We start from the raw sequence: 115,343 nt of genomic DNA, 5'->3' as shown, positions 1-115,343 counted from the left end.
AACATGGTGTATGCAGGAGTAAGAGGTAAAGTCATTGGTGTAGTCAAGGATTTTCACTTTGAGTCACTACAAAGCGAGATTGTTCCAATAATTTTAGTTAACAGGCCGAACAGCATGCGGGCATTATCCATTAAGATTGAAGGGAGTGGACTTAGGGAGACAGTTGAAAAAGTCGAGGCTTTGTACGCCAAGTTTTCCCCCGATACACCAATTGCTTATAACTTTCTAGACGATCGATTTGCTAACGTTTATCAGTCAGAAACGCAACGTAGTCAATTGTTTACCATTTTTTCCGGTTTGGCTATTTTCTTGGCTTGTTTAGGGCTGTTTGGTTTGGCCTCTTTTACAGTTGCTCAAAGAGGAAAGGAGATTAGTATAAGAAAGGTCCTTGGAGCATCTATACAGCAAATTGTTACGACACTGAGTCGTGAATTCGTTCTTTTGGTGACTTTGGCTTTGATCATTTCAGTGCCAGTGGCTTGGTATTTTATGAATGATTGGTTAGACGGATATGCTTACAGAATAAACCTCAGTATACTACCTTTTGTGATTGCAGGCGGAATTGCCTTGTTCATTGCCGTTATGACGATTGGTATGCAAACAGTTAAAGCAGCTTTTGCAAATCCTTCAGATCGTTTGAGGGATGAGTAGTCTTATTTGCCTTTTCTAGCGGCTCGGTTGATCATTTCGAAACCAAGCCCCATGGCAATGCCAACACCAATGCCAATGGCGATGTTATCCATGGCTACCCCGATGCCAATACCGATAGCGATTCCGGTTCCGATACTACCAAACCCTTTTCGCCTTGGGTAGTAGTCTTCCTCGTTGTTTTCTTCCTGATCTGCCATTAGTAATGACAAGTTAGGAAATAGATATTTATCCGCTTACCGCTGCCTTAATTCTTTTTAGTTGAATTAAGTGTCGATGTGCGTGAGCTACAATAAACCGATAGGCGTCACCGAGCCTGAGTTTTACCAGGGGACCAATAGCTGTATTTACCTTCACACGATTAAGGTTAAAGCTTCGAGACTTTTCCATAAGCCTCAAGTATTCTTTATGCTGAGAGAAAAATTCTTCAATGGTTTCCTGTGGATTGAGCGAATGATCAGGGTTCATAGTTTTCATGGTTTTCATGTTGTTTTTAACCTTACCATTCTCTTTTGGTGCAATCATTTTTACAAACATGTCCCCCTTCCAATGGGATTTATAATCTACCGAAGGCGTACTGTGATTCCCTGATTCCAGTGCACTGTGAGTATTATTATTATAAACTCCTACCGCAATTGACATATGCTTTAGACACTGCAGCATACTCCATTTTCCTTCTCCTTCTTGACAATTTAGTGTTGTTTCGTCCAGCCCTTCTATCGTCACTCTTACTTCGTCAAGGATGTACTGTAAATCCTTCTGACATGAATCGATATGTTTTGATGCTTCTAAGACCATTTTTCTTTGTTTATGATACAAAGTACAGCAAGTAGTTTGACACCGAAGTTGATCTGTATCAAGAAATCACTTCATGGTCTTTTTTCTCATTCTAGAAAAAGTTTCTGGCGTCATGCCTAAGTACGAAGCGAGGTGTTTTTGAGGTATCATTTGCAATACATGCGGACTTTGCTTCATCAAGCGATTAAACCGCTCCTCTGCTGAGTCTCCTAGTATGCTTTTGGTAAAAATGCCGAAGCCTACCAGTACTTGTTGGTAAAATAGGCGGAGCCATCTTTCCATTGAACGATGCTCGTCCAATTGCTGCATCAACTTTTTGTATTCAATTTTTAAGCCCACAGATGGGCTAATGGTTTCCAAAGTCCAGGTACTTGGCTGCTGAGAGATGAATGAGTCATACACTCCGCTGTATTCTCCATCGTAGGAAAACCCAATATTATATTCTACTCCATTTTTAAGAAAAAAGCCTCGCATAAGGCCTTTGTGGACATAGTAAAAGTAGCGTTCGGTCTGGCCAAATCCGGTAATGGCCTCTTGCTTGTCAAAAGAGAAGGGCTTCCAAGATGCCGACAGGACTTCGAATTCCTCATCAGTTAGAGTGATATACTTTTCAAAAGAAGCTTTAAGACCTGCAATCTTGTCGTCCATTCTTGAAAATACTGATTGCCATTTTAAATGGGAATCATTTTGACCAGATTATATCTACCAAAGAGTTTTAGAGCTGATTCAAAAGAAAAATAGCTTGATTGCAAAGGCAAAAGCAGTAAGCATTACAAAGTATCGAATCCATTGATCATTGACTCTTGTACTCCATCGACTCGTTAACCAGCCACCAAGGGCACTACCAACGGCCAATGCAATACCTAGCTCCCAATCGATCAGGTCATTGTAAATGAATACACCCAAAGATGCCAGTGTATAAATGGGCACAACAATGACTTTAGTGACGTTGGTTTTGAGCAGAGAAAATCGGTTAATAAAGGTAAGTGCAGCCATGATTAAATAACCCACGCCAGCTTGCAAAAATCCGCCATAGATTCCGATAATGAAGAAGGCAATCACTCCAAAAACTTTCGCTTTTGGATCTACTCTTTCTGCTTCGTTAGAAGAGATCTTCGTGCCAAATAGCATGTAGGCTACCACCAGAATAATGACAGATGCCAAAATTCTATTAAAGGTTTCTCCTTTAATGTCCACTGCTATCAGAGAGCCAATGATGGCTCCGCAAAAAGCAGCAATTCCTAGCCAAATGCTATACTTGTCAATTTTACTTCCCTTGCTCTGAAAGCCCTTTATAGCAAAGATTCCATTAAAGAAAATGCCAATGCGATTGGTAGCATTAGCTACGTTTGGGGGAAGCCCCATAAAAATCAAGACCGGTAGGGTAAGCAATGAGCCACCTCCTGCCAATGTATTAATTACCCCAGCTAAAAGGCCAATTACAAAAAGGATAAGGATGTTTAAGAGGTCCAAGTACTAATCCTCCCAACGCCAGTCACCACCAATTTTCAACTTCAACTTGAGACCATTTCCTTCTAAGAATGCCTTTGTTTCCGCATCGTTTAGTTTTCGCGCAGGTAACGTATCTGTATCAGCTAAGGCATAAAGCATCATAGAAGAGAACCTCACATTATTTCTGATGTGCTCTTCATTCACAAGATCGAAGTCATCACAATCAGAGTGATAGCATCCATAAATAGAACGATCTAAATTCGAGTTTGGTGATGTGTATGGTACCCCTTGAATCATAAATGATTGATGATCACTATGCAGCCCTGCAGAGTTACTGTTTTGATTGGTGAAGGCAACTGAATCAATTGCTTTGATGTGTTCACCAACCTTGTCAAAGAATCCATCTGCTCCCTTTTGTCCGCCAGCGTTGAATCCTCTAGGATTACCAGACATGTCCTGATTCATCACATACTTGATATTATCGATGGAACCATCCTTCAGTGCTGCATCTACATAGGCTCTGGAGCCGAGTAAACCTTGCTCTTCACCCATAAACATGATGAATTCAATGGTTCTTTTGGGTTTTAGGTTTAAGGCTTTGAAAGTTCTTGCCATGTCCAGTACGGCAAACGAACCGATTCCATTGTCGATAGCTCCTGTGGCCAAATCCCAAGAATCTAAATGTCCTCCGACAATGATTTTTTCATCAGATAATTCAGAGCCTTTAATAGTCGCGATCACATTTCTCGCTTTAATCTGATCAGAAGTATTAGTCATTGTGATCTTGGCTCTTTTCTTCGACTTTTTGAGTATTTCTTTCAAGGCTAGGCCATCTTCCTTGCCGATACAAACGGCAGGAATATCTATAAGCCCTCCAGTTACAGAGGCGGTTCCCGTTAATAAGACACCGCCATCTACTTGATTAATAATAATAATGCCCTTTGCCCCATTGTCTGTCGCCAAGGCCGTCTTTTCCGAACGGTGCAGGTTGGAGGTGCCCTCAGGAGAGCCCGGCAGTATTCCAATGTAGACCAAAGCAATTTTACCCTCGACAGCTCCGGGTTTTGCAGCGTAGTCAGCTTCTAAACCATTACCCATGTCTACTATTTCCAAGTCAACATCGGCCGAAACAGGTGAATGCGCCAGACTCACTGCTGAGTACACTTCGTAATTCCTTTTGTTCAGATTGCCGATTTGAACTTCTACATCGCCTCGCATCCACGTCTCCACTTCAAAAGGGAAATATTTAACATCAAGTCCGTATGACTTCAATAGATCATAGGTATACTCTTCGGCCTTTGCTCCATTTTCTGAACCAGTGAGCCTATGTCCAATGGTAGAAGTCGCTTCGCCTAAGGTGGCATATGCCTTTGAGTTGGCTAGCACTTCGGAATTGATTTTTTGAAAAGTCTCGTCAAGGGTCTCTTTAGGAGTACAATTAAAAAGTAGTAGAGATGAAATCAGGGGGAGTAAAAATATTTTCTTCATAATCTTGTTTAAGGAGCATGAAGATAAAAATAAAAAAGCAGCGACTAAGCTGCTTTTATGTGGATAGTTCTGTATGCCCTAATGAGTATCATTTACCCTCAAAGTAAGAAACCCTGAAATGATCATTGAAACACCTCCGGTTACCAGGATCATAATGGTTTCTCCTCCAAAAAAGGTGTTCAAAATAAAGCCAAGGAGTGAGGCAGCTACAATCTGAGGGATGACAATAAAGAAGTTGAATACGCCCATGTAGTATCCCATTTTGTCCGATGGTAGAGCACCAGATAAGATGGCGTAGGGTACCGAGAGTATACTGGCCCACGCAATTCCCACTCCAATCATACTAACCCAAAGTAGTTGTGGATCCGAAATAAAATACATTGAAATCAGTCCCAAGCCTCCCAAACAAAGTGCAATCAGGTGAGTGAACCTTCTACTCGTTTTACGGGCAATAAATGGAATAAAGATGGCAGCTATCGCTGCAATGCCATTATAGCCTCCAAAGAGATTACTTACCATATCTGCCCCTTCATTATAGGCAGCGGACGTTGTATCCGAAGAGCCATAAATATGAGAGGTGACTGCTGGTGTACAGTAAATCCACATAGAAAAAAGAGCAAACCATGAGAAGAACTGCACAACAGCCAGCTGAATCATGGTCTTGGGCATGGTATTAAAGTCCTTAACAATATGAACAAGCGCCATTGCAGTTTTCCGAGCCTTGACCAGTCGTCCACCGATTAGATGAATAATGCCGAAAAAGGCGAAGCCGCCTCCTAACACGTGAAGCTGAGGGTCAATTTCCGCATTGTAAACGAAAGCTGAGAATGCAATTCCGATCACAGTAAGAATCAAACCTACTCTCATAAACTTGCTACTGAAGAATGGTTCTTCTGAAGCTTCCATAGCTGGGGCATCATGATTTTCATCGGGCTCAGGCGGATATTCTTTGGTTGTGAAAACTGTCCAGAGCACGGTGATTAGGTACATAATAGCACCGACATAAAAAGCGTACTTAACCGATGGCGGGATCTCACCATCGGGAGCAGTGTTTGGAATATTGAGCCAATTGGTAAATATCCAAGGCATAAAAGAAGCTACAAGTGCACCGATACCGATGAAGAAACTCTGCATGGCAAAACCTGAGGTTCGTTGTTCGTCAGGCAACAAGTCACCAACAAAGGCCCTAAAGGGTTCCATTGTGATATTGATGGAAGCATCCATTATCCAAAGCACGCCAACAGCCATCCAAAGGGTAGGAGAGTTAGGCATGAGCAATAGTGCTATAGTTGCTAAAACCGCACCTATGGCAAAATAAGGCCTCCTTCGACCCCAGCGCATGCTCCAGGTTCTGTCAGAATAATAGCCGATAATTGGCTGCATTATGAGTCCCGTGACAGGGGCGGCTAACCAATAAATGGCGAGATTTTTAGTGTCTGCACCAAGGGTTTCAAAGATTCGGGATGTGTTTGCATTTTGAAGGGCAAATCCCATTTGAATACCCAGAAATCCGAAACTCATGTTCCAGATTTGGGCAAAACTGAGGCGAGGCTTTTTTGTCATAGCAATTACTTCATAAAGACTTTATAGCGATAGGGGGCAATCACTTGATTTTTACTCACAGTGAATACGCCACCTCCAAAGACTCTCTGCATAGCCAGATAATCCTGATCTATTTCAAATTCTAATTTTTCGTTTGTCAGATTAATCAAAACAATGACCATACGATCGTCTTTAACGCGTTTGAAGGCAAGTACCTTATCGTCCGCGCTTGTCTCTATCCATTCCAGACTTCCCCCAAAATCTCCATTCCATAAGGCAGGGTTTGCTTCTTTAATTGAGAAGAGGGTTTGGTAGAGGAGGCTAAAAGTGTAACCTCCAGACCAGTCGATAGGATCTTTTTCGAAGAATTCTATTTGCTTCTTATTGTTGGCTTCCTGGCCGGAATAGACCAGCGGCATACCGTAAGTGGTAGCTGCAAATACAAACCAAGCTTCCTGACTTGGTCCGAAGAATTCATCGGCCGTTCCGTTCCAACTGTTCTCATCATGATTGGTGATGATATTCATCTTATAATACCCCTTCGGGTATCTCAGGAAATCTCTGTTGTACATGTCTTTAATGGCCTGTGGGTTTTCTTCCCCAGAGGCCACTTTTCTCATTAAATGCATCAGTTCCCAAGAGTAAGACATGTCAAAGGCATCCATGTGAAGTTCGGTCTCTTCTCCCTCGGCCAACATGAAAACAGGTTTAATGGCATCAAGTTCTTCTCGGACATTGTCCCAAAAATCGGTCGGTACCATGCCCGCGACATCACATCGATACCCATCGATATCGAATTCAGCCACCCAGTATTTGAGGGCATCGGTCATTGCCGATCTTAGTTCTTGGTTGTCGTAATTGAGATCGATTACATCTTCCCAATCGGCCACTGGCGGCATAAAGTTGCCAGCCTCATCCTTATTATAGAATTCTGGATTAGACTCGGTCCAAATATGGTCCCATGCCGTATGATTGGCTACCCAGTCGATCAGCACTTTCATACCATTGTCATGAGCAGTTTTTACAAGGTTTCTAAAGTCTTCTTCCGTACCAAATTCAGGGTTAATGCCTTTATAATCCTTCACTGCATAATAGCTTCCCTTTGTTCCCTTTCTATTCTTTTCACCTATTGGGTGAATGGGCATAAGCCAAAGAATATCGATTCCCATCTTCTGCAATCTTGGGATGTCTTTGGTGAAGGCTTTGAAGGTTCCCTCCTGTGTGTGCTGCCTTATATTGACCTCGTAAATGACCGCATCTTTACTCCAGTCAGGATGTTTGACATTAGAAGTTACTGCTACGGATTCTTCCTTTGTTTCGGTGCCTTCTCCACATGCTGTCAGTATCAAAGCTGCCAAAGCAATAGTCCAATACTTTTTCATCTTGATCAATTTTAGCTCCATTCGATTTCAATTTCTGAATCAATCAATTCTGTTTCTATAAATTTAATATCTGAGATAAGGTAGTTCTTCTTGTCTCTTTGCGGAAGTGGATCAAACTCTGTCACCGGTTCGATAAGCCTGATGTCTTCTGTAGATATGTTGGTGTCTTGTCCGTTGATTTTAAAGTCAGTTGCCTCAAAACCGTGGAGGTAGATTTTTAAGTTTTTAAAAGCGCTCTTAAAGCTTCCTTCTTTCTCGGAAAGCGTAATCTGTCTTGCATTGCCGTCAAAAACAATCTCTCTTCTATAGAAGTCTTCATGTTCAAAGTCGAAGGTTTCGCCATCATCTTCAAAGTACTGTTGGGAAGTCTTAACCTGACCATGATAGATATGAAGTTTCATCTCTCCATCGTGTGTCTCATGGGTGTTTTGAACCACACTTTGCAATGGAATGATGGCTCCTTCTTTGGCATATACAGGTAGGTCTTCCATACTGGTTTCTATCACAAGGTGCTGACTGCCTTTGACTCTTTCATCGGTGAAGAATCTATACCAGTTGCCTTCTGGAATATAAATTTTAGAATACTGTTGCTGGCTGGTTGTTGGGCATACCAATAACCAATCTCCCAATGTGAATTCATCTTGCGCATTGCCATGATAAATTTCAGGATCATTGGTATAGTCAACCGCCAGTGATTTGTTAATTGGTGTGCCGTTTTGATACGCTCTGTAAAACAGAGAATACAAGTAAGGCATCATTTTATAGCGTAGGTTGATGTAATTTCTAGATATCTCTTCAACTTCTTCGCCATAGGCCCATGGTTCAGAATCTCTTACATTGACCATACTGTGTACCCTAAAGAATGGTGCGAAAGTGGCGACTGCCAACCACCTTGCAAACAACTGTGGGCTGCTTTCTTCCACAAACCCGCCAATGTCATATCCTGCGACTGGCACACCCGCCATACCCAGACTATTGACTAGGCGGACGCCTAAAAGCATATGATCATCACCCGCTACATTGTCTCCCGTCCACACAGCTGAATATCGTTGCACACCAGAAAATCCCGAACGTGTTAATGTGAATGGACGCTTGTTGCCAATCTGTTTTCTTGCACCTTCATAAGTGGCCCTCACCATTTGGAAGCCATAAACGTTTCGAGCTTTCTTGTGGGTTACCTGTTGACCTTCATAGTCGAATTCAACCATGTCTGGAATGTCTTGCCCCCAACAGGCCGGCTCGTTCATGTCGTTCCAAAAGCCTTCCAGACCTAGATCGGTATAGAATTTTAATTCATCGGCCCACCAGTCTCTTCCTTTCTTATCAGTAAAGTCTGTGAAATGGCTATTTCCAGGCCAAACACTTGCCTCATAGGCCGAACCATCGGGATACTTGACAAAGACGTCTTTTTCGATTCCCCTATCATAGGTGCCATAACCTTTCTTAGTGGCAATCCCCGGATCAAGAATCACAACAACTTTAAAGCCTTGTGATGTGAGTTTGTCTATGAGCGCTTTAGGATTAGGGAACCTTTCCTTGTCAAAAGTAAAGGCCATGTAATCCTTCATATAATGGATGTCTAGATAAATGACATCGGCAGGAATCTTCTTTTCGCGGAAGGTATCTGCAATGTTGTACACCTCATGATCCGGATAATAACTGTAACGGCATTGCTGAAAACCCAAACTCCACTTTGGCGGCATTTGAATCGTTCCCGTTAGTTTGGCATACTGTTGAATAACATCATTTACAGTATCGCCTTGGATAAAGTAGTAGTTCAAATCACCTGCTGAGGCACTGAAATAACTAAAGCGGTCATTGTTGGATGTGCCGAAGTTGAAATGACTCTTGTAGGTGTTATCAAGAAAAATGCCGTATGGTTTTCCCTCTCTTACCCCAATGAAAAACGGTGTGCTTACGTAAAGTGGGTCAGTATCGTTGTTGAAGCCGAAGGCATCTGAATTCCAATTATCGTAAGAAGAACCTCTACGGTTTAAACCACCACTTTTTTCGCCCATACCGAGGAATATTTCATCCTGAGCGAGCGACTTGTAGTTGGTAACCTCTTCACCGAGCCAACTGATTCCAAAGGTCGGATCGTCTTCGTTTAGTAAGTCACCATTGCAATTATAGAAACTAAGCCTGAATGGCGACTTCGAGACTCTCATCTCAAGGCTGTCTGTGGTTAAAACAATGTCCTGTTGATTCTCCGATACATCAGCAACAATGTCTTCAGGCTTCATCACCACTGAAAAGGGATATTGATCGAAGGTGTCATATTTGGAAACCTGTACCCTCATAATGCTATGATTGTAAGGAGTCAATCTAAAATTGCGATTGTCAGCGCGTCCTTCTATGGTATTATTATGCTCACTAAAGGATGAAATAGGGCCGACTGATTCGTTTCTGAAATTCATGAAATAGTCAATTGTTTGCGTTGACTGCTGGTTAAAAAGCCTTCTATATTAGCTAAAAAACGGGAGTCTAGGTAGCCCAAAACTTGTCTTAATTGCTGGATAGGACAACTTTAGCCCAATGAGGCGAAATCAAACGTTTGCAAAGGATGAATGATTTTTAGCGATTTGAAGAATCGCGGACAATAAGCTCGGTGTCTAGAATGGTGACTTCTCTTTTACTTGGTTCTTTGGAGTTAATTTCGACCAAAATTAGACGAGCCGCCTCTCTTCCCATTTCATAGCCAGGTTGAGAGATGCTTGAAAGACTAGGGTTGACCAACGAGGAAAACTGCCAATTGCTGAATCCAACGACTGCAATCTCTTCTGGGATTGGAATGCCTACTTTTTTAATGGCGCTGATAGCTCCAAGGCCTGCCATGTCATTATTGGCAAAAACACCATCAATGGCCATACCACTTTCTAGAAGATGAGTCATTGCTTTTTCGGCCTCAGCCTCTTCTCCAAATCTGCATTCCACTATGTAACTCTCATCGAGAGGTATTTCATGATCTTCCAAGGCTGAGATATAGCCCTCTTTTCTTTTTCGACAAATGATGAGATTGTCAGGTCCAGCCAAATGTACAATGTGCTTGCATCCTTTTTTGATAAGGTGTTCTACGGCATCATACGCACCTTGGTAGTCATCCACAATAACGCTTGAAGCATTCATGCCTTCAACCAGTCGATCGAAAAAGACCATTGGCGTTCCTTCTTTCACCACTTTTTCCAGATGCTGCAAGTCGGAGGTTTCTCGAGAAATTGAGACCAGTAGTCCATCTACGCGAGCGCCCATCAGTGCATCAATGCTGTCTGCCTCCCGCTCATATTGTTCATTGGACTGGCATATCATTACATTATAGCCTTCCTTCATGGCCTCATCTTCGATACCACTAATTACAGTTGAAAAGAAGAAATGAACCGTTTCTGGAATAACAACACCAATGACGTTGGTCTTTTGATTTCTAAGGCTTAATGCAATAGCATTTGGTCTATAATTGTATTTATTGGCGAGTTCGACCACAGCCTTTCTTGTAGTTGGGCTAATGCCAGGGAAGTCTTTTAGAGCACGTGAGACTGTTGAACATGAGATGTTCAATTCTTTCGCAATATCCTTGATTGTTACCTGCCCGCTCTTCATCTGGTGCTACTCTAAAATAATCTATCGTATTGGAGGTTAAATATGTTCATATCTTTTGACTAATCAGTTGTTCGCAAAATTTTTTTGAAAAAAATTAATTTGCGAAAACGAGCAGTATAGGGGGTTTCAATCGTTTGCAAAAGGCTGGTATTGTATTGGCCTTGAGTGAGTTAGATTGATAATTGATTTTATAATCCCTACTTTGGTCTTAGCAATAAGCTAGGAACGGTTTAAGAACCATTTGTGGGAACGATTGTTCTGAATTATTGTCAGTAATTTCCTCCATTTCTATTATAGTTTACTTTGCTTATAGCGCAACTTGTTTGCGCTATAAGTGTTTTAGGGGTTTAGATTTGAAGTAGTTTTGAGTTCGCTCAGAAACTATTTTTTGTTTTCTTTGCACCACGATTTATCAACTCATCTACAAAAGATTAACATGGGAAAATTCAGAAGCGGTGTGCTTTATGGTCAGGAACTTAAAGATTGCCTGAACTACGCCAAAGAGAATCAGTTTGCTTTACCTGCCATCAACGTGATTGGCACTAACAGTATCAATTCGGTATTAGAAGTTGCTAGTAAAGTAAACTCTCCAGTAATGGTTCAGTTTTCAGTGAGTGGCGCTGCTTTCTATGCAGGTAAGTCGCTTGATAACGCTGACTATAATGCATCAATTCAGGGTGCTATCTCTGGTGCAATGCACGTACATCAAATGGCGGAGCACTATGGTGTGCCTGTTGTACTACACACAGACCATGCTGCAAAGAAACTATTGCCTTGGATTGACGGCTTGCTAGATGCAGGTGAGGCTTATTACAAAAAGCATGGACAACCACTTTTCAGTACTCACATGCTTGACCTTTCTGAAGAAACTTTGGAAGAGAACATTGAGATTAGCTGCGAATACTTCAAACGTATGAACGCTATTGAAATGGGTATCGAAATTGAATTGGGTATCACAGGTGGTGAAGAAGATGGTGTTGATAACACCGATGTTGATTCATCGAGACTATATACTCAGCCTGAAGAGGTAGCAGCTGCTTGGGATGCTTTAAGACAAGTCGGTGATATCTTTACTGTAGCTGCATCTTTCGGTAATGTTCACGGTGTTTATAAGCCAGGTAATGTTGAATTGAGACCTGAGATTTTGAAAAACTCTCAGACTTATATCCAAGAGAAATTCGGAACGGAAGAGAAGCCAGTATTCTTTGTATTCCATGGTGGCTCTGGTTCTGAGGCTTCTAAGATCGAGGAGGCTACTTCATATGGCTCTATCAAAATGAATATTGATACGGATATTCAGTGGGCTTGCTGGGATGGCGTTCATAGCTACTACAAAGAGAAGAAGGACTACCTTCAGGCGCAGATTGGTAATCCTGATGGAGAGGATTCTCCTAACAAGAAGAATTACGACCCTAGGGTTTGGTTAAGAAAAGGAGAGGAAAGTATTGTGAAGCGTTTGGAGCAAGCTTTTGAAGAGCTTAACGCTATCAACAGAAACTAGTGCTTGACTAAAGAGAAATTAAAAAGGAGGCAATTGCCTCCTTTTTTTATATCGATAGAATCTTAGCGATTCTAAATTCTTCATCTCCGATTCTTTTCTCGGTCTTGATCGCTTGTCCAATTGGCGTGTAGACAACTTCATTGTTGATCATACCTACCATCACCTTAGATTCTCCGTTTTTAAGACCTTCAACTGCGGCAACTCCGAGTCTACTGGCCAGCACTCTATCCATTGTGGTTGGCGAACCACCACGCTGTAAGTGACCCAAAACAGTTACTCGAATGTCAAAGTAATCGAGCTCAGCTTTTACTTGGTCAGCTACCTCGTAAGCATTACCAAGTTGACAACCTTCGGCAATTACCACCACGTTGGAAGCCTTTTTGTTGTCAGCTCCTTTTCGGAGACGTTTGATAAGGGCTTCAACAGTCCAATTATGCTCAGGTATGACCATGGCTACCGCACCACCACCAATAGCTGAGTTTACCGCAATAAACCCTGCATCGCGTCCCATAACTTCTACAAAGAATAGTCTTTCGTGAGATGAGGCTGTATCTCTAATTTTGTCAATTGCTTCTCTTGCCGTATTGCATGCCGTATCGAAGCCTATTGTGAAATCGGTACCGGCCAGATCGTTGTCAATGGTTCCTGGAATACCGATCACTGGTACGTTGAATTCTTGGCTGAAAATGTCAGCTCCGGTAAATGAACCGTCTCCACCGATAACAACAAGGGCATCGAGGTCAAATTTATTGAAATTCTCATAGGCTTTTTCACGGCCTTCTTTAGTGCGAAACTCTTGACTCCTTGCGGAAAGTAAAAAAGTACCTCCTCTGCTGAGAATGTTGGATACAGACCTTACATAAAGTTGTTCAATGTTTCCATTAATCAGTCCGTCATACCCCTTGTAAATGCCGAAGATTTCAATGTCGTAGTAGATACAAGCCCTTACCACAGCTCGTACCGCAGCATTCATTCCTGGCGCATCACCTCCCGAGGTCAGCACGCCTATTCTTTTGATCGAAGCGCTCATTTTTAGATTGTAAAACAATCAAAAATAGGTTTTTAACTCAGAACTCTTCGCTGGGTAGTAGGCATTAATTTGTGCAATCGATTGAATTTTTCTATAACGGAAAGGGGAGGTTCCGAGAACTAATTGTTTGATAATTACAACTTTATAAGATATTATCCTGTCCTGTTAGTATAGACCTTGCTACACCTTAAACTTCATATCATGAATGGTTCCAGTCTGATTAGTCGCTTCATTTTGAGTTTGATGTTTGTTTGCCTTCTCCAGGTAGATGTTCTTGCCCAGTCGGGAAGCAGGAAGCATAAACCCATGGTGCAATCCTGGGAAAGCAAGAATGGGGAGGAATGGCAGCGATTTCGCAAGGTGGAATACCGCTATGATGAACAAGAACGACTAGTTGAAGAAAAAACTTCCAGGGTGTCTGCGAATGGCCTTGTGCCCCAGGTCAGGATGCTTTGGGCCTATAACAAAACAGGCGATATTTCCACAATGACCAGAGAGGTATGGGTGGATGAGGAATGGCAGTTTGCTATGCGATTCCGATATCGTTATGTGTCAGGAAAGGTAATTTCTCGGATGGACTCCACATTACTAAACGGGGCACTTTCACTACTGGATGTAACCTATGTGTATGACGAAAAAGGTCGGCTCAAGGAAGAGGTCAGTCGGACAGTTAAGTATGAGAAAAGGGCCAACAAGAGCAAGGTGGTATATCAGTACAATGAACGAGATCTTGCGGTAGTAAAGGAGTTCCCTATATGGCAAAACAATGCTTGGAACCCAGCCAGAAAAATGGTTCTTATCTATGATGATCAAAGCAATCACATTCAGACCACACGCTTTAACTGGGAAAGTAACGCGTGGTCAGAATTTGTGAATTACGACCTGGTCCTGGACAATCGGGGGCGTAGGATCGAGGAACTTTGGCAGAGACAAGATGGAGAACACAAAAGCGAATTTATGCGGGTCAGTTATCAGTACTACAAATGACCACAATCCGGAGCTATACACCCTCAGCAACCACCTCGGTCACGTCATTTGGTAGCATTCTTTTCAATAGGTTTTCAATACCTGATTTTAATGTCACAGCTGATGCCGGGCATCCACTGCATGAACCTTGTAAGTTTACTTTTACCACGCCTTCTTCGAATGACGAGAAGCCAATAGCTCCACCATCTTGCTCAACAGCTGGACGAATGTACTCGTCAAGAATACCTTTGATTTTTTTAACCACTTCCGAATCATTCTCATCGAACAAAGGATCCTTGTCCAATTCTTCAAGAATTAAAGGCTTCTCAGCCTCAAGGTAAGGCTTGATTACATCACGAATTGAATCTTGGATTTCAATCCAGTCAACTCCTTCTGATTTCGTAACCGTAACGAAATTGCTCATGTAAAATACACGTTCAACGTTCGGCAACTTGAATAATTCTTGGGCTAAAGGTGAATCTGCAGCAGCTTCTGCATCTGGATAATCGAAGCTAACACCATCCTGCAACAACATAAAGTTCACTACGAACTTCATAGAGTTTGGATTAGGGTTGGCCTCCATGTATATATTTACAGCTTTCATTTCTCTATTGAATTAGAATCTATAACTGCAAAGTTAGCCTATAAGTTCTTAGTCTTCTCTTAATTCTCCCTCGGATTTTGCCACAATAGTAGAAACTGTGGTATCTCCTGTAACGTTCACCACTGTTCGCAACATATCCAAAGGTCTGTCAACTGGGAATATAATGGCAATCCATGCAGGGTTTAGTCCTACAGACTGTAGTACAACTACCATCATAACCAATCCAGCACTAGGCACCGCTGCGCTGCCAATTGATGCCAGAGTCGCTGTTAAAACGATTGTGAGTTGCTGTGTTATTGATAGGTCCACCATGTGTAGTTGTGCCATGAAGACTACTGCTACTGCTTGATACAAGCTAGTGCCATCCATGTTTACCGTTGCACCAATAGGCAGAACGAAACTGGATACATTTTTTGATACTCCTAAGTTGTCTTCAACCACTTCCATAGTAACAGGAAGGGTAGCAGCACTCGAGCTTGTTGAGAATGCCAGGAATTGGGCTGGAGCGATTTTCTTAAAGAATTTTCGATAAGTCAATGATTTAACAAAGCCCCTAACAATTGTAGGATAGAATACAAAAATTAGAAATAGTAGACCGACAACAAGCGTAACGGAATAGGAGGCAAGCCCTTTAAAGATTTCGAAAACTTCGCCTGGAGTATCTGCCATTTTTGCGACAACACCTGCGAGGAGACAGAAAACAAAGAATGGAGCAGCTTTCATAACAAAGTCTACCATCTTCAAGAATACCTCATTGGCTCCGTTTACAAAAGCCGAAAGCCCAGCCACTTTATCATCAGGTAAGGCAGCCATACATATACCGAAGAATATGCCAAAGAATATTACTTGAAGCATGAGTTTGTCATTACTTAATGACAGCATGATGTTTTGTGGAACCATATCCACAAGAAACTTGAGTGGTCCAGCATCTTTGTTTTCAGAAGCTGCGGCTTGCTTATCGGCCACCATTTTCTTTTGAGCCTCTGTCATCTCTTCTGCACGATCGTAGCTAGCATAGGCTGGGTCGTTCGTGAAGTTCTTACCATCCAAAATTTCAATCCCATTTGAATTGGCCCAAGCTTCATAACTCAATCGATTTTTAATTCTAGACTCCTCATCTACCAGTGCTCCCGGTTTGACAACATTGACCAAAAGAAGACCAATACCAACGGCTGCGACAGTGGTAACCAGGTAGAAACCGAGTGTTTTTCCTCCCATACGGCCAAGCTTGGACATGTCTTTGAGTCCTGAGATACCGCTAATGATTGAAAATAATACAAGCGGTACGGCTATGTATTTCAACATGCGGATGAATATCTGACCGAATGGGTCTACCCAATCAATTGTAAACTGGTTCCAGCCCATAGCACTTGAAGCGAATGCCCAAATGATACCGGCTACTAGTCCAATCATGATTTTGACATGCAGAGGAAGTTTTTTCATAACAGAATAATGGATTTAGTTACAATCGATTAGCCTTGCTAATTAGCAAATAATCGGCAATTACCAAAGCTGACATTGCTTCAACGATAGGCACCGCTCGAGGTACTACGCAAGGATCGTGTCGGCCTTTGCCTGATACAGTAACGCTGTCACCGGCCTCATTGATACTCTCTTGGTCTTGCATAATGGTGGCAACTGGCTTGAAGGCGACATTAAAGTAAATATCCTGTCCATTAGAGATGCCTCCTTGGATACCACCGGAGTAATTGGTTTTGGTTTTTACCACATCACCTTCAGTATAGAAGGCGTCATTGTGCTCTGAACCATTAAGTTTTATTCCTTCAAAGCCACTTCCAAATTCAAAGCCTTTAACGGCATTGATACTGAGCATGGCTTTGCCTAGTTCTGCGTGTAACTTGTCAAAAACAGGTTCGCCCAAGCCTGTGGGTGTGCCTTGGATGACCCCGGTGATTACACCCCCAATAGTATCTCTGTTTTTTCGTGTTTGATCTATCAACTCAATCATCGCCTCAGCGGTGGGTGCATCTGGACACCTGATAATGTTATCTTCGGTTTTACTGAGATCAAGTTCTTTGTAACTCTTTTCTAGTTTGAGCGATCCAACTTGTGATACGTAGGAGTCGCAAGTGATTCCATAGTGTTTGAGTAAAAGCTTTGCGATAGCACCTGCAGCAACACGAGCTACAGTTTCACGCGCAGAACTTCTTCCTCCACCCCGATAATCTCTAATGCCATACTTGGCTTGGAAGGTATAATCGGCATGCGATGGTCTGAATTTATCGGCTATATGAGAGTAATCTTTGCTCTTTTGGTCTTCATTTCTAATCAGAATGCTGATCGGAGTACCTGTAGACTTTCCTTCAAAAACACCAGAAAGAATCTCGAATTCATCGGCTTCTCTACGCTGAGTTGTGATTTTCGATTGACCAGGTTTTCTCCTGTCCAATTCCATTTGAATGAAAGACTCATCAATTTCCAAACCAGCAGGGCATCCATCAATGACTACTCCCAACGCTGGTCCGTGTGATTCACCATAGGTGTGAATTCTGAAAATCTTACCGAAAGTGCTACCCATTTACTTTTTGAAGAACATATATCCTGCGCCTGCTAACATAGCTATAATTAGCAGATTGGCAATAATCTGGGCAGTTTTATCCTCTTTCAGACTTTCTAATTTGTTAGAGGCAACCTCTATGTTGTCATAGAATGAGCCCAGGTCTGAAGATGATATAGAAACGTTCTTTTTACTCTCACCCGTCACTTTGAGTTTGACAGTGGATTTTAGCGTATCGTATGTCTCTTTTTCTGGGTTGAAAAAGACCCATCCAAAGTAATCTTTTAAGTCATAATCACCGGGCTCATTTGGAATCCCGAAGTAACTATACTGTTTAGATCCAGTAACTCTACCCGAACCTCTGTTAATGTCTTGACTAACGTTCGGTGGATAGATGTCGATAGTCTTAGTAGCTGGAATTTTCAAGTCAGGAATACCGGCAATATTACCCTCGCCATAAATGTTAAAGGTGTATTCAAAGCTTTCACCAGTCTCTACAGTAGTCTTGTCAATTTTTTCATCCAACTCGAAATCACCCACGGCCACAGCGTCTTTTAATGGATGAGGAGGCAATGCTTTTACTTTAACCGTTTTTTCTCTGGTATTGAAAGTTTTGAAATCTTCTTCTCTATCGCGACCAAAGAAAGAAGGCGATTTGGCCACCCTGTATTTAATCATCTCAAATGGAACCGATGGGAAAACCACTGGCTCCAGATTCAATGGATAGAATGCCGCTTGGTAGATTTTATATCGTGTATAGTTCTTTCCGCCAATTGTAACTCGCTCTCCATAGATGTTCTCTATGTTAAAGTTTTCTTCCCAGCAGTTTTCCGGCTTAAGGTCTTTCAAAATGGTAGAAAGCTGTTTTCCGGCCTCGTGGAATTGTAGAGGGGCTCTGTTGGCATCTGCAACATAAAAGGCAAAAGTGGTTGTAAATCCTTCGCCAACATAGACTTCGTCCTTATCGGTAGTCAAAGCTAGAAAGGCATCTTCCTTTACATCTACAAATTCAGGAGCTTTTCTTGTCTCATTTCGACCGAAGAGGTCGTCAAAAGGGTCAAACCTGTTACGTCTGGTATTTCTTCTACGTTCAACAGGGGGAGTGATCTTAATTGTTTTACCATTAGACCTAACAGATGTTCCATTGAGCTCCATTGTGAAGGCATCCAAGGTGTAAGAACCTTCTTCGAGGGGTAAATATCTTTGAATGATACTCTGTGATGAGGTGATTTGTCCGTTGACGATGTTGGTCTTACTTGAAGAAGAGGTGCCTCTTTTGGCAAACCCTTCGATTTCAGGGAAATCAGAATAGCTTTTGATAGAGCCATTTTGCAATGTAACCGTAATCGTAAAAAGTTCATTGAGCCCTACTTCATCCTTACCCAATTGGATTGAAATGTCCTGTGCTTTTAATGAAGCCAAAGGGAGTAGCATAAAGGCTAAGAGGAATAAAAGGGCGTTAGACTTTTTCATAAAGTTTTCGTATTTTGAATGTCCCGGTGGAAATCTAATTCAAATATAATTTCATTTTTAAAAGGAATAACCATTGGAACCATTCGTTCGTATGAATGGTACGACCGATACCGGAATTTAGATTCATAACCCTAAACGTTCTTAACATGTTGGAGTATTTCAAAATTATCCTCTCGAAGGTTAGCTTTGATAAGAAATTATTTGAGAGAGAGTTAAGAAAAGCCATCAAGTCACTCGTGGAAGATGAATTGAATGAGCTGAAAAAGTGGTGTTATGCGCAGTTTGGAAAGGTCTATGGCCCAATCATAGATCGTCAATTTGTGTTAACACAGTAAAAAAATCATTAACCAGCCCATCAGAAATGATGGGCTTAAATTTTTTTAAGGAAATCTAGATTACGTTTTAAGCCTCCAAATTTGGTCCTTTTTACAGCCGATCCTTTAAAAGTAGACCTGAAAACCTCCTCTGTTAAATCTTGCCAATTATTGTTAAATAATTCTACCAGTTCATCTTTCGGATGAAATTCGGGCTCATTGTGTGGTTTGGAGAAGCGGTTCCAAGGACAGACGTCCTGACAAATATCACAGCCGAAAGCCCATCCTTCCATCTGGTTTTGGAACTCAGAAGGGATCTCATCTTTCAGTTCAATGGTCAAATATGAGATACACTTAGAGGCATCTAAGTTATAGGGAGTGATCGCATCCGTTGGGCATGCGTCAATGCACTTGGTACATGTGCCGCAATAGTCTTTGATTGGCCCATCTGCTTCCAAATCCAGATCAATAATTAACTCTGCTAAGAAGAAGAAACTGCCTTGGTCTTTATTAATTAATAAGGTATTCTTTCCTATCCATCCTAATCCCGATTTTGCTGCCCATTGTCGTTCCATCACTGGTGCAGAGTCAACAAACACACGACCTTCCACCTGACCGACCTGTTCTTCCAGCCGGTGCATAAATTCCTTCAACTTGTCCTTAACTACAAAGTGGTAGTCTTTGCCATAAGCATACTTGGCAATTTTATCATTGTCAGGAACTTCTGAAGCAAGATCCTTTTCTGGATAGTAATTATAAAGGAGGGAGACGACCGACTTTGCTCCAGGAACTAACTTTGTTGGGTCGAGCCTCTTATCGAAGTGGTTTTCCATATAGCTCATTTTTCCATGAGCTTTGTTTTTCAGCCATTTCTCTAATCTTGGAGCATCATCTGCTAGTAACTCGGCTTTGGAAATCCCACAAAAGTTAAATCCCAGTGCTTTTGCAATGTTCCTGACTGTGGTTGTATTATGTGAGATTTGGTGGTTCATAGCCCCTTTGTCCTGCGGACATTTCCCCAAAGGGGAACTTATTTCTTTACCCAAATAAAGTCCCTGACTGACCTGGCTTTTTAAGCTTTAGGTGTTCATAAGCTAAATCTGTTGCCTCTCTACCACGAGAAGTTCGCTTTAAGAAACCTTCCTGAATTAAGAAGGGCTCATAAACTTCCTCGATCGTTTCCGCTTCTTCCGAAACGGCCGTGGCGATAGTGGATATTCCCACTGGTCCACCTTTAAATTTCTCGATGATGGTGGTAAGAATGCGATTGTCCATCTCATCCAGGCCATGGGAGTCCACATCCAGAGCATTGAGTGCCATTTGGCTAATGTCAATGGTAATGGTTCCTGTACCCTTAATCTGAGCAAAATCTCGAGTTCTTCTCAGCAGGTTGTTAGCTATTCGCGGGGTGCCTCTACTTCTTCGAGCAATTTCGTAAGCTGCATCTTCATCGATCGGGGTATTAAGGATCTCTGATGAGCGCAATACAATTAGAGTCAGCAGCTTTGAATCGTAATATTCGAGCCGTGCATTTATTCCGAATCGCGCTCTTAATGGGGAAGTCAATAAGCCAGATCGCGTAGTGGCGCCAATCAGTGTGAAAGGATTCAAATTAATCTGTACAGTTCTGGCATTTGGACCAGAATCAAGCATGATATCAATTTTGTAATCCTCCATTGCTGAGTATAAGTACTCTTCTACAATGGGGTTAAGTCGATGGATTTCATCTATAAAAAGAACATCTCCTTCTTCAAGATTAGTCAGTAGTCCGGCCAAATCGCTTGGTTTATCAAGCACCGGACCTGAAGTCACCTTGATCTCTGATTCTAATTCATTTGAGATAATGTGAGAAAGGGTAGTCTTACCAAGTCCAGGAGGACCATGTAGCAGAACGTGATCCAATGGCTCGGCCCGTTGCTTAGCCGCCATTACAAAGACTTTGATGTTCTCAACAATCTTATGCTGGCCAGTAAAATCTTCAAAACTGAGTGGCCGAAGTGCACGCTCGATATCTCGTTCTGCTGAACTCAATTCATCATCACTGCCATTCAAATAATCCTCACGCATGCTCGAAATTTTTCACAAGATAAAAGATTCAGATAGATGATGCTTTCATCGATCAAGTTTAATCCTTTAGCAATTCTTTGCCGATGGTTTTGGACTATCTTTGGGTTAAAGATTTCGGTATGAATAAGAATGTCAGGTCTCGCGTCTATCTCATCGTTTTGGTGATTGCCATTTTTGTGGTTTGGAAGTATAGAGAGCAACAACCTAAAGAAATCTATGTGCAGGGAGTGACCATGGGCACAATTCAGTATAACATCAAGTATCTCGATACTGATTTCAGTAATTATAAGGCCGAAATAGATTCACTCTTGAGAGATTTCAATCAATCGCTCTCAACTTATATTCCTGATTCTGAGATTTCGGTGTTTAATAGGGAAGGGGCTATCGATTTTAAACTCCCATACTTTTATGATGTACTCAATGCCAGCTCAGAGGTTTATAATGCTTCTGGTGGTGCCTTCGACCCGACTCTGGGCCCATTGATTGATGCATGGGGCTTTGGCGATGGAAAAACACTCGACTTAGACTCTTCAAGAGTAGATTCACTTTTGAGCTTTGTAGGTTTTAAGAAACTGGTTTATGACACTACCCGAGTTTCTAAAAGGATACCGGAGATCAAACTCAATTTTTCTGCTATAGCGAAGGGTCAAGCAATTGATGTGGTTGCGGACTGGTTGACTTCTATAGGAATTGAGAACTTCATGGTCGAGATCGGTGGAGAAGTAAGAGCAAGCGGTCAAAATCTAGCAGGTGAGATTTGGACCATTGCCATAGAAGTACCAGACGAAGCCCGAATTGGGGGAATATTTGATGCGGTATATCTCGAAGATAGAGGGATGGCCTCCAGTGGTAATTATCGCAACTTTCGAGTATTGCAGGATGGACGAAAGGTTGCTCATACCATTGATCCAAGAACTGGCTTTCCTAAAATGCAGACACTATTAAGTGCAACTGTATTTGCGCCAAGTTGCATGTTAGCCGATGGCTTTGCTACAGCCTGTATGGTTTTGGGATTAGAAGAAAGCATTAGTCTTATTGAGTCAGATCCTACTCTTGAAGCTTACCTTATTTATGCCGATGACAAGGGTGAAATGGTGACTTATCTTTCTCCAGGTTTGAAGGGGAAGACGGTAGCTGAGTAATTTCATTGAGATCGGCTGAACCTTTTTTGCCGAAATATCATTTTCTTTTAGATATTTGCAATCCTGTTGCAAAAAGAGCTTCTAGACAAGATGATCATCAATGCCATTATATTATTTCTAAGTGTAGCCATTCCAGGGGCACTGATGCTAAGCAGGGAATCTGTAAAGCCAGAAAAACTTGGTTACTTTTTGGTGTTTGCCGGGGCGTATCTCTTCTCGATGACCGTAATCCACTTGATTCCGGATTTGTTTCTGAGTGGTGAAGACCCATTTATGTTGGGCCTATACATTCTTATTGGCTTCTTTGTTCAAAAGGTACTAGAAAACTTTTCCAATGGAGTGGAGCATGGGCATGTTCATGCGCATGGGGCCTACTCTGTACCCTATCTGTTAATCGCCCTAGGATTACACTCATTTCTAGAAGGAAGCATTATGACGGATGCTATACACTCAAATCACACTCCTGATTCAGTTTATAGTCATGGCAGTTCGCCAAAAATTCTTTTGGGAATTGTGATGCATAAGATACCTGCTGCTTTCGCACTAATGGCGCTTTTAGTAAGTCAGATGAAGAATAAGAAGAGAGCTATTCTTTTGATGCTGACTTTTGCCTTGGCTTCTCCATTAGGCTTGATATTCTCTGAGTTCTTCGGGCATTCTGATGTGCTACCAGAGCGATACTTGATTATTTTCTTTGCGGTTGTTGCTGGTGGGTTTCTACAGATATCTACAACAATCTTCATCGAGACGGACCCACACCATAAGCTCAATTGGAAACGCTTCTCAATTTCTATTCTAGGTGCATTGGCTGCTGTGTTGGCGCAGTTAGCGATTTGAGTTTTAACATCGAAATCGTTTATTTGATATTCTTATTGAACGGAGTAGCTGTATCAACCTGGAAGCCCTTAACCACTAACCCATGGAGATTTTTAAATTTTTAATGCAACGAAAAAAGTATTGGTTGATGCCGATTGTTATTGTGCTGCTGCTACTTGGCTTCTTAATTGTTTTTGGCGGGGGGTCTGCTTTATCACCATTTATATACTCTCTGTTTTAGATACTGATGAAACAGTCAGTATTCAAAAAGCTATATAGGTTTACAGGTCAGGTTTTGATTGTTGGACTTCTTTCTTTGCTGCTCTTCGAGCTGTGTTTTCGTATTTATGTCATTGACTTTTATGCTGATACGTTTGATTCCTTGAATAATCAAATGGAGAGTAGAATGGATAAACCAACTTTGTTGATTGTTGGAGATTCTTTTTCGGCTTTTAAAGGTGGCTATCCACAAACGTTACATGACACCCTACCTCATTACAGAGTGCGTAACATTAGCGTACCGGGTACTTCAATTATCGAGCAATTCCTTTTTGGAAGGTATCATATTAAGAGGGAGCAACCCGATGTAATCGTTTTTCAATTTTATGTGGGAAATGACTTCCTCGGGTGGCGACATCAACTCAATTGGGAAGAACTGTCTGCTGCTAGGAATGTCTACTGGAAACTTTCTGAACATATTTGGTCTTTGGGTTATTTAAATCATCAATTGAGCACTTTCGGGGCTACAATTAAAAGGGACAGTACCGTGAAATATGCTGAAAGCCCTTTTAATCCTGACCAGTATTCAATGAGGGATAAATATTATTTCAAGTCAGAGCCGGGATTGGTGGAAAATACAGCTTATCTTAAAGGAGGGAGGGAAAATGACCTTAGGCCTTATTTGGATCGAATTCAGAAGCTTTTTGATTACGCTACCGATGACACCCAAATTTTCCTTCTGATGATTCCACACTGCTCACAGGTAAACAAGCGGTATTATAATAGAACCAAGCAATTAGGTGCATTATTCTCAAATGACTTTGAATCAGGAAGTACTAGTTATCCATTGTGTGATCGTTTTATAAAACATTTTAAAAATGATCAAAGAGTAACTGTTTTAAACCCTATTTCTTTTTTGCAGGAAATGGAAAGTCAGGTTGGTAACCTGTATTTCCACAATGACAGTCATTTAAATCCTGTCGGTCAAGAGGCCATTGGTCAGTATCTTCTAAGAAATCTTAAGTTGGATAAAGCAGATGTTGACTAAAAGATCCAGAATGAGTCGTTGGCTATTAAATGATCGGTGTTATCAGAAGGACAATCCTGATAAGTTATCTACTATTCAACAGGAACTCTCGCCAGCGTAATGAAACAGCTCAATAATATTCTACTGAAAATATGTAATGATAAAGTGGAATTGTGCTTTGACCTTGCCTAGGTCGTTCCGAAAAACTACAAATGCCTTTTATCATGATCACCATTTCAATATGTGGGGTGCAAAGGTAGTGGTCAACCAGCTGGATCAGTTTATGGCTTAGCATTATATTGAAGGCACTAAGTAGTTATGACAGCTCGACCTTAATGAAGAGCCGATCAGACAAGATCTTTTCAATGGGCAATTTGTAGAAATTATTTTCGCAGCGCCATTGAGCCAGTTTTTGAAGTGGAAATAAAAAGAAATTGGCTTTGCTCCATGCGAGTTTTGAAAAGAACTTGAAATTCTCTATCAACTGATACTTTTCATCACTCACCCATGGCCCTCCTTTTGAATCTACATAATCAAAATCTGACCAAGCATCGAGGGTATTGGGTAGCTGATAGCCCTCTTCGACTGCCTTTTGAGTGATTTCGGATCCGGGATAGGGTTTATAGTAAAAAATGGGAGTTTGGAACATATGGCTCTTCTTCCTCAAAGTTTTCACGAAGTTGAGGGAATCTTTAACGCTCTTGTCTGACTCTCCCGGAAAACCTACGATAAAAGGAAAAATCACGGCAATACCATGAGTTTTACAACGATCGGCACAACCAAGCACTTGCTCAATTTTAATGTCCTTTTTGAGCCAATCCATCATTTCTTGTGAGCCGGATTCGACTCCGATCAGGGCACGTCTCAACCCGGAATTTTTCAGGAACACAAAGTCTTCATCTTCCAACCTCATACCCTGATCGGCACGCATTGTGGCGGCCCAGCTAAACCTGGAGCCCATTTTTATTAGCTCATTGGCTATTTCGATGCTCCTGTTTTTGTAAGTGAAGAAGGTTTCATCCTGAAAGTTGAGATCTGTAAACTGAAACTTCTCGTGCCAATGGGCCAGTTCTTTTCCCATTCTCTCAGGCGATATGGCTGTCCATTTGCGCTTAAATACGAAGGGGTCTGCGCAGAAGGTGCAACGGAAAAAGCAGCCCGTGGAGGAAATATAGTCGAATTGTCTTTGGCCTTTGGCTGAAAAGTACTTTTCTACATCTATGAGGTCATAATTCACCGCAGGCAGCTCGTCCATATCCTGCATCAAACGTGCGGGTCTCTTTACTACTTTTCCGTCTTTTCGATAGGCTATACCGTTTATCTGGTCAATTCCCTCTCCATTATTCAATGCCGTAACAAGCTCTTTGAAGGTAGTCTCTCCCTGGCCATAAACACTTATATCTATGATAGGTTCTTCTTCCAGTAATTCTACCGGGAAGAGCGAAGGATGCCAGCCTCCCCAAATAACGGGGAGTTCCTTGTGATTCTGCTTTACGAGCCGGGTAGCCCTGAGTGCATCTTTTAAAGGAGCCCCGGAAAGGGCTGTCACTCCAAGGCACAGAGCATCCTCGCAGGCCACCAGGAGTTTATTGTCAGCATTTTCGTCTACTCTTGCGTCTACAATAATTACCTCAAAAAGCTCGAAATTTAGACAGGAGCCAATGGCTAAAAGGGCCAATGGCATGTCAAAAAAGACGGCTGTTGGATTGTATAATACTACCTTCTTCTTCATCATTAAAAACCTTCAATTTCAGGTTGTCGGTATTGGAGCCAAAACTTTTGCAATGCCTTGAGTTCATAAGGATATCGAAAAATGTTCCACTTATAGCGAATTGCCGACAAGGTGCGCATTACCTGTTTTTGTACCTTGGTCACTTTAAAGTCGGAGGCTGTAGGGTGGTAGGCGTTTAGTACGGTTTCAAAATTCTGAATCTTATCCACCATGGCAGGAGTTAGCCATGGAGTCAGCGGGTTTTTCCGCAGATCGAAGTTTTCCCAGGCAGGGTTGAGCCAATCCTCAAGTGCCTCAGGGAATTGAAACCCTGCTTTGGTTATTTGTTCATAAAGGTCAGAACCTTCAGTAGGCACCGGGCTATAGGTATATATGATGATCTCTGTATCAGGATTGACTTCCTTTACCTTTTTAATAAATGCAATGTCCTTGTCAATTTGTCGCATCACTGTTTGTTCATCCGGACCCGGAAAACCCAGCACAAAAGAGTACTCAGGTACAATATTGAATTGCTTCAACCTTTTTGCGAAGCTCAAAATCTGTGCGGCACTCTGTTTACCTCCTTTATCCATTTGCTTGAGCATGTCGTCATCACCACTCTCAGCTCCGAAAAAGATCATGCGACAACCAGACTCACTCATGAGTTCTAATTCATCATCCTTGTATTGATCGAGTGTATCAATGCGGCCTTCTCCCCACCATTCAATGCCTTTATTGAGCATAAGGTTTGCAAACTCTACGACTCTTTTGCGTGAGGTAAAAAAGTTGTTGTCATGGAATTCTACCGCATCTATGCCATGTGAGTCTTTCAGTTTTTTGATATCGTCAAAAATACCCTGAGCCGATTTGCCTTTCCACCGGGCATTATAAATGGGGACAACCGCACAGAAAGAGCAGGTAAAAGGACAGCCAAAGCTGGAGTGGTAGCCGAGTGTTTTTTTGCCAAGAAAAGTTTTGAAGAAATATTGATCAAGACTATAGAATTTATCGAGATGCTCGTATGGTAACCTGGGCAGAAGATCCTGATTAAGAAGTGTTTCGATCCGGTTTTTTATGATTTCCCCTTTATCATTTTTAAAGATCAGGTTCTCGATTTGCTCCAGGGGCTCCTCCTGTTGTTCCAGGGCTTTTAGCAGTCGCGGGAAGGCCTTGTCTCCCGGTCCGTTGATCACAAAATCAACGAAAGGGCTGTCAAGACAGACCTTGTATTGATTTGAGGCAAAATACCCTCCCCAGATGTTAATAATCTCGGGAAAGAGTGCTCGGATCTTTTTGGTATAAGGAATTGCCTGCTTGAGTTGCGGACCCGGCATTACGGTTGAACCGAAATATTTAAACTCACCGGTTTTCAGATAGTCTTCAATGGTACTCCATGGGTCATCTTCACGATTGCCATCTACAAAAACATAATCGTACAAACCATGAACCGAGGCGCCAACTTGCAATATAGAGTTAGGAACTCTATATCGACCATTCGTAGAGCTCCGAGGATTAAAGAGTAAGATTTTATCCATAGTACTTGGTGGTGTCAATTAGTGAGAGTAGAATTTCCAATATAGTCAATCAGTCTTTTACTATGCCCATACTGCTTTGTTTTGTAAAAGGCTGCATGGTGCAGGATATTTAGCGAGATAACTGGATTTTTAGCCAGGGGAAAGGGCTTTCGCTTACGAATTTCCTTTTTATTCTATGAGTAATTTTTCGTGGGTCAAAGGGTATTTGGTAGTTGTAGTTTGCAAAATCTTCAAAGCAATGATGATGATAGAATTTGGCCATTTCCGGGATAGTGTGTCTGGCATAGTAATCTTTTGTACGTGTGCTCGCTTCCAAGGCACTCGTTTTATCCTTGTATATAGGTGAATCCAGTATATGAACCTCGCCACTTTCAGAAAGAAATTGCCTGAGCCTGCCCATTAACCTATCTATGTCGTCAAAGTATTGAATACAGGCATTGAGCAAAATAATGTCGTATACAGGCTGAGGATCCATAGAAAAAATATCTCCATAGTGTAGTTCTACATTATCAAAATGAGCTAAAAGCGTGGTAGCCTGCTCCAGTTCGAGTTTGTTAATTTCGATACCATCGGCACGTTGCAGTTTTCTGGCGAGCTTGTATAGCAGCCAACCATTTCCACAACCGATATCGAGCAAGGTCCGCGTTTTTTTATCGGTGATGTAGTTTTCAAAGCGACTGGTAGATCTGATTCTCTTATTCCATTCACCATGGTGTCTGAAACCCTTGGCGGTGTAAGGTAGTTTTTGAATTTGCTCCAGAGAGAGTATTCTTTCCTCCTCACCTCTGATCTCATTGTAGAGTCGTTCAAATCCGTTGGGTGCGTTCTGATGATTGATGAACTTCAAGGCAAATGTCTTTAAACAAGGTGGAATGTTAGATTAATGGGTATTTGCACTGCTGAGTTTGTCTTCTTTTGCACTTGAGTTCCGGGTGATTTTAAAAATCCAATTCAACTCTGTAAAAATGCGTTTTTCGTCTACTTTCACCAGATCAAAACCAGCCCCTGAAGATATTGACCTTATCTTTTCGATCTGACAGTCCTCAGAGAGAATCATAAGTATAGTGGCCGCCACGTGCTCTATTTGTGAAAACAATTTTCTAAAGTACTCAAAGTCTTGCCCGCAATACCATGCTTCTTCTTCTAAAGAATCTGGTTTCTTGGGGTAGTAGGGAGGATTAATAAAAATGTAATCGAAATCTTCAGGACGCACATTCTCAAACAAGTCAGAATGAAGGACTTCTACCGCGAGTCGATTGATAAGTGCACTTTCTTCGATGCCATGAAGAGCTTGGGGATTGATATCGGTGGCCGTAACAGTAGCTCCTTTGGCTGCAGCATGAAAACTGATGAGGCCACTTCCACAACCCAATTCCAGGACCCTCTTATCTTCTAAGTTCAAATTGAGAAAGTGATCAACAAAGAATTTGGTGCTGAAGGTAAATCGCGGGTGAAAAACACCGGGATATATCACAACTTTGATGCCCCTGTAGCTATAAATGCGCTTTTTGGAAGTATATATCCTGTAAAACTTGCCGAGTATTGGCTGCAGTGATTTGAATATTGAATAATGAAATCTACGATTGCCCAACCTGCTCAGAATAGTTTGCTCAATATAATCTTTTATATCTGGAACATGTAAATGGGTTTGTTGAAGTGGTAAAATAAAATTGGCGTTTATTGAATGAAGTATTTGACCGAAAAACACATAGGCTTTCTTATTTCATTGATCGTATTACCTGCTCGAAAACGAATTCCGGTTTATGCCTTGTTAAGCAGCGTACATCACCAAACTGACATTCTGGTTGATGACAGTCTGCACATGCCAAACCAGAAGAATCCAGATAACCCCTGTTTGGTCCAATTGGATGAACAGAATATGATGGGGTACTACCAATTAAGCCAAAGATGGCCATGGGAGTGGTTGAGGCCATATGCATAAGTCCGGAATCTTCTGACAGCATTAGCTGAATATGAAATAGTACGGCATATGCGTCTATCAATGTAGTCTTCCCAACCAGGTTTATCACCAGATCTGAACCAAGCTCCTGTTCCAAATAAGCTGCTTTTTCTTCGATTCTTTTGTCTCCAATACAAACAAATCTGGCATTAGAATTCTTTCGCCTTAGCCAGATTCTGGCAAACTCTACATAATTCTCCAAAGGCCAGTTTCTGGTTTTCCAGTATCCGGCAGGATTGAGTAAGACCAGTTCGTTTAATCCATCCCACCCATTTTCCATGAGAGTTGATTTGCCTCTTTCAGCATTCTTATGTTGAACCGGCCTGAGAATCACAGATTTAAGCCCAAGAGCATTGATTGCCTCTTGATACCTTTCTCCAGCATGTTTTCTGCCATATCTATCGAATTCAGACCATGAATAAGGCCTTAACAACCTTCTGATGAGTGTGCTGATTCTATTGTGCTGTAAGTCGATAACAATATCATACTGTTGTCTCCAAAGTGTTGGAAGTACAGGAAGAATACTCCATGCGATTTTTCTGGCATCGTGAGATGAGCTCAGAGAGTAAACCCGATCAAAGAGGATCACACTTGTTGCGGTAGCATTGATTTTTTTTCGTGATAAAAAATCAATCTGGCAGTCAGGATAGTTTTCTCTAAGACTTTGTAAGTAACCCAGCGTCAATGCCACATCCCCAATGGCTTGTAACCTGATTATCAGAATACGCCTGGGTGATTCCTTTCGTTTCCATGGACTGAAACGCAGGTCGTCAGATTCAAGGTTTGGAGCCGTTTTGGGGGTACTTTTTTTCAATAGTTGAACACTTTTGTATCGGAGAACTATGGTTTCGAGGAGTAAATTGCAAGGCAATTGAAATGAGAGTTGGGTAACAAGTTGCGTTTGACCCAATTCTTCCAATTATGAGGAAAATGTACAATCCGAAACCCGGATACACGTAGTTCCTTTAAATTGTCCGTGTTGAAATACCCCTTGATTGGGAACATGAACATTTCAAAACCATGATTTGCAAAAAAGACTTTTTTCATGGTTTCTATTCTTTCTTTTTCTCTCTTCCAATTTTTGACGATTTGAAGACCAGTAATTAACAAGGAGCCCTGGTCGCAGAGTAATGTTTTCAGAAAGTCAAAAGTGGAAAACGGATTGGTGAAAAATATGGAACATCTGTTTACAATGATCAGATCAAATTTCTCATCTTTAAATAAACTTAAGTCATTTAGGTCTACCTGTAGAGGCCTCCACTCTTGATTGGTGTAGTGTTTATGAGCTCCTAATCCGTCATATTCATCATTTAAATAGTCGATGGCCCATACTTGATGACCTGATTTTGATAGCCGATTGCTAAGCCATCCATTCCATGCTCCAACTTCCAGAATTCTTAACCCTTTCTTGTCGGCAGTGAACTGTTCTATAAACTCAAGGTCGAGTTGCTTGGCATTCCAGAGATATGCCTGGGGCACATCTCTGGTAAAAGGGAGCTCATCGAAAAGAGATTCCTTGATTTTTCTGTTTTCTTCTTGTTGGCGATACTTTACCAGATTATCAGTGAAAACATCCAGTCTTTGCTTAAACTCTGGTGTTACCAATGCAGGCACACCATTGTGCAATTGAAATGAATGATGACTTTCACAAGTCAGGTGATCATTTAGTTTGCTTGAACAACGAGGGCAGAGCATCAATTAGTTTGATAGTAGTTTAAGTAAGATTCTACGGTGTCATGGATACTATGAATTGGATCAGTATGCTCATTCTCATGCACCCTGTTTAACAAGGCAGTACAAGATTCAACAATGGCACCATCCTTTTCAAAGATCAACCAGTTCATACTCTTTTTGGCAATTCCAACCTTTCTGGAGACGATTGACATTCCCTGGGCAAGGGCCTCAGTGAATATCATTCCATAAGATTCAAACTCACTTGTATGTAGAAGCAATTTCGCAGTTGACATAAGTTCTAATACCTTTGGCCTCGCTACTTCGCCATAAAAAAAAACGTGATTTTCTAAATTTAGCTCCTTCACCATATTCTTAAGAAAATCTTCTTCAATTCCTTTGCCGACTATCGCAGCCTTCATTTTCGGAAAGCTCTTTTTAAGGAGATTTATGGATTCGATAAAAAGATCGAAACGCTTCAGTTTTATAAGTGAGCCAACTCCCAAAACATCTATCTCTCTCATATTATTTGTGAACTCAACTTGTCTTTTTATACCCCAGTGAATTACCTCCGAACTAACCCCAAAATTATGGTTGAGTTGTGCTTTCTGAAAATCGGAAACTGTAATGAGGGTCATTTTTTTAAGGGGTAACCATCTGGCAAAAAGATTGGTGGGTAGTACGTCCTGCCCCATTAAGGTAGTTAGGTGTCTGACAGGGTAGAGCCTTGAGAAAATATGCCCGATCAATGCGCTTTCGTTGAGCCAGAAGCTATGAATATGTGTAATACGTTCTTTCTTGTTGAGTTTTCTCAACTTAAGTAATACTCTTATCCAAATGATCAAACGTTTAACATATCTACCATTCAAGCCGAATGGAATTACACGGATTCCATGGTAATCATAAGAAGTGGTAGTGTTTGGATATTGCAGCGAAAGAATGGTAAGCTTAATTGACCCACTTTGCTTTAGGGTAACCATAAAATCCTGTAGTGGTGGAATGCAGGTGGTATCTTGTTCACCGGATGCAAAGCCAGGGGTTATAACAACAAGATTTTTAGTCATTTCTTACAATATACAATTAATTCAAATACTCTTTTGAAGCTTTAAACTTCTGTCTTAATACTGGATAAATTGATTAAAAGATGCTTTGTCAATCGGTTTTCAGTTAATTAATAGCATTACCCTTGCGACTTAAGGGACTTTGTAGAAACGAATGACGCCTGCTGTAGGCGAATTTTATAAAGTAAAAGAGAGGCCTTAACATATAACTCAGCAGCGTATTGACTTTTACCACCGGATAGCTGAAATGTTGTAATACCTTATCTGCAGAAAAACTCAAAAGCAGGAGCTCTTTTTTGCTCAAATGAATCTCTGACCGTTCGCTCTTGCCGATAGAAGAATTGGGAGTAGCCAGCATTGATCTAATGGTTTGCTTTAAATTAATTTCCTCCGGTTCAAGAGAGAGAAAAGCGAAGACTGAGTTGATTACGGCATTGCGATTGGCTACCAGTTGTTCATACCGTACCGTCAAACAGTTATCATGACTTTGAATCCTTAACAAAGCGTTGAAGCGCAATGAGGATTTAAGAAAGTACTGAAGGGGGATTCGGTGAACGCCTGAGTTCATCAAAGAAACTTTTAAAGAAACAAAACTATCTTTCGGGTTTCTAATCATATTCACAAAAAGGGCTTTGGGAAACTCTTTTTTCAATTGATCATAATTCAATTCGAGTCCCGGGCTTTTTTCCATCCAATACAGGGTGTCAGTATTGATCTTTCCTCCTCCTAAACAGGTAGCATACCCTAACATAAATGGGACAACATGGCGATAATACAATGAATCAGGACGGACCTCTCCCATCAAATTCCACCATCCACGACAAATGCGAACATATTCAAGATACCTTAGGGAATCAGGCTCATTCTTGCTTAAAATCCAATATGGGGGTTGACTCATAGGATCGATCAGTTTTTCAAGCCAATCAGAACAAAGGATTCTGAAGGAATCCTCCTTGTTTAATCCCGATACTTTGGCAGATAGGAATTCGAAGTACAGGGGTTCACAGGGCAACGAACAGATTGCCGGATGGCCATCGATCAAGTCTCTTAATAAAGTAGTGCCGCTTCGAGGGTTACCTCCTATAAAAATGGGACTAGCGATCAACTTTTTCGCCTTGGATATTTCCAGCTTACTTGGGGCGTATGGCGACTCGGTAACTCCTTTGTCAACAACACTTTTGGCCCATCTCCTCCTTGCGAGATGAAGCTCATTTGTCAGGTTTCTATGTTTTCTAGACGTTAGAAGTACATTCAGTTCTTTCTCTAATTGGTGAAGTGTGTCTGTTGTATTCATTGCTCCATTCCAATCTTCCTTATAATTGATTCCTTATAAATAAGCAACTTATGATTATAGCCCGATTGAACTAATATACCCATATGCCTTTAATTAAGCTGATTTTTTAATATCATTGATAATCCTTGATGCATGATTTTTGCTACCTGAATAGTGCCGGTTTTATTAAAATGGCAATGGTCAAAGAAAACCGTAGTATCGCTTGGAAGCACCGCTTCCAGATCTATCATATGTACTCTGTCTTCCTGCCCTTTTTGCCTTAAAACCTCGTTGAATTGTTCCATGCCGTCTTTCAAGGCTCCGGGGACATATCCCGCATTCTGAATTATTAGCTCGGAAAGAGAAGTATAGTCGATTTCTTGAGGGCTCATAGCTTCCTTCCAAAGCACTGGTTGAGTGATTAAAACCAGTTCTATTGATTGTTTCTGGCTAATTTTGATGATTTCATCAATTTTATCGGAGTAATCCTTCAAGGCCAACTCAAGATTTGGCAGGTGCTCGCTTAACACCGCTTCCTTTTGCTTTTTTCGCGTTTCCAGAATCTTTGCTCTCACGTCATCGTCTTCACTGTTTTTTTGATGTAAATAATTGCGTTTGATAACTCTTAGGTGCATCCAAAGCTCTGTTTTTTGATACCAGGCTGAAGCCTCTTTTCTAGGAAACCGTATAAACGACCTTCGTAGTAACATTGGGTCTGGATCATACGGTAAATAATTTTCATTCAAATGAATTGCTCTCATAAAATCATTGATACCAACTAGCATAATGACCATGTCTATATTTTCCATTTGCTGAGATAGCTTCTCCACCTGAACGCTATGGTGGGCTAAGTTTAGGCCAGATCGTCCCACATTGCCAATAGTGACAGGAGGTAGGTCGTCAGCAGTGTTTATCAACTCTTCGAGTAAGTAGGTCCAATTGTCTTTATCACTTAAGCCAATGCACTCTGTAGTACTTCCACCGAGCGCAAGAATGTTATACCTGCTTTTCTCAAATAAGTGTCTGGATCGGTAACCATCACTATTTGTGGAATGCTGTATGGTTGAGTCAAGGCCGGGGAATAAGTCGTGCAGGTGCACATCTATTTGAGCATTCGTATTGGGTTCTCTGACATAATAGAGATCATGGGGGGCTACTATCCTAAGCGTGAGTTCTGCCAGTAGTAAACCAAAGACTATACCTATAAATATCAAGCTCAAATTAAGGAGGTATTTTCTCAGTATCTTTTTCATATTGTTCAAAAATTCAAATATTGTTACCCAGGTCTAAAACCTGATCGCACAATTCTTTAGTTAAGGGATCGTGAGAAACCCAGATGATTATCTTTCCATGATCTGAGAGTTTCCTTATCAGGTCATGAATCATTTGGGTCGTTTCTATGTCCAGATCGTTGGTAAGTTCATCAATGAAGTACACATCCGGGTCATGATAAAGCGTTCTGGCAAAAGCAAGCCGTCTTTTTTCACCGCCCGACATCATCAGTCCATTTTCACCTACCTGACTGTCCAGTCCTTGTTTTTTTGATTGACTCCAGGTCTTTAGTCCCACTTGAGACAAAACTTCCCATAGTCTGGCCTCGTCTCGTTCACCACCAAATGTCAGATTTTCAGCAATACTGGTATCAAGGATAAGTGGTTGTTGGTCGAGATAGGCCATGTGTGAAAACCAATTTGGATTGTTGTACAAACCCGTTTGCTTATCATTGATCAACAACTCTCCGTCATATGTCTTTGATAAACCACTTAATACTCTCAATAAACTACTTTTTCCAAAGCCTGATGGACCCATAATACCAAGAACCTCTCCCTTGTTTACCGTGAAACTCAAGTTTTTAAAAAGTATTTGATCCCCATTATATACGCTTAATTCGCGTACTTCAATTTTATCAATGCAGTCGGCTATCGGGCTGTAGTTAATCTTATCAAAGTGTGTTTCGTCTAATCTTTCATGAAGTAATTCAACCGAATGTTTACTGGAACTTATGGCGGTAATGGCATTGATGATTCTATTGAGAGAAGGAATAAGTCTGTAGGCTGCTGTGGCGTATAGCCCCAGGCTCAGAGCCAGTTCAGCAGGTTTAAAGTCTCCTGACAAAAACCAAGCTACCACGATTAAAATACCTGCAAAAGCCGCCACTTCAAGGATCCTCACCGACATGGTTTGCAAGAACTGGCTCTTTGCAAAGAATCGGTTTTGAATCTTGTATTCATCCATGAAAGTCTCTAAAAAATAAGATTCTCGCTTGTAGAGCCTCACCTGAACAAATGAGTCGAGAGCCACCATCAGATTTTTAGTGGTTTTGGTTAGCTGATGCCTAAGCCCTATGTCTATTTTATTGGTGATTTTGTTTTTGGCATAGAGTGCCAGAGCGGTACACAATAGAAAAAATCCCGCGGTAAGCAGGAATATTTCGGGAGTAAGTATTAGTAAAACAATGCTGATCAGGATGATTACCACACACTCGCTGGCCAAATGAATAATAGAGGTTAAGATTTTTTGAGCGAATGTGATTGGTAGATAATTGATCTCCTGGGTTAAAGTGCCAGTATTACTCTGGCTATAAGTAGGGTAGTCTATAAGAAAATACTTTTCAACTAAGCTTCTACAAAGTGCATTTGCCACCTGAAAGCAAGTTCTAATCTGATAGGCAGAAATCAGGCTCCCGAAAGAGTTTTTTAGAAGCAATAGCACAAATAGTATTAGGAGCATGGGAATAACCTCTACTTGAAAGAGCATCGAGTCTGCAAGAAATTTGAAGGCGCCAAAACTCTCATCATTGCCTTGTGATTGGCCTATTTGATAAACAATCAGCGGTATGGCGGTGCCCAGTGTAAAAAGCTCAAGGAATGTATTGAAAACAAATAGCAAGACATGTGTAGTGAGCTGCCTTCGCTGACGGGAAGTCAGAAGTTTAATGCTCTTTGCGATGGTTTTCAAAACAAACATGGTCGTTCTTTACCGGCTATTCCTATTGAGAGAAAGTGGTTTCTTACCGTTTTGTTGCCATTTCATCATAGTGCCAGCATAAAGGCTTTTCAGGCCCAATTTAAAAAACTGCAAGCCATATTTACCCTTAAGTTTCATCTTGTGATGGTTTACTTCGCTTATCACTCTGACAACTGCATAGTCATAATATTTACGGCTGTAAGTTCTTTCAAAATCTATATCTCTATCAGTGCTTAAGTGCCATTCTGGTTCGATAGTTTTCTTGGTTTCTATTTCATCATACAAAGAAGTTCCTTTAATAGGATAGGCTACAGTGATGGTAAAATGATCGGGATTTGAAATTTTGAGGTGGTTAATTGTCTCCTCAATGTCCTCTTCGGTTTCTCCAGGATACCCTAACATAATAAATGTCCCCGCTTCAATACCTTGTTTACGAGTTTCTATAATCATGTTTCTGACTTGATCTACAGAGACTCTACGATCCATTGCATCAATGATCTTTTGGGAACCACTTTCAGCACCAATCCAAACTCGGATACACCCCGCCTTTTTCAAGAGCCCAATTACCTCTTCATTCATGCGGTCTGCCCGACTGATACACTCAAAAGGTATTTTGACACCTTCTGTTTCAAGTGCACCTACGAATTCTCTGAGCCACTTGTGACTCACAGTAAATACATCATCTACAAACCAAATAGTATCAGGGTTGTAGCGTTCCTTAATTTCTTTGAGTTCTTCTACCACTTTTGCAGGCGACCGTCTACGATAACTCTGTCCATATACCGCGGTACTACACCATTTGCAAGTGTAGGGACAGCCCCTTTGAGTGCTAACACTTAGTGCATTTTGCCCATGATGCGATTTCCAGGCATCAAGGTATTTTTGAATATCTATTGCCTCTCGGTTGGGTATTGGTAACTCGTTGATGTCGCGTACTTTGGTGCGCGGAGCTGTCTTTGTCAATTCACCCGAATTGAGATAAGCAAGCCCTGCAATATCCGAGGGTGGTTGTTCGGGGTGTTTTTGTAGATGTTCTACCAACTCAAACATAGTGTTTTCTCCCTCACCAATCACAATATAATCTGCCCCGTTTTTTAAATAGTTTTCTGCATTATATGTTACATCGGGTCCGCCCATAACTACTGAAGTATTAGGAGATAGCTTTTTACAGACTTTGGCAATTTCCAGCACATTCAATTTGGTCATCAGATTAGCATAGATGGCCAGTATTTTAGGTTTTTCTGTTCTGATTTGCTCAAAGAGACTTTGCATATCTGAGAAGGTGCTATCAAACACTTTGTTCTCGATTTCTTGTTGATTCAGGAATGCAGAAATATACAGTAGACCCAATGGAGGATAGGGTCGCATGATCTGCTGCTCCTTCTCATCATCTGCGATGAAATATCCATGGGTTAAGAGTACACTCATCTAGCTTGAAGTTCAATATAATAATGATCGGACATACGACCTTGCCAGCTAAACCTGGCAAAACGCTTTTCCATAAACTCAATGAATTTAAACAAGGCCGGAACTCTTCTGATTAGGCTTTCCATATAAGAAGGTGGCGCAAAGAACCCAATGGGTTTTACTTTTACCTTGGTAAATTCAGGGGTAAATGCTTTGCTAAGTTTCTTGGGTGAGTAGTACCATGTTTCTACTTTTACACCGGATACATCAGCCATCACAGATGGTTTCTTTCTTCTGAAGACTTCACTCATTTTCAACTTGAAGACAAAGTAAAAACTCTCCCAGATGCAGAATTCAGGCATAATTACTAGGATAAGCACCCCGTCTGGCTTTAGAAGTTTTTTAATATCACTTTTGAAATGTTCAAGGTCTTCGTTGCCAATACAGTTGAGGCCTCCAAAATTGGAAAATACGAGGTCGAATTGATTAGACCATTCACTTTTGCTAATGTTCTTAACATCAAGCCTTTCTAAACGAACCTTGCGACTACAGCCTTTATCATTAATTTTTTCTTTGGTACGGGACAACATCTCCTTTGAAATATCGGTAGCTGTAACCATATGTCCTGATTGAGCCAGGTGTATAGCATCTTCACCGGTACCACAGTTGAGTTCGAGAATGTGGAGGGGTTTACCATTTCCTGTATACTGATCAAGGTATTTCCAAACCTGTCCTCTTTGTAGTCGACCGATAAGAGTGTCGGTAAAATCCTGATCATAGGTTTTAGAGGCTATGTCAAAGTGCTCGCTCATGCTTTTGTCTTAGCCAGCTTTTTGATCTGCGAGCCATTGATCAGGGCCATAGGCAGGTGGTAACCCGTGGTGAGTATATGTCTCACAGTCTTTTTATTAAGTGAACTAGGAGAGCCAAGACCTTTTTTTAAGGCATTGAGCCCTCTCCTTAACTTATGACGGTTGTGCACATAACGATGCAATTTCTTATAGAAAGCGGGCGGGTAAGTGTTTTCGAACATCAAATCGAGATCATCTGAATCTACCCAGTTAGCCTTGGCCTGCAAGTCGTCTTTCACTTTGTCGTAAAACTTGGTCCCGGGTAGTGGGTAGGATACGGATATGCCTATTTCTTCCGGCATAATATCTAATACCATATCAATGGTTTTGTAGATATCTTCTACTGTTTCGCCCAAATAGCCAAACTGTAAAAAGAGAGCTACATTGACCCCTTTTCTCTGTAGTTTAGGTACGGCCTCATGAATCTGTTCTACAGTTATGCCCTTGTCCATGGCATCCAATATATGTTGAGAGCCTGACTCTGCTCCCAGCCAGATAGTTTCCAACCCTGATGCGACCAGAGCATCTATAGTATCTTCTTTCAACAGCAGGTCCACACGAGACTGGATCATGTACTGGAAATCCAATTCCTTTTCTTTGACCAGCTTATTGAAGTGCTGAACCCATTTGGGGGTAAGACCAAAAATGTCATCACACATCCAAAAGTGATTTACCTTGTAGGTTTTGGTAAGCATTTCAATCTCCCTGATGACATGCTCGGGTGATCTAGAATTGTATCGATTACCATAAATAGGTTTAGCACACCAGTTACATTTATATGGGCAACCTCGGGTGGTTGCAATATTGATGCTAAAATAGCCATGGTTCGATTGCCAAATATTCCTGTAAGCTTCCATATCTACCAATTCCCAGGCGGCTAGTGGAAGGTCATCCAGCTTTTGAAGTACTGCTCTCTTAGGAGTTTGGGCAATTCTCTCATTTGCATCAAAATAAGATAGGCCTGGAACATCGGCCACCTCATTACCTAGGTCTAAGGTGTTTATGAGTTCTTTTACTGTGGCATCTCCTTCTCCCATGATCACATAGTCCACCCCATTTTGCAAATATTGATCGTAGCGGTCACTTGAGTCTGAACTACTGATTATTACTTTGGCGCCTACAGACTGAGCGAGTCCGGCCATTGTATATGCAGCATCACGCATGGTGGTGAGGCACATTTTGGTCAGATAATTAAAGCCATCATCGTAAATAAGAAGGTAATCTGGTTTAAACTTTTCCAGCACCTTTCTAATCCGAGAAGGATCATCATTTAGGCAATTATCAAAAAATTTCACCTGATGTTCTTCATCCCTGAGCAATGCGGTAAGCTGAATAGTACCTAATGGAGGATAGGGTTTTTTAAAATGCCATTGCTTGGCATCGAGAGGATAAAAATAAGTATTGGTAACAAGTACTTTAGCCATGAATGGGTTCTGTATTTATACTGCTTATCGCTTCATCAATATTTTCCTGTACCTTGCTTAGTACTCTTTTTTGAAAGTTCTTATCATGATTTTTTGATGTCCCTCTGTGTGATCGGAAAGCCAACTCAAACTCTTTATCTGAATAACCTTGTCCATACATCTTAGTCCATCTTTCATAGGTCTTCTTCATGAAAAACTTATCCAGTTTTTCGGCCAATCTATGATAAAACAGCGGTTCTAATATTGTCTTCGAAAATCTTTTTAGGAGGCTTGGCTTACAGTACTCTTTGATGGGGAGTATGACATTGGGGTAAAACTCTTTATACCATTCATTGGCTTCTATGAATTGCTCGTAATAATCATGTCCTCTTAATGGAATTAGAGTGCTGACTTCCGTAGCTGTGAATATGTTTTTATCAGGGATTTGTAACGTCTCTTCATCAATAAAATAATTAGTACAGAAATATTTTTTTGAGTTTAGAAGAAAGACTCGTTTGAATATCACCAGAGAGGTACGTGCAATCCAAAGACGATGTTTTTTGGTAATAATAAAATAATCAATGTCTGCATCTTCAGGAACGGCACCTTTCGACAAAGAACCAGATATAAATACTGCCCTTACAAATGGAAAGCAGTAGATTATTTTTGACATTCGTTTGGCCACCTTTAGAAGTTTCTTGGCCCTTATCTCACCTTCTTTACGTCTTTGAACTATGAATTTAGAGTCTTTTAGAAAATAGTAACCATCACTTTCTTTTATTGTACCGGATAAGACAAGGTCGTCCAACGTTTCGTCTATTGAACTAGTAATCAATGAACTGGTTTTAACCCTTAGTGCTATCTCTCTTATTTTTAAAGGGTGGCGAAATATGTGATAGTATGCCAGTACTTCAATTACAGCTCTTTCAATGGGTGAAATGTCGTATTTTGATCTATTCATTTAGTACAATACTCAATAGATTCATTCTCTAAAAGTTTAAACCTACCGAGTGTCTCTTCGTTGAATTGGTCTCGCTCTGGGTCTATTAACCAGCCATGCTTATTAAAATATTTGATTGCCGAAACAACGTGATGATAAAGTAACTTAAGCTTTTTATAGGACCCTTTATAGAAGTGGTGATATATAAAGGTATTGGGAAAATATGTGGTCCTCCACTTCCTTCGAATTCTTCTTGAAAGGTCAATGTCTTCACAATACAAAAAAAAGTTTGTATCAAATACTCCAACCTCCATCAAAGCCTCTTTTCTCATGAACATAAAACAACCCGATAGGTACGGAGCATCAAAACTCGTCCTTTCATCTGCAAAGGACATGTTGTACTTATTAAGTTGGGTTTTGATGTTTTTCTTGACTATCTCTGGGAGGAATCTTCTGAACAACAAATCCTGAGGTTTAGGCAGTAATTTATAAAGGGGTTGTTCACTACCATCGGGATTCAATACTCTTGGTAATAAAAGGCCAATATCTACATGCCTGTCCATATAGCTCACAATTTTTTCCATTGTCCCTTCATCGTAATAGACATCTGGATTTAGCACCAGATGGTATTGGCCAGAGTCGAGGTGTTTTTCTATCACGGAATTATGCCCGCGCCCAAAGCCAATGTTCTTTCCAGTCCATGTATACTGGCAGTCCAGAATAGTCTCAATTGACCTTTTTAAGATATTGGTCGGTGAGTTATCAATGAAGTGAATATCCATTAATGCTCGGGAAGGTAATAGGCTTTTGCAGAGCTCCTTTATAACCTCAGGTTCGTTTTTATACAAAACTACAGAGACAGTTACTTTTGAAATACCCTGCTTACTCATGCTACCCGTACTTATGTTTCGGTGTAATGGCTGTTGTTGACTCAAGATATATTTTTCATATGATTATTCTTACGGCATTGATAAATATCTTTAATAAGTTAATCTGCGTATTCTCGCTGAGAAAATCGTGTTAATGTTGAAATCCTGGCACTCCAGTATTTGGTTTTTTAGGGTATGAGTTTCCTCATCATAAATTAATCCGGAAACGCTTCTCAATTTCTATTCTAGGTGCATTGGCTGCTGTGTTGGCGCAGTTGGTGATTTAAAGGCTTTCACTCCATTGGGTCTTTGGACACATACTCCTTGGGCTTGGAATTCATGATTAGTTCTGCTTATTTGGGTTGCTCTAAAAACTAATATTAAGCACTGATCAGTTGAAGACAAGTTCAGAAAATCGTATCGCTTACTGGAAACAAAACCTTCGTTATCTACTGATCCTTTTAGCGGTGTGGTTTGTTGTTTCTTTCGGTTTTGGGATTTTACTAGTAGATGAGCTCAATACCATTCGGATTGGCGGATTTAAACTTGGTTTCTGGTTTGCCCAACAAGGATCAATTTATTCATTTGTGATACTCATATTCGTATACGTCTGGTTGATGAATCGATTGGACAAAAAATTCAAGGTAGACGAGGATTAAATGGACGTACAAACCTGGACATATATTATTGTCGGTGTTTCTTTTGCCCTTTACATCGGGATTGCCCTATGGTCCAGAGCAAGTTCAACGAAGGAATTCTACGTTGCAGGAGGTCATGTTTCTCCCTTGGCCAATGGGATGGCAACAGCAGCTGACTGGATGTCTGCTGCTTCGTTTCTATCCATGGCGGGTCTCATAGCTTTTTCAGGTTATGATGGCTCAGTCTATTTGATGGGTTGGACTGGAGGTTACGTACTGCTAGCCTTGCTTTTAGCCCCATACTTAAGAAAATTCGGCAAGTTCACAGTCCCAGATTTTATTGGCGATAGGTACTATTCCAATAAGGCACGTACTGTTGCTGTAATAAGCGCCCTGTTTGTTTCATTTACTTATGTAGCTGGTCAGATGAGAGGTGTTGGTGTTGTGTTTTCCAGATTTTTGGAAACTGACATTACCAATGGTGTTCTCATTGGTATGGCTATTGTCTTTTTCTATGCTGTAATCGGTGGAATGAAAGGGATAACCTATACTCAGGTGGCACAATATTGTGTGTTGATTTTCGCGTTTATGGTGCCCGCCATATTTATATCCATTCAATTGACTGGGAACCCAATTCCTCAGCTTGGTTTTGGGAGTAATCTCACTGGTACCGAGATGCCCCTGTTAGATAAATTGGATGGTTTGATGACTGAGTTGGGATTCACGGCCTTCACAGACGGCAGTAAATCTACTATAGATGTCTTCTTCATCACTGCCGCGCTAATGGTGGGTACTGCCGGCTTGCCCCACGTGATTGTAAGGTTCTTTACTGTACCAAAGGTTAGAGATGCTCGCCTATCTGCAGGGTATGCTCTAGCCTTTATTGCCATTCTTTATACTACCGCTCCGGCAGTCGCTGCTTTTGCCAGGACTAATTTGATGGATACGGTGAATGACAAAGCTTATGATGAAATTCCTGAGTGGTTTGGAACTTGGGAGGAAGCAGGCCTTTTGGCTTGGAGCGATAAGAATGACGATGGTCTCATTCAATATCGGCCTGGGAAGTTATTCTCTGAAAAGGGTCCTAGTTTCCAAGAAGGAAAAGGGAAGTATGGGCAGAGACTTTTGAATAATGAAATAGATCAAAGTAGCCAGAACGAGCTGTTTATTGATAATGATATTATGGTTCTAGCAAACCCGGAAATAGCTAAACTTCCAAATTGGGTAGTAGCTTTGGTTGCTGCTGGAGGTCTAGCAGCAGCACTCTCTACAGCAGCTGGTTTGCTTCTAGTAATATCGACCTCAGTTTCACATGATTTAGTAAAAAAGCAATTAATGCCGGATCTGAGTGATAAAGGTGAACTTTGGATTGCCCGTGGTTCGGCAATGTTAGCAGTAATTGTTGCAGGATACTTCGGTATTAATCCACCAGACTTTGTAGCTGCTGTAGTGGCCTTGGCTTTTGGTCTTGCGGCTGCCTCATTCTTCCCCGCTATTTTCCTGGGTATTTTTTATAAACGAATGAACAAAGAGGGAGCCATATCTGGAATGATTGCCGGGCTAGGTATTACTGTCTTCTATATGATGAGGTACAAACTTGGTTGGATTGGCGGACCGACTTCGAGTGATGATTGGTGGTTTGGCATATCACCAGAAGGTTTTGGAACCGTTGGAATGTTGATCAATTTTGCAGTAGCACTTACTGTTAGCCGCTTTACACCCGCCCCTCCAAAGGCCATTGAGGAAATGGTGGAGGACATCCGAATTCCTTCGGCAGGCTAATGCCCATCTTTTGAAACCCTATTTTCAAAGAGTTCTTTATAGTGTTTGAAAAGGTGTGCGCTTATAGAATTTGGAGTAACAAATCTAAACCCGAGCTCTATTGTTGAAATAAAAATCTCCCTATGATATTGAATGTGAGGAGACTGTAGATTGGAACCATGACAAAGTACAAGCCCTGTATTATTCTACTCCTCTCTTAGTGCATTAACTGGATTAGTGTTGGCAGTCTTGAACACATTGTAAAATATAGTACAAATAGCAATCGAAATGGAACACACAGCAGCAATGATAAATATCTTCGGACCTAACTCGATATGATATGAATAGGATTTGAGAAATTCCATAGCCAACCAGTAGGCCATGGGTATGGCTAAAATATTGGCAATCAGAACAAGTCCAGATACTCCTTTTATATTTTGAAGCATTATCTGGCCAATTTTGGCGCCAAGTACTTTTCTAATGCCTATTTCTTTAATCCTACCACTGATCATAATTAGGGAAAGCCCAAACAAACCCATGGCCGTAATAACTATGATGATGATTGAAGTATACCTCATCAAAAGACTCCATTTTTTCTCGTTCTCATACAGCCGTTCTAACATCTGATCTTGAAACTGAAGATTAATGGGCTCTTCAGGGGAGATTTTTTGCCATGCTTTTTCTAGACGACCAACAGTTGCAGATATTTTATCTGTTTTTAATTTGATGAGCATGTAATATGCTTCATTTTGTTCTATGGGGAAAAATATTGAAGCAGGTAAGGCTGCTTGAGCTTTTACGAAATGAAAGTCGTTTACGACACCAACAATTCGGGTGTTATAAAATGCTTCTGGAGCCTTTCTACCATCCCTCTCTTCAAAAATTCTACCTAGATCTGCTTCATCAAAAGATTCAATGCCGTATAAATCAATGAGCTTTTGATTGACAATTACTGATTTCTTATTTTCCTTTTGCTCCGTATAGAAATCGCGACCTTTGGTTATTTCTATCTTAAGCATTCTGAAAAAATTATTATCTACGGCAGTCCAGTGTGTTCTATAATCGCCACCAATGGTCGAGTTAAGGCTGGTTCCAAGTCTAAGGTTAGATGATGCCACACCAAGTACGCTTGGATCCTTTGAAATTTCATTCCTGAATACTGCACTTGCTGTAGGTGTACTACGTGGTCTGGGAACAATAATGAGACCTTCATTGCTATACCCTAAATCTCTTGAAGTAAGGTGTTCCAATTGCTTGGTAGCGACCATGGATAGGACAATTAAGATAGTGGTCACACTGAATTGAATAACCATGAGTCCTTTCGTTAGTAAATTTCTTTTCCCCACTTTGAGCTTGCCTTTTAGTACAGTGAGGGTATGAAAATTAGACATGACGAGGCCTGGATACATTCCTGCTAATAGACCTAGGATACATGCAAAAGATATGATAAGGATAAAGTGCTTACCTGTAAGAAGTCCTTCAATAGACAATTTGACCCCATAGAAATCATTGAAAAAGGGAATGAGAATTGAGGTCAGAAAGATCCCCATTCCTAAAGCCAATAGAGAAACAAGAATGGCTTCACTGCAAAATTGGGCCGTAAGTTGGGCTTTTTGAGCACCAATAACCTTTCTGATGCCAACCTCTTTGGATCTTTTAGAAGCCATTCCTATAGTAAGATTGATGTAGTTAAAGGATGAAATCAGCAAAATGACGATAGCAATTATAGTAAGGGTCTGCAGTGCCTTTTTAGACTTACTACTGGGGTCATAGGCGCTTCTTAAACTTGTATCGCTAAAGTGAACGTCCTTTATCGGGAGTAGCCTGGTGCCAAAGGGGATTGATTGGCTTTCCCAGCCTTGGTTTTTCCGAGCTTTTTCCATCTCTCCTGTGTAATGAGAGTAAGCAAAAGACTCCAGTCGCTTATCAATGTCCGACTTTTCCGAGGGGCTGTTTAGAGAGACATAGGCCTGAAGAGAATTGATGTCCCTTTCCTCTAGAAAATTTGAATCCTCAGTCATCCAAATGATGTTGCGAATGTCTATTAACATGGAAAAGCCCAAGTCCGTGTTTACAGGCATATCTTCAGCAATGGCACTGACCACAAAAGATTGTCTTTTTCCATTTTGGATCATCTGGATAGATTCTCCTATAGGATCTTTCTTTCCAAAGTACTTGTTGGCAGTAGTTTTAGTCAGAACTATACTGTATTGATTTTCCAGAGCGGTTTCCTTGTTTCCAGAAAATAGCGGGAATGAGAATATTTTTAAGAAATCACCATCAACTAGGGTTATGGATTCTCTGAAAACGGTATTCTGATATTTCATATCAGCGCTGGATAAATGTATGCGGGTCTGATATTGGATTTCGGGGAAAAACTCTGCCAGCGCAGGCCCTACAGAAGGATCTATTGACGTGTTGATACCTGATATACCTCCATCTTCTGAATAGTAGGGTTTTTCAACTCTAAAGAGCCTATCAGCTTTTTCATGAAAAGAGTCATACGAAATTTCGTGACTGATAAATATGTAGACCATCAAACAACTGGCGATGCCTATGCTAAGACCTAAGATGCTAATAAGACTATTTATTTTATTGCGAGTGAGGTTTCTAAATGCGGTGTTGAAATAGCTTTTGATCATGTCGGATGGTTTTAATGAGGTAATAGTAATGTTCTTTAATGCCCATACTAATTAAAGACCTAGAACTTTAATTTTCATTACACCTTAATTTACACTATTACCTAGAAACCTAGTTGTCAAGACTTGAGTGTTTTTAGTTCATTTGCGAAAATTGAGTTGTTTACGAGTCATATATCCCAATGAACACCTGACTGAGGTTGAATTTTGTTATTATTGAACAAAGTAAAGAGGTTAATTCCTGCATTGATGAAATTTGAACGGCATGGATAGGAAAATAAGTAAGTGGAGGGGGCTCATATCAGTCTTTTGGAAACTCCGAAAAAGGCTCCCCGAATTTTTACTTCAATCTATTTTGTTGACACTAGGAGTTGTGATTGCTCTGGCGATTGGTAACTGGGATGAGGAACGCAAGAGAAAGGAAAATCTCCAAGTTGTACTCGAGAATTTGGAGTTGGAGGCAATTAATAATACCATTGTCATTCGACTTTGGCAGGATTACTATGACTCTCTTGTTAATGGTATCGACAAGGTGTTTTTGGGAGAAGTTAGTATTGATTCTGTGGTGAATGAAGAGGGCGTGTTGTTGGAAAGACTGGTGTCTCAAAAGCAGCCTGTTGAATTGTTGCAGGAAACTACCTGGGAAACAGCGCAAACTTCGAATCTGGTAAACTACTTTGATTATAAGACATTATATAAGCTGACTGACCTTTATAATTATCAGGAAAGAGTTGTTGAGCAGCAACAAGCAGCTGTTGCCAATCTTTTGGTTAGCGAGGAGGCATTTGATACAAGATTGAGTAAAAATACGCTTCACAGATTGAAAAAACTGATCGAAAACCTATCATTCAGTCATCAACAAATACTGAAGATGTATTCAGGGATTTATTCTGGAATTGAGTAATCATTTACCCATCATGCCTAGTGGTTCAGAGGCCCTAGAGGAAATGGTGGAGGATATCAGAATTCCTTCAGCAGACTAATGCCCATCTTTTGAAACCCTATTGCGTTCCTTTATTCGTTATCTTGGGGTATGGGGCATCATCACCATCATAATGCTGAGCATGGGCATGGTTCTAAGAACTTAAAAGTTGCTTTTTTCCTTAACCTCTCTTTTACGATTGTCGAGGTGATTGGTGGTTTGATCACAGGGAGTTTAGCTATTCTTTCGGATGCGTTGCATGACTTTGGTGATAGTTTGAGTATCGGCATGTCTTGGTACTTTCAGCACCTGTCTGATAATAAGGATAGTAACGAGAAATTCACCTATGGCTATAAGCGTTATTCACTCTTGGGCGCCATTATCAACGCTGCTATTCTTTTAGTGGGTTCCGTGGTTATTATCAGTCAAGCGGCCCCTCAAATCATGAACCCGGGCGAAGTGGATGAGAAGGGGATGCTGATCATTGCCATTTTCGGAGTGATAGTAAATGGTGCAGCAGTTTTCAGGTTGAAGGAAGGAAAGTCAATGAATGAAAAAGTCATTCGCTTGCACTTATTGGAGGATGTATTAGGCTGGATTGCTGTGTTATTGGGTAGCCTCCTGATTATGTATCTTGACTGGCAATTCATTGATCCATTACTCTCGGTTGGAATTGGCGTTTTCATTATTTACAATGTGATCAAAAATCTTAAACAGAGCTTCTCGATTATACTTCAAACTACACCGCAAGACGTGGATATTCCGGCTATTCAAGAGGGACTAAGATCAATTCCAGAAATTATTGACGTTCATGATTGCCATGTTTGGTCAATGGATGGTTCCTATCATGTGCTTTCGGCTCACGTAGTGCTTGATAAGGTCTATTCGCTTAGAGAGTTGACGGATATTAAATCTAGGTCTAAACTTCTACTGGCCGATCTGAATATTAAACATTCCACCCTGGAGTTTGAAGAAGAGGGGGAAGACTGTGAGGGGTGTTAAAAAAAGAAAGCCATCCTTCCAAGCGGAAGGGTGGCTTTCTATCAAGATTAACTATCTATCAGTTTTTGTATAGGTAGTTTAATGCAACAACGTCATTGCCATTGAAGCTGTCAGCTGGGCCACAAGCTTGCATTAAAGAAGTAACATCTGATCCAGTTGGTGTGCCTGGAATATAGATTGCTCCTACACCTGCACTACCTTCATTCTGATTAGAGCCACAGCTCTCACGTGTTTGATAATCTGTGTGTCTGAAACCGATAGTATGACCGATCTCGTGAGCCATAACTCCTTTAATCTCATCGACAGAAGGTCCGAAGTTATCAATCCAATACGTATTCAGACCAAAGCCGTCAGCTGGGTCTCCTGAAGCTGTTGGGAATCCGGCAGCAATACCTAGAGTGATAAACCCTCTTCTTGGTCTTTCTCTGAATGCAGAGATATAGATATCGGCATCAGTATTGATGGTTTGTTTTTTTCCTTTTCCAGTGATTGTAACCGAAGTCAATTGAAGTGAAAGGTCAAGGTTTTCTGCATTGTACATCGCGATGGTATTATTTAAAGCTGTGACAGCAGAAGCACTGAAAGAAGGATCAATACCTACTTTTATTACCCTTGGTAAATTTGTAACAAGATTAGTCGTGTGGTACTGCTCAGTACCTGGCACTTTAGGGTTCTTTTCTAAATTGAGGATGTCCTCTTCAGAAAAGAATAGATCGTATTCTACTACATAGCCTGTTTGGCCATTCCAAGTGGTCGTAATGACGTCCTGAGTACTATACCCTGCCGAAGTCAATTGATCTAGAACCGCTTGTGAAATTTCATCTTCGATTACCGGTGCTTGATCCGTGGTGGACTCTTCACAGGAATAAAAGAATACTGCTGATAAAAGTGTGAGTGTGAGAATTGATAAAAACTTTTTCATAAAAATTGTTTAAGGTTGGTTGATAAAATGTCTTAACCGATTAAATGAGATTAAGACCGCTCAAAAATAGAACTTTGATTTAATTATCAAAAAAATATTCTGATATATCAGAAAAATGTAATTGATTGTATCATATATGTGTATTTCACATATAGAATATTGCGGTTTGGGAAATTTTGAGAAAATAAATGTTAAGGGTTAAACTTTATCTTCCCTAATCCCTGTGTTTTTATTATTCTTGATCCAGAATTGTTAATTGGAATGAGGTCAGTAGTCATCTTAGTCTTGTCAATCATATTGGGTGCGACTCAAGGCAGAGCACAGAACAGTGCACGTGGCTTTTTCAAGAAGAAAGAATTGACCGATAGAGCACTTATCTCTGAAAATAAGGAGTACCTGATTAAAGTCAAAAGAAATGAAATGGAAAGATTTCTTGACATTAATAAGCCCCTGATACTTCGAAGAATATCGGATCATGAGTACCTCGTGAAAGGTGGGTTTCAGTCGGGTATATCCGTAGTTGATCAAGTTTATGAGGTAGGAGATGATTGGAAATTATCCTCTTCAATTCGCGGGAATCAGGCCATTGGTGAATCTACTTTTTTGATTAGAAGTGATCAAGCTGAATTAACTCGTTTGAAACTCATTGAGCTTTTGAACGTGGAGGTCGAAGAGAGTGCTTATGGTTTGATAAGTGTTGTGATGAACGAGGACTTAATTCAGGAGGTTCTTACTTGGCAGGAAGTGAGTTTTATTCAAAAACTAGAAGGGCCAAAGGTTGAGGCTAACATTGCTTCTCACGACCTAAGTGTAAATGGAGTGAATTGGCTACATCATTACAGGCCAAGTTTGACAGGGAGTGGTATTACACTGGCATTGAAAGAGATGTCATTTGATGTGAATGATATTGATCTCTGGCCAAGGACAGTTGTGTCCAATGTCGAAAACCCTGAGGTTTCTTCTCATGCCAATGCCATGGCAAGTATCGCTGCGGGCGCTGGTAATACCTCAGCTCTCAGTAGAGGTGTCGCATTCCAGAGCGAGTTGGTATCATCTGATTTTGAGAGAGTCATTCCAGACCCAATGACTTATTTTACAGGGTTTGACATAAGAATTCAAAACCATTCTTATGGTTTAGCCATCAGTAACGAGTACGATGCAGTTGCTGCAGCATATGACGAATTGGCTCAGTCTCTTCCAGAATTGTTGCATGTCTTTTCATCAGGGAATTCTGGCTTTCTAGTACCAGACAATGGTGAGTATGCTGGACTGGGTACTTATGCTAACCTTACTGGTGGATTAAAAATGGCCAAGAATATTCTGACTATCGGTTCGGTAGACGAATTTGGTGTTCTTAGTACTCGAAGTTCGCGTGGGCCAGCCTATGATGGTCGAGTCAAACCAGAACTGGTTGCATACGGTAAGGGTGGTACATCTGAGGCAGCTGCTCTTGTTTCCGGTACTTCGATACTATTGAATCAGGCCTATGAAGATTTATTCTTCAAACCCTCATTGTCGTCAGAGTTAAAGTCAATTCTAATCGCTGGAGCTCAACCATTGGACGACTCTGCTGTTATCAGTTACACGTCAGGGTTTGGCTTGATGAGCGCTAAGAGGTCACTTGAAGTAATCGAAAAGTCACAAATCTTGAATGGGGTAATTGAAGGTAGCCAGGTGCAGTCTCATACTTTAGAGGTGCCATCAGGGGTCAAAAGTGTTAGAATTGCTTTGGTATGGAATGATCCCGCTGCTAATCCCGGTGATTTCAAAGCATTGGTGAATGACTTGAATATGACTGTGACGGAAGTAGGCTCAGGTGACCAATGGTTTCCTTGGGTACTTGATCCAACGGCTGACTTAAGCAAGTTGTCTCTTGCGCCTACAAGAAAGGTTGATACCCTTAACAACGTTGAGCTGATTACAGTGGAAACGCCAATGGAAGGTACTTTTGATATTAGTATTGCCACTGGGAGCTCAGCAGATCTACCTCAACCATATCATATTTCTTACCTCTTTGAATTTGATGATGAGTTCGAATGGGTATTTCCAACAGCTTCGGATGTTGTAGAGTATGATGAATCATTAATTGCCAGGTTTGAGAATACTTATGATTCAGAGGGACTGTTATATGTAAAAAGTGGTTTAGGTGAATGGGATAGAATTGGTACTATAGACAATAAATCGTTGCACCTTATTGAATCGGAATTACCTATTGGAATAACTCAGCTCAGAGTTGACTTCGGAACAAATTCATACTTGTCGGATGACTTTCTAATTACTGAATCGGTTGACATTGATATGCAGTTCTTATGCGATGACGAGTTTTTAGTGAGCTGGAATCCTATCGATGGTGCTGACCTTTACGGTTTATATAGAATAGATGAATCCGGTGTTTTGGAAGAAGTGATGTCTACTTCTGATACCTCCATTTTTTTAAACAGGAACTCTGAGGATTGGAACCTTGATGTTCTAACTGTTATCCCAAAAATTAATGGCCTACTGGGCTCACAGGCACAGGCGCTTAATTTTATTAATAACGGCACAGGCTGTTACTTTAATAACTTCACAGCTTCGGTAAGCGATGCGACCGTGAGTTTAGGGCTTGATCTCTCGACAATATTTAATATTGAAGGTATTGCTTTTGAGAAGTGGGATGGAGAGAGCTTTTTGCCAATTCACACCGAGACTCTTTCTGACAACACATCTTTTAGCTTTAATGATGTAAATGAGAATTCGGGGTATTTTGTTTATCGAGCTAGAATCAATCTTCTAGAATCTATTGGAGATGGATTGAAATCATCAACTACTTCTAGCATCGAGCTGCCTGTGATACTACCCTCGAGTACTTCTTTATTTCCTAATCCCCTTTCTCGAGGTGAGGATTTGAACCTATTGAGCTCAAATCTCGATGCCAAGTGGTTGGTTTTTATTGATAGCCAGGGGAATCGAGTAAAAGTTTTGGAGGTGGATTCTGGGACAGATTCTTTTACCCTAGAAGGTCTAGGTGCTGGTCTTTTCTTATATCAACTTATTGATGTCAACAATCAAATTATTAAAACGGGTAGGTTAATCGTCAATTGACGAGCATTTTTTTCTTTACCTCATAAATGCGAAGTACTATGCAAGTAAAATGTAATAGTGCAGCTACTGGGTGCTGGGTTTAGGGAGGAAGAGAAGTTGTGAGGGACGAATATTCAACACGCTACACTGGAGTTTGAAGAGGAAGACTGTGAGGGGTGTTGACAAGAGTTAAGATTTCCCAAGCGCCTTCAAGCCCCATCTGGCAATTTTCCAGCCTAGACCTAAATACAGCCAAAACACAAAGGCACTCACGAGCAAGAAAGTTGGTATAAAGAGTAAACTATAAATTAGACCTTCTGAGCCATAGTAATCAATCTCGTTTATAGTCATAGGCACACCTAGGAGTTGGAGTATCAGCATTAATCCTAATAAGGGGATACTCAACCCTGCAAAACTGTATAAGAGCAACTTTAGAAGGTCGATACTCCTGAGAGACTTGATGTTTTTGATATCCATAGCCTAAAAATAAAAAAATCCCTGACCGCCCGGCCAGGGATTCTACGTTAGTAGTAATCAACCCCGATATTACTAACTACCACAGGCTTCGCAGCCGTCAGGATTATCTATAGAGCAAGCCATGTCTGCTGCTTTTTGCTCCAATTCTGCTGCAGTAGGCGCTGGCATACTTGCCGCTGCTTTGTCTACTGTGAATTGGATAGCGCTTGTAGCTGCTTTTGATCTTAAGTAATACATACCCGTCTTTAAGCCGTTCTTCCAAGCGTAAAAGTGCATTGAAGTCAACTTACCAAAGTTTGGATCCTGAATGTGGATGTTCAAACTCTGTGACTGGCAAATGTATGCTCCTCTATCTGCAGACATCTCAATAACCGCTTTTTGAGAGATTTCCCAAACAGTTTTGTAAAGGTCTTTGATGTCTTGAGGAATATCTGGAATGTTCTGAACTGATCCCTGTGCAGCGATCAATTTGTTCTTCATGTCAGCACTCCAAAGGCCTAGTTTAATTAGGTCCTTCATTAAGTGTTGGTTCACAATCACGAACTCACCAGATAGTGTTCTTCTTGTATATATGTTTGAAGTATATGGCTCGAAGCACTCGTTGTTTCCTAAGATTTGAGATGTAGAAGCAGTTGGCATAGGAGCAACTAGTAATGAGTTTCTCACACCGTGTTTCTTTACCTCTTTCTTAAGACTATCCCAATCCCAAAGTCCAGAATCAGGAGTTACACCCCACATATCATACTGGAAAATACCTTTAGATACTGGCGAACCTTTGAAAGTCTCGTAAGCTCCGTCAATTTTTGCTTCGTCTTTAGAAGCTGTCATTGCAGCAAAGTAGATCGTTTCAAAGATATCTTTGTTCAGCTTCTTCGCTTCAGGAGAATCGAAAGGCATTCTCATTAAGATAAATGCATCGGCAAGTCCTTGTACACCCAAACCAATTGGTCTGTGACGCATGTTAGAGTTCTTAGCCTCAGGTACTGGGTAGTAGTTCACATCAATTACCCTGTTCAGGTTCTTTGTGGCTACATAAGTAACATCATATAACTTCTGGAAATCATAAGTGCCAGTTTCCTGATCAACATACATTGGCAATGCAAGAGATGCAAGGTTACAAACGGCTACTTCATCTGGTGCAGTGTACTCAATAATTTCAGTACAAAGGTTAGACGACTTAATCGTTCCTAAATTTTTCTGGTTCGATTTCTTGTTGGCTGCATCCTTATAAAGCATATAAGGCGTACCGGTTTCAATCTGAGATTCTAGTACCTCGAACCAAAGGTCTTGTGCTTTTACAGTCTGACGACCTTTGCCTTCTCTTTCGTACTTCTCGTAAAGCTTCTCAAACTCATCACCATAAACATCAGACAAGCCTGGGCACTCATTAGGGCAAAGCAATGTCCAATCTTCATTGGCTTCTACTCTTTTCATGAATAAGTCTGGAATCCAAAGCGCGTAGAATAAATCTCTAGCTCTTAATTCTTCTTTACCATGGTTTTTCTTTAAGTCAAGAAAGTCGAAGATATCGGCATGCCAAGGTTCAAGGTACATTGCGAAGGACCCTTTACGTTTCCCTCCACCTTGATCTACATAACGTGCAGTCATGTCGAAGTTTCTCAACATTGGAACTACACCATTAGAAACTCCGCCAGTTCCTTTAATGTATGATCCTTTCGCTCTCACATTGTGAATGCTTAGACCTATACCTCCCGCAGATTGCGAAATTTTTGCGCATTGCTTCAAAGTATCATAGATACCGTCAATACTGTCATCCTTCATGGTTAGTAGGAAACATGAAGACAGCTGAGGTTTTGGTGTTCCAGCGTTAAATAGGGTAGGTGTAGCATGCGTAAACCACTTTTCAGAAAGGAGGTTATACGTCTCTACTACTTTTTCTAGGTTCTCACCGTGAATACCTACAGCTACTCTCATGAGCATATGCTGAGGGCGTTCAACGATTTTACCGTCTAATTTCATTAAGTATGAACGCTCTAAAGTTTTGAAACCGAAGTAGTCATAACTGAAGTCACGATCATATATAATTGTTGAGTCAAGTACAGCAGCGTTCTTCTTTACGATACCATAAGTTTCTTTCGAAACTAGTGGGGCGTTTTCACCAGTCTTAGGGTCTACATAAGTGTAGAGTCTTTTCATGGTGTTGGAGAAAGATTTACTAGTTGTCTTGTGCAGGTTTGAAATAGCAATCCTTGCGGCCAGTTTAGCATAATCAGGGTGCTGAACGGTCATGGTTGCTGCAATCTCTGCTGCAAGATTGTCTAGCTCTGGGGTACTTACGCCATCGAATAAGCCTTCAATTACTTTCTTGGCTACATCAATAGGCTCAACAAAGTTGGAGTCTAGGCCGTACGAGAGCTTCTCGACCCGGGCGGTGATCTTGTCGAATTTGACGGACTCGCGTCTGCCATCTCTTTTTACTACTAACATTATTTATTGGGGTTTGGGGGTATTAAATATTTTTCTTTAGAAGTCTGCGTCAAAAGACAATGCTCGCGAATCTGAGCTGTCGTCTTTGTCTTTCATAACTCCTGCTTTTTGGTAATCTCCAACTCTCTTTTCAAAGAAGTTAGTTTTACCTTGAAGTGAAATCATTTCCATGAAATCAAATGGGTTGGTTGCATTGTAAACCTTAGGGCAACCAAGCTCTATTAACAGTCTGTCTGTTACAAATTCCAGATACTGTGCCATCAAGTCTGAATTCATACCAATAAGTCTTACTGGTAAAGACTCAGTAATGAATTCTCTTTCTATATCGAGTGCATCAATGATTATCTCTTTGATTCTCTCTTGAGGTACTTTGTTAATTAGGTGTTCATTATGAAGGTGAACAGCAAAATCACAGTGCAGTCCTTCGTCTCGAGAGATTAACTCATTAGAAAAAGTAAGGCCTGGCATCAAACCTCTTTTCTTCAACCAGAAGATTGAGCAGAAGCTACCAGAAAAGAAAATTCCTTCTACTGCCGCAAAGGCTATCAGTCTTTCAGCAAAAGATGGAGAGTCAATCCACTTAAGTGCCCAGTCTGCTTTTTTCTTAATGGCATCGAATGTTTCGATGGCATTGAAAAGCTCGTTGGCTTCCTGTGGGTTTTTGATGTAAGTATCTATTAATAAGGAATAGGTTTCTGAATGTATGTTTTCCATCATGATCTGGAAACCATAGAAGAACTTTGCTTCTGTGTACTGTACTTCGTTTACGAAGTTTTCAGCAAGGTTCTCATTAACAATACCGTCTGATGCGGCAAAGAAGGCAAGTATGTGCTTTATAAAGTATTGCTCGTCTTCTGTGAGTTTATCATTCCAATCGGTAAGGTCTTGGTGAAGATCAATTTCTTCCGCAGTCCATATACTGGCTTCCGCCTTCTTATAGTACTGCCAGATATCATCGTGTTGAATAGGAAAAAGAACGAACCTGTTCTTGTTTTCTTTTAACAAGGGCTCCTGCACTGCTGATGTCAGCTCACTCATGTTGATCTTTAGTTATTGGGGTCGAAATAATAAAAGTCACGCTGAAGAAGGAATGCTTCTTCATATAAACACACATAATCAAAGGCGAACCTTTGAAGAAATCTCTAAATTTTTAAGAGTATCTAGCTAAAGCCTTGATACTCTTATGAGTAAGACTTCGACCAGAAGATAGGTTGTTTATTGGGGTCGTAACCTTCAACAAATATTACAAAAACTGGCTGAAAAATCAACGCTAAATTTTTAGTTATTCAAGTTATGTAATCGGTTTCCAAAACCATCATAACTATCTGTTATATAGTGTACTGCAGGAGTAGTATTCGACTAAAACTTATTCGAATTTAAATCGTATGACGGCATGAAAAAAAATGAAAATTTAATATTGAAAAATCTCTTGGATTTATGGTTTGGATTTGGTTTGTTTTTCCCCAACATTCCATTACCTTTGCAGTCCGTTTTTGAAAAAGATTCAAAATGTACGCAATAGTAGATATAGCAGGTAAGCAGTTCAAGGTAACGCAAGACCAATTCGTATACGCTCCATTGATGGAGGGCGAAGAAGGCGCTTCCGTAGAGTTCGGTAACGTATTGTTACTCGACAACGAAGGTAAAGTAGAAGTTGGTGCCCCCGTAGTAAAGGGTGCTAAGGTGTCTGGTAAAATCATCGGACATGTGAAGGGCGACAAAGTGATCGTCTTCAAGAAGAAGAGAAGAAAAGGCTACAAAGTGAAGAATGGCCATCGCCAGCAGTTCACTAAAGTTTTAATCGAGAAAATTTCTAAATAAGTAGGACCATGGCGCATAAGAAAGGAGCAGGTAGTTCGAATAACGGTCGTGAATCAGAATCGAAACGACTAGGTGTAAAAATTTATGGTGGTCAGGCTGCAATTGCAGGTAATATCATCGTAAGACAAAGAGGAACAAAGCATCACCCAGGTACTAACGTAGGAATGGGTAAGGACCATACTTTGTTTGCATTGACTCACGGTGTAGTTGAGTTCAAGAAAGGAAGAAAAGATAGATCTTACGTTTCAGTAATTCCTTTTAGTGAGGAAGCTGCTGAGGCATAAGCATCAAAGACTTTATATATTGAAACCCTGATGGAAACATCAGGGTTTTTTGTTTTGCTCCGAGGCGATATAGTCCATGGCCTGAAGCCAAAGAATATCACGGGCACGGTATTCATCTTTTCCCAATTCTTTCTCAAGCCTTCTGCGCTGTTGGATGAGTGACTTATCGAAAGGGTTGTATCTAATAATCTTGCTTAAACTCACATAGGCCTTTTTTGACTTACCTTTTCTCATAAAAGTTTCAAACTTCTCGAGCTCCTTATTATACGCTTTCATGGTCACACCTTCCTTAATATCAAGTTTTGGAACTGATCGACTGTCGAGCATCTTTTCTTTCCTCATTTGTTCTCCAACCTCTCGTGCAATCTCCTCATTAGTCCGAGCATCTCCGGGTTTTCTTTCTATCGTTGTTTTTGTGCGCTGAGGAATTCCTCTAATTACGGAATGACCGAAAGCCTTAACAAAGGGTGGCTTGAATTCTGACGGGAACTTGTCTATCGAGGCCATAATCTCCTTAATTTGATATCGACCAAGACTAAAACTTATTGGCACATATACTTTATAAGGTCTGCCAATATTGATCCAACCATTGGCACTATTGAGAATAATGTTTGTAACTGCATTTTCTATTTCTTCCGAAAGCTTAGTCATGAACTTCACTACTACTTGGCCATTTTCATCAACACTTACTTCGTAGATGAGTAGTCCTTCTGTTTGAGAGTCGATTAACGATCGGCCGATGCTTCTGCTATAGTCTCTATTGATTTGGTTGAAGCCTTCTGCACCTGTGACAAAGAGTGAGTCTAGTATACTTATTCTCTCCTTTATTAAAGTGGAATCAGGTGTTTCTTGATATGCAACGCATGTATGGAATACCAAAAAAAGTAGTATTGAGATTGCGATCTTTTTTATAGTCATCTTAAAATAGTGTGTTTATAAATTGCTCGAAAATCGATGGTTTCAATATAAGGATGAATAGCACTCCATAAAGTGCTCCATATAAGTGAGCATCGTGATTGATATTATCTACTCCTCGCTTTCCCATGACAATGGAGTATACAATAAAGAGCCCACCCAGTGCATAACCTGGTAGGCACACTATCGCGTAAAGGCATAGATCTTGAAGTGGATCAAACAGGATAAAGGCCATCACGAGCGCAGAAACCCCTCCTGAGGCACCCAGTGAATTATAATTAGGATGATCCTTATGCTTAAATAATGTTGGAATGTTAGCCACAACGACTGCTGTTAGAAAAAGTAAAACATAGAGGAAGCTGCCCGCGTCTTCAAAATAGGCCATAAATATTTTCTCTATGGCTCCACCAAAAAAGTACAGCGTGAACAGGTTGAGGAATAGATGCATACCATTATTATGCACAAACCCTGATGTGATCAGTCTGGTGAATTGTCTTTCGTGGAAAGTTGCGTAGGGATTGAGCATCAATTTGCGATGCATATCAGGGCGTTGCCATGCATAGTAGGTGATTAACCCAATTGCAATCATTAGCCCATAAGTGATTTCCATTTATTTGTCTCTATTAATTAAGTATTCTGCAAACTCAATTAACGGCTTTTTATTCTCTTCTGCCACCTCGATTTTTTTCAGTGCCTCAAAGCCCTTTTGAAAATACTCATTCATTTTACCTAGTGTGAGGTCATAAATTCCTATCTCATCATAGATGCCTCTTACGGCTTCTACTTTTTCTTTTGGGTCGAAAGCACTTTGATCTATCCAGTTATTTAAGTTGGTCGATTGTTCTTCATTAGCCAGCTCAAGTGCTTTGAGTAAGAGGAATGTCTTTTTGTTGGATATGATATCACCACCCACCTGTTTTCCGAACCTTGCCTGATCGGCATAAACATCTAAGAGGTCATCTTTCAATTGGAAACCAATGCCGATGTCTACACCGAACTTATAAAGAGCATTTGCTTCAGCTTCGGTAGCGTTTGCTAACATTGCTCCAAGCTTTAGACTAAAGCCTAGGAGCACGGCTGTTTTCAACCGAATCATATTAATGTATTGTTCTTCAGAAACAGTTGGCAAATCCTCGAAATTCATATCCATCTGTTGCCCCTCGCATACTCCTGCCGCGCACTCGTTGAAATCTTTCATGATTTGTTTAAGATTTGCATCCGCCTGAATGATCAAATCATAGGCTTTGACCATCATTACATCTCCTGAAAGAATGGCAGTGCTTTCATTCCATTTTTCATGAACGGTTTCTTTACCTCTTCTTAAAGGTGCTTCATCCATAATGTCGTCATGCATTAGGGTGAAGTTGTGGAATACCTCTACGGCAATCGCCTGATCAATGATCTGGTCATGGTCTTCTTTGAAAAGCCTGTAGGCTAACAATACCAAAACGGGTCTTAAGCGTTTGCCACCAAGAGACATGATGTATCGAATAGGATCGTAAAGCTCTTTGGGTTCCGTTCCGTATTGTAGTTCTTCGAGTCGCTTATTGATTTGGTTGACGAGCTCCTGAAGGTTATTGGTCATCTTTTGCAAAAATTAGGTCGATGGTTCGCCTATCTATGTCAGTCGCTTTGACATTGACACTCACTTTATCGCCAAGGCTAATCATTCTCTTATTTCTTCTACCAATCACACGGTAGTTTTGTTCATCATATTCGTAAAAATCATCATCCATATCGGCAATACGTACCATGCCTTCACATTTGGTTTCTGTGATTTCGACATAAATACCCCATTCGGTAACGCCACTTACTATACCTTCAAAATCCTTTTGTTCCACAAGCGACATGAATTCTACCTGCTTGTATTTGATCGATGCTCTTTCTGCATCAGCCGCACGTTTTTCTCGGCCAGAAGAATGTACACATAGCTCTTCGTAATCTTCTTTGTCTACGGATTTACCTCCATCGAGGTAGTGCTGGAGTAGCCGATGCACCATCATATCAGGATATCGCCTGATGGGAGAGGTGAAGTGAGTGTAATGAGGGAAAGCAAGCCCGAAATGCCCTTTTGTGTCTGTCGTATATTTGGCTTTAGCCATTGTTCTTATGGCCAATTGCTGTAATACATTCTGTTCGGGTTTACCCTCAATATTGCCTATAAGTCCGTTAAGTGATTTAGATACTCCTCTCTTTTCAAAGTCCAATTGGTGGCCAAATCGTCTGGCAAAGTTTGCAAAAGTATCAAGCTTTTCTGGGTCCGGATTGTCATGAGATCGGTAGACGAAAGTGAGTGGGTTCGCTTGCTTTACTTTGTTAAAGATGAACTCTGCCACCCGCTTATTGGCCAGGAGCATAAACTCTTCGATCAGCATATGAGCATCCTTGCGCTCTTTCGGTATTACTCCAAGAGGAGTGCCTTTTTCATCTAGTTTGAACTTGACTTCTACAGTTTCAAAATTGACTGCCCCGTTGTTGAACCTCTTTTGTCGTAGTTTTTTGGCCAAGACATCCAGTGATTTTACTTCTTCGTGAAAGTCTCCGCCTCCAGATTCGAGCCTTTCTTGTGCCTCTTCGTAGGTAAATCTTCGGTCGGAATAGATGACTGTTCTGCCAAACCATTCTTTAATGATGTCACCGTTCTCGTCTAGTTCGAAGACGGCTGAGAAGGTCAGTTTCTCTTCTTCTGGCCTTAAAGAACACAGTCCATTAGAGAGTCTTTCAGGTAACATCGGTATGGTTCGATCAACCAGATAGACTGACGTGGCCCTTTCCACAGCTTCTTTTTCTACCGCTGATTTGAGGTCCACATAATGAGTTACATCCGCAATGTGAATGCCTACTTCGGTATTGCCATTCTTAAGGGGTTTGATGGAAAGCGCATCATCGAAGTCTTTGGCATCAAATGGGTCTATTGTAAAGGTTGTGACCTTGCGAAAGTCTTTTCGCTTTGCAACTTCTTTGGCAGTGATCTTATCTGAGATCGTTTCAGCTTCTGCTTCTATACCCTCTGGAAATTCCAATGGCAAGCCAAACTCAGCGATAATGGAGTGAATTTCTGCATTGTGTTCACCTGCTTTACCAAGTACGCGAGTGACGATTCCTTCGGGTTTCTTATCTCTGTCAGGCCACTGTGTGATTTTCACAATGACTTTGTCATTATGCTTGGCTCCGTTAAGATCTTCTAACCGAACGTAAATGTCATGGAACATCTTTTTGAAGTCGGGAATGACGAAACCATAGCGAGTGGACATCTCTAGTCTACCAACAAAGTCTTCTCTATTGCGCTCTAGAATTTCGACTACTTTGCCTTCCCTGTGTTTGCCGTGACGACTTGGCTTCAGAATAATTTTTACTTTGTCGTCATCTAAGGCTCCATTTAAATCATTGACAGATATCCATACGTCTCCTTCTTCTTGTGTGCCCTCTAAAGTGACATAGGCAAAACGAGCGTTTACACTGTCAACTATTCCGATCAGTGTTTTCATATCTGAGGGGTCAATGGTAAAGGACCCGTTGCGAAGTTTCTTAATGCTTCCTGAATCTTCCAACCTAAAAATGGCTTCGGTAACGATGTTTTTTGACTTAACATCCCGGACACCGAGCCCTTTTAATATTTGTTTGATTTGATAACCTCTCCCCGGATTTCGGCCAAGAAATTCGGCAATTAGAGGTTCGACTCTTTTAGGGCTGCCACTGGCTTTATTTTTAGATTTTTTGTGATGTTGAGGTTTTCTTTTTCGAGCCATTAATGGAGAATAGAGTTGATTTAAAAGTAGAAATAAAAAAGTGCAAATCTTCTATTCATCCAGACTTTAAAGAACTGTGATTTCATCTTTTGCCAGCAAGGGCATCTGATTCAACCTCATAAACACTTGAGCTAAGACCATAACATCTCTCTTGCAGTATTTTGCTATTCGTTCTAAATCGTTTTCATGATAGTAAACATGGTATACCTGACTTCCATCAATATCATCTTTACTGCTTTCAACATGGAATAGTGCTGCTAGTAAATCTAATGAAGTGAAGTGCTTGTAGTCACCAAATTTCCATAGCTCCATGGTGTCAATATGCGGTACTTCCCATGGTTTGCGACCACTAAGGTTGAGAGGCTCTGGAATGGGCACTTCATTGATGAGCATCCTTCTACCGATATAAGGAAAGTCGAACTCTTTGCCATTGTGGGCACATAGCCTGATTTTCTTTGAGTTGAAATGATTGCTGATAAGAGATGAGAACTCCTCGAGGAGAAGCTTCTCATCGTGATTGGCGAAGGCCTTGATTCTGAAGTTTGAAGTATTATCCTTACTTGGAACAAAATAGCCAACGGCAATGGTGATGATTTTGCCAAACTCTGCATAAATGCCGGCTCTTTCATAAAGTTCTTCTGGAGACTGTTGGTCAGCGCCTCTTATAAACTGAGCTTTCTTTGTCCATAATGCCTGAAATCTATCAGTAAGTTCACCAAAGGTTGGGTAGAGGGGGACGGTTTCTATGTCCAGAAACAAGATGTCATGTATGTCTTTCATGCCTGTTCAATTCAATATAGTTGAACAATTTCATGAATTTAATTAGCAATTCTTCCTAAAAGATCAATTTCCTCAATGCCTACCAAATCGAACTCCTGGAATGGTTCTATCACAAACTTTTTATCGAAGACCTCATTTACGATGTAGTAGCTGACCCAAAATTCGTTGAAGAAAGAAAAAACCTCAGGGCTGATTGATTCTACTTTGGCTACGCTCTGAGCATCGACCTGTTCTATCATGTGTCTCAAAGTGGAGGTCTTTCGGGCATCCGGATCCTTACTTTCATACCCTTTGGAAACGATCATAACGTTAGTCAATTCGATCAGGTTTTTATTGATCAAATAGACATGCCATTCACTTTCTCCCAGATTATTTGTGCTCTTAGCAATGCAAAGTTTCACGCCCGTAACCTTCGGCATTTGAATGTCCTTCTTCATGCTGCAAAAATAGAAATTGAATTGTTATTGACTGAATTTGGTAAACCATTCTGTCATGACTTCTTCGGCTTGCTTGCCTTGAGGTGTAAAGTCAATGTTATAAAACCTTTGTTGTCGCTCGCTTGTGCTTGCGGATCTTCGTCTCTGTGATGGGTACCATTTCCAAAGATGAATTCCTGCGATGTAAGGTTGATTGAAAACTTCCCTAAACATGGCCTCGTAAAGGGTGGCTTGAGTTTCTTCAGAGTATACATTTAATACTTCTTCCTGACTTAGCCTTTGTGGCCAAACCCATGGTTCAATCCCAGAATTTTTTGTGCTCTTGTACCCTGCTTCTGTAAAAAGAATTGGTTTTTGGTATTGTTTTGAGAAGGCTTCTAGTTTTTCTAGATGGGGTTGCCAGCCTTGTCTGACTTCTTCTAATGTGGGATTTTCACTGGTTGCTACTGGAAAGTAGGCCTGAACTCCAATGTAATCAAGTTGGTCCCAGAATGCTACGTCTTCAAACTCCTGAGAGAAATTGGCTGCATAGGTGAGTTGTCCAGAATATACAGTTCGAATTTTAGTGATTAGATCTCTCCAGTTTTGCTCGCGTTCGATGCAGGTTCTATGAAGTTCTGTCCCGATACATAGCATTTCCATCTTTTCTGCCTCGGCTAGCTTTGCATAGTGGAGAATAAACTCTTCATAATCAGCAAACCACTTTTGCCAGTCCTCTTCTGAGTTCATGGCAATTTCACCACGCCACTTTCCTTCGTTGTCGCGAAGCCAGATATGTGGTTTAAGTATTGTTTTGATTCCTCGCTCTCTAGCTAGTCTTGTAGTGATTTTAAGACCTTCGTCCCTTTCTCCCCACCAAGCTCTTTCATTCCCAATGTTGTTACCAATTTGAGGATTGCTGTATCCTCTCTGCCATCCGAATGGTGTCTGAGATATCCAGTTAACCTTGCGTTCTGCAAGGGCATCCATCATTGTTGAATCGACTAGGTTTGGTCCACCTACCCAACAAACCCCTCTGTGTTTGTGTGCGGTTGTGATATTGATGGAATGCTTGTCTGGGTTTTTATTTCTGAGGCCGACTACACTGACAATAACAGCCAGCAGGATTATTGGTAATAGGTATGAATAGAGTTTTTTAGACCTCATTTGATATCGTAATGTCCATTTCGAAGACTTCGGCAATATGTTGCGTTAGCTTATCTTGAACTTCAGACATTTCTACGTGTCTGCCAAGTTCTTTGTTCATTGAGGTAACAGCCTTGTCGTCTATTCCACAAGGAACAATATGTCCAAAATAGGAGAGGTCCGTGTTTACGTTTAGTGCCAAACCATGCATAGTCACCCACCGACTTGATTTTACACCCATGGCACAGATCTTTCTTGGGTCTTCTGCACCTTCTTCAAAATCAATCCATACGCCAGTAAGCCCATCTATTCTGCCAGCAGACAAACCAAAATCTGCCAAAGTTAGAATGACAGCTTCTTCTAAGTATCTCAGGTACTTATGGATATCAGTAAAAAAATGATCTAAATCTAAGATTGGATAGGCCACAAGTTGGCCTGGACCGTGATATGTGATATCACCGCCTCTATTGATTCGATAAAATTGGGCATAATGATCTTTGAGTCCTTGATCGTCAAGGAGCAAATTATCAATGGAACCACTTTTCCCTAGAGTATACACATGAGGATGCTCACATAGAATAAGATAGTTGTTGGTAGTAATTTGATCTTTAGGGTACTCAGTTTTTCGGTTATGGATCTTTTGATCAACCGTTCTTTTGAATATCGATTCCTGATAATCCCACACACGCTTGTAGTCATCAGTACCTAGATTTATTACTTCAACTGTCTTATTGATATGAAAACTCATGTCTTACGCGTTCACGGGGCCACATATACACGCTAAATTAGGCCAGTTTATTCTGTTCTCCAACGGGTTCTACAGTCAATACACGAACGTATTTCGTGATTTGTCTGTTAGCTTTCCTAAGAGCAGAAGTGTGATTACGCGCCAGAAACTCTTTCTTGACCACGCTATTGTCTTTAGTATTTAAGAACGTGGCCGAGAAGCTCTTCATATTCTTCTTTCCAGCCATAAATCAAAAATAGACTATGGCATGAAGGTTTCCAACATTTTGAAACCTGATTTGGCCCGAATATGGATTTCCGGGAACTTTCGTGGTACCAAAACTGCATTACCCATACATATTTTTGTACTATGCCCCTGAGTCACGATTTCTGCTTCACCTTGGAGACAGGTATATATAATGAAAGAATCAGATTCATAGTGCTCACGAATGATACCTGTGGTATAGTCCAGAAGGTTGGTCCTAAAGTATTGTGATTTCACCAGAGGTACAGACTCATTGAGACATGGATTATAATTAGTTTTGTAGTTGGAATACGTATTGTAGTCTAATGCGTCCAATGCCTCTTCCGTATGTAGCTCGCGTTTGTTGCCTTCGTCATCAGTTCGATCAAAGTCGTAAATGCGATATGTGACGTCCGAAGACTGCTGTATTTCGGCCAACAAGAGCCCTTGACCAATGGTATGAACTCTACCCGCAGGTAAGTAAAAGCAATCACCGCTTTGTACATCTTCATAGTTGAGAAGGTCTGTTAACTTCCCATTATTGAGGTGTTCTAAATATTCTTCTTTGCTAGTGTTCTTATTGAAGCCACTAATCAATCTTGAACCTTCATCAGCTTGAAAGACATACCACATCTCAGTTTTGCCTAAGGAGTTATGTCTGGCTTTAGCCAATTTATCGTCAGGATGAACTTGAATGGATAAATCTTGGGCAGCGTCAATGAACTTTACCAGCAATGGAAACTCGTTGCCGTACTCTTCATAGACTTTGGATCCTATTAGGTCACCTTTGAACTCCGCAATGAGCTCGGGGAGCGTCCAGCCTTTTAAATTCCCTTCAGAGACTTTTGATAGGTTTCCCTCGACTCCGGAGATTTCCCAGGTCTCGCCACAGTTTTTAAGTGGGGAGAAGTCTTTATTGAGGACATCCTTGATTTTGGTTCCACCCCAGATTTTCTCTTTAAATATGGTATCAAACTTTAAGGGATATAGGTAGTTCTTTTCGCTCATTATTTTCTCATTTCCTTGTAAGCATTGATAAGCCCATTGGTAGAGCTGTCATGACTTTCGATTTGACGATCATCGCCCAACTCAGGCAGAATATTTTTAGCCAATACTTTGCCCAGTTCAACGCCCCACTGATCAAAGCTATAAATGTTCCAGATCACACCTTGAACGAATATTTTGTGCTCGTACATGGCGATCAAACTCCCTAAAACTTTCGGTGTAAGTTTTTGGAAAAGGATACTGTTAGTTGGCTTATTGCCCTTAAATACCTTGAATGGAGCCAGTTCTTCGATTTCTTCTGCAGACTTACCTTGCTGTCTTAGTTCTTCTTCGACTTCAGACTTTGTTTTGCCCATCATAAGCGCTTCTGTTTGGGCAAAGAAGTTAGAAAGCAATTTTGGATGATGGTCCCCCAGTTGATTATGACTTTGAGCAGGTGCCATAAAATCGCACGGAATCAACTTAGTCCCCTGATGAATCAACTGATAAAATGCATGTTGGCCATTAGTGCCTGGTTCGCCCCATACAATTGGTCCGGTTTGATAGTTTACTGCCTTGCCATCTCTACCCACATACTTCCCATTACTTTCCATATTACCTTGCTGAAAATAGGCAGCAAAGCGATGCATGTATTGGTCGTAAGGGAGTATTGCTTCAGACTCACTTCCGAAGAAGTTGCCATACCAAATTCCTATTAGAGCCAGTATAACTGGCAGATTTTCTTCAAGATCGACAGTTTGAAAATGCTGATCCATTTCAAATGCTCCGGCCAGTAGCTCGTCAAAATTGTCAAAACCAATGGTACAGGCGATTGACAGCCCAATGGACGACCAAAGAGAATATCTTCCACCTACCCAGTCCCAAAACTCGAACATGTTGGCAGTGTCGATGCCAAATTCACTTACGGCAGTGGCATTGGTTGAAAGTGCGACAAAGTGTTTTGCAATATCCTCTTCGCTAGCACCTGTGTTTAAAAACCAAGTTCTAGCGCTATGGGCATTGGTCATGGTTTCCTGAGTGGCAAATGTCTTAGAAGCGATCATAAAGAGTGTTTCTTCAGGATCAACCTTTTTAAGAATTTCTGAAATATGGGAGCCATCGACATTAGAGACAAAGTGAGTGCTAATGCCAAAGGTGGCGTAAGGTTTGAGTGCCTCAGTGACCATTACCGGGCCAAGGTCCGAGCCTCCAATTCCTATGTTTACAATGTTTTTAATTGGTTTCCCACTGTGACCAATCCACTTACCAGAAGTGATTTTGTCAGCAAAGACTTTCATTTTGGCCAACGCAGCATTTACATCTGGCATCACATCTTTACCGTCTACCATCACAGGGCGATCAGACTTATTTCTTAAAGCCGTATGGAGTACTGCTCTGCCTTCTGTAGCGTTAATAGGCTCCCCATTGAATTGGCTTGCAATGGCTTGCTCAAGCCCACACTCTTTGGCTAAAGAGGTGAGGAGGTCTAATGTCTCTTCAGTGGTAATATTTTTAGAGAAATCGACCAGAGTGTCATTGAATTTGATTGAGAACTTTTCAAACCGCTTGGGATCTGCATCGAAGAGGTTCTTTATTTCTACTGCGCTCATGGTGTTAAAGTGCGCTTGTAGTTTTTGCCAACTATTAGTATTGGTTGGGTTGATTGACTTGAGCATATCTTATTGAAATTTCGGGCTTTCGAAGTTAGCAGAAATTAATGCCTAAATTAAGCATAGGCAGATTCATATTTATGCAAACGATTGGGAGAAAAGGAGAAAATTTAGCGGCCGAACATTTGAAAGGCAAGGGCTATGAAATCCTTGAACAGAATTATCGATTCAAGAAGTCTGAGATTGACTTGATTTGCTTGGATGATGATCTCCTGGTTTTCGTAGAAGTGAAAACTCGAAGTAGCAGAGCTTTTGGAGAGCCAGAGTCATTTGTATCTGATAATCAAAAGGAATCTATTCTAAAAGCCGCTGAACGGTATATGCTAGACGTTGATTGGAAGGGCGACCTTCGCTTTGATATTGTTGCGATAGTATATACAAATACGGAGCAGGAGATTATGCACCTTAAAGATGCCTTCTATTGATTCTTTGTAGGAGCTACGTAAGTAGGAGTGGCATTCCGATTCCATTCCTTTCTAACATATGAATCAAAATCCTTTAGATAGAATTCAGGTGGATATTGAATTTCTTTTTTTATCCTACTTACACCAGGTAGGTTGTGAAATTCTTCCCATACCCCAACTTTTCTATCGAAGATATAAGTACCTCGGACGGCAATATTTCCGCTGGGAAAAAACAGGTAGTACTGTCCTTCCTTTTTACCATAGCGATAGGGGATGACTTCTTTGATTCTGGTCTTTTGGTCTTCATCATAATAGGTGATTTTAGAATCTCTAAACCAACCTTTGACGTAGTGCCTTTTGTCATAAAGAGAGGAGTCTGTTTTTTGGTACATCCATGTCTCATGTTTTGTACCATAATAATACATACCCTCCTCAACCACAATGTCGTTTACTGTTCTCTTGTATGGCCCATGAAGCACTCTTTCTATAGTTTGGCCTCGACCCGTGACAGCAACTACTTCTCCTTTTCGGCTATCGTGATAGTAGATTTGCCTTACATAGTTGTCTACTTTAACGGGTTCTCTGAGTACATTGAATAGCTCGTAGGTAACAGCCGTCCGAGAATCTTTAGCTGTAAAAGACTTCTTGGTTCTTTCGCCATAGTAGAAGTTCTTTTTTTTCTTTAGCTCAGCATCAGGCATGGTATCGATATTATCCTTCTTAAACCTGATGTCGGGCTTTTCTACCTCCTCCTTTTCTTTGGCCTTTTTCTTCTTGGATTGAGCAAGGCCAAGAGAGGTTAGACAGATGAGTGCAGTCAATAAGAGAAGAGATTTTCTCATGATATCAAAGTAACGAAATATTGATGTGAGTAATTACACCTCTTTCTAAAATAAAAGCACCTCTCATTGGAGAGGTGCTCATTTATTCAACTGACTTATGTACTGCTTAGACACTAATTATTGAAAACAATTTTCCGAATCCTCTGATTGCCTTTGTCTTCGTACTGCTACTTCAGTAAAAGACATACTTGTTTAGTTAGAAACTTCACGTTTAAGGGTTGCACTGGTGAAATTGATTTGAATAGCAGAAGAAATCGTACCTTCTCTACTTTCTTTAAGAGTTCTTACGTCCAACACGTGTTTTAGTGATAAGCTATTTATTTGAAAGCATGATGTCTAAAATGACAGTTTTCACTAATAGGTAAAAAGGAAGAAGCTCAATACAAAATGCATGATTGAACAAATTTTGATCCCATTCAAATTTGACATCAGTATAGTGAAGAATGTATGGCTATGGCCAGAACTATCTAGTTATGGTAAAATGAAGTTTTATTTTCACTTTTATTAAGTCAAAAATCGACATAACGAAACAAAGCCAACTCTTTTGACTCTAATATCCTTACTGCTTATTCATCTTTTTCAGTTGAATACTGATCCATTGCCTCCTGTGCAAGTAATTAATACTTCAGATGGGCTTTCTAACAGTATTGTCTATGATATCCATAAGGATGCCGAAGGTTTTATATGGATGGCCACCGATAATGGGTTGAATAGGTATGATGGATATACTTTCAAGGAATTCTATCATTCTGAAATTGATCCTCACTCTATTTCGAGTAACACCGTACGATCAATTGAAGAGGGCCCTGATGGTGATCTTTGGGTTGGCACTTTCGATGGACTCAATCGTTTTAATAAAAAAACAGAGCAATTTGAACGCTTCCATGCCTTACCAAACGGTATTGTCAACCGTCTCGATTTACAAAAGATGGTATTGGTTGCTAATGACCGAATTTGGTTTAGTAACCTAGAAGTAGCGGGCTGGTTCGACCTAAATACGTTAACCTTTGAATTCTTTCAATTGGATCAATTGCCTCATGATATGGCGGTTGACGATGAGGGGCGGCTGTGGTTGCAAACACAGGATGGAAACCTGTGGAGGTTTGATGACAACAGTCAAAGCCTCGTAAAAATCGATCATAATCCAAGAAAAAAACCCTCCCAAATCCATTTTGGAAGGCATTCAAAACTTCTTTGGCTATCGGAAAGAGTAGATGGTAAAACCTATTCCACTGAAGCCCTACCTGCTATTTCAGGCGAATTTGAGACCTTTGTTGTTTATGAAATAGATAGCATCAATGTATGGTTGGGTACAGATCAGGGTCTTTACTCGTACAACAGGATGAAAAAGTATTTGAAGAAAATCAATTTGGGCAATGCCACTTCGGTCTTGTCGGAATCCATCAAATCTATTTATCAAGATGATACAGGAACTATTTGGGTAGGTACTTTAAGTGGTGCTTTTCTTTTCAACCCATATCAAAAGCCATTTCATCATCTGGATTTGTTAAAAGAACAGAGTGATGTAGTGATGGGAATGGTTGAATTTAAAGAAACCATTCTGATAAATACCTTAGGACAAGGGCTTTACCAATATGATCCAATCACACAAGACTTAACATCTATTTCTTTCAATGGTACACCTCCTGTGGGTCATGATTATATTTGGAATATCACGGTTGTGCCTGATACTGACTTTCCCATCTGGCTGGCGACTAATGCTGGTCTCATATTGTTTAATCCGACCTCTGGAGGCTGGAAGCACGTCAAGTTACCTGGCAAAGATCAGAACATATCGCCTGTCTTTGCGATTCAAAGGCAAACCAACGAGTATTTATGGGTGACTGATGCTAATCAAATTTACACCTTGGCTAAGACCGGTGAATATCACAATACAGTTGCTGGATTACCCGTGATCAGGTCGGTAATTCAAGACTTGGTACAGTTAGATAATGAGTTGTACTTAGCCACTGATTCGGGCATATTGTCAGTAGTCGACTTATTAACACAAAGTTCAAAGCCTCTATCTGCCTATAATAAAAAGGCTGATGTGCTGCTAAATACGCCTATTTGGGATCTGCACCTGACAGGTCAGACATTATGGATAGGTACAAATCAGGGCTTATATAAGTACAATACACTATCATTTGATTTTGAGAAGATTAAACTCAACGAAAATGATGAAAACAACATCATTTTCAGCATAGCACCAAGTGTCGATAATGAACTATGGATGGGTACCGAGGCAGGGATTTTTCGCTTCAATTTGACAAGCGAGGAAGTGACGCACTATGTCCATAAAGACGGACTTGTAAACTATGAATTTAACCGTAAGTCTGTAGTTATTGACGCTAATGAGCACCTGTGGTTTGGAGGAGTGAATGGTATCACCTATTTCGATCCAAAACAAATCAAAGAGAACCCGGTCAGCCCTCCAGTATATATTACTGCCGTCAATGTCATAAGCAAAGACACGTCATTCGTTCAACGGATTTCGGACCAAAAGGAGATGATATTACCATGGTATCAAAACACCATAGAATTTGATTTTGTAGCACTAAATTATAGTAACTCTGAACAGAATCAATACCAATATCAATTGGCGGGATATGACCATAATTGGGTGACTCCTAATAATAACAGGCAGGTGAGATATTTACAGTTGCCACCTGGCTCATATGAATTTATGGTGAAAGGTGCTAATAATGACGGGCTATGGAACCCTACCGCGAGCACTTTGAAAATCAGAATATTGCCACCTTTTTGGAGAACCTTTTGGTTTCAGGCCTTGATGTTTCTTATAGTGGCTATATCACTATACATGATCTATCGCTACCGAGTACATAGATTATTGGAAATCGAACGGTTGAAACTGCGCATTGCGGGAGATCTTCATGATGAGGTAGGCAGTGGACTCAGCAGTATTGCGCTCAATGGTGACCTCCTACAACTACAATTAGAGGCAGGTCAGCCGAAATCTGAGCTGGTCTCTCGTATTACAGGAAATGCTCGTAACCTAGCCTCTTCTCTTGATGATATTGTGTGGTTGATTGATCCGCAAAAAGAAACCTTGGGTGATTTCATAAACAGAGTAAGGTCCATGGCAAGGGAATTACTGACCAGCACAGCTTTCACACTGGAAGAGAAAGTAGGGAATGATAGCAGGGGGGTTACTCTGCATGCTGAAGTAAAGAGAAATCTTTTTTTACTTACTAAAGAGATTTTTCACAACATTGCCAAACATGCTGGAGCTTCATCTGTCTCTTTGCGCCTAACATATGCAGAAGGCAGGCTTCATATGTCCGTTTTGGATGATGGGAAAGGCTTTAATACAGATCAGGAAAGCGATGGACATGGTCTGGTGAGTATGCAAAAAAGGGCTCAAGAGTTGTCTGGTCGCTTGATAATTGACTCGGTTGAGGGCAAGGGCACCCAGATATCATTTGATATGAAACTACCGTAATTACGGTATGGGCTTAACACGTAAAGAGCTTTTTATTTAAATATGACTTCTAATATCAAGCGCAATGTATGGATTGTAGAGGATGACCCTTATTTCAAGGAGTCACTCGAAGATCTGGTGAAATCTGAGTCCAAACTCCAGTTGATTTGCTCTGTTAATTCAATCGAGAAGGCTCTGGAGGGATTTGGAAAATATGATGCACCGAAAGTGGTACTTCAGGACATTGGCCTCCCTGGTCTTTCGGGTATTGATGCCATCCCTCTATTCAAAGAAAGGTATCCCAGAGTAGCGATTATTATGTTCACCATTTTTGAGGATGATAAGCGAGTTTTCGAAGCGCTAAAAGCAGGTGCCGATGGGTACTTACTAAAGCGAACTCCTGGTAAAGATTTGATTCGTGGTATACATGAGGTGCTTAACGGAGGTGCTCCTATTTCACCTACCATTGCTCGGCAGATCATTGAGATGATGGCTCCTCGAAAGCATCAGGAAGAAAAGCTAACAGACCGTGAACTTACAGTGCTAAGACACTTGGTTGATGGGTGTACGATTGATCAAATTGCTGAAATGCTCTTTATTAGTCGCCATACAGTAGATACACACACAAAAAATATCCATAGAAAACTACAAGTGCACAATCGTAGTAGTCTGACTTCGAAGGCCATTCGAGATCGGCTCGTGTAATGACTCTTCTCTTCTTTTTCAAAATACCGTAAATACGGTATGGGCACTCGAGGTTAGGGGTTTCAAATTTGTAAGACTTGACTTTACACATTTAAACCAAAACCTCATGTCTTATCGTTTCAAAGCCAGTATCTTTTTGTTGTGCCTTAGTATCATTTTTCTTTGGAATTGTACTCCGGAGAATCCTGCCGAAAATCTACCTCCTACCATTAATGCACAAGAATTTTCAGCTTCCGAAGCTTCGGTTGCAGGTGATGTTTTTGGCTCTGTAAGTGCCACTGATGCTGAAGGTGATGCTTTGACTTTTGAAATTACAGTCAATGACAATGGGCTCTTCGCAATTACGTCAAGTGGTCAATTATCCTTGGCGACAGGTCAAAATCTGGATTTCGAATCATCTCAAAGCCATACCATTACAGTTCAGGTTAGTGATGGTACGTCTCAAGTTACCGCTACAATTACTATCAATGTTATAGATGTGGATGAGAATACTATGCCGACTATTAGCGCTCAATCATTTACTGTGGCTGAAGATATAGATGATGCTACTGCCATTGGCACTGTTATGGCCACAGATGCAGAGGGGGATAATTTGAGTTTTAGTATTACTGCTAATGACAATGGTCTGTTTGAAATTACTACGACAGGAGAGTTGAGCCTATCGGCTGGAGAAACTCTGGATTTTGAAACAACTACTGTTCACACTATTACTGTAGAGGTATCTGATGGAGCTTTGACTGCTTCTGCTGAGATTACCATCAACGTAACTGATGTCAATGAAAATACTGCACCATCCATGGATAGTCAGGAATTTACCGTGATGGAGGACATTGCAGATGATGTTGTTATTGGAACTGTAATGGCCACCGATGCGGAAGGAGACGATCTTAGCTTCAGTATTAATACCAATTCTGGTGATCTTTTTGAAATCACCGCTGATGGAGAGTTGAGTTTGGCGCAAGGCGAAAACTTGGACTTTGAAACAGCCATGAGTCACACCATCACTGTAGAAGTTACCGATGGACAATTAAGCACTACGGCTACCATTACCATCAACGTAACCGATGTAGATGAAACGGAATATATTGGTACTGTTACTACCATTGCTGGTAACGGAGGTTTCGGTTTTGACAATGGACCAGGTCTCAATTCCGCTTTTGCTGTCATGACTGGTATCGAGGTAACTGTCACCGGAGAAATATTGGTTGCTGATAGACAAAATTTTGTCATCCGTCATATTGATCAAAATTTGAACGTAACTACATATGCAGGAAATGGTGTTTCAGGTGAAACAGATGGCACTTTTGCCAATGCCCGTTTTGATTTACCTACAGGTGTGGTCTCTAACGATGACTTCAGCATAGTCTATGTAGTTGATATGAGAAATAGTAGAATTCGAAAACTTGGCCCGGGTGATAACGTGACGACTGTTGCTGGAAGCACACCAGGCCTAGAAAATGGAGATGTATCAGTGGCGCAATTTAGTGTCCCTTGGGATGTGGTCATTGATAGTCAGGGCAACTTATTTATTACAGATTCCAACAATCACCGAATAAGAAAAATCGACTTGAGTACAGGACAGGTGAGCACTTTTGCTGGTACTGGATCGGGAGGTATAAATCAAGGTGGATTTTTGGATGGTCCTGGTAACACTGCGCGTTTCGATAACCCGAGGGGGCTTGCAATTGATGCCAACGACAATCTGTACGTGGCAGACACGGGCAACAACAGCATTCGGAAAATAGACCCAAGTGGTAATGTAACTACCCTTGCAGGCAGTGGTGTTTTAGGCTTCGTTGATGGCCCTGGTGATCAGGCAAGGTTCAGGGTTCCAACGGGGGTTGAGGTAGACGCTAATGGAGTTGTATATGTAGTGGACCAAAACAACCATAGTATTCGTAGGGTGGATACCAATGGTAGAGTAAGTACCATAGCGGGAGATGGGACTTTTGGCACCACTGATGGTGTAGGAGCGGCAGCAAGGTTTGGAACACCTGAAGGCATTGCAATTGGATTGAATGGAGAGCTATTCATAACTGATTTGAACAACTCTATCATCAGGAAAATTGTGGTTAGTGAAAACTAAGAAACCATCTTTAGCTTAATTGTTTTTGCTCTGTTTTAGAAGACACAGTTAAGTAGATCAAACAAAAATAGCCATCCCGACATGTCGGGATGGCTTTTGCTCCTCCTTCCCGATTCTCGGGATCAGATGCTAGGCAAACTTTCTCTTTAGTTGAATGATAGATGTTTTACTCTGAGCAAGTTTCTGAATGTACTTTCTGGATTTCATTCCTTTGATATGTCTCTCTATTCGAAGAGCCTGTGACTTAGATAACTCTTCGGTTAGAAGATGTCTTTCCCATGGTTGTCCGCGTTTTGTCCAAATATGATTTCTTAGAAGGTCATTATGGAACCTAAACCTGCCTTCGAAATCTGAGGTGTAGCCAATGTAAAATCTATTGATGCTCGGAGAGAATAAAATGTAAACGGAGTATTGGGGCATAAAAAAAGGCTGACATGATTGCCAGCCTTTTGCTCCTCCTCTTGGACTCGAACCAAGGACCCTCTGATTAACAGTCAGATGCTCTAACCAACTGAGCTAAGGAGGAATTTGATCCACTCATTTGCGAATCGGAGTGCAATATTAGCGGTTGGTTGAAAATAAACCAAACCCTTTTTAAGATTTTCGCTAAAAATTTAAATCAATCAAATTGAAGTAAACAGCCATGTAGATTAGGGCGAACACGGTAAGGAAGATCAGACCAATAATAGCTAGGGTTTTAAGCCAAGGTTTGGGCTTAAATTCTGCTTCAATTTGGTCCGACATAATCACCTTATAATTGATGAATGCGATGACTGGAGCAATCACGAATGACAATGTGGTGGCAAGATCGACTAAGTCTTTGAGGTTGGATGAAAGCAAAAGAATAAAGAAGAATGATATAAGAGCAACTGTTGCCATCATCCAGTTATAAGTGGTTCTAACACCAGCATCTTTAAAAAATAGCAATCTTACCGTTTCCCCCATTGCTCTACCAAATCCATCTACTACAGTAATGGTTGTGCTGAACATTGTACTGAAAGCTGCCGTGGCAATAATAAGATAAGACCAACCGCCAAGTGCGTCAGTGAAAAGCGTGACGACTTGATCTGCGAATACTGTTGAGTTTCCTGAGAGCTCAACACCAGAGCCATACATGACATTGGCACCCAGTGTAAGAAAGCAAATAGCTAAAAGTGCCGTGACCCAATAGCCAAATTTAAAATCGAAAAGTACCTCTTTGAGTTTCGGTCTGTAACCTGTCTGCTTCATCCGCTCAATGGCCCACAAACTATTCCATGTAGACAGGTCTACTGCCGTAGGCATCCAGCCCATTAGTGCGATTACGAAAATGATGCTGTTTCTTTCAGTAAGCTCTTTTGGAATAAACCCTTCAATAGGCGTAGCGCGTCCTTTAACGACCGCGGCAACAAAGGCGACTAATGTAGATACCAGAAGCACAGTGCCTACTATTTTCAATAGAGAATCTAGGAGGCTGTATTTACCGACTGCCAATATCAATACACAAAAGAGAAGAATGCCTCCAGAAACTAGCGCTGGGTCTAAAGTGAGCCCCGTTAGATTATTGAGCATTCCTGCGGTTACAAAAGTGACGGCAGCAGTCACTGTGAACATGGATCCTAGGCTAAGGATAAAATAGATCCAGAGCACCCATTTTCCTTCTTTCAGATAGCCTTCAAGCAGACTCTTTTTAGTCGCTGCAGCGTAGCGTGATCCAAATTCAAAGAATGGATACTTGAAGACCAGGGCAGCCACAATAAAGAGGACAAGGCCATAGCCAAAGTCGGCACCAGCTCTTGTTGACTGAACAAGGTGTGATACTCCAATGCAGGTGCTGGCAAATAAAATTCCGGGACCAAATGCTTTAAGTAGATGCTTTCTTTCTGAGGACATTGAGTGTAAAAAGTTGAGCTAAAATAGAGAATCATACACTGTTCTCATACCTAATTCATTCGAGCAAACATGCCATTATGGCTGTTTTTTAATAATGAATTTTCAAAAATAAGACACAATGACATTAAAATTGATGAATATCGCTCTTGGTACAGTTTTGAATAATAGGGAGGTACAGAATGAAAAAAATTAAAATCTAGAAATATGAATACAGTAAGAAAAAACTCAGATTGGTTGATGCCGGCTACAATAGACAGATTTGTTGATCGTTTCTTTAATGAGTCGTTCGACCAAAGCAAGTCAGCATTTACGCCTAGGGCCGATGTGGCTGAAACGGATAGCGCTTTTGAAATTCAAGTGGCTGTTCCAGGACTAAATAAGAAAGATATTAGTATCGATCTTAAGGATGGTTATCTAACCATCAGCGGGGAAAGGAAATTCGAGAAGGAGAATCAGTCAAAAAACTTCTATTCTGTACAAACTCAGTATGGAACCTTTAAAAAAGCATTTCAGTTACCAGACAGTGTGGTTGAAGAGAAGATTGAAGCATCTTATGATAATGGTATCCTGAGTGTATTGATACCTAAAGATGAGACCAAGAAATTAGTATCGAAGATAACCGTGAAGTAGGTTAGTGTTGTTGAGGTTGATTAAGGGGCTCCGATTTATCGGAGCCCTATTTTTTTGTTAAATCCGGTTAAATCCAGTGCTATTTTCAATAAATTAGAACACATGGTCTTTTTCATGCGTTAAATTTCCAATGGTCAAAAGCTAATTTATTATGATTTCTAAAAGACAATTCTTTATAGGTGTTTTAGCATCATCTCTTCTGGGTGGGCTTGTGGTGTTGCTAGGGATGAGTCTTTTAGGAAATGGGGCTACTCAAAACTTAGACAGTTTTGGTCAGCCTACTACGCTAACCACATCTCTTGGTGAAATTGACGAAACACCAAGATCCTATGTCGTTCCAGAGGGGATCAATTTTATTAAAGCATCAAGGTCAGCGGTCCCGGCTGTTGTTCATATTACTAATACTTCTGCGCCCTCTGAAAGATCTGGTAGGTGGTCGAAATTATTTGGAAGAGAAAGAAGGGTTAGACAATCAACTGGTTCTGGGGTAATCATATCTAATGATGGATACATCGTTACCAACTTTCATGTAGTGGAAGATGCTGATGAGCTGGAAGTCAGATTGGATGATAACAGAAGACTGGGGGCTGAACTGATCGGTAGCGATCCAGATACAGATTTAGCATTGATAAAAATTAAAGCGGCCAACTTACCATTTGTTGATTTTGGAGACTCTGACCAAGTTGAAATTGGTGAATGGGTACTCGCTGTTGGAAACCCTTTTGACCTTAATAACACTGTTACTGCAGGTATAGTAAGTGCGAAGGCAAGGAATATCAATTTGATTAGTGGCACCCGCAATAGGTATGGCATAGAATCTTTTATTCAGACAGACGCTGTAGTGAATCGCGGTAATAGCGGAGGTGCATTAGTAAATCTCGATGGCGATCTGATCGGTATTAACACTGCTATTGCGACAAACACTGGAACATTTAGCGGCTACTCTTTTGCAGTTCCTTCCATTCTAGTTAAAAAGGTCATGGATGATCTTCTGGAATTTGGAGAAGTGCAGCGTGGCTTGCTAGGGGTTGAAATTCGTGATGCCGATGGGCGGCTTACGGAGGAGCTTTCGGGTGTTCACATCCGCGGAGTTAATCCGGGAAGTGCAGCGGACAAAGCAGGTCTGAAGAATGACGATGTCATTGTTGGTATTGACGATCGGTCCATTAAGACTACAAGTGAGTTACAGGAGTTTGTAGCTAGAAAGCGTCCTGGTGATTTGATTTCAGTCAAGTTTAAAAGAGATGGTGATGTAAAAGAAACCACACTTACCTTAAGAAAGAAAGCCGAATACCTAGCAAGAACTCCAGATGAAATTAGCTTTACTTACAAAATTGAAGGGGCAATTTTTGCCGATATCACAGAAAGTATCCAATACAGATTAAAGGTTGAAGGCGGAGTTCAACTCATTGAGTTGGCTGAAGGTGCTTGGAAGGAAGCGGGTATCAAAGAAGGTTTTGTGATTACCAAGGTTGGCGATCGTGATGTCGAAAGCCTGGAAGAGTTTCAGACCTTATTGGATAACAAGAAAAGAGATTTCTATGTAATGGGGAAATACCCCGATGGCGAAAAGGAATATTTCAAGATAGACTGGTAAGGTCTCGAAAGAATCAACTAACCTCGACTTGTCGGGGTTTTTTTATGTCCAGTCAATTGTCTTGAAGAGACTTTGTCATCATCCAAAATTGCCGTAACTATGAGGGATAATTTAAAACTATTAGGAAATGGGAATTCAGCAGGATTTTGGCATCACAGATGCACTTCAAAAGCTTGGTGTAAAAGCAAGTAATAACGGATCGTCAACAGGTTCAAATTCAATGGGAGGAGGTGAGTCAATTTCATCTTATTCACCGGTTGATGGAGAATTGATCGGTTCAATAACCGCTACTACGCGTGAAGAGTATGACGCCATCATTAAAACTTCTCAGGGAGTGTTTAAGGAATGGAGAGATATGCCTGCACCAAAGCGTGGCGAAATCGTTCGTCAATTCGGAGACAAGCTAAGGCTTTATAAGGATGATTTAGGCAAACTAGTCTCTTATGAGATGGGCAAGTCTTATCAAGAAGGACTTGGAGAGGTACAAGAAATGATTGATATCTGTGACTTTGCTGTTGGTCTCTCTAGACAACTACATGGACTTACGATCAAATCTGAAAGACCTGGTCACCATATGCAAGAGCAATGGCACCCACTGGGTATTGTAGGAATCATTTCGGCATTCAATTTTCCTGTTGCTGTATGGGCATGGAACACAGCGCTAGCCTGGATTTGTGGAGATACATGTATTTGGAAACCGTCTGAGAAAACTCCACTGTGTGGTATTGCCTGTCAAAATATTATTGCAGAAGTGTTGAAAGACAATGACCTGCCGGAAGGAATCTCTTGTATGATCAACGGAGATTATAAGGTGGGAGAAATGATGACTTCTGATCCACGTGTTCCTTTAGTTTCTGCTACAGGGTCTATCAGAATGGGTAGAATAGTAGGTAGAGCGGTTGCCGAGCGCTTGGGTAAGTCAATCCTTGAGCTAGGAGGAAACAATGCAATCATCATTACACCAGAGGCAGACCTTAAGATGACTGTTATTGGTAGTGTGTTTGGAGCAGTTGGAACAGCGGGCCAAAGATGTACTTCTACGCGAAGATTAATAATTCATGAGTCAATTTATGATAAGGTAAAAAATGCCATCACTGATGCTTACTCACAGCTTAGAATTGGTAATCCGCTAGACGAGAACAATCACGTTGGGCCTTTGATCGATACTGATGCGGTGGCTAATTATAATGCAGCTATTGAGAAAGCAAAATCAGAAGGCGGTAACGTGCTCATAGAAGGCGGTGTACTTGAGGGAGAAGGCTATGAAAGTGGCTGTTATGTGAAGCCGTGCATCATCGAAGCTAAAAACGAATATGAAATCGTTCAAGATGAGACTTTCGCACCAATTCTATATCTATTGAAATATAGTGGAGGCGTAAATGATGCGATTGATTTACAAAATGGTGTGGCTCAAGGCTTGTCATCAGCGATCATGACCAACAATATCCAGGAAGCTCATCAATTCCTTTCGGCTGCAGGATCTGACTGTGGAATTGCCAATGTGAATATTGGTACTTCAGGTGCAGAAATCGGAGGTGCCTTCGGAGGAGAGAAAGAAACAGGTGGTGGTAGAGAATCTGGCTCGGATGCATGGAAAGCATACATGCGTAGACAGACGAATACACTTAATTATACCACCGAACTTCCATTAGCTCAGGGAATCAAATTTGATTTGTAAGATTTAATAGAATTGAAGATTAGGAAGAGGCGTCAATGACGCCTTTTTCTTTTAGTAGATCTTCGTAAATCATATTGAAGCCGGTATCCTGTTTTTCAATAGAGGTTATACTGACTGTTTGAACAACGCCATTGCGATTCATAACAAAGTCATTCCAAGCATCGCCTTTGCCTCCTGACTTATGGAATTCCATGATCGTGGGCTGATCAAATACTTGCTGATTGAGTGTCCACTGCTCGAACCACGACTTACGCTCGGCTCTGACGGGTTCTGGGTATAAGGTGCTAGAAGACCAAATAAATGTTTGGTCAGCGTCTAAAGATTTTGAGTGGAGCTCCAATCCATCCCATACCAATTGATTGAGGAAGACTTTTTGGGAAGTCGATTCAACTACAACCAAAGTAAAAGGCTCCATTCCACCAAACTCGAAAGTTTGGGTGAAAGAATGCAAATCTGCATGTTCGAAGAATTGCAGTACCATTTGTCCTCTGCTCAATCGATAAGGCGGAGTGTGGCTGTGCTTTTCGAAACCACCATTAAGCAGGCAAATCGTAAACCTACTTTTGTCTGTTGCAATCCAGGTACCACCCGCCAATGGATCCTTGGGGAAATAAATAGTAGTGTCGCCTACTACATAAGCCTCGGGAGCAAGCGCTGCTCTTTTGGGTGTTTCGTCTCGATTTGAAGTTAAAATGTACTTGTCGTTCCCTTTCGGTAAGAAAGTTACTGTACACATGGTTTGTCCTTCTCGTATTTGATCGTAGAATAGGCAATGCCAAATCCTTCAGGGATACTGACATCGGAGAATTCGCTCAAAATGGCAATCTTGATGATGGCCATATGGTGAATTGCATGCTCAATATTGTATTGTAGTTCACGGTAGTAAGAAGTCACAATCTCGATCGGATCTTCTCGGTCCATGCTGTAATTGGCCTTAAGCTTTAAGGAACTATCGGATGCAATTTTTTCAATTTCCAGCTTCAAAGAGTTCATTTTCTCAATGGCCATCAAGCGGTTTTCTTCTATCACGCGATCATGACTTCTTTGATCATAATTCACTTCACCAGAATTGATTCCTAAGATCATTAAGTCATAAAACTCAATGATATGTCTGATGTGCTTGCCAATCGTATTGTCAGATAAAACCTTAAGTGGTTGTCTGAAAGCCTGATCTTGTAACTGCTCAGAGACCTGAATAAGTTGGTCTAAAATTTTAGCCGAAACCTGCTTTAATTGCATCTAATGTTGTTTTTTAACCAATAACTGAGCCAAATGTAAGTAATATATACGGAAGTTTAACTGTGTCTGAGACTGGAAATCAGCCGCCCGACACTATTTTGCTCCATTCAGTATTTGCCTTGGGCAAAAGGTTGACTTGATCCTTGTTCCAAGATTTAAGCGTATTGGTGAACCTAAAATTGTAGAATAAGTAAAGTTTTCCGTCAATGATCTTGAAGGTTTCTGGGTCAATCCGCACCTTATCACCATCAGCCATGGCATATGCACAGTAGCCCCCATATTCTGGTTCGTATTTTTCTGGGTTGGCTATAAAGAGTTGTCTATTCTTTGCCGAAGAAAAATAATAAGTGACCCCTGCGGCAATATGACTTATTTTGTCAGATCCCTCAATCGCTTTGTTATCAGTGAAATAGGCTACAGGGTCATATCCTTGTATAGCCAAGCCTCTCTTAAGGTTATAATGCTTAAGGTCATATCCGCTGCTTTGAGCAAAAGAAGAATGAACTCCGACTAGGCCAAAGAGGTAGAATGATAAGAGTATAATTGATCGTTTCATGACAAATATTTTTCAAGTATAGCCATACTTACGCATTACTCGCTCAGACGGATGTAGGGCAAGGGCATTTTGCTGACATTTGAATACTAATTATTCTTTTGCTTAGTTTCAAAGAAAAGCACGATATTTCGTGAGAAATGAATAGAGAACCCCGACTACCTGATTATGGTCTTTTGTCTCAGTTTACCGTTGAGAGGGCCTTGGCATCCGTTTTTTGGATGGAAGAGTCAGGTAGGCTAAAATTTGCTAACGAAACTGCTCAGATTCTATACGGGTATAGTGCTGAAGAATTTGAAGATCTCAGCATATTAGACCTAAACCCGAATTTTGATGAGCAATCATTCGCAGATTTATGGGCACGCTCGAAACAGGAGAAGCGAATTCGTCTGGAATCATCTCATTTCAAAAAAGACGGCACAGAATTCCCAGTAGAAATTTTCGTCAATCATATAGAGTTTGAAGGCCATGCCTTCAATGTGAGCTTTGTGTTAGACATCACAGAGAGAAAGAGGAAGGAAAGACTTTTGAAATCACTTTCCGAGGCGACTGCCGATACTGTAGGCTCAGACTTCTTTGTGTCATTGGTAGAAAACATAGCGATGTCACTAGGAGTGCACATGGCGATTATTACTGAGTGTACAGATTCCAGTCGTTCGCGACTTCGCACGCTGGCTTACTTCAAAGACAACACACTTCAACAGAATATAGAATACAGCACAGAGGGAACACCATGCAAGATTATCATGGAATCTGCCGATCCTTTTTTTATTCAGCAAGGAGTACGAGATCAATTTGAAGAAGAGCCTGGCATTGAAGGTTATTTTGGCATTCCAATTTTGAACGAGTCGGGAGAATGTATCGGTCATATTGCCATTTTTAATAAGGAAGATCTGCTGCTGTCCGATGAGGAACGAGAGATTCTGAAATTATTCTCAGATCGTGCGGCTGTTGAAATAGAGAGAAAAATTGCCAATGAGAAGCTTTTAGAAGCTGTCGAAGAGGTGAAAAGTTTAAAGGATAGACTCGAGGCTGAGAACACCTACCTACAAGAAGAGATTAAGTTTGAGCATAACTTTCAAGAGATAATCACCCAAAGCGAGCGCTTCAGGTCAGTATTATCATCGTCAGAGCAAGTGGCCATCACGGACGCCACAGTCCTTGTCCTGGGAGAGTCCGGTACTGGTAAAGAGTTATTGGCGAGAGCAATTCATAATATTAGTAAGCGAAGCGATCGGCCTTTAGTTAAGGTAAACTGTGCTGCTCTTCCGGCAAATTTGATTGAAAGCGAGTTGTTTGGTCATGAAAAGGGAGCCTTTACAGGAGCGATAGCTAAAAAAATAGGACGGTTTGAGTTGGCAGATGGAGGCACTTTGTTTCTAGATGAGATTGGTGAATTGCCACTTGAACTCCAGTCTAAGCTTTTGCGCGCCCTGCAGGAGGGTGAGTTCGAACGGCTCGGAAGCACAAATACGCAAAAGGTAGATGTGCGCGTAATAGCTGCTACTAATAGAGATCTGGAAAAGGAAGTTGATGATGGTAGTTTCCGTGCAGACCTATATTATCGCCTTAACGTATTTCCAATCAACAGTATTCCACTAAGAGAGAGGAGAGAAGATATTCCCTTATTAGTGAAACACTTTGTGAATCGATTCTCAGCAAAGATCGGAAAGAAGATTGTTTCGATTCCTAAAAGAGTGATCAACTCTTTGCAAGGCTACCACTGGCCAGGAAACATCAGGGAGCTTGAAAATGTAATTGAGCGATCGGTAATCCTGAGCTCCGGCACTTCTCTAGAGTTGGGTGATTGGATTCCAAAGTCAACCACCCAATCAGTCATTACAGAGCTAGACACACTTCATGAATTTGAGCGCAAATACATTATTCATGTATTGCAGAAAACTACATGGAGAGTCAGTGGAGAGAAAGGAGCGGCTAAAATTCTGGGAATGAAGCCAACTACCTTAGAGTCTCGAATGAAAAAGCTCGGTATTAAGAGAGGCTTTTCAAATTAGAATTTCAGCACTATGTCAATCGCTGGAACACCTCCCTCAAAGACAAGCAGGTCGAGCGTTACCTTCTTGCCAATGTAACGCAGGCCTCCAGAAATCAACGCATCATTTTCAGAGGTGAGTATATAGTTTTCTGTGATGAATGCTAGGCGTCCGGTGAGTCGCGTCATGCCACCAATTGTCAATAATCCAGTATTGTCAATCTCACCATTAGCTAAAGCGTATCCAGTTCCGAAAGTTATGTTATGTTCCTTATTACCATAGGTTAAAAGTGCGTTTAGACTCCCTAAGTTTAGTTCGCCACTGAGGTCTCCCGCAGAGGTTAAATAAGAGAATGAAACTGCTCCCTGAAGATTTTTGGCAATAGGAATACCATACTTAAGGTTCGTTAGGACGATCGGTGACCCACTGAAAAGAGAAATTAACTCAGTGCCTACTAATGCGCTAAATCGGTCGGTAATGCCATAGCTTACTATATTGACTAAACCATAGATGTTTTGATAGTAGCCCTCACCCTGATTGAGTGTATAGGCCGATTGTCCAATAAAGTATCGGGTAGGATTGGGGTTCGGCATTCTACCCTTATCGTCTAGATAGATGATTTTTTTTATTTCAGTTCGCTGGAAGGTCAGCAGGCCAAGTGACTCACTGCTAACCACAACCTCTCGGTCGTCTTCACTGACTAATTCTCCCTTGATCTCAGATTTATCTAAGAGAATGATAATGACCTGATTGCCGGTATTATCGTCTTGAGCTTGTGCGTTTAGAGGGTTAAAAAAAAGAGTAAAAAGACAAAAAATTGAAAAAATGGACCTCATGTTATTTTCTTGATATTTCGTGAATATTGAGTTGTACGTTGTTTTGTGAACAAAATATAGGCCAAATTTCTCTTTTAGTCCTTTTTACCTCTAATATCACTTTTCCTGAAATAAGAAGAAATACACGAAATATAGTGAAAAAATATCGAAAAGCTGAATACTAAAATATTCTAACTATATGATAATCAGTATATTAAATATGTAAAATACCAACTGGCACGCTAATTGTCATTTAGAGGACGGTTCTATAGACGGTAGAGCGACAAAGTGTTGGTTAACACTTATTCTTGACAAAACTAAGTTTATGTTCTGGCGTTGATTATCTTTCGAATTGAGTTATGAGGCATAGATTACCGCTTTTTCTGGTAAAGATTATCTACTATGAATACTGGCCATTTTGGTTGTTTTTTCTACCATTAGTGCCGTATTGGATTTATTTGTCCATCAAGGCAAGGTCGCTAACCTATTTTACAGCGGCTAACCCCGGTATCATTCATGGTGGTGTTTTTGGAGAATCTAAGATTGACATTCTTGATAAGATTGATCCTAGGTATCGCCCGACAACATTGTTCTTCAAATTGTCGGCTACATTACCTGAAGTGATGAGTCGAATTGAGCAATCGGATTTGAAATTTCCAATGATCATTAAACCAGATGTTGGAGAAAGAGGAGCCGAGGTCGAAAAGGTCGACAATGAAACTGAGCTCGCAGATTACCTCAAAGGCAGTGATCAGGATTTCATCATTCAGGAGTTTGTAGATTTCGATATCGAATTAGGTGTCTTATATCACAAGCTTCCGATAAGCGGAACCAGCAACATTACCTCTATTGTCCAAAAAGAATTTTTGGGCGTTACTGGTGATGGAGCTTCGACCATTCGAGAGTTGCTAAGTAGAAATGAACGTGCAAAACTTCAGATGAGCATCATGGAAGAAAAACATGGCGAGCACTTGGAGGATGTACTACCAAAAGGAAAGTATGAGAATCTACAACCGATTGGTAACCATTGCTTAGGTACTAAGTTCTTGAGCGGGCAGCATTTAATTAATAGTGATTTAGTGGCCGTTTTTGATCAAATATCTGAAAATATTGGAGGTTTCAATTTTGGAAGATTCGATCTAAAGGTTAGTTCCATTGAAGATTTGTATGCCGGAAAGAACATAAAAGTGATGGAGCTCAACGGAGTAACTTCTGAACCTGGACATATTTATGACCCGAAGTATAATCTACTTCGAGCTTATAAAGACACCATGTTTAGTATGAAGACTTCTTGCAAGGTGAGCATTGAGAACATAAAGAATGGGGCCAAAGTGACACCATTCTGGACAATGTTCAGACTACTCAGGGGGCATTTTTCTGAAAGGCCAGAATCACAAAACTTAGAAGGCAATGTTAAAACCATGATGACCAAATGATCTGGTCTATTCTGGAAGCTTTAATCATTGCTACGGCAATTAGTTTTGCCGGATCAGTACAACTGGGGCCAGTGAATTTTGGCACCATTCATACTGCACTCCACAAGAATAAGAAAGCAGCCATAATCTTTGGATTTGGTGGTAGTTTACCTGAGCTATTGTATTGCGGACTTGCCATTGGCAGTTCCAATGTTATCTCGCAATACGAAGGCTTTGAAGACTACCTCAAATATTTGACAACTGGTGTTCTATTCCTCTTTGGAATATACCTGATCTTCCAGAAAGCTGCTTCAGAGTACAAACATAAATCAGAAAAGAAAGGAAAGGAGCTATGGCTTGGTGCAACCTTCGGTTTACTAAATCCGCAACTCTATCCCTTTTGGCTTTTTATTATTACCTATCTCAGAACCAACTCCATACTGGAAAACAACATGTGGCCTGTACAGGTCGCCTTTGTTGTAGGATCAGCGTTGGGTGCATTTCTGCTTCAATTATTGGTTGCGGAATTCACCACCCGAAAGAGAGAGTTCATCTATTTGAGATTAACGAAAAACTATAACAAAGTGCTAGGGGCGGTCATAATCGCTATAGCCATTTTTCAATTGGTAATAAATATATAAGTCATGCAAAACGAAATAAAATATTGGTATCTAAGAAACTATGATCTATTCGCGAACCTAAGCAAGGAGCAAATTCATGACCTCTGTTCAATTTCAAGGTTTGTTAGAATGAAAAAGGGGCAGACTATCTACTTCGCAAATGATGATTCTAAGAGACTCTATTTTCTGATCAATGGTAAGATCAAAATCAGCGAAATTGATGGCCTTGGTAACGAAATGATTAAGGATATAATCTTGACAGGCGATCTGTTCGGAGAAATACCTATCACCAATTTTCAGGTGAGCCAAGAGTTTGCAGAGATACTCTCAAGTGAAGTGATTCTATGCACTTTCACGATGGAAGAATTCGAGAAGTTAATGCACAAACATCCGAGCTTGGCACTGTCATTCTCAAAGAAAATGGGTGAGAAACTAAGGAAGTTAGAGCATCGTTATGCTAACCTTGTTTTCAAGGATGTGAAAGCAAGACTTAAGGATTTTCTAGTTGACTGGGCCAATAAAGAAGGCAAGCCAGCAGACGCAGGTTTAGTCATTAGGAATTACCTGACGCACAATGAGATTGCTAGTTTGATCAGTTCTTCCAGACAAACCGTCACAACACTTATCAATGAGCTAAAGGAAGAAGGCGTAATCGTCTATAGCCGAAGCTTAATTACAATTCCCAATATTGGTGCCTTGGCCGCCTAAGGATGTTTTGAGAAAAAAAAGCCCCGACTTGTCGGGGCTTTTTTTATTTGATGCAACTAGTGTATTAAGTTTGCTGTCTATTGCTTAGTAATCAAAAGGTCATGGATATGAAGAACAATCTTAAAACTCAAATCACAATTATCTTACTCTTTATCAGTTCAATAGCTTTCGCGCAAGACACTGATACAAGAAGTCTAGACAACTTCACGGAATTAAAAGTCTCGGAAGGCATTCAGGTTATTGCTAAGAGGGGCAATAAGAATAGCGTGGATATCGAGGTGTCACGAATTGATGTCGACAGAATTATAACAGAAGTCCGAGGCGACAGGTTAAGCATTCACGTGCGAAGAAATTCTTGGTCGAGCCGAAATAGAAGTGGTAGAATTCGAGTAACACTTACTTATACTGAAGAGATGGAGGAGATCGTGGTAAACACGGGTGCTGAAGTTTCTTTCGAGGATTTAATTGAGACCAGGCGTCTTTCTGTAACAACCAGCACTTCAGGTGTGGTTGATGCCAAAGTCAAGGTGACCAGTCTTGACCTAAGTGCAACGACTTCAGGTAGAATTGATATGACTGGAGATGCTGACGAGGTAGAAGCTAAGGCATCTACTGGTGGAACAATATATGCTTATGACGTAGAAGCCATTGAAGTTTATGCAAAGGCTAATACGGGTGCTGATGTTAGGGTTAATGCTCAGGATAGGCTTAGAGCAAGTGCAAACACTGGAGGTACTGTGAGTTACAGAGGTCGTCCAAAGACTGATGTTCGTTCGAATACAGGTGGGAGCATTCGCAGAGCGAGGTAATTAGCGTATTTCAACAAGACAGATTTTTTGATTAATCTTAGCTTTGAGTTTAAAGCTTCGATTATGAAAAAGAGAATAGTAATTGGAGCCCTCTTTGGGCTCTTTCTTTTTGGCGGTAGCCTAAAGGCGCAAGACGATGTGCAAGCAATTAAGGATGCGGTCATGACCATGTTTGATGGTATGAGAGCGGGAGATAGCGCTATGGTGCACTCTGTCTTTAGTGATGATATCGTTTTTCAACGTGTCCAAGAAAACAGAGAAGGCAAGGCTAGGGTCGTCAGTAGTGACTTCAGAGATTTTTTAAAATCAGTCGGAACTCCTCATGAAAAAGTATGGGATGAAAGAATAGAGTTCGGAACCATTGAGATTGATGGTAAAATGGCTTCAGTCTGGACTCCCTTTAAATTTTACTTGGGAGATCAGTTCTCACACTGTGGGGTGAATGTCTTTAAGCTCTATAAATCTGATGATGGATGGAAAATTTTCCATCTGGTAGATACTGGCCGGAGAGATAACTGCGTAGGGGGATAAAACAAAAACGCCCCTTTCGGGGCGTTCTTACTTACCTTTTACGGTAATGGTTCTCTATAATATCTCTCACTGAAACGCGCTGGTGATTGAAATCGTGGGAACCTTGTGAATTGACGTTGCCATTCGAATGCGTTTTAACCTTGTCTATATTAGACTCATTCGTCTGGCGACTCGTTTTTAATTCCTCCATTAGTTTACTATGCTTAAGATCTAACAATTAAAAAGTTGTCAGTAGAAATCAGTCTCCTCTCCTGACACAAAATTATGCAATCGATTGCATTATCCAAGCCAAGGCAGAAAAAAACTCAAATATTATTTCCGCTACTGATTGACTTGGGCCTTAGACATTTATACTACCGATAACGCTTTCTTTACCCTACTTTTGTTCTGCATAATCTTGTCAATGGAGGGGTAGCTCTGTTTGGGAGGGTTAAAAGAATTTGAATCTGAAATGAAAGTATTTTTTAAGGCTGTTATAGTTCATTTTTTAGATAGCGATACCTTACAAAAAGGAGCGGCCCTGGCTTATTATACTGTCTTTTCTCTATTGCCAATGGTGATAATTACAGTTTCGTTATTGGGTTTGATTTTTGGAAGGGAAGCGGTGTCTGGAGAGATATATGAACAAATGAAGGGCGCTCTCGGAAATGAGGGTGCGCTACAGATTCAGGGAGTCATTAAAAACCAACACATAAATCACAATAACACGTTAACTGCACTTCTTGGTTTTGCTATGCTTGCCCTGAGTGCTACGGGAATGTTTAGTCAGATTCATAGCTCATTCAATAACATATGGAATGTTGAGCCCAAGCCAGGTAGCGGAATTGTAAATTATGCCGTAAAACATGTTGTTTCATTAGTGACCTTAGTGGTGATCTTTGCCATAATTTTTCTGAGTACATCTCTGAATAGTCTGCTAATCAAGTATTCGAAAGAGCTACATGTGGATTATGAACTTGCTTATGTCTACGAACATGTGATTTCATTTGTCCTGATTGCAGTGGCATTCGCCATAATGTTTAAGTTTTTATCAGACGCCAAAGTCGCTTGGAAGATCTCTCTGAAAGCAGGATTGTTCACATCCACACTTTTTCTGTTTGGGAAGGTTGGAATTGGTATGTATATCGGTCATAGCCATCTGTCTACAACCTTTGGTGCTATGAGTACATTGGCCTTGCTCATGATGTGGGTCTATTACACTTCTCAGATAATTTTCCTAGGTGCCTCTTTCTTGAAAGTTCTGGATGATAGAGTTAGTACTTGAGCTCCGATTTACTCGTCTCTTAGGCCATGGACCAGGCTAGAACGAATGGGGGTACGAACTACGCTTGAGATGGTAAATATTGAAACCATGATCACAGCAATACCACAGAGTAAACTAATGGATATAGAGGACTCAACGTGATACTTATACATCGCATTCAGTACTTGATCTGATATCACATAGCCTAGAGTAGATCCCAATAGGAGCGCTATGGAGAGTGTGATTGCAAATGACTTGTTAATGGTTAGCAAAAGCTCCTTGAAGGAGGCGCCAAGGACCTTGCGAATACTGATTTCCTTTATTCTCTTAGAAACATTTAGTTGTGCAAGAGAGAAAATACCGGCAATACTCAAGAAACCACTCAATATGGCCATGGATAGAAATATTTTCTGAAGGACTTTTGAATCCTCTCCAGAGGTACCTAGTGCAAAATCTTTTTGTCGCACCCCTGCATAAGGTTCGTCAATGTACTTGCTCCATATTGATTTAAGACTGCTTTCTACTTTACTTAAGTCTCTACTTGAGACTTTGACCACTAGGTGCTCATATTCGCTTTTTTCGTAGAGCGCAATAACCGTAGGAAGAAGCTCAGCAGCTTTTACCACATCATCTATAATATCGATGGTTACTCCAATAATAGTCTTTCGCTCACCATTGATTTTCACAACCTGATTGATTGCATCTTGTCCATCAAAGAACTCTTCCACCAAAGATTGACTTACAAGAATTTTATCCTGATCGGATTTAGATTCTTCAATGAATCCTCTTCCCGAGTTGATTTCAATTTCCATAACCTCCAGATATCTGTTACCTACGTTATGAAATCTAACGGTTGCTGAGGATGTGTCTTCAGGAAGCTGAAACTGCACCTTCTTACTATACCTTCCAAAATCGCCAATATGGTTCGTGGCTCCTGCAGTAACTACTCCTGGTATTTGATCAATTTCTTGTCTGAGTTCTTCGAAATACTCGCTATCAATAGGAAGGTCAATTATCCCTTCCGTCCGATAACCTAAATCAAGTTTGTTCAGAAAATCTGAATTTTGCCAAAATGTTATTCCGGTAACTAGTAAAATGATCGAGAAGCTGTATTGAGAAACTGTGAGCACCTTATTGATTGAACCAACACCCTTTAATTTGGCTGTCCTGCGCATGATAGCGACCGGCTGAAACTTCCATGCATACAAGGCAGGTAGAAGCCCTGCTACTAGGGTTGTAAATAGTAAGAAACCACTTACAAATAGAATGACACTAGTCAAATTGATGTCTTCCAACAAAAAACTTGCACCAAACGGGCCCATAATGGCTTTCGAGGTGAGGTTGGCTGTTGAAATTGCCACAATAAATGCAAGACTATTTGTTATCCCCATTTCCAATAAGAATTGGACGAGAATTTGCCTACTCCCGGAGCCAAGTGTTTTTCTTACACCGATTTCTTTTAACCTACGTGATATTAGAGCGATTGATGTGTTGGCAAAATTAAAGCACGCTATGAGAAACACCATAAGTGCCAAGACCGAGAAGATGATTAAACCTTCTGGCCGGATGCGACTATTTACGTAGCTCACATTCTCCGTAAGATCAGAAGGTTTGGCTGTTGAGAACGGGATTAGTTCGAATCGCTTAACCTTTGTCAGTTTGTTTCCATCATTTTGAAGAGGAATGCTCTTGTTGATATTGGCAAGAACGGATGGCTTTTGGCTGGAAGGAAGTTTTACATATTGACCTGGAAAAAAGCCATTGGACCAGTCATTCGGATTGATGTCCATTGACCTCATATAATCTAATTGGTTGATCATAATTCCGAATCTAAAACTTGAGTTGAGAGGAAGCTTTTCAAGGACTCCGCCAACTGTAACTTCGAGTCTTTTGTCCTTAGATAGTAGCAATGTGAACTTTTCCCCAAGAGCTGACCTGTTTCCAAAGTACTTTTGAGCAACGGGTTTGGTTAGAAAAACGAGGGGAAGATTACCAAATTCTGAAAATGATCCATACCACAATGGAAGCTCAAACATGTCAGGAAAATCTGTGGAAACTATAGCCACAGTTTCAGAGAAGAATTCAGTGTCTTTTTTGACTTGACCATTATCAACATAATAGCTACTAACTTGAGTTATGTCACTGACTTGATTGCGAAGTTGATAGTCCAGCGCTACAGGTGAAAACTCGTTTCGTCTTTCTTCTCCACTTTGCTCGGTAATGGCATGTATTCGGTAAAGATCATCTGTGTTTTTATAGAATGAATCAAACTCTAGGTTATATGCGTGGATCATAAAAACAAAGACACACATGCTAAGTGCCAAGCCAAGTCCGATGATATTAATGGCTACCGAGCCTTTGTTCTTCCAAGAATGTCTTAATGCTATTTTGAAGTAGGATTTGAAAAGCGAAGTCATTAGTGTTGTCTTTGTATTTTTTGATTTTGAATAAGATTTGAAGCACAGAAGCACATTCCAGTAAAAAAATAGATTGGCTTTCCATAGTGGCTCTCCATTTTCGAGTCTTAAATAGAAGAACTCTTCTATGTCGCCCTCCAACTCTTCGAGTCTGTCAGGTCTACAATACCAGCGAAAGAAGCGAAGTGCTAGTTGAGGAGGCTTGTGTTTGATGCGCTTCATCCTATTAATTTTTCCAATTAAGTGCTTGTGCTGGTATTTGATATCTGAGTTGCTCCCGGAGTGAAGCCAGCTCATTAAGAGCTTTAGATGCATAAGGAGTTAGATAAAAAAGACGCTTACGCTTACCACCTCTGGCTGAAGTCGATTCACTCATCTTTGATTCCAAAAAACCTTTTTCCTCAAGACGGTACAATACAGTGTGAATAGCGCTTACGTTGATTTTTTTACCAGTTTGCTTTTCGTACTCGGCAACAATGTTAACAGAGTATGCTTGGTCATATAGTACACCAACTAATAAAAGGACCAATTCTTCGAAATTTCCTAGCTTAATCTTTTCCATAACTTTCACAATTGTCAGTATTATACTCAATCAAAAATATAAAGTTTCACTTTTGTAAGTAAAATGTTCTAAAAATATCCTGATTTTGAAAAACTGACGAAAGCGGAGGGTAAGGAATGGTTTTGATGTGGGCTTATAAATAAAAAAAGCTCAGCAATTGCTGAGCTCTTCGTAGTCCGTAGGGGAATCGAACCCCTGTTACCAGGATGAAAACCTGGCGTCCTAACCCCTAGACGAACGGACCAAATAATCTGCAGAGGCGGAGGGATTCGAACCCCCGGTACCTCGCGGTACAATGGTTTTCAAGACCACCGCATTCGACCACTCTGCCACGCCTCTGTGTGTGATCTCCCGTTTGGGACTGCAAAGATAATTGGAAGTTTTTTTTGTGCAAGTGCTAAGGCTCAATTAAATCTCTTCTGCCTTTAATTTTTTTGTTTTTGCCTTGTCAAGGGCTGCATTCATTTCGAAACCCACTAAAAGAATCAGTGAAATAATGAATAGAAGGATCATTAGTACCAACAGAACACCTATCGACCCATAAAGTCGGTTGTAAGCACCAAAGTTGTTGATGTAGAATGAGAAGCCAAAAAATGCCAAAATAATGGCGAAAGTAGAGAAGACTGAACCGACACTCATGAAATGCCATCTTTTATGCACGGCAGGTGCTAAGTAATAGATGCTTGAAATGGCAATCTGAAAAACGATATAGAGGACGATAAACCTCAGAACAATGATGATATCAATTGAAATGTTTTCCTGAATTACTTCTCTAATACTATTGTCTTCTAATAACTGTTGCCCAACGACCAAGAGCCCAACAGAAATCAATACTGAAAGGGCTAGAATGAATATCAGAATAGTGGCTATAAACCGCATCTTTAGAAATCCACGAGTTTCCACCGTTTTATAACTCGCATTAAATGCGCTCATTAGAGAATTCATCCCATTGGTAGATAGAACCAACGTAAGAATAAAACCAAATGACAAAAGGCCACCACGCTGTTTGTTGATAATGTCATGTATGGTAGAGTCAGCTGCGGTATAGAGGTTAGCCGGTAAGATGTTTTCTAAGAAACCAATAATCTGATCATTGGTCACATCTGGAAAAAAATTCTGTATATAAGGTGTAAGCGTAAACAGAAAAATGATAGCGGGAAATATGGCCATGGTAAAACTAAAAGCGACACCATTGGCCCTGGCCAGCAATCTGTCATTACTCAATTTTTGAATGAAAATGACAATGGCATCATAAAGACCGACTTTAGCTTTTCCTACCTTAATATGCTGAAGCAAGTTGATCAGTCTTATGTAAAGTGGGTTCTCTAATATGATGGCCAGAAACTTCGCCTTCATGAGAAATAGGATTTTAAAACTTCTGTCAACTCATCCGGTGCTCTACATGGTCTGTTGGTTTCCATGTTGATAAAAACCAAGGTGGTTTTTCCTGTATTAACCAAGTCTCCTTGTTCGTTGTTGACTTCGTACTCGAAAATCATCCGAACTTTTGGCAATTCTTTGATGATGACTTTTACGGTCAGCAACTCGTCATACTTTGCTGGAGCCAGGTATTTGCATTCAAGGTCATGAACGGGCATCATAACCCCCTGTTCTTCTAGTCTTTTGTATTCAAAGCCCAGTTGGCGTAGTGCCTCCACACGGCCCACTTCGTAATACATAGCGTAATTGCCATAGTATACGTAGGACATCTGATCAGTTTCAGCATATCTTACCCTTATTTGGGTAGAGGCACTATACATCCTTATCGAAATATTTTCCTGTCATTCAAGGCTTTGTGGAGAAGTCTTGCATTTTTATTGTGCTGTGTCAAGTCTTTTGCAAAGCGATGGTAGCCCGAAAAATCCTCTCTTGCACACATATAAATATAGTCATGCTTTTCATAATTCAGAACAGCATCTAAGGAAGCGATGGTTGGTAAGTTAATAGGACCGGGAGGTAGGCCACGGTATTTGTAGGTATTGTAAGGGCTGTCAATTCTTGTGTCAGCTATAAGAACTCGCTGAATAGTGAAGTCGCCTAAGGCAAATTTTACGGTTGGGTCAGCCTGTAAAAGCATATTGGCTTTAATCCTATTGATGTAGAGACCAGCAATTGTCGGGCTTTCGCTTGGAATGTACATCTCATCTTGTACTATGGCAGCCAAGGTTGAAACCTCGACTGGTGTCATGCCCAGAGCAGTTGCCTTTTCCTTGCGACTACTTGTCCAAAACTTCTCGTATTCCTTTTTCATTCTATCGAATAGAGCCTTGGGTGAAATGGTCCAGTACACCTCGTAAGTATTTGGGATGAACATTGCCATAATAGTTTCCTTGTTGAAGCCGAGAGTGGACAAATATTCATTGTTGTTGAGCAGGTCCAAAAATTCAGTTTCATCAATCCCTGTGGTAGCCGAAATTTTCTCAACCAAATCTTCTTTAAAACGGACGTTATTAAAAGTGATGTCTACGGGAATCTGGTCCCCAGCTCTTAATCTTCTTACCGCCTCTAGGTTGTTCATGTTAGGCTCCAGAAGGTAAACTCCTGGCTTTACATTATCTTGGTAGCCTAGTGCTTTTGCTACAAAGCTGAATGATAGAATTTCATCCACTATAGCATTGTCATATAGTGTGTTTCTTAAAGAATCGAAATTATCGTCTCGATCTATCACAACAACTTCGGGCTGTTTTTCTATGAGAATATTAGAACCATAGAATACTTGATAGAAGTAAAATGAAAAAGAGGTTAGGATCACTGAGAAGATCACCATACCGATCATAAATCGCTTTCTTTTCTGCATATGGCCACAAAAATAGTCAATTTGTCCTAACTTCGACTTCAAGTCAAAATCATGTCAGCGGAATTAATTAAGCTATACGAAGAAAACCCCGAGATCGATAAGATTGAAAAGATTGTTCGTGTTTTAAAATCTGGTGGTGTTGTGATTTATCCGACAGATACCGTCTATGGTATTGGTTGCGATTTTAGCAACAATAAGGCAGTTCAGAGGGTGTGTCAAATCAAGAATACTAAACCTCAGGCCTTATCATTTATTTGCTATGACCTGAGTGAAATAGCTGAGTACACCAGAGGACTAAGCACACCAATTTTTAAGGTGATGAAAAAGGCACTTCCTGGGCCATTTACCTTTATTCTTAATGCAAGTAATAGTGTGCCGAAGGTTTTGAATGCTAAAAAGAAAACGGTTGGTATAAGAGTGCCAGATAACAACATTCCTCGGGAGATTGTAAAGAACCTCGGCAATCCAATCATCACCACTTCCATTCATGACGAAGATGAGATTCTCGAATATTCAACCGACCCAGAATTAATCTTTGAGAAGTACGAGAACCTGGTAGACATAGTGATCGATGGGGGCTATGGCGCAAATGTTGCCTCTACCGTTGTGGACTGTTCTCAAGATGATTTGGAGGTTGTGAGAGAAGGGTTAGGAGATATTAACGACTATCTCTAATGAGAATCTTGATTGAATCACAATACCTGCCATCGGTAGCATATTTTGTTTTGCTCAGTCATTGCGAAGAGGCCTTTATTGAAGGGAATGAAAACTTCGAGAAGCAATCATACCGAAATAGATGTGAAATCATCGGGTCAAATAAGGTCCAAAGTTTGAGCCTTCCTGTGCACCATGGTGGTAGGAAAGTCCTCATAAAAGACTTAACGATTGACTATAAACAAAAGTGGTCTAATAATCATTGGAGAGCTATTCAATCGGCCTATGGGAAGGCTCCTTTCTATGATTACTATGCCGACTATTTTGAATCAGAAATCAAGGCTAATTATTCCACTTTGTATCAGTTAAATTCGCGATTGCTGACATTATGTCTTAAACTTCTCAAGCTAGATGTAAAGCTGGCTGAGACTTCAGAGTATTCGAAAAGCCCACCTGAAGGCCTTCTTGACTTCAGATCTCACATTCACCCTAAAAAATCACTAGACAGTCTGACATGGTTTAAGCCTCAAGCATATCACCAAATCTTTGGCAAAGACTTTGTACCTAACATGAGCATCTTAGACCTGCTCTTTTGTATGGGGCCTGACGCTTTAGAGGTATTATACAACTCAGGTGTTATGAATAAGAACAATTAGGTTTTTGATTACGTTTCTAGTAGATCGTAAGCTATATCTTATTATATTGAAATCGTGGTTTTATCAATGAATTGAGCCACCGAGAAAGGCATTAAATGGAAGCAAAATTTTCAAATAGAGTAAAAGAAGTGATCTCCCTGAGTAGAGAGGAGGCCCTGCGATTAGGGCATGACTATATCGGGACAGAGCATCTTTTGCTAGGGATGATTCGTGAAGGAGAAGGAGTAGCGGTGAGCATTCTTAAGAAGCTAGGAACTTCATTAGAAGAACTTAGAGAGGCTATCGAGAGAGCCACAAAGGGAACGGCCAATCACAATGTGAAAAACTTGGCTAATATCCCATTGACAAGACAGTCTGAAAAGGTGCTTAAGATCACCTATCTCGAAGCAAAGATTTTCAAAAGTCAACTGATCGGTACTGAGCATTTGTTACTCTCAATTTTGAGAGATGAAGACAACATTGCTACACAAATTCTAGAGAAGTTTGACGTTAATTATGAAGTAGTAAAAGAAATGTTAGAATACCAGACCGACAACCCATTGGCCTCTTCAGATACAGACGATCCGGATGATGATTCTGGTAAGATGTTCGGAAGCAGCAGTGGGTCTGGAAGCGGAGGCGACAGACCAGCGGGAAAAGGTGGCGAAAAATCCAGAACTCCTGTCCTTGACAATTTCGGAAGAGATTTAACTAAGTATGCTGAAGATGGAAAACTCGACCCAATTGTGGGAAGGGAAAAGGAAATTGAACGTGTGGGTCAAATTCTATCTAGAAGAAAGAAAAACAACCCAATCCTTATTGGTGAGCCAGGTGTTGGTAAGAGTGCCATTGCCGAAGGACTGGCCTTAAGAATTGTTCAGAAAAAGGTGTCTCGAGTGTTGTTCGGAAAACGTGTTGTGACCTTGGACCTTGCATCTTTAGTGGCGGGTACTAAGTATCGTGGGCAGTTCGAAGAACGCATGAAAGCGGTAATGAATGAGCTTGAAAAATCTCCTGAGGTAATTCTCTTTATTGATGAGTTACACACCATTGTTGGTGCAGGTGGCGCTTCCGGATCGCTTGACGCGTCTAACATGTTCAAGCCAGCACTTGCAAGGGGCGAAATTCAATGTATTGGGGCTACCACTTTAGACGAGTATAGACAGTATATTGAAAAAGATGGGGCTCTAGCGAGAAGATTTCAGCAGGTTATGGTTGATCCAACCACTCCAGAAGAGACTATTCAGATTCTCGATAATATTAAAGAGAAGTACGAAGAACATCACCATGTTAGTTATACGGCAGATGCTCTTAAGGCCTGTGTACAACTTTCGGACAGGTATATATCAGATCGCTTCTTGCCAGACAAGGCGATTGATGTATTGGATGAAGCTGGTGCAAGGGTGCATATCAACAATATTCACGTACCAGAAGATATCGTAAAGCTGGAAGATGCTATAGAGGATATTAAGAAAGAAAAGAACAGAGTTGTTAAAAGTCAGAAGTACGAAGAGGCAGCTCAGTTAAGAGATAAAGAGAAGAAGCTGATCGATCAACTCGATAGTGCCAAAGAGCGCTGGGAAGAAGAAAGTAAGGCTAAACGCTACACGGTTGACGAAGAAAACGTGGCTGAGGTAATTGCCATGATGACAGGTATTCCTACCAAACGTGTGGCTCAGAAAGAGCAAGCCAAATTGGTTGGAATGGGTGAGCAACTGAAAGGACGAGTGATCGGCCAGGATGAGGCTATTGCCAAGTTGACCAAGGCTATTCAGAGAACTAGAGTTGGATTGAAAGACCCTTCAAAACCAATAGGAACCTTTGTTTTCTTAGGTCCTACAGGTGTTGGTAAAACTGAGTTAGCAAAAGTCCTTTCTAGCTATCTGTTCGATAAAGAAGACTCTCTTGTCAGAATTGATATGAGTGAGTATATGGAGAAATTCTCTGTATCTCGTCTTGTAGGAGCGCCTCCGGGCTATGTGGGTTATGAAGAAGGTGGTCAGCTTACGGAAAAGGTGAGAAGAAAGCCTTACTCTGTGGTATTACTCGATGAGATCGAAAAAGCTCACCCGGATGTATTCAATATCTTACTCCAAGTATTGGACGATGGTATTCTTACAGATGGTTTGGGACGAAGAGTTGATTTCAGGAATACGATCATTATCATGACATCAAATATTGGAGTGCGTGATTTGAAGGACTTCGGTTCGGGTATAGGATTTAGTACGCAGACTAAGCGTGATTCTGAAGATCAGATTATCAAGGATACTATTCAAAAGGCTTTGAAGAAGACCTTCAGTCCAGAATTCTTGAATCGCTTGGACGATGTGATCATATTCAACTCGCTTGGAAGAGAAGACATACATAAAATCATTGATATCTCCTTGGGCAAGTTGCTCGCTAGGGTAGAGGCAATGGGATATAAAGTGTCTCTGACTGAGAAGGCAAAAGACTTCTTATCCGAGAAAGGGTTTGATCCGCAGTACGGTGCTAGGCCATTGAATAGAGCCATTCAAAAATACTTAGAAGATCAAATTGCTGAAGAGATTTTGAAGGGTGATATCAACGAAGGCGATACACTAAATGCTGATCATGATGGGAAATCGGAAGAGTTAACCATTAAAATCAAGAAGAAAAGAGCCTCTAGGAAAAAGAAAGAAGAAAAAGAGGAAGAGGATTCTGCAGAATAGCAGAGAATTCAAATTATAGTGAAAGCCACTTCGAATACTCGGAGTGGCTTTTTAGTTGTTCAGTTCCTGAATGATTCCCCAAAACATCTGAACACCACTTTCAATAATTTCATCAGGAAAATCGTAGTCTGGATTGTGGAGATTTGGCGTCTTTTTTCCTGACCCTAACCCAAACATTGCGCCTTTGTTGTCTTTTAGAAAAAGTCCAAAGTCCTCAGACCATGGATTTGGTTTTCGCATGACCTTATAGGTTAGGTTTTGCTTTTTTGCCACAGATTTAATGATGTTGACCGCTTCCGAATCGTTTTCAGTTACTTCAAAAGACTCATGATAGCTAGACTTGATACCTAAGTTGTGTTTTGATGCTATGGCTTTCGTTTCTCTTTCTATGAGAAATTTTAATAGATCGAAGTCGTGATTGTCAAAGGCTCTGAGTGTTAGCCATATTTCTGAATGACCTGCCGAGACCCCAAAACTTTCTTCTCCAATATTGGTATGCGTTAACGTAATCAGAGTCTTGTCCATAAACTCTGTGGTCTCAAGAATTCTATCAAAGCAAAACATAATTTGAGCCGTAGCCATGGCAGGGTTATTTCCAGTATGTGGCTGGCTGGCATGTGCGGTTTTGCCCAGTAGGTTGATCTTCAAGCCAGTTGAGGCAGGGCAAAAAGATCCGTTTTTGCAGATGATGGTGCCCTTTTTCTTTTTAGGTAGGTTATGTAAAGCGAAAGCATAATCATATTCAATGGCTTGGAATTTTTTATCAGCCATAACAGCTTTTGCTCCTTGACCTGTCTCTTCCGCTGGTTGAAACAAGAGTATGATATCGCCCCTTTCAGGCTTTTCATTGGCTAAGTTGATAGCTACCCCACATAGTATTGCCATGTGACCATCATGTCCACACTTATGTGACACTGCCTTCTTAAGAGATTTGTAGGGTAGGTCGTTCGTTTCTTGTATCGGCAGCGCGTCCAAATCTGCTCTTAGGAGTATGTTTTGGCCTTTTTTTGTTCCTTTCCAAATGGCAATAATTCCGTGGCCTCCAACATCAGGAATCAATTGATCTGGATTACATTGTTCCAAAAAACTCAAAATGGCTTTTGCCGTGTTGACCTCATTCCCAGACAATTCAGGGTTTTGATGCAGTGTATGCCTTAAATCAATTAGTCTATTCAGTTGAGTGGAATTAAGCACAATATAAGATAGTTATAAAAGGAAAAAGGAGCTCCGTTTGAACTCCTTTTCTTCAACCAAAATACATAGTATATGAACTATTGTTCTCTAATTATTAACGAAAGGATTCGAAAATTTCTCATCTGTTAAGAAGGATTCATCAGTCAAAGTGTTCAGAAAGGCGACTAAAGCGTCAATCTCCTGACCATTGAGGTTCGGCCTTCTTACATTACCATTGTTATTACCACCGCGACCACCGCCACCAACTCTCAACCTGTTGTCAAGCCCTGGGCTGTTTTGAACCCCATTGTTATAGAACTGAACAACCTCGCGGAGGGTAGCAAATCTACCATCGTGCATGTATGGGCCAGTTAAGGCAATATTTCTAAGAGAGTTCACTTTGAACTCACCCTGGTCGTTGTTATTTCCAGTTACTCCACCTACTCCAAGATCAGTTAGTACAGCATCCAGTCCATTGTTTCTTGCTTGGTCTCCACTAAAAGTTGCTGTCTCATGGCAATTAGAACACTGTGTTCTATTGCTGAAGAATAAGTCCTTGCCTATATTCTCAAGCTCAGTGAAGTTTGGAAAGTCATCATCTTCATCCCCATTCACTGCCTCCAAACCTTCGTCATAGCGAGACTCATATGAAACCATAGATCTAACGAATTGCGAGAGTGCAAGAGAGATTTTATCTGATGTAACCTCACTGCTACCGAAAGCATCAGTAAACAATGGTTGGTAGTAATCTTGATCCTGAATTTTACTTACCAGCTCATTCAAGGTCAAACCCATTTCTACCTGATCTTGGATAGGCATCAATACTTGATCTTCTAATGTATTGGCACGCTCATCCCAAAAGAAACGACCATTGTCGTAGTATCTAGCATTGGCTAGACCCATTGAATTTCTTCCTGTTAAACCACCTTCAAAGCCAGTACTAAAGGCACCTTCATCAGCAAAACCTCTTTCTTGAATATGACAAGAAGCACATGAAACAGTGTTGTTGCCAGACAGATTCACATCATAAAAGAGTACCCTTCCTAGTGTAGCACCTTCATCCGTTACGGGATTGTTATTAGGAGTATTGTCTATACCGGCAACTTGTCCTGTGACAAAGTGATTTGGTAAATCAGGATTGGCATAGTTGTAGAAGTCGGTTGGTAAATTCAGAATGCCTGAAAAATCAGTATTTACCGAGTCATTGATATCGTCTGTTACTTCATCGTTTGGTGAACAACTGAATATTAATGCCACCATGCTCATTGAAAAAATAGCCTTTTTCATCTCTTACATATTTTAAGTTTGGGCGCAGCTCTAATTCTAGAGACTGAGGTATTCTGTCAATTCCTAGAAGGTGGTAAGCCTTCTGGACCTTGTCCCCCTCTTGGCTTTCTGCCATTCGGTGGGCCTGGTCGTTCGCCCTGTCTTAAAACATCTTTGATAAGCTCATCGAAGATTTTTTGTTGCTCAGGAGAACAAATTGCTCTAATCTGTGCAAAGTGGTCAAATGTTGCTTTTTCGATGGCCGCATGTAATGTTCCCATGCGCTGAGATAATTCAGTTACTTTATTTGAAGCATCGACTTCAGCCCAAAGGCCATGAAGTTCTTTCCTAGTTTCTCGTGACTCGCTTCTCAGTTTTTCCATTTTTGCGAAGTGCTGATCACGAAGCTGTTTCAATTGTCTTTTCTGAGTTTCATTTAGATTAAGCCTTTCTTCAAAAACCATGATCCCAGCCCTTCTGGGCTTTTTGGGAAGTTGATTTCGACCTGTCCAAATGAATGCTAGTAAAGCAATATTTAGGATAGCTAAAAGAATCACTACCCATCCGATATACTTATTATTTCTCAAGGAGTTCATCTTAATAGCTGTTTAGATATTCATAATCATCAGTACCAGAGAAGTAATCTTGCGAAATCAGATCTGCATCTGAACCTTCTGTGGTTGTCTGCTGAGAATTTCCGAGTAGAAATAAACTGGTCACATTTAAGACCATTATTATACCGAGAACAGCCATGCTCATTTTAAGATTGCCAACAAAAGCAAACCTGCCAATGGAAGAGGTTAGCTCGTCTTGCATCCTTACTTCCAGCTTGCTATAGAAAAACGGGCTTGCCTCGGCCTTACCCAACCCCTCTAGACTATTTAATGTCTGATTTATTTTTCGCTCTATGTTTTTCTCAGCTTTCATATCGGTATTCTATGCTTTAGATGTGGATTAACGCATAAACTTGCGCTATTCCATAAAATTTTTTTCGTAGTAAGTTTTTAGTTTTTTCTGCAAGTTTTTTCTCGCTCTGAACATAAGTGACTCTACGGAAGAAACACTAGTGCCTAAGACTTCTGCAATTTCTTGATAAGGAAGCCCCTCGACTTTATGTAAGGTGAAAGCAATCCTCTGGTTATCGGATAGTGTCTTAATCGTCTGAAACAAGGTCTGCGCGTGCTCTTTGTTTTCTAGTAAAACTCCTGGGTGCTCGAAAGTCGCATGCTTTGTAGTCTCGTAATCTTTGTCACCTCCGGTTAAGGATTGTAAAAATGCGAATCGCTTTTGCGTCTTTTGTTTGCGAATGCGTTCCAGCGATTTAGTTGTTGCTATCCTATAAATCCAAGTGGAGAGTTTTGCATCGCCACGAAATTTTTCGACCGACTTGTATACTTCTATAAATACGTCTTGAGCGGCCTCTTCAGCCTCTTCGGAGTTTTGTAATAGGCCTAGGCAGGTATTATAAACCCGATCTTTGTACTGGTCTACCAATGACCGAAAAGCTGACTCAGACTTTTGCTGTAGCGCCAATATAATTTGCTGATCGGTCAATATGAGATAATAAGTTTAAGGGCAGTCTTTAATGAAGACTGCCCCAATGTAAGTTTTTGTTAAACTATTTTGAAGTGAATGGACTTATCTTCCTCCAGGCCGTGGACCTCTTTGCGGTTTACCACCTTTTTTGTCTTTGCCTCCTTTGCCAGCGTGATTGTTGAAGAATACAAGTTGCTCATCTGTAAGGATTTCTTTCACTTTAGCAGTGTTAGCCACTTTAAGCTTCATCAATTCTGTCTTGAGCCCTCCTATTTCTTCTATCACTTTGTTTACCGCATTTTCATTATATGAGTCTGATGTAGTCAGAGTCCTTAATCGAGCCTCTTTTTCACCTATTTGGTTTTTAATAGGCAGGGCTTCTTTCCCCAAAGCTACTCTGAGGGATTTCATCTGTTCCTTCTGCTCCTCACTTAGGTTTGGGATATGTGGCCCTCTGGGTCCACGCTCATTCATTTCTTTGCCCTTCTGACCGTGCTGCTGTTCTTGCGGATTTGGTCTTTGTCCTCTTCTCATTTGTTGCGCTTGCACATTTGAAGCGCCAACGAATAGCATTACCAAAACAACCATTCCGTATTTTTTCAAGTTTTCTTTTTTCATGACTTTAATATTTATGTTATGTAGGGTTAGATGGCAGGCCAGAAGAAAACTTGCGAGGAGCTTTGTTAAAGGATGTTAAATTAAAAAAGCCCTCTACTTGATAATAGAAGGCCTTTCAAGGGTTTTTAGAAGAGTAATGAGATTAGTCTTTCTCTAAAGACTTGTTTTCACCCCACTTGGGAGCAACATCTACAGCATTGTTTTTTATTTCAAAGCCCGCGCCTTCTATTAGGTCCTTGTATTTTGGCCAGGTGCTTGGTGCCTCCATTGTTTGTCCGGGCTTGAGAACTTTTAGCTGTGAGTGTTGTAGAGACTTTATTTCTCCCCAAGTAGTCTGAGACCAGTTCTGTTCGTTATATACGGTTAGAGGAGTTTCTAGTAATGGCCCTGAGACAGCTTTACCAACTAATGGCCACCATGTACTTTCCGTTTCGCGATCCCAAAAGACAAAGCCATCCATTCCGTCCCAAACTTCAGGGTCATAATAAGTGTAACCGCTCAGTGCAAAAGTGAATTCTCTTTCTCCGATGACCCTGTGATATACAGCGCCTAAATCCGCCAGAATACAGTAAGCGGCCATGACTGGTTGTCCATTCACCACGTCATTTACAATTTCATGTCTGGTGAGCAAGTCAATGCCATAAGCCCTTACATCTTCACCAATTTGTAGCAACAGAAAGCGGGCACTATCTGGGTAAACCTGATCAGCCTCCTCTTGTGTGATAAAATCTGGATCGATTAATGCCATAAACTTTTCACGACCTATGCCATAGTGAAACTGCTCATCTTTCAGAATAGAATTAGTTATATCGAAATGCCATGTGGAATCTTCACCACCGTACTGATATTTACGACCATCCTTTTCAAAGAATTTGCCTAGTTCAATGGCTACGGGTCTTTTATTTCTAGCCTCCAATACCTCAGCAGTGTTTTCGACTAAGTCTGAAGAGTTATCTTCTTTTTGTGCGCAAGAGAATGCGAGGAGTAAAATGCAGGCAATAGTCAGTAGTGGCTTTTTCATAAATAAGTATTTGATAATGTAAGGTTGACTATTTTGAACTAAATATCAAGCGGTTACATAAATGTAGAGGCTTTACTAAGAGCTTTATAGATTCTAGGATATATTGGAATTATAATACTGAAACCATGGCAAGAACGCTTTCTAATATGATGCCTTTAGGCACACAAGCACCAACTTTTACTCTACCAGATACCATTTCGGGAAATGTGGTTAGTCTTGCGGAATTAAAGTCTGATAAGGCAACGGTCATTATGTTTATCTGTAACCATTGCCCTTTTGTCAAACATGTTGACGAGGGGATCGTGACCTTGGTAAATGAGTACAAGGAGAGAGGTGTTGCATTTATTGCGATCAGCTCTAACAATGTAGAAAACTACCCACAAGATGCGCCAGATTTAATGAAGGTGGAAGCCGAGCGAGTAGGCTATGACTTTCCATATGTATATGATGAAAGTCAAGAAATAGCGAAAGCCTATGATGCCGCCTGCACCCCTGACTTTTACGTCTTCGATGGAGAGATGAGATGTGTCTATCGTGGACAATTAGATGATTCTAGACCTGGCAATGGTAAACCAGTCACCGGTATGGATATGCGCAATGCATTGGATGAAGTTCTAGTTGGGAAAGCTGTTTCAGCACCTCAGGTGCCAAGTATGGGTTGCAATATCAAGTGGAAGGACTAGCACTTTAGAATTTGAAGAGGCTAATCAAAAAATATCCAGTTCTTGCCTTTGCCGCGATTGTTTTATTGCCAGTGCATGGTATTTTATGGCCCCTGAGACTGTCAGGTGTAGGTTTAGAGAATTTGCAGGGTTTGAAACTTCTTTTTGCCCTTATACCGAGTATTGGCGCTTTGATCATTACAAATTTCATTGAGGGAGAACATCAAGCCAGAAAGTTATGGCAAAGGGTATATCCCCAGAGGTCAGACATAAAAATATATTTAGTGGCCTTGGTAAGCATTACAGGTATAGGCTCTCTGGCCGTGTTAGTTAGGTTTGTTTTAGATGGTCTTTTGCCTTCATGGGGCTCCTTGCCTTCAGTTCAAGAGGCAATATTTCTTTTGCCCTTTTTACTCTTTTTTCCAGGCTTTACGGAGGAGTTTGGTTGGCGAGGGTTTATGCAGCAGAAATTACAGAAACGTAATGGTGTATTTTTAGCATCCCTGATGACTGGCCTGGTGTGGGGAGGCTGGCATTGTATGGATTTCCTTTTGGGCAATTGGCCTGCCGGAACTTTCAACGTCCTTCTGTTCTTCGCTTATATTACGGGAACATCAATTGTCATTGGTGGGCTCTATGCTTGGTCTAAAGGGAGTGTGGCGGTTGCTATTCTGGCGCACTTTAGTGCCAACATGGTCAACTTCTTTTTACCAGTATGGAATAATGAGGCTGGAACTAAAACACCCATCATTTTCATTTCACTGCTTTGGGCAGTGGCATTCGTGATTCTTGCTGTTGAAGTGAGGCGATCCAAGAAAATCCAGAGGCCTAACCCAGAATTGATCGAATAATCATGCCCGAGTGCACTCGGGTGTTTTCGATAAAGAGCTTACTTGTTTGTAGACCAGCATTGATTACGCCAGCAACGTAAACCCCTTTGAGTGGTGTTTCAAGACTATCAGGGTCATGAATAGGAATCTTTAGCTCATCATCAGAGATAGGTAGACCCAATTGCTCAAAGAGGGAATAATTGGGCTTGTAACCTGTCATGGCGAGAACAAAATCATTGTCAACAGTGACTTCGCCTTCTGGCGTATTTAGAATGACTTCACACGGCTTGATCTCCTTCACTGTAGTGTTGAAGTATGCTTTGATCGATCCCTCTTCAATACGATTTATGATGTTAGGTCGAATCCAATATTTCACCTTCGGGTAAATCTCGGATTCACGAATTGCCATTGTGACTTCAGCATCCTTGTAGAAAGTTTCCAAAGCCACATCACAGGCGGAGTTGGCTGCGCCAATGATTAAGACCTTTTGACCAAGATAGGGATGAGGGTCATCATAGAAATGTTTTACCTTCGGCAAATCTTCTCCCGGAATACCTAGTTCTCTCGGAGTATCGTAAAAGCCCGTAGATACAATAATATTGGTGGCTTCGAAATCACCTTTGTTTGTCTTCACATTATAGGTGTCATCTTGCTTTTGCATTGACTCAACCTCGGTATAGAGACTGATATTTAGGTCCCAGCTTTCTTTGACTCTACGAAAGTATTCCAGGGCCTCTTTGCGTGTAGGCTTGTCGCTGTGGGCGATAAAAGGTACGTCTCCGATTTCTAGCAAGTTAGAAGTCGAAAAGAAGGTCATATTGGTCGGGAAATTGTAAAGCGAATTGACAAGAACCCCTTTCTCCAAAATTATATAACTCAAGCCCGCCTTCTTGGCTTCAATGGCACAGTTAAGACCGATAGGCCCTCCTCCAATAATGATTAAATCGTATTTCAATTGGCAACTTGTTTAATCCTAAATAAAGGTGAATTCAGGGATAAAAGTTCTAAGGGGTTCCAATTATTCTGAATACGATTGCCCTTTATGCGCAAAAAGCAAAACAAAGGCCGCACTGATAATGACGAAGTTCTTAATAATGTATTGACCTTCAATGGTCAGTTGGAAGGGAATGGATTTGAATGTGACTTCTGGCAAAACAAACAAGGGTGTTATGGTACACGCCATGTGAAATAGCAGAAGCCAGAAGGTGATTCGATACTCCTTGGTAAACATAAGAAGCAGACCGAGCCCAACTTCGAGAATTGCCAGAAGTTTAAGACTCAATGCTTTTTGCAAAAGCCCGAATGATAAGATCCTGACCGTGTCGGTTGCCAAGCCTTCGGCAGGACTGACTCCAGGAAAGAACTTGAGCATACCGAACCAAACGAATAAGATTCCGATGCTGTAGCGTAAGAGTCTAAACTGATTTTTTGATAAAAATGATGATACTACTCCCCTCATGTTCGGCAATTAATCACCAAATGTATTGAAAAGCAGTAATGGAAAAACTGATTTAAGTCAGTTTAATGCAGACAGGGCAATGCTTACGACATCTGCTAATTCTGCCTCAGATATGTCACCTTTAGCCAATACTCTCATTCCGCCAGCCGTGTTGAAAATGAAACGTGCGTAGGCCTCGCTGCTATGCCGAGTAGAAAACTCGCCAGATTCCTGACCTTCTTTGATAAGTTCATTCAAGACACCTTCCATTTTAATGCGGTTGTCTGTAAATATGTCATTGATCACCTGATCGCAATTAGCAAGCTCAGTGGCTGAATTAGAGAGGTAACAACCCTTTTTCATGGCATCAGTAGATGAATCTGCAACTATGTCATCAAGAAAGTCTTTAATGATCTTTTTTGCCGATTGTTCTGACCTGAGTTTCTCGAGCAATTTGCTTGAATTATTCCTGCGGTACTGTCTGAGTGTTTCCAAGTACAGCCCATGCTTGTCTCCCCAAGTATCATAAATACTGGCTCGGTTTATACCTAAATGATCTACTAGATCTTGAATGGAAGTGGCATTATAACCTTGCGTCCAAAAAAGGTTCAGTGCCTTATCTAACACTTCGCTTTCAACGAAACTTTTGGTTCTAGCCATGTCTTTTGAGTAATTAAAAGTAAACGACTTAAAGAAATTCGAGCCGCTTACTTCTAAATTTAACTGATCGTTCCAGTATAAGCAACTTAGATAGTCGCTATTCCGCCATCTACCAGAATTTCCTCTCCCAAAACGTAAGAAGAGTCATCAGAAGCTAAGAATAGAACGGCTTTAGCCACTTCTTCAGAAGCACCAAACCTTTTCATTGGAACCATGGCTGCAAAGCCTTCCGCCATTCCGGCCAGTTGTTCTTCGGTCATGCCCATTTTACTATAGATTGGCGTTTCGATTGGTCCGGGACTTACGACATTCACACGAATGTTCCTAGGAGCCAAATCTGCAGAGATAGTTCTAGCAAAGTTTCTTACTGCACCTTTCGTAGCAGAGTATACAGACCCGTTCTCGAAACCTTTATGAACAACCGCAGAAGCGTTCAATACAATAGATCCGCCATCATTGAAGATGGGCAAGAGTTTTTGAATCGTGAAGAATAAACCCTTCACGTTAGTATTAAAGTGAGCATCAAAGAATGCTTCGTCTACTTGATCGATTGGTGCAAACCATGCGATACCTGCATTAGCAAATAGAACATCTACCTTTCCAAACTTCTCTTTCACTTGTGATACAAGACTATCTATATCATCTAGTTTAGAAGTATCAGATTGGATTGCTGTTAAGTTTTCATTATTGATTTCTGAGACGGCTGCGTCTAGTGTTTCTTGAGTTCTACCAGTAATCACCACTTTTGCACCTTCTGCAAGGAATGTCTTTGCTGATGCTAGGCCAATTCCTGTGCTGCCTCCGGTAATCACTGCTACTTTGTTGTTAAGTTTTGTCATTTTTATCTTTATTAGAATGATTGTTCCAAAATTATGATTTCCATTACAGAACAATCATTCCAGAAAAGAGTTCAAAGAACACAAAATACTTTCAGGTCTACTTTTTTACGTCCTTGTTGGGGAAATCTCGGAAGTGCTTGTAAAGTGTATTAAGGAATGTAAGAACCATACCAACACCAATAGCAATGTATACTACAGTGAAAATCTTGCCTAAATCTGTCTGCGGGGAAAAATCACCATAACCGATTGTGGTCAAAGTAATGGTTGAGAAATATAAAGAGTCTAACCAACCCCAACCTTCAATATAATGGTATGCCACTGTGCCGATTACCAAAATACCTACTGAGGCTAAAAGTAGTGATCGGTACTCTGGATCTTTTAAAAATGATATAAGCGTTCTAAAGAATATCATTAGAACTTGATTTGAGCCGCCTTTAACTCTTCGCCACGCTTGTATTCGACCACCGTTTGTTGTCCGGCAGCAAAGCCACTAAGTGCTCTCATATAGCTCATCATGTCCACAATAGTTGAGTCACCTAGTTTAACAACAATGTCTCCTTTTTTCATCCCAGCTGCGGCTGCCGGTTTACCATCTGTTACACCATCAATGCGCATGCCTTGCCCATCGAACAGGTAGTCGGGTACCACGCCAAGCGAAACTGTGAATCTTGGATTGTCGCCTGAGCTATCATTTGTTTTTGTAAACGCCAGTTTTTCTTCGCCATTCAACTCATCTACCAAACGCTCGATGTAACGAACGACAAGTACTAGGCCATCGTAGTTGATTTTATCAGCATCGTCAGATGGTTTGTGATAGTCTTCATGTTGGCCGGTGAAGAAATGAAGTACGGGGAGGTCCTGAAGATAGAATGAGGTATGATCTGAAGGTCCGACACCAGACTCTGATGTAACAAGCTTTAAGCTATCCGAGTTGATGGCATCCAATTGTTCTATCCAGAGTGGGCTAGTACCCACACCATTGATTGCGACCGTCTTTTCCTCGTTCATTCTACCGACCATGTCCATATTGATCATATAGTTAACACTAGCCAGATCAACAGTAGAATTCTTTGAAAAGTAGTTAGAGCCCCAAAGCCCGTTTTCTTCTCCTGAGAAGGCAAGGAAGAGGAAGTTGTATTTACTTTTCTTGGACTTAAGGATTTTAGCGAGTTGAATTACAGCTGATGTACCACTGGCATTGTCATCTGCACCATTGTGAATGGCAGGCTCACCTCTGAATAGAGAGCCTTCGGCACCATAACCTAGATGATCGTAATGAGCACCTATAACCACGGTATAATCACTTCCATTGTCGATAAATCCAGCAACATTCCTGCCTGTTACACCCTCGCCATTGGTTCCAACCACGGCTTCTTCATGGGGGTTGGTAGACTTTTTTACTGTAAAGGGTTGAAAATAGCCATCAGTGCCTTTTGGGCTAAGACCTATCTTTTCGAATGCCTCCGCTATATAGTTTGCCGCCTTTTCCTCACCTGGGGTGCCGATCGCTCTACCCTCTAATGCATCATCTGCCAAGAAAGTAATGTCCTTTTCCAGGCCGACTTTAAGTTCTTTATCGGTGGTAAAATCGGTACAAGCAAATGTGATCGATAGTACTGTAATCAATAAGAATAGGCGCTTCAGACTCTTCATAATTTCAACTTTAGGACAAAGATAATAATCATTATCTTCGCGCCATTATTGAACGAATCATATATTCCATGCGATACATTTCTGTATTATTAGTCCTTTTGGTTTTCGGCTGTGGCACACAGAAAAAAGAAACAGTCTCGACTGAAGCTAGATCTGCTCAAGACTCCCTATTGCTTCACCCAGAAGAAATGAAGTACCTCAAGAATATCAAGCAATTGACTTTTGGAGGAAATAACGCAGAGGCGTATTGGAGTTTTGACGACAAGCATATTGTTTTCCAGTCGGACTATGCCGAATGGGGAGTGAGTTGTGATCAAATGTTCGTGACCGATTGGCGCAATGATGACTTAAAGAATAACCGACCACAAATGGTCAGTACAGGAATGGGAAGGACCACTTGTTCTTACTTCCTGCCTGGTAATAAAACGATCGTTTACGGATCTACTCACTTGGGTGGGGAGAATTGCCCTCCAGTACCCGAGAGAAGAGCAGATGGAAAATATGTATGGCCGATCTACCCAAGCTTCGATATTTTCACTGCAGACCTAGAGGGTAATATCATTGATCAATTGACTAATGAGGAGGGCTATGATGCCGAAGCTACCGTTTCTCCGAAAGGCGATCGCATCGTTTTCACTTCTATGAGAACTGGTGACCTGGAGTTGTTCACAATGAACATTGATGGCTCTGATGTGAAGCAGATCACTAACGAGTTGGGATATGATGGTGGAGCATTCTTTTCGCCTGACGGGACAAAACTTATTTTTAGATCTTCTAGACCGAAGACTGAAGAAGACATTAAAATCTACCAGGACCTATTGAAAGAAGGTTTGGTAATGCCGACAGATATGGAGCTTTATATCTGTAATGCCGATGGTTCCGACCTAAAAAAACTAACAGATCTTGGCCAGGCCAACTGGGCACCATTTTTCCACCCTTCAGGTGAGAAGATCATTTTCGCTTCAAATCATACAGCTACGAGAGGCTTTCCTTTCAATCTCTATATGATCAATATTGATGGTACAGGCTTGACTCGCATCACAAGAGACGAGACTTTCGATGCCTTCCCTGTATTCTCTAATGACGGCAAGCATATTGTCTTCTCTTCTAACCGCAACAACGGTGGTGGTAGAGATACAAACTTGTTTGTAGCTGAGTGGATTGGGGGGTGAAATGTTGAATGATTGATGCTGAATCCGTAATTCAACACCAATCATTTGCGAGCCTATTTATTAGACTCGAGTAGTTTCCTAAGGTTCTTGTTTTCTTCCTCTAGAGCCTTTAACCTTTTCTCTTGATCCTTATTCCTTTTGTCCTGTTCGATTAAGTACAAGGTTAACTCCTCAACTTTCTTCAAAAGGGTAGCCTGAATACCTCCCAAATCCTGACCCTTTTCTTCAATCTCCTTGGCCGATGGTACTTCGGGAAGGTGTTGGTTAGCTTCGATAAAGGCTTCTAGTTCAACAAGGCTTTTGAGTTTATAGTCGGGGGAGAAGACATAGTCGGGCCAGTCCACTCCGGTAGTAGAGACTCTCACTTTTTTGGCTAGGACGGTGCCATCTACTGATAGTTTTTCGGTGGGCGACAAAGTACCAACACCTACATTTCCACCAGTTGTGACGGTCATTTTTTCACTTCCATTGGAAATAATACCAAAATTGTGATTGGATATGGTTCCAACTTTCGCATTTCCACCCGTGTGAGCCCATAAGGAAGTTTGGACACCTGTACCTCTTTCCTCTATGAGAATTCGAGAATGGACATTGTCATCTAGGTTGATTGTTGCTCCCCAACTGCCAGGATTATTAAATATGTCATCACCTACATACAGGTGACCATTCCTTAGGTCTAATTTAGCATTAGGAGTACTGGTACC

107 protein-coding genes, 3 tRNA genes and 1 pseudogene (1 of these 111 running past the window's edge) are annotated in these 115,343 nt (G+C 40.9%); 35 read left to right on the top strand and 76 right to left on the bottom strand.

The window, feature by feature from the left end:
• On the top strand, positions 1-651 hold the end of the coding sequence (locus J4E76_RS12860) for an ABC transporter permease (RefSeq protein WP_208504771.1). It extends 1,749 nt beyond the left edge of the window; the window shows 651 of its 2,400 coding nt (coding positions 1,750-2,400); its start codon lies off the left edge, out of view; the stop codon is at positions 649-651.
• A gap of 2 nt (positions 652-653) precedes the next feature.
• On the opposite strand, the gene J4E76_RS12855 is transcribed toward J4E76_RS12860, so the two are convergent.
• The 9 genes from J4E76_RS12855 to J4E76_RS12815 form a co-directional block, all read right to left on the bottom strand.
• Positions 654-848 (bottom strand): hypothetical protein, encoded by a 195-nt coding sequence (locus tag J4E76_RS12855; protein ID WP_208505087.1) that lies wholly within the window; start codon positions 846-848, stop codon positions 654-656.
• 28 nt (positions 849-876) lie between these two features.
• Positions 877-1,446, bottom strand: a complete 570-nt coding sequence (locus J4E76_RS12850; RefSeq protein WP_208504769.1) for a DinB family protein — start codon at positions 1,444-1,446, stop codon at positions 877-879.
• A gap of 66 nt (positions 1,447-1,512) precedes the next feature.
• The gene (locus tag J4E76_RS12845; RefSeq protein ID WP_208504767.1) at positions 1,513-2,094 is read right to left on the bottom strand and encodes a Crp/Fnr family transcriptional regulator; all 582 of its coding nucleotides are present in this window, start codon (positions 2,092-2,094) and stop codon (positions 1,513-1,515) included.
• Between the two features lie 78 nt (positions 2,095-2,172).
• The gene (locus tag J4E76_RS12840; protein WP_208504765.1) at positions 2,173-2,919 is read right to left on the bottom strand and encodes a sulfite exporter TauE/SafE family protein; all 747 of its coding nucleotides are present in this window, start codon (positions 2,917-2,919) and stop codon (positions 2,173-2,175) included.
• A gap of 3 nt (positions 2,920-2,922) precedes the next feature.
• Positions 2,923-4,386 carry a M20/M25/M40 family metallo-hydrolase gene (locus J4E76_RS12835; protein ID WP_208504763.1) on the bottom strand — a complete coding sequence of 488 codons (1,464 nt, stop codon included), beginning with the start codon at positions 4,384-4,386 and terminating at the stop codon, positions 2,923-2,925.
• Between the two features lie 78 nt (positions 4,387-4,464).
• A complete protein-coding gene (locus J4E76_RS12830) occupies positions 4,465-5,907 on the bottom strand; it encodes an MFS transporter (protein WP_208504761.1) in 1,443 nt (480 codons plus the stop codon).
• 47 nt (positions 5,908-5,954) lie between these two features.
• Positions 5,955-7,310, bottom strand: a complete 1,356-nt coding sequence (locus tag J4E76_RS12825) for an alpha-amylase family glycosyl hydrolase (RefSeq protein WP_208504759.1) — start codon at positions 7,308-7,310, stop codon at positions 5,955-5,957.
• 11 nt (positions 7,311-7,321) lie between these two features.
• The gene (locus J4E76_RS12820) at positions 7,322-9,727 is read right to left on the bottom strand and encodes a glycoside hydrolase family 31 protein (RefSeq protein ID WP_208504757.1); all 2,406 of its coding nucleotides are present in this window, start codon (positions 9,725-9,727) and stop codon (positions 7,322-7,324) included.
• A 157-nt stretch (positions 9,728-9,884) separates the two neighbouring features.
• Entirely contained in the window at positions 9,885-10,904 is a 1,020-nt protein-coding gene (locus tag J4E76_RS12815) for a LacI family DNA-binding transcriptional regulator (RefSeq protein WP_208504755.1), read from the bottom strand.
• Between the two features lie 436 nt (positions 10,905-11,340).
• Here J4E76_RS12815 and fbaA point away from each other — a divergent pair, with 436 nt between their 5' ends.
• A complete protein-coding gene (fbaA, locus tag J4E76_RS12810; RefSeq protein WP_208504753.1) occupies positions 11,341-12,405 on the top strand; it encodes a class II fructose-bisphosphate aldolase in 1,065 nt (354 codons plus the stop codon).
• A gap of 46 nt (positions 12,406-12,451) precedes the next feature.
• Here fbaA and pfkA read toward each other — a convergent pair whose 3' ends face one another.
• Entirely contained in the window at positions 12,452-13,435 is a 984-nt protein-coding gene (gene pfkA, locus J4E76_RS12805) for a 6-phosphofructokinase (protein ID WP_208504752.1), read from the bottom strand.
• 201 nt (positions 13,436-13,636) lie between these two features.
• On the opposite strand from pfkA, the gene J4E76_RS12800 reads away from it, so the two are divergent.
• Complete coding sequence (locus tag J4E76_RS12800; protein ID WP_208504750.1) at positions 13,637-14,422, top strand: hypothetical protein; 786 nt, start codon at positions 13,637-13,639, stop codon at positions 14,420-14,422.
• 13 nt (positions 14,423-14,435) lie between these two features.
• Here the strand turns inward: J4E76_RS12800 and J4E76_RS12795 are convergent, their stop codons facing one another.
• Genes J4E76_RS12795 through J4E76_RS12780 form a run of 4 tightly spaced genes read right to left on the bottom strand, consistent with a single transcriptional unit; the run spans position 14,436 to position 18,996 of the window.
• Complete coding sequence (locus J4E76_RS12795) at positions 14,436-15,005, bottom strand: NifU family protein (RefSeq protein WP_208504749.1); 570 nt, start codon at positions 15,003-15,005, stop codon at positions 14,436-14,438.
• A 48-nt stretch (positions 15,006-15,053) separates the two neighbouring features.
• The gene (locus tag J4E76_RS12790; protein WP_208504746.1) at positions 15,054-16,448 is read right to left on the bottom strand and encodes a dicarboxylate/amino acid:cation symporter; all 1,395 of its coding nucleotides are present in this window, start codon (positions 16,446-16,448) and stop codon (positions 15,054-15,056) included.
• 19 nt (positions 16,449-16,467) lie between these two features.
• Positions 16,468-17,544, bottom strand: coding sequence for a chorismate synthase (gene aroC / locus J4E76_RS12785; protein ID WP_208504745.1), 1,077 nt, complete (start codon positions 17,542-17,544; stop codon positions 16,468-16,470).
• Positions 17,545-18,996, bottom strand: a complete 1,452-nt coding sequence (locus J4E76_RS12780) for a BatD family protein (RefSeq protein WP_208504743.1) — start codon at positions 18,994-18,996, stop codon at positions 17,545-17,547.
• Positions 18,997-19,142: 146 nt separating this feature from the next.
• Here J4E76_RS12780 and J4E76_RS12775 point away from each other — a divergent pair, with 146 nt between their 5' ends.
• Positions 19,143-19,331, top strand: a complete 189-nt coding sequence (locus J4E76_RS12775) for a hypothetical protein (RefSeq protein ID WP_208504741.1) — start codon at positions 19,143-19,145, stop codon at positions 19,329-19,331.
• Positions 19,332-19,366: 35 nt separating this feature from the next.
• Here the strand turns inward: J4E76_RS12775 and queG are convergent, their stop codons facing one another.
• Together queG and ruvB are read right to left on the bottom strand one after the other, a co-directional pair.
• Positions 19,367-20,302, bottom strand: a complete 936-nt coding sequence (queG, locus tag J4E76_RS12770) for a tRNA epoxyqueuosine(34) reductase QueG (RefSeq protein WP_208504739.1) — start codon at positions 20,300-20,302, stop codon at positions 19,367-19,369.
• Between the two features lie 46 nt (positions 20,303-20,348).
• The gene (gene ruvB, locus J4E76_RS12765) at positions 20,349-21,377 is read right to left on the bottom strand and encodes a Holliday junction branch migration DNA helicase RuvB (protein WP_208504737.1); all 1,029 of its coding nucleotides are present in this window, start codon (positions 21,375-21,377) and stop codon (positions 20,349-20,351) included.
• A 119-nt stretch (positions 21,378-21,496) separates the two neighbouring features.
• Between ruvB and J4E76_RS12760 the strand changes: the two genes are divergently transcribed.
• The 4 genes from J4E76_RS12760 (at position 21,497) to J4E76_RS12750 (ending at position 24,602) form a co-directional block, all read left to right on the top strand.
• A complete protein-coding gene (locus J4E76_RS12760) occupies positions 21,497-22,519 on the top strand; it encodes an FAD:protein FMN transferase (protein WP_208504735.1) in 1,023 nt (340 codons plus the stop codon).
• Between the two features lie 66 nt (positions 22,520-22,585).
• Positions 22,586-23,356, top strand: coding sequence for a ZIP family metal transporter (locus J4E76_RS12755; RefSeq protein WP_208504733.1), 771 nt, complete (start codon positions 22,586-22,588; stop codon positions 23,354-23,356).
• An 82-nt stretch (positions 23,357-23,438) separates the two neighbouring features.
• On the top strand, positions 23,439-23,576 hold the full coding sequence (locus tag J4E76_RS20900; RefSeq protein ID WP_255552081.1) for a DUF5989 family protein: 138 nt from the start codon (positions 23,439-23,441) through the stop codon (positions 23,574-23,576).
• Between the two features lie 6 nt (positions 23,577-23,582).
• Positions 23,583-24,602: an SGNH/GDSL hydrolase family protein gene (locus J4E76_RS12750; protein WP_208504731.1), complete on the top strand. Its 1,020-nt coding sequence runs from the start codon at positions 23,583-23,585 to the stop codon at positions 24,600-24,602.
• A gap of 295 nt (positions 24,603-24,897) precedes the next feature.
• Here J4E76_RS12750 and J4E76_RS12745 read toward each other — a convergent pair whose 3' ends face one another.
• The 15 genes from J4E76_RS12745 to J4E76_RS12675 all read right to left on the bottom strand — a co-directional run bounded on the left by J4E76_RS12745 (position 24,898) and on the right by J4E76_RS12675 (position 42,250).
• On the bottom strand, positions 24,898-26,313 hold the full coding sequence (locus J4E76_RS12745; protein ID WP_208504729.1) for a B12-binding domain-containing radical SAM protein: 1,416 nt from the start codon (positions 26,311-26,313) through the stop codon (positions 24,898-24,900).
• Positions 26,314-26,315: 2 nt separating this feature from the next.
• Positions 26,316-27,827 carry a radical SAM protein gene (locus J4E76_RS12740; RefSeq protein ID WP_208504727.1) on the bottom strand — a complete coding sequence of 504 codons (1,512 nt, stop codon included), beginning with the start codon at positions 27,825-27,827 and terminating at the stop codon, positions 26,316-26,318.
• 109 nt (positions 27,828-27,936) lie between these two features.
• Positions 27,937-28,674, bottom strand: a complete 738-nt coding sequence (locus J4E76_RS12735) for a class I SAM-dependent methyltransferase (protein ID WP_208504725.1) — start codon at positions 28,672-28,674, stop codon at positions 27,937-27,939.
• 33 nt (positions 28,675-28,707) lie between these two features.
• Complete coding sequence (locus tag J4E76_RS12730; protein WP_370592807.1) at positions 28,708-29,301, bottom strand: methyltransferase; 594 nt, start codon at positions 29,299-29,301, stop codon at positions 28,708-28,710.
• Positions 29,302-29,545: 244 nt separating this feature from the next.
• The gene (locus J4E76_RS12725; RefSeq protein ID WP_208504721.1) at positions 29,546-30,601 is read right to left on the bottom strand and encodes a glycosyltransferase family 9 protein; all 1,056 of its coding nucleotides are present in this window, start codon (positions 30,599-30,601) and stop codon (positions 29,546-29,548) included.
• A 26-nt stretch (positions 30,602-30,627) separates the two neighbouring features.
• Complete coding sequence (locus J4E76_RS12720) at positions 30,628-31,401, bottom strand: class I SAM-dependent methyltransferase (RefSeq protein ID WP_208504720.1); 774 nt, start codon at positions 31,399-31,401, stop codon at positions 30,628-30,630.
• An 80-nt stretch (positions 31,402-31,481) separates the two neighbouring features.
• Positions 31,482-32,522: a glycosyltransferase gene (locus J4E76_RS12715; RefSeq protein ID WP_208504719.1), complete on the bottom strand. Its 1,041-nt coding sequence runs from the start codon at positions 32,520-32,522 to the stop codon at positions 31,482-31,484.
• Positions 32,523-32,625: 103 nt separating this feature from the next.
• On the bottom strand, positions 32,626-33,813 hold the full coding sequence (locus J4E76_RS12710) for a sulfotransferase (RefSeq protein ID WP_208504718.1): 1,188 nt from the start codon (positions 33,811-33,813) through the stop codon (positions 32,626-32,628).
• 89 nt (positions 33,814-33,902) lie between these two features.
• Complete coding sequence (locus J4E76_RS12705) at positions 33,903-35,045, bottom strand: SGNH/GDSL hydrolase family protein (protein WP_208504717.1); 1,143 nt, start codon at positions 35,043-35,045, stop codon at positions 33,903-33,905.
• Between the two features lie 13 nt (positions 35,046-35,058).
• Entirely contained in the window at positions 35,059-36,750 is a 1,692-nt protein-coding gene (locus tag J4E76_RS12700) for an ABC transporter ATP-binding protein (protein ID WP_208504716.1), read from the bottom strand.
• 18 nt (positions 36,751-36,768) lie between these two features.
• Entirely contained in the window at positions 36,769-38,187 is a 1,419-nt protein-coding gene (locus J4E76_RS12695; RefSeq protein WP_208504715.1) for a B12-binding domain-containing radical SAM protein, read from the bottom strand.
• Complete coding sequence (locus J4E76_RS12690; RefSeq protein ID WP_208504713.1) at positions 38,184-38,978, bottom strand: class I SAM-dependent methyltransferase; 795 nt, start codon at positions 38,976-38,978, stop codon at positions 38,184-38,186. The genes J4E76_RS12695 and J4E76_RS12690 overlap by 4 nt, the downstream gene beginning before the upstream one ends.
• A complete protein-coding gene (locus tag J4E76_RS12685; RefSeq protein WP_208504711.1) occupies positions 38,975-40,441 on the bottom strand; it encodes a radical SAM protein in 1,467 nt (488 codons plus the stop codon). The genes J4E76_RS12690 and J4E76_RS12685 overlap by 4 nt, the downstream gene beginning before the upstream one ends.
• Positions 40,434-41,381 carry a hypothetical protein gene (locus J4E76_RS12680; RefSeq protein ID WP_208504709.1) on the bottom strand — a complete coding sequence of 316 codons (948 nt, stop codon included), beginning with the start codon at positions 41,379-41,381 and terminating at the stop codon, positions 40,434-40,436. The genes J4E76_RS12685 and J4E76_RS12680 overlap by 8 nt, the downstream gene beginning before the upstream one ends.
• Positions 41,378-42,250, bottom strand: a complete 873-nt coding sequence (locus tag J4E76_RS12675; RefSeq protein ID WP_208504707.1) for a glycosyltransferase — start codon at positions 42,248-42,250, stop codon at positions 41,378-41,380. The genes J4E76_RS12680 and J4E76_RS12675 overlap by 4 nt, the downstream gene beginning before the upstream one ends.
• A gap of 374 nt (positions 42,251-42,624) precedes the next feature.
• Between J4E76_RS12675 and J4E76_RS12670 the strand changes: the two genes are divergently transcribed.
• Positions 42,625-42,888 (top strand): DUF4212 domain-containing protein, encoded by a 264-nt coding sequence (locus J4E76_RS12670; RefSeq protein WP_208504705.1) that lies wholly within the window; start codon positions 42,625-42,627, stop codon positions 42,886-42,888.
• Entirely contained in the window at positions 42,889-44,649 is a 1,761-nt protein-coding gene (locus J4E76_RS12665) for a sodium:solute symporter family protein (protein WP_208504703.1), read from the top strand. It begins immediately after the preceding gene.
• Positions 44,650-44,834: 185 nt separating this feature from the next.
• On the opposite strand, the gene J4E76_RS12660 is transcribed toward J4E76_RS12665, so the two are convergent.
• Positions 44,835-47,270 (bottom strand): ABC transporter permease, encoded by a 2,436-nt coding sequence (locus J4E76_RS12660; RefSeq protein ID WP_208504702.1) that lies wholly within the window; start codon positions 47,268-47,270, stop codon positions 44,835-44,837.
• A 262-nt stretch (positions 47,271-47,532) separates the two neighbouring features.
• Between J4E76_RS12660 and J4E76_RS12655 the strand changes: the two genes are divergently transcribed.
• Positions 47,533-48,171 (top strand): hypothetical protein, encoded by a 639-nt coding sequence (locus tag J4E76_RS12655; RefSeq protein ID WP_208504700.1) that lies wholly within the window; start codon positions 47,533-47,535, stop codon positions 48,169-48,171.
• Positions 48,172-48,300: 129 nt separating this feature from the next.
• A complete protein-coding gene (locus tag J4E76_RS12650; protein ID WP_208504698.1) occupies positions 48,301-49,191 on the top strand; it encodes a cation diffusion facilitator family transporter in 891 nt (296 codons plus the stop codon).
• Positions 49,192-49,249: 58 nt separating this feature from the next.
• Here the strand turns inward: J4E76_RS12650 and J4E76_RS12645 are convergent, their stop codons facing one another.
• Positions 49,250-50,113, bottom strand: a complete 864-nt coding sequence (locus J4E76_RS12645) for a M57 family metalloprotease (protein WP_208504696.1) — start codon at positions 50,111-50,113, stop codon at positions 49,250-49,252.
• 261 nt (positions 50,114-50,374) lie between these two features.
• Here J4E76_RS12645 and J4E76_RS12640 point away from each other — a divergent pair, with 261 nt between their 5' ends.
• Positions 50,375-53,194 carry a S8 family serine peptidase gene (locus tag J4E76_RS12640; RefSeq protein WP_208504694.1) on the top strand — a complete coding sequence of 940 codons (2,820 nt, stop codon included), beginning with the start codon at positions 50,375-50,377 and terminating at the stop codon, positions 53,192-53,194.
• 168 nt (positions 53,195-53,362) lie between these two features.
• On the opposite strand, the gene J4E76_RS12635 is transcribed toward J4E76_RS12640, so the two are convergent.
• The 3 genes from J4E76_RS12635 to J4E76_RS12625 form a co-directional block, all read right to left on the bottom strand.
• Positions 53,363-53,650, bottom strand: coding sequence for a hypothetical protein (locus J4E76_RS12635; RefSeq protein WP_208504692.1), 288 nt, complete (start codon positions 53,648-53,650; stop codon positions 53,363-53,365).
• Positions 53,651-53,722: 72 nt separating this feature from the next.
• Positions 53,723-56,098, bottom strand: coding sequence for a ribonucleoside-diphosphate reductase subunit alpha (locus J4E76_RS12630; protein WP_208504690.1), 2,376 nt, complete (start codon positions 56,096-56,098; stop codon positions 53,723-53,725).
• A 36-nt stretch (positions 56,099-56,134) separates the two neighbouring features.
• The gene (locus J4E76_RS12625; RefSeq protein ID WP_208504688.1) at positions 56,135-57,136 is read right to left on the bottom strand and encodes a ribonucleotide-diphosphate reductase subunit beta; all 1,002 of its coding nucleotides are present in this window, start codon (positions 57,134-57,136) and stop codon (positions 56,135-56,137) included.
• Positions 57,137-57,607: 471 nt separating this feature from the next.
• Between J4E76_RS12625 and rplU the strand changes: the two genes are divergently transcribed.
• Together rplU and rpmA are read left to right on the top strand one after the other, a co-directional pair.
• The gene (gene rplU, locus J4E76_RS12620) at positions 57,608-57,919 is read left to right on the top strand and encodes a 50S ribosomal protein L21 (protein ID WP_069843701.1); all 312 of its coding nucleotides are present in this window, start codon (positions 57,608-57,610) and stop codon (positions 57,917-57,919) included.
• 8 nt (positions 57,920-57,927) lie between these two features.
• Positions 57,928-58,203, top strand: a complete 276-nt coding sequence (gene rpmA, locus J4E76_RS12615; protein WP_208504686.1) for a 50S ribosomal protein L27 — start codon at positions 57,928-57,930, stop codon at positions 58,201-58,203.
• A gap of 39 nt (positions 58,204-58,242) precedes the next feature.
• Here rpmA and J4E76_RS12610 read toward each other — a convergent pair whose 3' ends face one another.
• The 11 genes from J4E76_RS12610 to pgi form a co-directional block, all read right to left on the bottom strand.
• On the bottom strand, positions 58,243-59,121 hold the full coding sequence (locus tag J4E76_RS12610; protein ID WP_208504684.1) for a hypothetical protein: 879 nt from the start codon (positions 59,119-59,121) through the stop codon (positions 58,243-58,245).
• Between the two features lies 1 nt (position 59,122).
• Complete coding sequence (locus tag J4E76_RS12605) at positions 59,123-59,728, bottom strand: rhomboid family intramembrane serine protease (RefSeq protein ID WP_208504682.1); 606 nt, start codon at positions 59,726-59,728, stop codon at positions 59,123-59,125.
• A complete protein-coding gene (locus tag J4E76_RS12600) occupies positions 59,729-60,703 on the bottom strand; it encodes a polyprenyl synthetase family protein (RefSeq protein ID WP_208504680.1) in 975 nt (324 codons plus the stop codon).
• On the bottom strand, positions 60,693-62,867 hold the full coding sequence (rnr, locus tag J4E76_RS12595) for a ribonuclease R (RefSeq protein WP_208504678.1): 2,175 nt from the start codon (positions 62,865-62,867) through the stop codon (positions 60,693-60,695). Before rnr ends, J4E76_RS12600 begins: the two co-directional genes overlap by 11 nt.
• A gap of 66 nt (positions 62,868-62,933) precedes the next feature.
• On the bottom strand, positions 62,934-63,647 hold the full coding sequence (locus J4E76_RS12590) for a 3'-5' exonuclease (RefSeq protein ID WP_208504676.1): 714 nt from the start codon (positions 63,645-63,647) through the stop codon (positions 62,934-62,936).
• A gap of 38 nt (positions 63,648-63,685) precedes the next feature.
• Entirely contained in the window at positions 63,686-64,084 is a 399-nt protein-coding gene (locus J4E76_RS12585) for a hypothetical protein (RefSeq protein ID WP_208504673.1), read from the bottom strand.
• Between the two features lie 24 nt (positions 64,085-64,108).
• Positions 64,109-65,230: a hypothetical protein gene (locus J4E76_RS12580; RefSeq protein ID WP_208504671.1), complete on the bottom strand. Its 1,122-nt coding sequence runs from the start codon at positions 65,228-65,230 to the stop codon at positions 64,109-64,111.
• Positions 65,220-65,957 (bottom strand): lipoyl(octanoyl) transferase LipB, encoded by a 738-nt coding sequence (gene lipB, locus J4E76_RS12575; RefSeq protein WP_208504670.1) that lies wholly within the window; start codon positions 65,955-65,957, stop codon positions 65,220-65,222. Before lipB ends, J4E76_RS12580 begins: the two co-directional genes overlap by 11 nt.
• A gap of 37 nt (positions 65,958-65,994) precedes the next feature.
• Positions 65,995-66,183 carry a hypothetical protein gene (locus J4E76_RS12570; protein ID WP_208504668.1) on the bottom strand — a complete coding sequence of 63 codons (189 nt, stop codon included), beginning with the start codon at positions 66,181-66,183 and terminating at the stop codon, positions 65,995-65,997.
• 14 nt (positions 66,184-66,197) lie between these two features.
• Positions 66,198-67,187, bottom strand: coding sequence for a type I phosphomannose isomerase catalytic subunit (locus tag J4E76_RS12565; RefSeq protein ID WP_208504666.1), 990 nt, complete (start codon positions 67,185-67,187; stop codon positions 66,198-66,200).
• Positions 67,187-68,839 carry a glucose-6-phosphate isomerase gene (gene pgi, locus J4E76_RS12560; protein ID WP_208504664.1) on the bottom strand — a complete coding sequence of 551 codons (1,653 nt, stop codon included), beginning with the start codon at positions 68,837-68,839 and terminating at the stop codon, positions 67,187-67,189. The genes J4E76_RS12565 and pgi overlap by 1 nt, the downstream gene beginning before the upstream one ends.
• Before the next feature lie 41 nt (positions 68,840-68,880).
• On the opposite strand from pgi, the gene J4E76_RS12555 reads away from it, so the two are divergent.
• On the top strand, positions 68,881-69,258 hold the full coding sequence (locus tag J4E76_RS12555; RefSeq protein ID WP_236017439.1) for a YraN family protein: 378 nt from the start codon (positions 68,881-68,883) through the stop codon (positions 69,256-69,258).
• Here the strand turns inward: J4E76_RS12555 and J4E76_RS12550 are convergent.
• On the bottom strand, positions 69,252-70,079 hold the full coding sequence (locus tag J4E76_RS12550) for a toxin-antitoxin system YwqK family antitoxin (RefSeq protein WP_208504662.1): 828 nt from the start codon (positions 70,077-70,079) through the stop codon (positions 69,252-69,254). The genes J4E76_RS12555 and J4E76_RS12550 overlap by 7 nt on opposite strands.
• 544 nt (positions 70,080-70,623) lie before the next feature.
• On the opposite strand from J4E76_RS12550, the gene J4E76_RS12545 reads away from it, so the two are divergent.
• The 3 genes from J4E76_RS12545 to J4E76_RS12535 all read left to right on the top strand — a co-directional run bounded on the left by J4E76_RS12545 (position 70,624) and on the right by J4E76_RS12535 (position 76,312).
• Positions 70,624-73,542, top strand: coding sequence for a two-component regulator propeller domain-containing protein (locus J4E76_RS12545; protein ID WP_208504660.1), 2,919 nt, complete (start codon positions 70,624-70,626; stop codon positions 73,540-73,542).
• 42 nt (positions 73,543-73,584) lie between these two features.
• Positions 73,585-74,226 (top strand): response regulator transcription factor, encoded by a 642-nt coding sequence (locus J4E76_RS12540; RefSeq protein WP_208504659.1) that lies wholly within the window; start codon positions 73,585-73,587, stop codon positions 74,224-74,226.
• 106 nt (positions 74,227-74,332) lie between these two features.
• The gene (locus J4E76_RS12535; protein ID WP_208504657.1) at positions 74,333-76,312 is read left to right on the top strand and encodes a cadherin domain-containing protein; all 1,980 of its coding nucleotides are present in this window, start codon (positions 74,333-74,335) and stop codon (positions 76,310-76,312) included.
• A 129-nt stretch (positions 76,313-76,441) separates the two neighbouring features.
• On the opposite strand, the gene J4E76_RS21200 is transcribed toward J4E76_RS12535, so the two are convergent.
• The 3 genes from J4E76_RS21200 to J4E76_RS12520 form a co-directional block, all read right to left on the bottom strand.
• Positions 76,442-76,732, bottom strand: a complete 291-nt coding sequence (locus J4E76_RS21200) for a GIY-YIG nuclease family protein (RefSeq protein WP_208504655.1) — start codon at positions 76,730-76,732, stop codon at positions 76,442-76,444.
• A gap of 32 nt (positions 76,733-76,764) precedes the next feature.
• Positions 76,765-76,838: transfer RNA gene (locus J4E76_RS12525), tRNA-Asn, on the bottom strand.
• An 80-nt stretch (positions 76,839-76,918) separates the two neighbouring features.
• Complete coding sequence (locus tag J4E76_RS12520; protein WP_208504653.1) at positions 76,919-78,184, bottom strand: NRAMP family divalent metal transporter; 1,266 nt, start codon at positions 78,182-78,184, stop codon at positions 76,919-76,921.
• A 204-nt stretch (positions 78,185-78,388) separates the two neighbouring features.
• On the opposite strand from J4E76_RS12520, the gene J4E76_RS12515 reads away from it, so the two are divergent.
• The 3 genes from J4E76_RS12515 to J4E76_RS12505 all read left to right on the top strand — a co-directional run bounded on the left by J4E76_RS12515 (position 78,389) and on the right by J4E76_RS12505 (position 82,089).
• Positions 78,389-78,814 carry an Hsp20/alpha crystallin family protein gene (locus J4E76_RS12515; protein ID WP_236017438.1) on the top strand — a complete coding sequence of 142 codons (426 nt, stop codon included), beginning with the start codon at positions 78,389-78,391 and terminating at the stop codon, positions 78,812-78,814.
• Between the two features lie 151 nt (positions 78,815-78,965).
• The gene (locus J4E76_RS12510) at positions 78,966-80,411 is read left to right on the top strand and encodes a trypsin-like peptidase domain-containing protein (RefSeq protein ID WP_236017434.1); all 1,446 of its coding nucleotides are present in this window, start codon (positions 78,966-78,968) and stop codon (positions 80,409-80,411) included.
• 127 nt (positions 80,412-80,538) lie between these two features.
• Positions 80,539-82,089: an aldehyde dehydrogenase family protein gene (locus J4E76_RS12505; protein WP_208504651.1), complete on the top strand. Its 1,551-nt coding sequence runs from the start codon at positions 80,539-80,541 to the stop codon at positions 82,087-82,089.
• A 19-nt stretch (positions 82,090-82,108) separates the two neighbouring features.
• On the opposite strand, the gene J4E76_RS12500 is transcribed toward J4E76_RS12505, so the two are convergent.
• From J4E76_RS12500 to J4E76_RS12490, 3 genes are all read right to left on the bottom strand, one after another.
• Complete coding sequence (locus J4E76_RS12500; protein WP_208504649.1) at positions 82,109-82,825, bottom strand: NRDE family protein; 717 nt, start codon at positions 82,823-82,825, stop codon at positions 82,109-82,111.
• Complete coding sequence (locus tag J4E76_RS12495; RefSeq protein ID WP_208504647.1) at positions 82,813-83,328, bottom strand: hypothetical protein; 516 nt, start codon at positions 83,326-83,328, stop codon at positions 82,813-82,815. The genes J4E76_RS12500 and J4E76_RS12495 overlap by 13 nt, the downstream gene beginning before the upstream one ends.
• A 79-nt stretch (positions 83,329-83,407) precedes the next feature.
• Positions 83,408-83,884: a YHS domain-containing (seleno)protein gene (locus tag J4E76_RS12490; protein WP_208504645.1), complete on the bottom strand. Its 477-nt coding sequence runs from the start codon at positions 83,882-83,884 to the stop codon at positions 83,408-83,410.
• A gap of 137 nt (positions 83,885-84,021) precedes the next feature.
• Between J4E76_RS12490 and J4E76_RS12485 the strand changes: the two genes are divergently transcribed.
• Entirely contained in the window at positions 84,022-85,896 is a 1,875-nt protein-coding gene (locus J4E76_RS12485; RefSeq protein ID WP_208504643.1) for a sigma 54-interacting transcriptional regulator, read from the top strand.
• On the opposite strand, the gene J4E76_RS12480 is transcribed toward J4E76_RS12485, so the two are convergent.
• Positions 85,893-86,711, bottom strand: coding sequence for a hypothetical protein (locus J4E76_RS12480; RefSeq protein ID WP_208504641.1), 819 nt, complete (start codon positions 86,709-86,711; stop codon positions 85,893-85,895). The genes J4E76_RS12485 and J4E76_RS12480 overlap by 4 nt on opposite strands.
• A gap of 338 nt (positions 86,712-87,049) precedes the next feature.
• Here J4E76_RS12480 and J4E76_RS12475 point away from each other — a divergent pair, with 338 nt between their 5' ends.
• The 6 genes from J4E76_RS12475 to J4E76_RS12450 all read left to right on the top strand — a co-directional run bounded on the left by J4E76_RS12475 (position 87,050) and on the right by J4E76_RS12450 (position 92,037).
• On the top strand, positions 87,050-88,126 hold the full coding sequence (locus J4E76_RS12475) for a hypothetical protein (RefSeq protein WP_208504639.1): 1,077 nt from the start codon (positions 87,050-87,052) through the stop codon (positions 88,124-88,126).
• Complete coding sequence (locus tag J4E76_RS12470) at positions 88,123-88,746, top strand: LysE family translocator (RefSeq protein ID WP_208504638.1); 624 nt, start codon at positions 88,123-88,125, stop codon at positions 88,744-88,746. The genes J4E76_RS12475 and J4E76_RS12470 overlap by 4 nt, the downstream gene beginning before the upstream one ends.
• 3 nt (positions 88,747-88,749) lie before the next feature.
• Positions 88,750-89,433, top strand: coding sequence for a Crp/Fnr family transcriptional regulator (locus J4E76_RS12465; RefSeq protein ID WP_069843758.1), 684 nt, complete (start codon positions 88,750-88,752; stop codon positions 89,431-89,433).
• Positions 89,434-89,540: 107 nt separating this feature from the next.
• A complete protein-coding gene (locus J4E76_RS12460) occupies positions 89,541-90,242 on the top strand; it encodes a head GIN domain-containing protein (protein ID WP_208504635.1) in 702 nt (233 codons plus the stop codon).
• A 63-nt stretch (positions 90,243-90,305) separates the two neighbouring features.
• Positions 90,306-90,773, top strand: a complete 468-nt coding sequence (locus J4E76_RS12455; protein ID WP_208504633.1) for a nuclear transport factor 2 family protein — start codon at positions 90,306-90,308, stop codon at positions 90,771-90,773.
• Between the two features lie 451 nt (positions 90,774-91,224).
• On the top strand, positions 91,225-92,037 hold the full coding sequence (locus J4E76_RS12450; RefSeq protein ID WP_208504631.1) for a YihY/virulence factor BrkB family protein: 813 nt from the start codon (positions 91,225-91,227) through the stop codon (positions 92,035-92,037).
• Between the two features lie 8 nt (positions 92,038-92,045).
• On the opposite strand, the gene J4E76_RS12445 is transcribed toward J4E76_RS12450, so the two are convergent.
• From J4E76_RS12445 to mltG, 7 genes are all read right to left on the bottom strand, one after another.
• On the bottom strand, positions 92,046-94,655 hold the full coding sequence (locus J4E76_RS12445) for an ABC transporter permease (protein WP_208504629.1): 2,610 nt from the start codon (positions 94,653-94,655) through the stop codon (positions 92,046-92,048).
• A gap of 4 nt (positions 94,656-94,659) precedes the next feature.
• Entirely contained in the window at positions 94,660-94,995 is a 336-nt protein-coding gene (locus J4E76_RS12440; protein WP_208504627.1) for a helix-turn-helix transcriptional regulator, read from the bottom strand.
• A 172-nt stretch (positions 94,996-95,167) separates the two neighbouring features.
• Positions 95,168-95,239 (bottom strand) — tRNA-Glu (locus tag J4E76_RS12435).
• A gap of 10 nt (positions 95,240-95,249) precedes the next feature.
• A tRNA-Ser gene (locus tag J4E76_RS12430) sits at positions 95,250-95,334 on the bottom strand.
• Between the two features lie 69 nt (positions 95,335-95,403).
• Positions 95,404-96,351, bottom strand: coding sequence for a YihY/virulence factor BrkB family protein (locus tag J4E76_RS12425; RefSeq protein WP_208504625.1), 948 nt, complete (start codon positions 96,349-96,351; stop codon positions 95,404-95,406).
• Entirely contained in the window at positions 96,348-96,755 is a 408-nt protein-coding gene (locus J4E76_RS12420) for a thioesterase family protein (RefSeq protein WP_208504623.1), read from the bottom strand. The genes J4E76_RS12425 and J4E76_RS12420 overlap by 4 nt, the downstream gene beginning before the upstream one ends.
• A gap of 2 nt (positions 96,756-96,757) precedes the next feature.
• Positions 96,758-97,792 (bottom strand): endolytic transglycosylase MltG, encoded by a 1,035-nt coding sequence (gene mltG / locus J4E76_RS12415; protein WP_208504621.1) that lies wholly within the window; start codon positions 97,790-97,792, stop codon positions 96,758-96,760.
• A gap of 51 nt (positions 97,793-97,843) precedes the next feature.
• Here mltG and J4E76_RS12410 point away from each other — a divergent pair, with 51 nt between their 5' ends.
• The 3 genes from J4E76_RS12410 to J4E76_RS12400 all read left to right on the top strand — a co-directional run bounded on the left by J4E76_RS12410 (position 97,844) and on the right by J4E76_RS12400 (position 101,771).
• Positions 97,844-98,467 (top strand): L-threonylcarbamoyladenylate synthase, encoded by a 624-nt coding sequence (locus J4E76_RS12410; protein ID WP_208504619.1) that lies wholly within the window; start codon positions 97,844-97,846, stop codon positions 98,465-98,467.
• Positions 98,467-99,102 carry a WbqC family protein gene (locus tag J4E76_RS12405; RefSeq protein WP_208504616.1) on the top strand — a complete coding sequence of 212 codons (636 nt, stop codon included), beginning with the start codon at positions 98,467-98,469 and terminating at the stop codon, positions 99,100-99,102. Before J4E76_RS12410 ends, J4E76_RS12405 begins: the two co-directional genes overlap by 1 nt.
• A gap of 95 nt (positions 99,103-99,197) precedes the next feature.
• Positions 99,198-101,771: an ATP-dependent Clp protease ATP-binding subunit gene (locus J4E76_RS12400; RefSeq protein WP_208504614.1), complete on the top strand. Its 2,574-nt coding sequence runs from the start codon at positions 99,198-99,200 to the stop codon at positions 101,769-101,771.
• 51 nt (positions 101,772-101,822) lie between these two features.
• Here J4E76_RS12400 and J4E76_RS12395 read toward each other — a convergent pair whose 3' ends face one another.
• The 7 genes from J4E76_RS12395 to J4E76_RS12365 all read right to left on the bottom strand — a co-directional run bounded on the left by J4E76_RS12395 (position 101,823) and on the right by J4E76_RS12365 (position 107,385).
• Positions 101,823-102,965, bottom strand: coding sequence for an amidohydrolase (locus tag J4E76_RS12395; protein WP_208504612.1), 1,143 nt, complete (start codon positions 102,963-102,965; stop codon positions 101,823-101,825).
• A gap of 87 nt (positions 102,966-103,052) precedes the next feature.
• Positions 103,053-104,231 carry a cytochrome-c peroxidase gene (locus J4E76_RS12390; protein ID WP_208504610.1) on the bottom strand — a complete coding sequence of 393 codons (1,179 nt, stop codon included), beginning with the start codon at positions 104,229-104,231 and terminating at the stop codon, positions 103,053-103,055.
• Between the two features lie 56 nt (positions 104,232-104,287).
• A complete protein-coding gene (locus J4E76_RS12385; RefSeq protein WP_208504609.1) occupies positions 104,288-104,806 on the bottom strand; it encodes a Spy/CpxP family protein refolding chaperone in 519 nt (172 codons plus the stop codon).
• A 1-nt stretch (position 104,807) separates the two neighbouring features.
• Entirely contained in the window at positions 104,808-105,137 is a 330-nt protein-coding gene (locus J4E76_RS12380) for a hypothetical protein (protein ID WP_208504607.1), read from the bottom strand.
• A 45-nt stretch (positions 105,138-105,182) separates the two neighbouring features.
• The gene (locus J4E76_RS12375; RefSeq protein WP_208504605.1) at positions 105,183-105,764 is read right to left on the bottom strand and encodes an RNA polymerase sigma factor; all 582 of its coding nucleotides are present in this window, start codon (positions 105,762-105,764) and stop codon (positions 105,183-105,185) included.
• An 84-nt stretch (positions 105,765-105,848) separates the two neighbouring features.
• Positions 105,849-106,364 (bottom strand): Spy/CpxP family protein refolding chaperone, encoded by a 516-nt coding sequence (locus tag J4E76_RS12370; protein ID WP_208504603.1) that lies wholly within the window; start codon positions 106,362-106,364, stop codon positions 105,849-105,851.
• A 142-nt stretch (positions 106,365-106,506) separates the two neighbouring features.
• Positions 106,507-107,385, bottom strand: a complete 879-nt coding sequence (locus J4E76_RS12365) for a DUF3179 domain-containing (seleno)protein (protein WP_208504601.1) — start codon at positions 107,383-107,385, stop codon at positions 106,507-106,509.
• A 125-nt stretch (positions 107,386-107,510) separates the two neighbouring features.
• Here J4E76_RS12365 and J4E76_RS12360 point away from each other — a divergent pair, with 125 nt between their 5' ends.
• Both J4E76_RS12360 and J4E76_RS12355 read left to right on the top strand, forming a co-directional pair.
• The gene (locus tag J4E76_RS12360) at positions 107,511-108,068 is read left to right on the top strand and encodes a thioredoxin family protein (RefSeq protein ID WP_208504599.1); all 558 of its coding nucleotides are present in this window, start codon (positions 107,511-107,513) and stop codon (positions 108,066-108,068) included.
• Between the two features lie 11 nt (positions 108,069-108,079).
• A complete protein-coding gene (locus J4E76_RS12355) occupies positions 108,080-108,898 on the top strand; it encodes a CPBP family intramembrane glutamic endopeptidase (protein ID WP_208504597.1) in 819 nt (272 codons plus the stop codon).
• Here J4E76_RS12355 and J4E76_RS12350 read toward each other — a convergent pair.
• From J4E76_RS12350 to J4E76_RS12325, 6 genes are all read right to left on the bottom strand, one after another.
• Positions 108,876-109,832, bottom strand: a complete 957-nt coding sequence (locus J4E76_RS12350) for a YpdA family putative bacillithiol disulfide reductase (RefSeq protein ID WP_208504595.1) — start codon at positions 109,830-109,832, stop codon at positions 108,876-108,878. The genes J4E76_RS12355 and J4E76_RS12350 overlap by 23 nt on opposite strands.
• Positions 109,833-109,895: 63 nt before the next feature.
• Positions 109,896-110,336: a doxx family protein gene (locus tag J4E76_RS12345; RefSeq protein WP_208504593.1), complete on the bottom strand. Its 441-nt coding sequence runs from the start codon at positions 110,334-110,336 to the stop codon at positions 109,896-109,898.
• Positions 110,337-110,393: 57 nt separating this feature from the next.
• The gene (locus tag J4E76_RS12340) at positions 110,394-110,975 is read right to left on the bottom strand and encodes a TetR/AcrR family transcriptional regulator (protein WP_208504591.1); all 582 of its coding nucleotides are present in this window, start codon (positions 110,973-110,975) and stop codon (positions 110,394-110,396) included.
• An 86-nt stretch (positions 110,976-111,061) separates the two neighbouring features.
• On the bottom strand, positions 111,062-111,814 hold the full coding sequence (locus J4E76_RS12335; RefSeq protein ID WP_208504589.1) for a glucose 1-dehydrogenase: 753 nt from the start codon (positions 111,812-111,814) through the stop codon (positions 111,062-111,064).
• 97 nt (positions 111,815-111,911) lie between these two features.
• Entirely contained in the window at positions 111,912-112,226 is a 315-nt protein-coding gene (locus J4E76_RS12330) for a potassium channel family protein (RefSeq protein ID WP_208504587.1), read from the bottom strand.
• Positions 112,226-113,467, bottom strand: a complete 1,242-nt coding sequence (locus tag J4E76_RS12325) for a M28 family peptidase (RefSeq protein WP_208504586.1) — start codon at positions 113,465-113,467, stop codon at positions 112,226-112,228. The genes J4E76_RS12330 and J4E76_RS12325 overlap by 1 nt, the downstream gene beginning before the upstream one ends.
• A 68-nt stretch (positions 113,468-113,535) precedes the next feature.
• Between J4E76_RS12325 and J4E76_RS12320 the strand changes: the two genes are divergently transcribed.
• Positions 113,536-114,639, top strand: a complete 1,104-nt coding sequence (locus J4E76_RS12320; protein WP_208504585.1) for a PD40 domain-containing protein — start codon at positions 113,536-113,538, stop codon at positions 114,637-114,639.
• Between the two features lie 53 nt (positions 114,640-114,692).
• On the opposite strand, the pseudogene J4E76_RS12315 reads toward J4E76_RS12320, so the two are convergent.
• Positions 114,693-115,343 (bottom strand): annotated as a pseudogene (locus J4E76_RS12315) (hypothetical protein); the annotation flags it as partial.

It is taken from the genome of Roseivirga sp. E12, assembly GCF_017592825.1.
Taxonomy (GTDB): domain Bacteria; phylum Bacteroidota; class Bacteroidia; order Cytophagales; family Cyclobacteriaceae; genus Roseivirga.
This window is presented reverse-complemented; position numbering and strand designations above follow the sequence as displayed.

Coding starts and splice junctions, on each gene's coding strand:
- J4E76_RS12855 (WP_208505087.1), bottom strand. CDS start 848: ATGGCAGATCAGGAAGAAAACAACGAGGAAGACTACTACCCAAGGCGA.
- J4E76_RS12850 (WP_208504769.1), bottom strand. CDS start 1,446: ATGGTCTTAGAAGCATCAAAACATATCGATTCATGTCAGAAGGATTTA.
- J4E76_RS12845 (WP_208504767.1), bottom strand. CDS start 2,094: ATGGACGACAAGATTGCAGGTCTTAAAGCTTCTTTTGAAAAGTATATC.
- J4E76_RS12835 (WP_208504763.1), bottom strand. CDS start 4,386: ATGAAGAAAATATTTTTACTCCCCCTGATTTCATCTCTACTACTTTTT.
- J4E76_RS12830 (WP_208504761.1), bottom strand. CDS start 5,907: ATGAGTTTCGGATTTCTGGGTATTCAAATGGGATTTGCCCTTCAAAAT.
- J4E76_RS12825 (WP_208504759.1), bottom strand. CDS start 7,310: ATGAAAAAGTATTGGACTATTGCTTTGGCAGCTTTGATACTGACAGCA.
- J4E76_RS12820 (WP_208504757.1), bottom strand. CDS start 9,727: ATGAATTTCAGAAACGAATCAGTCGGCCCTATTTCATCCTTTAGTGAG.
- J4E76_RS12815 (WP_208504755.1), bottom strand. CDS start 10,904: ATGAAGAGCGGGCAGGTAACAATCAAGGATATTGCGAAAGAATTGAAC.
- fbaA (WP_208504753.1), top strand. CDS start 11,341: ATGGGAAAATTCAGAAGCGGTGTGCTTTATGGTCAGGAACTTAAAGAT.
- pfkA (WP_208504752.1), bottom strand. CDS start 13,435: ATGAGCGCTTCGATCAAAAGAATAGGCGTGCTGACCTCGGGAGGTGAT.
- J4E76_RS12800 (WP_208504750.1), top strand. CDS start 13,637: ATGAATGGTTCCAGTCTGATTAGTCGCTTCATTTTGAGTTTGATGTTT.
- J4E76_RS12795 (WP_208504749.1), bottom strand. CDS start 15,005: ATGAAAGCTGTAAATATATACATGGAGGCCAACCCTAATCCAAACTCT.
- J4E76_RS12790 (WP_208504746.1), bottom strand. CDS start 16,448: ATGAAAAAACTTCCTCTGCATGTCAAAATCATGATTGGACTAGTAGCC.
- aroC (WP_208504745.1), bottom strand. CDS start 17,544: ATGGGTAGCACTTTCGGTAAGATTTTCAGAATTCACACCTATGGTGAA.
- J4E76_RS12780 (WP_208504743.1), bottom strand. CDS start 18,996: ATGAAAAAGTCTAACGCCCTTTTATTCCTCTTAGCCTTTATGCTACTC.
- J4E76_RS12775 (WP_208504741.1), top strand. CDS start 19,143: ATGTTGGAGTATTTCAAAATTATCCTCTCGAAGGTTAGCTTTGATAAG.
- queG (WP_208504739.1), bottom strand. CDS start 20,302: ATGAACCACCAAATCTCACATAATACAACCACAGTCAGGAACATTGCA.
- ruvB (WP_208504737.1), bottom strand. CDS start 21,377: ATGCGTGAGGATTATTTGAATGGCAGTGATGATGAATTGAGTTCAGCA.
- J4E76_RS12760 (WP_208504735.1), top strand. CDS start 21,497: ATGAATAAGAATGTCAGGTCTCGCGTCTATCTCATCGTTTTGGTGATT.
- J4E76_RS20900 (WP_255552081.1), top strand. CDS start 23,439: ATGGAGATTTTTAAATTTTTAATGCAACGAAAAAAGTATTGGTTGATG.
- J4E76_RS12750 (WP_208504731.1), top strand. CDS start 23,583: ATGAAACAGTCAGTATTCAAAAAGCTATATAGGTTTACAGGTCAGGTT.
- J4E76_RS12745 (WP_208504729.1), bottom strand. CDS start 26,313: ATGAAGAAGAAGGTAGTATTATACAATCCAACAGCCGTCTTTTTTGAC.
- J4E76_RS12740 (WP_208504727.1), bottom strand. CDS start 27,827: ATGGATAAAATCTTACTCTTTAATCCTCGGAGCTCTACGAATGGTCGA.
- J4E76_RS12715 (WP_208504719.1), bottom strand. CDS start 32,522: ATGACTAAAAATCTTGTTGTTATAACCCCTGGCTTTGCATCCGGTGAA.
- J4E76_RS12710 (WP_208504718.1), bottom strand. CDS start 33,813: ATGAATACAACAGACACACTTCACCAATTAGAGAAAGAACTGAATGTA.
- J4E76_RS12705 (WP_208504717.1), bottom strand. CDS start 35,045: ATGAAAAAGATACTGAGAAAATACCTCCTTAATTTGAGCTTGATATTT.
- J4E76_RS12695 (WP_208504715.1), bottom strand. CDS start 38,187: ATGAGTGTACTCTTAACCCATGGATATTTCATCGCAGATGATGAGAAG.
- J4E76_RS12690 (WP_208504713.1), bottom strand. CDS start 38,978: ATGAGCGAGCACTTTGACATAGCCTCTAAAACCTATGATCAGGATTTT.
- J4E76_RS12685 (WP_208504711.1), bottom strand. CDS start 40,441: ATGGCTAAAGTACTTGTTACCAATACTTATTTTTATCCTCTCGATGCC.
- J4E76_RS12680 (WP_208504709.1), bottom strand. CDS start 41,381: ATGAATAGATCAAAATACGACATTTCACCCATTGAAAGAGCTGTAATT.
- J4E76_RS12675 (WP_208504707.1), bottom strand. CDS start 42,250: ATGAGTAAGCAGGGTATTTCAAAAGTAACTGTCTCTGTAGTTTTGTAT.
- J4E76_RS12665 (WP_208504703.1), top strand. CDS start 42,889: ATGGACGTACAAACCTGGACATATATTATTGTCGGTGTTTCTTTTGCC.
- J4E76_RS12660 (WP_208504702.1), bottom strand. CDS start 47,270: ATGATCAAAAGCTATTTCAACACCGCATTTAGAAACCTCACTCGCAAT.
- J4E76_RS12655 (WP_208504700.1), top strand. CDS start 47,533: ATGGATAGGAAAATAAGTAAGTGGAGGGGGCTCATATCAGTCTTTTGG.
- J4E76_RS12650 (WP_208504698.1), top strand. CDS start 48,301: ATGGGGCATCATCACCATCATAATGCTGAGCATGGGCATGGTTCTAAG.
- J4E76_RS12645 (WP_208504696.1), bottom strand. CDS start 50,113: ATGAAAAAGTTTTTATCAATTCTCACACTCACACTTTTATCAGCAGTA.
- J4E76_RS12640 (WP_208504694.1), top strand. CDS start 50,375: ATGAGGTCAGTAGTCATCTTAGTCTTGTCAATCATATTGGGTGCGACT.
- J4E76_RS12635 (WP_208504692.1), bottom strand. CDS start 53,650: ATGGATATCAAAAACATCAAGTCTCTCAGGAGTATCGACCTTCTAAAG.
- J4E76_RS12630 (WP_208504690.1), bottom strand. CDS start 56,098: ATGTTAGTAGTAAAAAGAGATGGCAGACGCGAGTCCGTCAAATTCGAC.
- J4E76_RS12625 (WP_208504688.1), bottom strand. CDS start 57,136: ATGAGTGAGCTGACATCAGCAGTGCAGGAGCCCTTGTTAAAAGAAAAC.
- rplU (WP_069843701.1), top strand. CDS start 57,608: ATGTACGCAATAGTAGATATAGCAGGTAAGCAGTTCAAGGTAACGCAA.
- rpmA (WP_208504686.1), top strand. CDS start 57,928: ATGGCGCATAAGAAAGGAGCAGGTAGTTCGAATAACGGTCGTGAATCA.
- J4E76_RS12610 (WP_208504684.1), bottom strand. CDS start 59,121: ATGACTATAAAAAAGATCGCAATCTCAATACTACTTTTTTTGGTATTC.
- J4E76_RS12605 (WP_208504682.1), bottom strand. CDS start 59,728: ATGGAAATCACTTATGGGCTAATGATTGCAATTGGGTTAATCACCTAC.
- J4E76_RS12600 (WP_208504680.1), bottom strand. CDS start 60,703: ATGACCAATAACCTTCAGGAGCTCGTCAACCAAATCAATAAGCGACTC.
- rnr (WP_208504678.1), bottom strand. CDS start 62,867: ATGGCTCGAAAAAGAAAACCTCAACATCACAAAAAATCTAAAAATAAA.
- J4E76_RS12590 (WP_208504676.1), bottom strand. CDS start 63,647: ATGAAAGACATACATGACATCTTGTTTCTGGACATAGAAACCGTCCCC.
- J4E76_RS12585 (WP_208504673.1), bottom strand. CDS start 64,084: ATGAAGAAGGACATTCAAATGCCGAAGGTTACGGGCGTGAAACTTTGC.
- J4E76_RS12580 (WP_208504671.1), bottom strand. CDS start 65,230: ATGAGGTCTAAAAAACTCTATTCATACCTATTACCAATAATCCTGCTG.
- lipB (WP_208504670.1), bottom strand. CDS start 65,957: ATGAGTTTTCATATCAATAAGACAGTTGAAGTAATAAATCTAGGTACT.
- J4E76_RS12570 (WP_208504668.1), bottom strand. CDS start 66,183: ATGGCTGGAAAGAAGAATATGAAGAGCTTCTCGGCCACGTTCTTAAAT.
- J4E76_RS12565 (WP_208504666.1), bottom strand. CDS start 67,187: ATGAGCGAAAAGAACTACCTATATCCCTTAAAGTTTGATACCATATTT.
- pgi (WP_208504664.1), bottom strand. CDS start 68,839: ATGCTCAAGTCAATCAACCCAACCAATACTAATAGTTGGCAAAAACTA.
- J4E76_RS12555 (WP_236017439.1), top strand. CDS start 68,881: ATGCCTAAATTAAGCATAGGCAGATTCATATTTATGCAAACGATTGGG.
- J4E76_RS12550 (WP_208504662.1), bottom strand. CDS start 70,079: ATGAGAAAATCTCTTCTCTTATTGACTGCACTCATCTGTCTAACCTCT.
- J4E76_RS12540 (WP_208504659.1), top strand. CDS start 73,585: ATGACTTCTAATATCAAGCGCAATGTATGGATTGTAGAGGATGACCCT.
- J4E76_RS12535 (WP_208504657.1), top strand. CDS start 74,333: ATGTCTTATCGTTTCAAAGCCAGTATCTTTTTGTTGTGCCTTAGTATC.
- J4E76_RS21200 (WP_208504655.1), bottom strand. CDS start 76,732: ATGCCCCAATACTCCGTTTACATTTTATTCTCTCCGAGCATCAATAGA.
- J4E76_RS12520 (WP_208504653.1), bottom strand. CDS start 78,184: ATGTCCTCAGAAAGAAAGCATCTACTTAAAGCATTTGGTCCCGGAATT.
- J4E76_RS12515 (WP_236017438.1), top strand. CDS start 78,389: ATGAATACAGTAAGAAAAAACTCAGATTGGTTGATGCCGGCTACAATA.
- J4E76_RS12510 (WP_236017434.1), top strand. CDS start 78,966: ATGATTTCTAAAAGACAATTCTTTATAGGTGTTTTAGCATCATCTCTT.
- J4E76_RS12505 (WP_208504651.1), top strand. CDS start 80,539: ATGGGAATTCAGCAGGATTTTGGCATCACAGATGCACTTCAAAAGCTT.
- J4E76_RS12500 (WP_208504649.1), bottom strand. CDS start 82,825: ATGTGTACAGTAACTTTCTTACCGAAAGGGAACGACAAGTACATTTTA.
- J4E76_RS12495 (WP_208504647.1), bottom strand. CDS start 83,328: ATGCAATTAAAGCAGGTTTCGGCTAAAATTTTAGACCAACTTATTCAG.
- J4E76_RS12490 (WP_208504645.1), bottom strand. CDS start 83,884: ATGAAACGATCAATTATACTCTTATCATTCTACCTCTTTGGCCTAGTC.
- J4E76_RS12485 (WP_208504643.1), top strand. CDS start 84,022: ATGAATAGAGAACCCCGACTACCTGATTATGGTCTTTTGTCTCAGTTT.
- J4E76_RS12480 (WP_208504641.1), bottom strand. CDS start 86,711: ATGAGGTCCATTTTTTCAATTTTTTGTCTTTTTACTCTTTTTTTTAAC.
- J4E76_RS12475 (WP_208504639.1), top strand. CDS start 87,050: ATGAGGCATAGATTACCGCTTTTTCTGGTAAAGATTATCTACTATGAA.
- J4E76_RS12470 (WP_208504638.1), top strand. CDS start 88,123: ATGATCTGGTCTATTCTGGAAGCTTTAATCATTGCTACGGCAATTAGT.
- J4E76_RS12465 (WP_069843758.1), top strand. CDS start 88,750: ATGCAAAACGAAATAAAATATTGGTATCTAAGAAACTATGATCTATTC.
- J4E76_RS12460 (WP_208504635.1), top strand. CDS start 89,541: ATGAAGAACAATCTTAAAACTCAAATCACAATTATCTTACTCTTTATC.
- J4E76_RS12455 (WP_208504633.1), top strand. CDS start 90,306: ATGAAAAAGAGAATAGTAATTGGAGCCCTCTTTGGGCTCTTTCTTTTT.
- J4E76_RS12450 (WP_208504631.1), top strand. CDS start 91,225: ATGAAAGTATTTTTTAAGGCTGTTATAGTTCATTTTTTAGATAGCGAT.
- J4E76_RS12445 (WP_208504629.1), bottom strand. CDS start 94,655: ATGAAGCGCATCAAACACAAGCCTCCTCAACTAGCACTTCGCTTCTTT.
- J4E76_RS12440 (WP_208504627.1), bottom strand. CDS start 94,995: ATGGAAAAGATTAAGCTAGGAAATTTCGAAGAATTGGTCCTTTTATTA.
- J4E76_RS12425 (WP_208504625.1), bottom strand. CDS start 96,351: ATGAAGGCGAAGTTTCTGGCCATCATATTAGAGAACCCACTTTACATA.
- J4E76_RS12420 (WP_208504623.1), bottom strand. CDS start 96,755: ATGTATAGTGCCTCTACCCAAATAAGGGTAAGATATGCTGAAACTGAT.
- mltG (WP_208504621.1), bottom strand. CDS start 97,792: ATGCAGAAAAGAAAGCGATTTATGATCGGTATGGTGATCTTCTCAGTG.
- J4E76_RS12410 (WP_208504619.1), top strand. CDS start 97,844: ATGTCAGCGGAATTAATTAAGCTATACGAAGAAAACCCCGAGATCGAT.
- J4E76_RS12405 (WP_208504616.1), top strand. CDS start 98,467: ATGAGAATCTTGATTGAATCACAATACCTGCCATCGGTAGCATATTTT.
- J4E76_RS12400 (WP_208504614.1), top strand. CDS start 99,198: ATGGAAGCAAAATTTTCAAATAGAGTAAAAGAAGTGATCTCCCTGAGT.
- J4E76_RS12390 (WP_208504610.1), bottom strand. CDS start 104,231: ATGAAAAAGGCTATTTTTTCAATGAGCATGGTGGCATTAATATTCAGT.
- J4E76_RS12385 (WP_208504609.1), bottom strand. CDS start 104,806: ATGAACTCCTTGAGAAATAATAAGTATATCGGATGGGTAGTGATTCTT.
- J4E76_RS12380 (WP_208504607.1), bottom strand. CDS start 105,137: ATGAAAGCTGAGAAAAACATAGAGCGAAAAATAAATCAGACATTAAAT.
- J4E76_RS12370 (WP_208504603.1), bottom strand. CDS start 106,364: ATGAAAAAAGAAAACTTGAAAAAATACGGAATGGTTGTTTTGGTAATG.
- J4E76_RS12365 (WP_208504601.1), bottom strand. CDS start 107,385: ATGAAAAAGCCACTACTGACTATTGCCTGCATTTTACTCCTCGCATTC.
- J4E76_RS12360 (WP_208504599.1), top strand. CDS start 107,511: ATGGCAAGAACGCTTTCTAATATGATGCCTTTAGGCACACAAGCACCA.
- J4E76_RS12345 (WP_208504593.1), bottom strand. CDS start 110,336: ATGAGGGGAGTAGTATCATCATTTTTATCAAAAAATCAGTTTAGACTC.
- J4E76_RS12340 (WP_208504591.1), bottom strand. CDS start 110,975: ATGGCTAGAACCAAAAGTTTCGTTGAAAGCGAAGTGTTAGATAAGGCA.
- J4E76_RS12335 (WP_208504589.1), bottom strand. CDS start 111,814: ATGACAAAACTTAACAACAAAGTAGCAGTGATTACCGGAGGCAGCACA.
- J4E76_RS12330 (WP_208504587.1), bottom strand. CDS start 112,226: ATGATATTCTTTAGAACGCTTATATCATTTTTAAAAGATCCAGAGTAC.
- J4E76_RS12325 (WP_208504586.1), bottom strand. CDS start 113,467: ATGAAGAGTCTGAAGCGCCTATTCTTATTGATTACAGTACTATCGATC.
- J4E76_RS12320 (WP_208504585.1), top strand. CDS start 113,536: ATGCGATACATTTCTGTATTATTAGTCCTTTTGGTTTTCGGCTGTGGC.